At 63.9% G+C, this 112087-nt stretch carries 111 protein-coding genes and 3 pseudogenes (1 of these 114 cut by a window edge); 40 read left to right on the forward strand and 74 right to left on the reverse strand.

Annotated features, from left to right (window positions below; genetic code table 11):
• Positions 1-2438, forward strand: a 2438-nt coding sequence (locus ABMA59_RS24020; protein ID WP_349007930.1) for a cadherin-like domain-containing protein, incomplete at its 5' end; no start/stop codon positions are given.
• 340 nt (positions 2439-2778) lie between these two features.
• On the opposite strand, the gene ABMA59_RS24025 is transcribed toward ABMA59_RS24020, so the two are convergent.
• The 4 genes from ABMA59_RS24025 to ABMA59_RS24040 form a co-directional block, all read right to left on the reverse strand.
• A complete protein-coding gene (locus tag ABMA59_RS24025; protein WP_349007931.1) occupies positions 2779-2994 on the reverse strand; it encodes a hypothetical protein in 216 nt (71 codons plus the stop codon).
• 130 nt (positions 2995-3124) lie between these two features.
• A complete protein-coding gene (locus ABMA59_RS24030) occupies positions 3125-3436 on the reverse strand; it encodes a hypothetical protein (protein ID WP_349007932.1) in 312 nt (103 codons plus the stop codon).
• 154 nt (positions 3437-3590) lie between these two features.
• Positions 3591-4376 (reverse strand): hypothetical protein, encoded by a 786-nt coding sequence (locus ABMA59_RS24035; RefSeq protein WP_349007933.1) that lies wholly within the window; start codon positions 4374-4376, stop codon positions 3591-3593.
• Positions 4377-4504: 128 nt separating this feature from the next.
• Complete coding sequence (locus ABMA59_RS24040) at positions 4505-4834, reverse strand: hypothetical protein (protein ID WP_349007934.1); 330 nt, start codon at positions 4832-4834, stop codon at positions 4505-4507.
• 132 nt (positions 4835-4966) lie between these two features.
• Between ABMA59_RS24040 and ABMA59_RS24045 the strand changes: the two genes are divergently transcribed.
• The 9 genes from ABMA59_RS24045 to ABMA59_RS24085 all read left to right on the forward strand — a co-directional run bounded on the left by ABMA59_RS24045 (position 4967) and on the right by ABMA59_RS24085 (position 12821).
• Positions 4967-6286 (forward strand): hypothetical protein, encoded by a 1320-nt coding sequence (locus ABMA59_RS24045; protein WP_349007935.1) that lies wholly within the window; start codon positions 4967-4969, stop codon positions 6284-6286.
• A 127-nt stretch (positions 6287-6413) separates the two neighbouring features.
• Complete coding sequence (locus tag ABMA59_RS24050) at positions 6414-6938, forward strand: hypothetical protein (RefSeq protein WP_349007936.1); 525 nt, start codon at positions 6414-6416, stop codon at positions 6936-6938.
• Between the two features lie 116 nt (positions 6939-7054).
• A complete protein-coding gene (locus ABMA59_RS24055; RefSeq protein WP_425475977.1) occupies positions 7055-7480 on the forward strand; it encodes a cysteine rich repeat-containing protein in 426 nt (141 codons plus the stop codon).
• A 26-nt stretch (positions 7481-7506) separates the two neighbouring features.
• Positions 7507-8076 carry an OmpA family protein gene (locus ABMA59_RS24060; protein WP_349007938.1) on the forward strand — a complete coding sequence of 190 codons (570 nt, stop codon included), beginning with the start codon at positions 7507-7509 and terminating at the stop codon, positions 8074-8076.
• A 214-nt stretch (positions 8077-8290) separates the two neighbouring features.
• Positions 8291-9598, forward strand: a complete 1308-nt coding sequence (locus ABMA59_RS24065) for an alpha/beta hydrolase (RefSeq protein ID WP_349007939.1) — start codon at positions 8291-8293, stop codon at positions 9596-9598.
• A 402-nt stretch (positions 9599-10000) separates the two neighbouring features.
• The gene (locus ABMA59_RS24070; protein ID WP_349007940.1) at positions 10001-10210 is read left to right on the forward strand and encodes a hypothetical protein; all 210 of its coding nucleotides are present in this window, start codon (positions 10001-10003) and stop codon (positions 10208-10210) included.
• Positions 10211-10401: 191 nt separating this feature from the next.
• On the forward strand, positions 10402-10800 hold the full coding sequence (locus tag ABMA59_RS24075) for a hypothetical protein (protein WP_349007941.1): 399 nt from the start codon (positions 10402-10404) through the stop codon (positions 10798-10800).
• A gap of 118 nt (positions 10801-10918) precedes the next feature.
• Positions 10919-12415 (forward strand): FAD-dependent monooxygenase, encoded by a 1497-nt coding sequence (locus ABMA59_RS24080; RefSeq protein ID WP_349007942.1) that lies wholly within the window; start codon positions 10919-10921, stop codon positions 12413-12415.
• Between the two features lie 109 nt (positions 12416-12524).
• Positions 12525-12821, forward strand: coding sequence for a DUF3175 domain-containing protein (locus tag ABMA59_RS24085; RefSeq protein ID WP_349007943.1), 297 nt, complete (start codon positions 12525-12527; stop codon positions 12819-12821).
• A 31-nt stretch (positions 12822-12852) separates the two neighbouring features.
• On the opposite strand, the gene ABMA59_RS24090 is transcribed toward ABMA59_RS24085, so the two are convergent.
• The 9 genes from ABMA59_RS24090 to ABMA59_RS24130 all read right to left on the reverse strand — a co-directional run bounded on the left by ABMA59_RS24090 (position 12853) and on the right by ABMA59_RS24130 (position 21083).
• Positions 12853-13614 carry an SDR family NAD(P)-dependent oxidoreductase gene (locus ABMA59_RS24090; RefSeq protein WP_349007944.1) on the reverse strand — a complete coding sequence of 254 codons (762 nt, stop codon included), beginning with the start codon at positions 13612-13614 and terminating at the stop codon, positions 12853-12855.
• A gap of 24 nt (positions 13615-13638) precedes the next feature.
• Complete coding sequence (locus ABMA59_RS24095) at positions 13639-14136, reverse strand: 2,4'-dihydroxyacetophenone dioxygenase family protein (RefSeq protein WP_349007945.1); 498 nt, start codon at positions 14134-14136, stop codon at positions 13639-13641.
• A 68-nt stretch (positions 14137-14204) separates the two neighbouring features.
• Positions 14205-14954, reverse strand: coding sequence for an RraA family protein (locus ABMA59_RS24100; RefSeq protein ID WP_349007946.1), 750 nt, complete (start codon positions 14952-14954; stop codon positions 14205-14207).
• A 33-nt stretch (positions 14955-14987) separates the two neighbouring features.
• Entirely contained in the window at positions 14988-16046 is a 1059-nt protein-coding gene (locus tag ABMA59_RS24105) for an ABC transporter ATP-binding protein (protein WP_349007947.1), read from the reverse strand.
• A 30-nt stretch (positions 16047-16076) separates the two neighbouring features.
• A complete protein-coding gene (locus tag ABMA59_RS24110) occupies positions 16077-16892 on the reverse strand; it encodes an aldo/keto reductase (protein ID WP_349007948.1) in 816 nt (271 codons plus the stop codon).
• A gap of 15 nt (positions 16893-16907) precedes the next feature.
• Positions 16908-17759, reverse strand: coding sequence for a carbohydrate ABC transporter permease (locus ABMA59_RS24115; protein WP_349007949.1), 852 nt, complete (start codon positions 17757-17759; stop codon positions 16908-16910).
• 2 nt (positions 17760-17761) lie between these two features.
• Complete coding sequence (locus ABMA59_RS24120) at positions 17762-18616, reverse strand: carbohydrate ABC transporter permease (protein WP_349007950.1); 855 nt, start codon at positions 18614-18616, stop codon at positions 17762-17764.
• 76 nt (positions 18617-18692) lie between these two features.
• Positions 18693-19898: an ABC transporter substrate-binding protein gene (locus ABMA59_RS24125; protein WP_349007951.1), complete on the reverse strand. Its 1206-nt coding sequence runs from the start codon at positions 19896-19898 to the stop codon at positions 18693-18695.
• Positions 19899-19955: 57 nt separating this feature from the next.
• The gene (locus tag ABMA59_RS24130) at positions 19956-21083 is read right to left on the reverse strand and encodes a mannonate dehydratase (RefSeq protein ID WP_349007952.1); all 1128 of its coding nucleotides are present in this window, start codon (positions 21081-21083) and stop codon (positions 19956-19958) included.
• 223 nt (positions 21084-21306) lie between these two features.
• Between ABMA59_RS24130 and ABMA59_RS24135 the strand changes: the two genes are divergently transcribed.
• Positions 21307-21744, forward strand: coding sequence for a VOC family protein (locus ABMA59_RS24135; RefSeq protein ID WP_349007953.1), 438 nt, complete (start codon positions 21307-21309; stop codon positions 21742-21744).
• 20 nt (positions 21745-21764) lie between these two features.
• Here the strand turns inward: ABMA59_RS24135 and ABMA59_RS24140 are convergent, their stop codons facing one another.
• From ABMA59_RS24140 to ABMA59_RS24150, 3 genes are read right to left on the reverse strand one after another with little or no spacing between them, the layout of a single operon-like run.
• Positions 21765-22943 carry a mandelate racemase/muconate lactonizing enzyme family protein gene (locus ABMA59_RS24140; RefSeq protein WP_349007954.1) on the reverse strand — a complete coding sequence of 393 codons (1179 nt, stop codon included), beginning with the start codon at positions 22941-22943 and terminating at the stop codon, positions 21765-21767.
• Positions 22940-24091, reverse strand: a complete 1152-nt coding sequence (locus ABMA59_RS24145) for an iron-containing alcohol dehydrogenase (RefSeq protein WP_349007955.1) — start codon at positions 24089-24091, stop codon at positions 22940-22942. Before ABMA59_RS24145 ends, ABMA59_RS24140 begins: the two co-directional genes overlap by 4 nt.
• A 1-nt stretch (position 24092) precedes the next feature.
• Positions 24093-24524 (reverse strand): VOC family protein, encoded by a 432-nt coding sequence (locus tag ABMA59_RS24150; RefSeq protein WP_349007956.1) that lies wholly within the window; start codon positions 24522-24524, stop codon positions 24093-24095.
• A 229-nt stretch (positions 24525-24753) separates the two neighbouring features.
• Between ABMA59_RS24150 and ABMA59_RS24155 the strand changes: the two genes are divergently transcribed.
• Positions 24754-25536, forward strand: a complete 783-nt coding sequence (locus ABMA59_RS24155) for an IclR family transcriptional regulator (RefSeq protein WP_349007957.1) — start codon at positions 24754-24756, stop codon at positions 25534-25536.
• 19 nt (positions 25537-25555) lie between these two features.
• On the opposite strand, the gene ABMA59_RS24160 is transcribed toward ABMA59_RS24155, so the two are convergent.
• Positions 25556-27760 (reverse strand): calcium-binding protein, encoded by a 2205-nt coding sequence (locus ABMA59_RS24160; RefSeq protein WP_349007958.1) that lies wholly within the window; start codon positions 27758-27760, stop codon positions 25556-25558.
• A 382-nt stretch (positions 27761-28142) separates the two neighbouring features.
• Between ABMA59_RS24160 and ABMA59_RS24165 the strand changes: the two genes are divergently transcribed.
• From ABMA59_RS24165 to ABMA59_RS24175, 3 genes are all read left to right on the forward strand, one after another.
• The gene (locus tag ABMA59_RS24165) at positions 28143-29321 is read left to right on the forward strand and encodes an efflux RND transporter periplasmic adaptor subunit (protein ID WP_349007959.1); all 1179 of its coding nucleotides are present in this window, start codon (positions 28143-28145) and stop codon (positions 29319-29321) included.
• A gap of 4 nt (positions 29322-29325) precedes the next feature.
• Entirely contained in the window at positions 29326-32478 is a 3153-nt protein-coding gene (locus ABMA59_RS24170; RefSeq protein ID WP_349007960.1) for an efflux RND transporter permease subunit, read from the forward strand.
• 198 nt (positions 32479-32676) lie between these two features.
• Positions 32677-33099, forward strand: coding sequence for a hypothetical protein (locus tag ABMA59_RS24175; RefSeq protein WP_349007961.1), 423 nt, complete (start codon positions 32677-32679; stop codon positions 33097-33099).
• Here ABMA59_RS24175 and ABMA59_RS24180 read toward each other — a convergent pair.
• From ABMA59_RS24180 to ABMA59_RS24205, 6 genes and pseudogenes are all read right to left on the reverse strand, one after another.
• Complete coding sequence (locus ABMA59_RS24180; RefSeq protein ID WP_349007962.1) at positions 33091-33552, reverse strand: MarR family winged helix-turn-helix transcriptional regulator; 462 nt, start codon at positions 33550-33552, stop codon at positions 33091-33093. The genes ABMA59_RS24175 and ABMA59_RS24180 overlap by 9 nt on opposite strands.
• On the reverse strand, positions 33549-34133 hold the full coding sequence (locus ABMA59_RS24185) for an amino acid synthesis family protein (protein ID WP_349007963.1): 585 nt from the start codon (positions 34131-34133) through the stop codon (positions 33549-33551). The genes ABMA59_RS24180 and ABMA59_RS24185 overlap by 4 nt, the downstream gene beginning before the upstream one ends.
• A gap of 286 nt (positions 34134-34419) precedes the next feature.
• A pseudogene (locus tag ABMA59_RS24190) lies at positions 34420-35247 on the reverse strand (UPF0280 family protein); the annotation flags it as partial.
• A complete protein-coding gene (locus tag ABMA59_RS24195; RefSeq protein WP_349007964.1) occupies positions 35247-36779 on the reverse strand; it encodes a 6-hydroxynicotinate reductase in 1533 nt (510 codons plus the stop codon). The gene ABMA59_RS24195 and the pseudogene ABMA59_RS24190, both read right to left, overlap by 1 nt.
• Entirely contained in the window at positions 36776-39793 is a 3018-nt protein-coding gene (locus ABMA59_RS24200; protein WP_425475978.1) for a molybdopterin-dependent oxidoreductase, read from the reverse strand. Before ABMA59_RS24200 ends, ABMA59_RS24195 begins: the two co-directional genes overlap by 4 nt.
• Positions 39790-40653 carry an FAD binding domain-containing protein gene (locus tag ABMA59_RS24205; protein ID WP_349007965.1) on the reverse strand — a complete coding sequence of 288 codons (864 nt, stop codon included), beginning with the start codon at positions 40651-40653 and terminating at the stop codon, positions 39790-39792. The genes ABMA59_RS24200 and ABMA59_RS24205 overlap by 4 nt, the downstream gene beginning before the upstream one ends.
• Positions 40654-41055: 402 nt before the next feature.
• On the opposite strand from ABMA59_RS24205, the gene pncA reads away from it, so the two are divergent.
• The 3 genes from pncA (at position 41056) to ABMA59_RS24220 (ending at position 44514) form a co-directional block, all read left to right on the forward strand.
• A complete protein-coding gene (gene pncA, locus ABMA59_RS24210; RefSeq protein WP_349007966.1) occupies positions 41056-41655 on the forward strand; it encodes a bifunctional nicotinamidase/pyrazinamidase in 600 nt (199 codons plus the stop codon).
• 223 nt (positions 41656-41878) lie between these two features.
• Complete coding sequence (locus ABMA59_RS24215) at positions 41879-42352, forward strand: hypothetical protein (RefSeq protein ID WP_349007967.1); 474 nt, start codon at positions 41879-41881, stop codon at positions 42350-42352.
• A 113-nt stretch (positions 42353-42465) separates the two neighbouring features.
• Positions 42466-44514, forward strand: coding sequence for a sigma-54-dependent Fis family transcriptional regulator (locus ABMA59_RS24220; RefSeq protein WP_349007968.1), 2049 nt, complete (start codon positions 42466-42468; stop codon positions 44512-44514).
• Between the two features lie 412 nt (positions 44515-44926).
• Here the strand turns inward: ABMA59_RS24220 and ABMA59_RS24225 are convergent, their stop codons facing one another.
• The 8 genes from ABMA59_RS24225 to ABMA59_RS24260 all read right to left on the reverse strand — a co-directional run bounded on the left by ABMA59_RS24225 (position 44927) and on the right by ABMA59_RS24260 (position 54039).
• Positions 44927-45970, reverse strand: a complete 1044-nt coding sequence (locus ABMA59_RS24225; RefSeq protein WP_349007969.1) for an NAD(P)-dependent alcohol dehydrogenase — start codon at positions 45968-45970, stop codon at positions 44927-44929.
• A 38-nt stretch (positions 45971-46008) separates the two neighbouring features.
• Positions 46009-47643, reverse strand: a complete 1635-nt coding sequence (gene groEL / locus ABMA59_RS24230; RefSeq protein ID WP_349007970.1) for a molecular chaperone GroEL — start codon at positions 47641-47643, stop codon at positions 46009-46011.
• 128 nt (positions 47644-47771) lie between these two features.
• On the reverse strand, positions 47772-48575 hold the full coding sequence (locus tag ABMA59_RS24235; protein ID WP_349007971.1) for an iron-sulfur cluster assembly protein: 804 nt from the start codon (positions 48573-48575) through the stop codon (positions 47772-47774).
• A gap of 5 nt (positions 48576-48580) precedes the next feature.
• Positions 48581-49603, reverse strand: a complete 1023-nt coding sequence (locus ABMA59_RS24240; protein WP_349007972.1) for an amidohydrolase family protein — start codon at positions 49601-49603, stop codon at positions 48581-48583.
• 79 nt (positions 49604-49682) lie between these two features.
• The gene (locus ABMA59_RS24245; RefSeq protein WP_349007973.1) at positions 49683-50051 is read right to left on the reverse strand and encodes an MmoB/DmpM family protein; all 369 of its coding nucleotides are present in this window, start codon (positions 50049-50051) and stop codon (positions 49683-49685) included.
• A 28-nt stretch (positions 50052-50079) separates the two neighbouring features.
• Positions 50080-51138: an aromatic/alkene monooxygenase hydroxylase subunit beta gene (locus ABMA59_RS24250; protein ID WP_349007974.1), complete on the reverse strand. Its 1059-nt coding sequence runs from the start codon at positions 51136-51138 to the stop codon at positions 50080-50082.
• A 53-nt stretch (positions 51139-51191) separates the two neighbouring features.
• Positions 51192-52253 (reverse strand): NADH:ubiquinone reductase (Na(+)-transporting) subunit F, encoded by a 1062-nt coding sequence (locus ABMA59_RS24255; RefSeq protein WP_349007975.1) that lies wholly within the window; start codon positions 52251-52253, stop codon positions 51192-51194.
• A 112-nt stretch (positions 52254-52365) separates the two neighbouring features.
• On the reverse strand, positions 52366-54039 hold the full coding sequence (locus tag ABMA59_RS24260) for an aromatic/alkene/methane monooxygenase hydroxylase/oxygenase subunit alpha (protein ID WP_425475979.1): 1674 nt from the start codon (positions 54037-54039) through the stop codon (positions 52366-52368).
• A 552-nt stretch (positions 54040-54591) separates the two neighbouring features.
• On the opposite strand from ABMA59_RS24260, the gene ABMA59_RS24265 reads away from it, so the two are divergent.
• From ABMA59_RS24265 to ABMA59_RS24280, 4 genes are all read left to right on the forward strand, one after another.
• Positions 54592-55056 (forward strand): hypothetical protein, encoded by a 465-nt coding sequence (locus tag ABMA59_RS24265; RefSeq protein ID WP_349007977.1) that lies wholly within the window; start codon positions 54592-54594, stop codon positions 55054-55056.
• A gap of 12 nt (positions 55057-55068) precedes the next feature.
• On the forward strand, positions 55069-56508 hold the full coding sequence (locus tag ABMA59_RS24270; RefSeq protein WP_349007978.1) for a WD40 repeat domain-containing protein: 1440 nt from the start codon (positions 55069-55071) through the stop codon (positions 56506-56508).
• Positions 56509-56531: 23 nt separating this feature from the next.
• The gene (locus tag ABMA59_RS24275; protein WP_349007979.1) at positions 56532-56708 is read left to right on the forward strand and encodes a hypothetical protein; all 177 of its coding nucleotides are present in this window, start codon (positions 56532-56534) and stop codon (positions 56706-56708) included.
• Positions 56709-56999: 291 nt separating this feature from the next.
• Positions 57000-58412, forward strand: a complete 1413-nt coding sequence (locus ABMA59_RS24280) for a sodium:proton antiporter (RefSeq protein WP_349007980.1) — start codon at positions 57000-57002, stop codon at positions 58410-58412.
• A 16-nt stretch (positions 58413-58428) separates the two neighbouring features.
• Here ABMA59_RS24280 and ABMA59_RS24285 read toward each other — a convergent pair whose 3' ends face one another.
• The 10 genes from ABMA59_RS24285 to pncB form a co-directional block, all read right to left on the reverse strand.
• The gene (locus ABMA59_RS24285; protein ID WP_349007981.1) at positions 58429-58830 is read right to left on the reverse strand and encodes a hypothetical protein; all 402 of its coding nucleotides are present in this window, start codon (positions 58828-58830) and stop codon (positions 58429-58431) included.
• Positions 58830-59537: an ABC transporter ATP-binding protein gene (locus ABMA59_RS24290; RefSeq protein ID WP_349007982.1), complete on the reverse strand. Its 708-nt coding sequence runs from the start codon at positions 59535-59537 to the stop codon at positions 58830-58832. Before ABMA59_RS24290 ends, ABMA59_RS24285 begins: the two co-directional genes overlap by 1 nt.
• Positions 59534-60259 (reverse strand): ABC transporter ATP-binding protein, encoded by a 726-nt coding sequence (locus tag ABMA59_RS24295; RefSeq protein ID WP_349008064.1) that lies wholly within the window; start codon positions 60257-60259, stop codon positions 59534-59536. The genes ABMA59_RS24290 and ABMA59_RS24295 overlap by 4 nt, the downstream gene beginning before the upstream one ends.
• Positions 60256-61245, reverse strand: a complete 990-nt coding sequence (locus ABMA59_RS24300) for a branched-chain amino acid ABC transporter permease (RefSeq protein WP_349007983.1) — start codon at positions 61243-61245, stop codon at positions 60256-60258. The genes ABMA59_RS24295 and ABMA59_RS24300 overlap by 4 nt, the downstream gene beginning before the upstream one ends.
• Positions 61242-62123, reverse strand: coding sequence for a branched-chain amino acid ABC transporter permease (locus ABMA59_RS24305; RefSeq protein WP_349007984.1), 882 nt, complete (start codon positions 62121-62123; stop codon positions 61242-61244). The genes ABMA59_RS24300 and ABMA59_RS24305 overlap by 4 nt, the downstream gene beginning before the upstream one ends.
• Positions 62124-62411 carry a type II toxin-antitoxin system RelE/ParE family toxin gene (locus ABMA59_RS24310; RefSeq protein ID WP_349007985.1) on the reverse strand — a complete coding sequence of 96 codons (288 nt, stop codon included), beginning with the start codon at positions 62409-62411 and terminating at the stop codon, positions 62124-62126. It abuts the gene before it with no gap.
• Positions 62408-62692 carry a CopG family ribbon-helix-helix protein gene (locus ABMA59_RS24315; protein ID WP_349007986.1) on the reverse strand — a complete coding sequence of 95 codons (285 nt, stop codon included), beginning with the start codon at positions 62690-62692 and terminating at the stop codon, positions 62408-62410. Before ABMA59_RS24315 ends, ABMA59_RS24310 begins: the two co-directional genes overlap by 4 nt.
• 84 nt (positions 62693-62776) lie before the next feature.
• The gene (locus ABMA59_RS24320; RefSeq protein WP_349007987.1) at positions 62777-64078 is read right to left on the reverse strand and encodes an ABC transporter substrate-binding protein; all 1302 of its coding nucleotides are present in this window, start codon (positions 64076-64078) and stop codon (positions 62777-62779) included.
• 213 nt (positions 64079-64291) lie between these two features.
• The gene (locus ABMA59_RS24325) at positions 64292-65710 is read right to left on the reverse strand and encodes a hypothetical protein (protein WP_349007988.1); all 1419 of its coding nucleotides are present in this window, start codon (positions 65708-65710) and stop codon (positions 64292-64294) included.
• A 3-nt stretch (positions 65711-65713) separates the two neighbouring features.
• Positions 65714-67018: a nicotinate phosphoribosyltransferase gene (gene pncB / locus ABMA59_RS24330; protein ID WP_349007989.1), complete on the reverse strand. Its 1305-nt coding sequence runs from the start codon at positions 67016-67018 to the stop codon at positions 65714-65716.
• 205 nt (positions 67019-67223) lie between these two features.
• Here pncB and ABMA59_RS24335 point away from each other — a divergent pair, with 205 nt between their 5' ends.
• Positions 67224-68234 (forward strand): methyltransferase, encoded by a 1011-nt coding sequence (locus ABMA59_RS24335; RefSeq protein ID WP_349007990.1) that lies wholly within the window; start codon positions 67224-67226, stop codon positions 68232-68234.
• A 28-nt stretch (positions 68235-68262) separates the two neighbouring features.
• Here ABMA59_RS24335 and ABMA59_RS24340 read toward each other — a convergent pair whose 3' ends face one another.
• Complete coding sequence (locus ABMA59_RS24340) at positions 68263-69015, reverse strand: SDR family NAD(P)-dependent oxidoreductase (RefSeq protein WP_349007991.1); 753 nt, start codon at positions 69013-69015, stop codon at positions 68263-68265.
• 174 nt (positions 69016-69189) lie between these two features.
• Between ABMA59_RS24340 and ABMA59_RS24345 the strand changes: the two are divergent.
• Positions 69190-69615: pseudogene (locus ABMA59_RS24345) on the forward strand (VOC family protein); the annotation flags it as partial.
• Between the two features lie 10 nt (positions 69616-69625).
• Here ABMA59_RS24345 and ABMA59_RS24350 read toward each other — a convergent pair.
• Both ABMA59_RS24350 and ABMA59_RS24355 read right to left on the reverse strand, forming a co-directional pair.
• A complete protein-coding gene (locus tag ABMA59_RS24350; RefSeq protein ID WP_349007992.1) occupies positions 69626-70375 on the reverse strand; it encodes an SDR family NAD(P)-dependent oxidoreductase in 750 nt (249 codons plus the stop codon).
• A 185-nt stretch (positions 70376-70560) separates the two neighbouring features.
• Positions 70561-71523, reverse strand: coding sequence for a LysR substrate-binding domain-containing protein (locus tag ABMA59_RS24355; protein ID WP_349007993.1), 963 nt, complete (start codon positions 71521-71523; stop codon positions 70561-70563).
• 214 nt (positions 71524-71737) lie between these two features.
• On the opposite strand from ABMA59_RS24355, the gene speB reads away from it, so the two are divergent.
• The 9 genes from speB (at position 71738) to ABMA59_RS24400 (ending at position 80060) form a co-directional block, all read left to right on the forward strand.
• Positions 71738-72799 carry an agmatinase gene (speB, locus tag ABMA59_RS24360; RefSeq protein ID WP_349007994.1) on the forward strand — a complete coding sequence of 354 codons (1062 nt, stop codon included), beginning with the start codon at positions 71738-71740 and terminating at the stop codon, positions 72797-72799.
• Positions 72800-72890: 91 nt separating this feature from the next.
• Positions 72891-73700, forward strand: a complete 810-nt coding sequence (locus ABMA59_RS24365) for a transporter substrate-binding domain-containing protein (protein WP_349007995.1) — start codon at positions 72891-72893, stop codon at positions 73698-73700.
• Between the two features lie 5 nt (positions 73701-73705).
• Positions 73706-74374 (forward strand): amino acid ABC transporter permease, encoded by a 669-nt coding sequence (locus tag ABMA59_RS24370; protein ID WP_349007996.1) that lies wholly within the window; start codon positions 73706-73708, stop codon positions 74372-74374.
• Positions 74371-75018: an amino acid ABC transporter permease gene (locus ABMA59_RS24375; RefSeq protein ID WP_349007997.1), complete on the forward strand. Its 648-nt coding sequence runs from the start codon at positions 74371-74373 to the stop codon at positions 75016-75018. Before ABMA59_RS24370 ends, ABMA59_RS24375 begins: the two co-directional genes overlap by 4 nt.
• A gap of 62 nt (positions 75019-75080) precedes the next feature.
• Positions 75081-76169 (forward strand): ABC transporter substrate-binding protein, encoded by a 1089-nt coding sequence (locus ABMA59_RS24380; protein ID WP_349007998.1) that lies wholly within the window; start codon positions 75081-75083, stop codon positions 76167-76169.
• 163 nt (positions 76170-76332) lie between these two features.
• Entirely contained in the window at positions 76333-77370 is a 1038-nt protein-coding gene (locus ABMA59_RS24385) for an ABC transporter ATP-binding protein (RefSeq protein WP_349007999.1), read from the forward strand.
• 187 nt (positions 77371-77557) lie between these two features.
• Positions 77558-78412, forward strand: a complete 855-nt coding sequence (locus tag ABMA59_RS24390) for an ABC transporter permease (RefSeq protein WP_349008000.1) — start codon at positions 77558-77560, stop codon at positions 78410-78412.
• Complete coding sequence (locus tag ABMA59_RS24395) at positions 78409-79197, forward strand: ABC transporter permease (RefSeq protein WP_349008001.1); 789 nt, start codon at positions 78409-78411, stop codon at positions 79195-79197. The genes ABMA59_RS24390 and ABMA59_RS24395 overlap by 4 nt, the downstream gene beginning before the upstream one ends.
• A gap of 89 nt (positions 79198-79286) precedes the next feature.
• Positions 79287-80060, forward strand: coding sequence for a carbon-nitrogen hydrolase family protein (locus tag ABMA59_RS24400; RefSeq protein WP_349008002.1), 774 nt, complete (start codon positions 79287-79289; stop codon positions 80058-80060).
• A gap of 171 nt (positions 80061-80231) precedes the next feature.
• Here ABMA59_RS24400 and ABMA59_RS24405 read toward each other — a convergent pair whose 3' ends face one another.
• The 13 genes from ABMA59_RS24405 to ABMA59_RS24465 all read right to left on the reverse strand — a co-directional run bounded on the left by ABMA59_RS24405 (position 80232) and on the right by ABMA59_RS24465 (position 95137).
• Positions 80232-81641 carry an MATE family efflux transporter gene (locus tag ABMA59_RS24405; RefSeq protein ID WP_349008003.1) on the reverse strand — a complete coding sequence of 470 codons (1410 nt, stop codon included), beginning with the start codon at positions 81639-81641 and terminating at the stop codon, positions 80232-80234.
• A 261-nt stretch (positions 81642-81902) separates the two neighbouring features.
• Positions 81903-82244, reverse strand: coding sequence for a YcxB family protein (locus ABMA59_RS24410; protein WP_349008004.1), 342 nt, complete (start codon positions 82242-82244; stop codon positions 81903-81905).
• A 221-nt stretch (positions 82245-82465) separates the two neighbouring features.
• Positions 82466-84043 carry an FGGY-family carbohydrate kinase gene (locus tag ABMA59_RS24415; RefSeq protein ID WP_349008005.1) on the reverse strand — a complete coding sequence of 526 codons (1578 nt, stop codon included), beginning with the start codon at positions 84041-84043 and terminating at the stop codon, positions 82466-82468.
• A 394-nt stretch (positions 84044-84437) separates the two neighbouring features.
• Positions 84438-85121 (reverse strand): HAD family hydrolase, encoded by a 684-nt coding sequence (locus tag ABMA59_RS24420; protein WP_349008006.1) that lies wholly within the window; start codon positions 85119-85121, stop codon positions 84438-84440.
• 115 nt (positions 85122-85236) lie between these two features.
• Positions 85237-85545, reverse strand: a complete 309-nt coding sequence (locus ABMA59_RS24425; protein WP_349008007.1) for a hypothetical protein — start codon at positions 85543-85545, stop codon at positions 85237-85239.
• A gap of 114 nt (positions 85546-85659) precedes the next feature.
• On the reverse strand, positions 85660-86451 hold the full coding sequence (locus tag ABMA59_RS24430; protein ID WP_349008008.1) for an SDR family NAD(P)-dependent oxidoreductase: 792 nt from the start codon (positions 86449-86451) through the stop codon (positions 85660-85662).
• Between the two features lie 82 nt (positions 86452-86533).
• Complete coding sequence (locus ABMA59_RS24435; protein WP_349008009.1) at positions 86534-88003, reverse strand: mannitol dehydrogenase family protein; 1470 nt, start codon at positions 88001-88003, stop codon at positions 86534-86536.
• A 207-nt stretch (positions 88004-88210) separates the two neighbouring features.
• A complete protein-coding gene (locus ABMA59_RS24440) occupies positions 88211-88981 on the reverse strand; it encodes an L-iditol 2-dehydrogenase (protein ID WP_349008010.1) in 771 nt (256 codons plus the stop codon).
• A 4-nt stretch (positions 88982-88985) separates the two neighbouring features.
• On the reverse strand, positions 88986-89990 hold the full coding sequence (locus ABMA59_RS24445; protein WP_349008011.1) for an ABC transporter ATP-binding protein: 1005 nt from the start codon (positions 89988-89990) through the stop codon (positions 88986-88988).
• A gap of 162 nt (positions 89991-90152) precedes the next feature.
• Positions 90153-90977 (reverse strand): carbohydrate ABC transporter permease, encoded by an 825-nt coding sequence (locus ABMA59_RS24450; protein WP_349008012.1) that lies wholly within the window; start codon positions 90975-90977, stop codon positions 90153-90155.
• 10 nt (positions 90978-90987) lie between these two features.
• Positions 90988-91860 carry a carbohydrate ABC transporter permease gene (locus ABMA59_RS24455; protein WP_349008013.1) on the reverse strand — a complete coding sequence of 291 codons (873 nt, stop codon included), beginning with the start codon at positions 91858-91860 and terminating at the stop codon, positions 90988-90990.
• 579 nt (positions 91861-92439) lie between these two features.
• Positions 92440-93747 (reverse strand): ABC transporter substrate-binding protein, encoded by a 1308-nt coding sequence (locus ABMA59_RS24460; RefSeq protein WP_349008014.1) that lies wholly within the window; start codon positions 93745-93747, stop codon positions 92440-92442.
• A 469-nt stretch (positions 93748-94216) separates the two neighbouring features.
• Positions 94217-95137, reverse strand: coding sequence for a LysR substrate-binding domain-containing protein (locus tag ABMA59_RS24465; protein ID WP_349008015.1), 921 nt, complete (start codon positions 95135-95137; stop codon positions 94217-94219).
• Positions 95138-95243: 106 nt separating this feature from the next.
• On the opposite strand from ABMA59_RS24465, the gene ABMA59_RS24470 reads away from it, so the two are divergent.
• Positions 95244-95501, forward strand: coding sequence for a hypothetical protein (locus tag ABMA59_RS24470; protein WP_349008016.1), 258 nt, complete (start codon positions 95244-95246; stop codon positions 95499-95501).
• An 18-nt stretch (positions 95502-95519) separates the two neighbouring features.
• Here ABMA59_RS24470 and ABMA59_RS24475 read toward each other — a convergent pair whose 3' ends face one another.
• Positions 95520-96476, reverse strand: coding sequence for a sugar-binding transcriptional regulator (locus tag ABMA59_RS24475; RefSeq protein WP_349008017.1), 957 nt, complete (start codon positions 96474-96476; stop codon positions 95520-95522).
• A 188-nt stretch (positions 96477-96664) separates the two neighbouring features.
• Here ABMA59_RS24475 and ABMA59_RS24480 point away from each other — a divergent pair, with 188 nt between their 5' ends.
• Positions 96665-97300 carry an HAD family hydrolase gene (locus ABMA59_RS24480; protein WP_349008018.1) on the forward strand — a complete coding sequence of 212 codons (636 nt, stop codon included), beginning with the start codon at positions 96665-96667 and terminating at the stop codon, positions 97298-97300.
• 42 nt (positions 97301-97342) lie between these two features.
• Here ABMA59_RS24480 and ABMA59_RS24485 read toward each other — a convergent pair whose 3' ends face one another.
• The 10 genes from ABMA59_RS24485 to ABMA59_RS24530 form a co-directional block, all read right to left on the reverse strand.
• The gene (locus ABMA59_RS24485) at positions 97343-98110 is read right to left on the reverse strand and encodes a class II aldolase and adducin N-terminal domain-containing protein (RefSeq protein ID WP_349008019.1); all 768 of its coding nucleotides are present in this window, start codon (positions 98108-98110) and stop codon (positions 97343-97345) included.
• Between the two features lie 72 nt (positions 98111-98182).
• A complete protein-coding gene (gene ureG / locus ABMA59_RS24490; protein WP_349008020.1) occupies positions 98183-98821 on the reverse strand; it encodes an urease accessory protein UreG in 639 nt (212 codons plus the stop codon).
• A gap of 490 nt (positions 98822-99311) precedes the next feature.
• Positions 99312-99983 carry an urease accessory protein UreF gene (locus tag ABMA59_RS24495; RefSeq protein ID WP_349008065.1) on the reverse strand — a complete coding sequence of 224 codons (672 nt, stop codon included), beginning with the start codon at positions 99981-99983 and terminating at the stop codon, positions 99312-99314.
• Entirely contained in the window at positions 99976-100647 is a 672-nt protein-coding gene (gene ureE, locus ABMA59_RS24500; protein WP_349008021.1) for an urease accessory protein UreE, read from the reverse strand. Before ureE ends, ABMA59_RS24495 begins: the two co-directional genes overlap by 8 nt.
• 10 nt (positions 100648-100657) lie before the next feature.
• The gene (locus ABMA59_RS24505; RefSeq protein WP_349008022.1) at positions 100658-100963 is read right to left on the reverse strand and encodes a putative quinol monooxygenase; all 306 of its coding nucleotides are present in this window, start codon (positions 100961-100963) and stop codon (positions 100658-100660) included.
• Between the two features lie 38 nt (positions 100964-101001).
• Positions 101002-101598: a hypothetical protein gene (locus ABMA59_RS24510; RefSeq protein WP_349008023.1), complete on the reverse strand. Its 597-nt coding sequence runs from the start codon at positions 101596-101598 to the stop codon at positions 101002-101004.
• Positions 101598-102086, reverse strand: a complete 489-nt coding sequence (locus tag ABMA59_RS24515; RefSeq protein ID WP_349008024.1) for a DUF29 domain-containing protein — start codon at positions 102084-102086, stop codon at positions 101598-101600. Before ABMA59_RS24515 ends, ABMA59_RS24510 begins: the two co-directional genes overlap by 1 nt.
• Positions 102086-102559: a DUF29 domain-containing protein gene (locus tag ABMA59_RS24520; protein WP_349008025.1), complete on the reverse strand. Its 474-nt coding sequence runs from the start codon at positions 102557-102559 to the stop codon at positions 102086-102088. Before ABMA59_RS24520 ends, ABMA59_RS24515 begins: the two co-directional genes overlap by 1 nt.
• Before the next feature lie 127 nt (positions 102560-102686).
• Complete coding sequence (gene ureC / locus ABMA59_RS24525; protein ID WP_349008026.1) at positions 102687-104399, reverse strand: urease subunit alpha; 1713 nt, start codon at positions 104397-104399, stop codon at positions 102687-102689.
• Positions 104400-104411: 12 nt separating this feature from the next.
• A complete protein-coding gene (locus tag ABMA59_RS24530; RefSeq protein WP_349008027.1) occupies positions 104412-104762 on the reverse strand; it encodes a GFA family protein in 351 nt (116 codons plus the stop codon).
• A 277-nt stretch (positions 104763-105039) separates the two neighbouring features.
• On the opposite strand from ABMA59_RS24530, the gene ABMA59_RS24535 reads away from it, so the two are divergent.
• Both ABMA59_RS24535 and ABMA59_RS24540 read left to right on the forward strand, forming a co-directional pair.
• Complete coding sequence (locus ABMA59_RS24535; protein WP_349008028.1) at positions 105040-105399, forward strand: hypothetical protein; 360 nt, start codon at positions 105040-105042, stop codon at positions 105397-105399.
• A 159-nt stretch (positions 105400-105558) separates the two neighbouring features.
• Positions 105559-106050, forward strand: a complete 492-nt coding sequence (locus tag ABMA59_RS24540; protein WP_349008029.1) for a hypothetical protein — start codon at positions 105559-105561, stop codon at positions 106048-106050.
• Positions 106051-106073: 23 nt separating this feature from the next.
• Here the strand turns inward: ABMA59_RS24540 and ABMA59_RS24545 are convergent, their stop codons facing one another.
• The 5 genes and pseudogenes from ABMA59_RS24545 to ABMA59_RS24565 form a co-directional block, all read right to left on the reverse strand.
• On the reverse strand, positions 106074-106379 hold the full coding sequence (locus ABMA59_RS24545; protein WP_349008030.1) for an urease subunit beta: 306 nt from the start codon (positions 106377-106379) through the stop codon (positions 106074-106076).
• Between the two features lie 18 nt (positions 106380-106397).
• Positions 106398-106655 (reverse strand): DUF1272 domain-containing protein, encoded by a 258-nt coding sequence (locus ABMA59_RS24550; RefSeq protein ID WP_349008031.1) that lies wholly within the window; start codon positions 106653-106655, stop codon positions 106398-106400.
• Between the two features lie 26 nt (positions 106656-106681).
• Positions 106682-107059, reverse strand: coding sequence for a hypothetical protein (locus ABMA59_RS24555; RefSeq protein ID WP_349008032.1), 378 nt, complete (start codon positions 107057-107059; stop codon positions 106682-106684).
• Positions 107060-107878: 819 nt separating this feature from the next.
• Positions 107879-108178: pseudogene (locus tag ABMA59_RS24560) on the reverse strand (urease subunit gamma); the annotation flags it as partial.
• A 15-nt stretch (positions 108179-108193) separates the two neighbouring features.
• Complete coding sequence (locus tag ABMA59_RS24565) at positions 108194-109045, reverse strand: urease accessory protein UreD (protein ID WP_349008033.1); 852 nt, start codon at positions 109043-109045, stop codon at positions 108194-108196.
• A 200-nt stretch (positions 109046-109245) separates the two neighbouring features.
• On the opposite strand from ABMA59_RS24565, the gene ABMA59_RS24570 reads away from it, so the two are divergent.
• The 3 genes from ABMA59_RS24570 (at position 109246) to ABMA59_RS24580 (ending at position 111540) form a co-directional block, all read left to right on the forward strand.
• Positions 109246-109497 (forward strand): acyl carrier protein, encoded by a 252-nt coding sequence (locus ABMA59_RS24570; protein ID WP_349008034.1) that lies wholly within the window; start codon positions 109246-109248, stop codon positions 109495-109497.
• Between the two features lies 1 nt (position 109498).
• On the forward strand, positions 109499-110710 hold the full coding sequence (locus ABMA59_RS24575; RefSeq protein ID WP_349008035.1) for a beta-ketoacyl-[acyl-carrier-protein] synthase family protein: 1212 nt from the start codon (positions 109499-109501) through the stop codon (positions 110708-110710).
• Positions 110711-110835: 125 nt separating this feature from the next.
• Positions 110836-111540, forward strand: a complete 705-nt coding sequence (locus tag ABMA59_RS24580; RefSeq protein ID WP_349008036.1) for a glutathione S-transferase N-terminal domain-containing protein — start codon at positions 110836-110838, stop codon at positions 111538-111540.
• A 100-nt stretch (positions 111541-111640) separates the two neighbouring features.
• On the opposite strand, the gene ABMA59_RS24585 is transcribed toward ABMA59_RS24580, so the two are convergent.
• Positions 111641-112087, reverse strand: the 3' portion of a protein-coding gene (locus ABMA59_RS24585) for a dihydrofolate reductase family protein (protein WP_349008037.1). The gene runs 84 nt beyond the window's last position; only the last 447 of its 531 coding nucleotides appear in the window; its start codon lies off the right edge, out of view — the gene reads right to left on this strand; it ends in the stop codon at positions 111641-111643.

The following is a 112087-nucleotide window of genomic DNA, read 5'->3' on the forward strand; positions in this document are numbered from 1 at the left end:
CCCTCGACCTCACCCCGGTCAACGACGCGCCGACAGCGGCCCCCGTCGATCTCGGCGCCATCGCCGAGGACGGCAGCCGCGTCATCACGTCGGCCGAACTCTTGGCCGGCGTCTCCGATGTCGACGGCCCGGCGGCAACCATCACCGGCGTCTCCATCCAGTCCGGCAACGGCTCGCTCGCCGACAATGGCGACGGAACCTGGACCTATACGCCGGCCGCCAATGACGACACATCGGTGACGTTCGGCTATACCGCCTCCGACGGCAGCCTCAGCGCCGCCTCCACCGCTTCCCTCGACCTCACCCCGGTCAACGACGCGCCGGTTATCAGCGGTACGACGACGGGAACAGTGACCGAACCGGGTGGCGTGTTGAACGCGATTGCCGGCACGCCCACCGCGACGGGCGACCTGGACGCGGAGGACGCCGACGACGGCGATGCGGATGACGCATGGAACACTACCGTCGTCACGCAGGGCCAGTACGGCAGCCTGACCATCGATGCCGCCGGCCACTGGACCTATGTGCTCGCTACGAACAACGCGACGGTCAATGCGCTCAACAATGGAGATATGCTGCAGGATTCGATCGTGGTCGAGACCACGGACGGCACCCAGCAAACCATCACGATCGACATCGCCGGATCGACTGACGAGCCGATCGTCTCGGTCTACTCGAGCAGCGCGATGACGAGCCTGGTTGCAAGCTACGATACCGCCAGCGCATTCTCCGACGCTCTGGCCAACGCCCTCGCCGGCCAGGCCATCGTGGTCGACCATCCGGAGGCGTTGCTGAATGTCGGCGCGCAGACGATCGAAACGGACAATCTGACGGTCGTCGCCAGCGGAGCATTCCTTGCCGATCTCGCCCTGTCGGGAGACGCACGCAATCTGACGCTCCAGGGCAGCGCCGATATCAATGTCACCGCAAGCGAGAGCGGCGGCACGATCGTCGGCAACGCCGGGAATAACACTCTCAGCGGCCAGGGAGGCGACGACATCCTGCAAGGCAATGCCGGCGCCGATGTCCTCATAGGCGGAGAGGGCGCGGACACGCTTAACGGCGGGGCCGGAATCGATACGCTCACGGGCGGCAACGGCAACGACACCTATTATGTCGATAATGCTGCCGATGTGGTCGTCGAGGCCGGTGGGCAGGGCAACGATATCGTGGCGGCAACGGTCAGCTATGCGCTTGCCGCCGGCGTCTCGGTCGAACGCCTGAACACCACCAGCCAGGCCAGCACCTACGCCATCAACCTCTCCGGCAACGAGTTCGCGCAGACGCTTATCGGCAATGCCGGTGACAACGTCCTCAACGGCAAGGGCGGCGCCGATACGATGCGCGGCCTCGACGGCAACGACACCTACTATGTCGACAATGCCGGCGATGTTATCGTAGAAGCCGACGGCCAGGGCAGCGATATCGTGGCCACCTCGGTGAGCTACACGCTTGCCGCCGGCGTCTCCGTCGAGCGCATGAACACCACCAGCCAGGGCGGCACATCCGCGCTCAACCTGACGGGCAACGAGTTCGCGCAGACGCTCATAGGCAATGCCGGCGACAATATCCTCAACGGCAAGGGCGGCGCCGACACGATGCGCGGTCTCGACGGCAACGACATCTACTATGTCGATAATGTCGGCGATGTGATCGTCGAGGCCGACGGCCAGGGCAGTGACATCGTGGCGGTGACGACCAGCTATACGCTCGCGGCCGGCGTCTCGGTCGAGCGTATGAACACCACCAGCCAGAGCGGCACATACGCCATCAACCTGACGGGCAACGAGTTCGCGCAGACGCTGATCGGTAACAATGGCGACAATATCCTCAACGGCAAGGGCGGCGCCGATACGATGCGGGGTTATGCCGGCAACGATATCTACTATGTCGACAACGCCAATGACGTGATCATCGAGACCAGCGCCCAAGGTGACGACATCGTGGCGGTGACGACGAGCTACACGCTCGCGGCCGGCGTCTCCGTCGAGCGCATGAACACGACCAGCCAAGGAGGCACATCCGCCATCAACCTTACCGGCAATGCGTTCGACCAGACGCTTATCGGCAATGCCGGCGACAACATCCTCAACGGCAAAGGCGGCGCGGATACGTTGCGCGGCAATGGCGGCAACGATACCTTCGTCTTCGATACCGCCCTCGGCGCAAGCAATGTCGACGCGATTGCCGACTACAGCGTTACGGCGGATAAGATCGCGCTCAGCCAGAGCGTGTTCGGCATGGCCATCGGCGCGCTGGACCAGAACGCCTTCCACGTCGGCACCGGTGCGGCGGACGCATCGGACCGCATCATCTACGACAGCGCTTCCGGAAATCTCTACTTCGATGCCGACGGGAACGCCTCGGGAGTGGCCGTACTGTTTGCCCGGCTGTCGACGGGCCTGTCGGTCACGCATGACGGCTTCACCATCATCTGACCGCTTTCACAAGCCGCCGCCCTCGCGGCGGCTTGTGACGAGCAACTCGACGAAGGCATCACGTGCGGCGTCGCCACAAGAACCAAAGATCACAAATATATAGCTTGGTTTCCGCAGTGCCCCGGGGGGAAGTGCCGCCCCGGGGCACCTCCATTCGGCGAAATCGGCTCACGGATATCCGGAAAGCCTGCAAAATCCAACAGAAGCAGGAGCGGAGAGAATAACGGCCAAACCCCGAACCCGCCGAAACCGGCAAGGATTTGGCCAACGGAAGAATCGACGCGACAACCCTCGATGCCGCGACTTCCGGCGTCAGCGAGCTGGCCGAATCGGTCGTTCCCTACTGAATGCTGGTAAAACCGTCGTCGGACATGCCGGTTCCCTGCGTGCCACGCAGCCGCAGGGCCGCCAGGATCGCGGTCTGGGTCTCTTCCACGAGCACTTCCCCTTGGCAGTGCGTGACGATGGTGCGATCGCCATGATCCCGCAGAGCCACGAGGTGTTTCGAATTCAAGCTGACGTGATGACCGTCAGTCGCTGTAAGCCGTATCCACATGCCTCAGACCCCCCGATATGCCCCACGTCGATCATGACGGGAGACGGCGTTTCCGGCAATAAAAAAGGATATAAGCGCGAGGCCGCCTTGAGAAGATGCTGAATCAGTCGCGATAACCGCAAAGCCGGGATCAATCGCTTTGCCGGATCACGCGATTCCGACGGGCTTCATTCTCCCGCAGGGCCGCGGCCAGTTCGGCAGCCAGGCGGTCCACCAGTTCCTGCCATTCGGTCTTTCTGGCTTCCCGAAGCGCGGCAGGAACCTCCGGGACACGGGCAAGCGCCAGTTCCGCCTCGGCGAGTTCCTCGCATATGTCGCGGAAAACCTCGCTGTGGCTCATCAATTTGCGGATTGCAAATTCGGCTTGCGGAAACCGACGCGTAGCTGCAGAGAATGCCCGTTCCCTGGCTACCGGTCTGCTTTCTGCTGCCACGAACGCCATCCTCCAGAGACCGGCCTGTAAAAACCCCCAAACATCCGCGGCCGCCTTCCGCGCGATCGCATGATCTATTCCTTAGTCCTTCGGCCGATCCCCCGGCAGTTCAATTCGCTCGATCAGACACCCGTAGCGTGCCGGTGCCTCAGCATGCCTCCGGTCAGAAGCGGATCACCAGCCCAAGGATCGGACCTTGCTGAACGACGTCAAAGAGAAAGCCGTCATCGCTGTAATCGACGCCGAGAGCCCGGTATCCCGCCACCATGGAAAAACTGTCGTTGAACCGATAGCCTAGTCCGCCTGCGACGTCCCAATCGACATCGGCTCCGCCGGCCCCCACCAGCCCCCAACCGGTAAAATAAATCTCCGGCGTGAAATTGTAGTTACCACGGACGCCCACCAACCCGTCCACCCAGGTCGCCCCATCGCTGGCGGAACGGCCGCCCAAAATACCTCCATCGATAGAAATCTCTGTGTCCACCGACCAGACGCGAACGCCGCCAACCACGTCAAGGCGGCCCGAAGGGCCGTCCAGGAGCGCGTAGCCGCCGCCAAGAAGGCCGGCAAAGGTTTCCGACGACACATCCACATGATCGGCAAGGATCCCATGCGGGGTGCCGGAGCCGGTCGATATCTTCGTATACATGATGTCGCCAAAGATGCTGTAGCGTTCGTAGCGCGCTTCGCCGATCGCCATTGCCGCGAAATCGAGGTCTTTAAGAATATCACCGAACTTGAAATCGATATCTACGGGCGGGAGGCCGAACACACCCGTTTCGCCGGAAAGACCGGCTGCCCAGAAGTAGGGCGCGACGGTAAATGTCCACCCCGATTCGGTGGTCGTCGTCTTGGCGTCGGGGGTAACCGGCGAAACTGCGTCGGCAGCGTTCGCGGCAGAGACGAAAAGGCTGCCCAACATGAGGCTGCAAACGATAGCGGCTTTCATTATTCTGTCTCCAACCCGTTATCATACCGCAATCGTAACGGGACTATCCGTTCACGCAAAGTCGCCGTTCCCGCAAACTACGCGCACGCGGTTGCTTAAGGCCAGAACATGCATGTAAATTACGTGGTCTAAACCCAGTTGCCGATCAGAATTGCGCCGACAGCGGCTAACGCGCTGTCAACACATGGGGGTGTGTTGTGTTCCAGGCGGAAGCATCCGCAGTGGGAGAGTTCGCTCCCCCCGTTGAAAATTGTCGCGCCCAGCTTCAGCGTATCCTGAAAAGCTCCGAATTCGACGCTACCGCCCGCGAACGGCGTTTCCTCGGCTATGTCGTCGAGGAAACCCTGTCCGGACGCGCCAGCCGGATCAAAGCGTATTCGATCGCGGTCGAAGTGTTCGGCCGTGACGCTTCCTTCGATCCGCAGACCGATCCGATCGTTCGCATCGAGGCCGGCCACCTGCGCCGGTCGCTGGAGCGCTACTATCTGACGGCGGGACAGGCCGACCCAATCCTGATAACGATCCCGAAGGGCGCCTACGTCCCGACATTCTCGTCGCGGCCGCTTCCTGCCCCAGCTTCCGATACTGCATTGCCCATTGCGGAACCGGCGAAGACCACCAAACCCCAGCGCTGGAGCAAACTACCCTGGCTGGCCGTTGCGCTGGCCGTGCTTGCCGTTGCGGTGGCCGTCCTGGTGCTGGAACTGACACCGCTGCATCTGCGGTCGACCGCGCCGGGAATGCCGCGCTTGCTCGTCGAGCGGTTCGAGGATCTGTCGGGGACGGCAACGTCGGCCGCGGTGACGAGCGGGCTGACACAGGAAGTCATTGGCCAACTCGCGAAATTCAAGGACATCGTCGTCATCGAAGCGACCGAACCCGGCGAAGCAAAAGAACTGCCGCGCTTCATCCTCGCCGGAAGCGTCAGCCTGTCTGCCGATGCGTTCCGTCTCCGGGTCCGGTTCATCAACCGCAGCGACGGCTCGGTGCTGTGGGCAAACAGCTACGACGGCGGCATGGATGTCGGCAAGCTCATCGAGGCTCAGACAGACATTGCGCGCAATGTCGCAACCAGTCTGGCCCAGACCTATGGCGTCATTTTCCAGGCGGATGCATCGACCCATGTCGACAACCCGCCCGACGATTGGGCCGCCTACTCCTGCACGCTCTCCTACTATGCTTATCGCGTGGATCTGGACGCGAAATCCTATCCGGCGGTGCGGGCCTGCCTGGAAAAGGCAGTCGAGCGCTTCCCGAACTACGCGACCGGCTGGGGGCTCCTCTCGCAGACCTATATCGACGGGATTCGTTTCCGCTATCCATTCGACGCCGCGTCAGCCGCCTCGATCGAGCGCGCACTTGCCGCGGCCAGGCGGGCCGTGAGTCTTGACCCGCTCAACATCCGTGGCCTGCAGGCGGAAATGCTGGCGCTCTATCTCGGTGGCGAGATCGAAGCGGCCCTGGCAGTGGGCAAACAGGCCATGGCTATCAATCCGAACGATACCGAACTTGTGGGTGAGTACGGATACCGCCTGGCCTTGGCCGGGCATTGGGACGAGGGTTGCCCCCTGGTGGCCGAAGTGCGCGAACGCAATCCGGGGCCGCTCTCCTATTACGAGTCGGCGCTTGCCCTCTGCTCCTATTTCCGGGGCGACAATGCGCAGGCAGTGATGTGGGTCAGGAAGGTGAGCGCGCCCGACAACGCGAACTACCATGCGATCGCGGCGGCCATCTTCGGCGAAAGTGGCCATGGGGCCGAAGCCGATCGAGAACGTGCCTGGCTTGAGCAGAATGCACCGGGGCTGATCGAGAACGCCAGGGAGGAAATCTCCATGCGCCTGGCGCGCCACCAAGACGTGGAGTTCTTCCTCGGCTCGCTGAGGAAGGCCGGCCTATCCGTGTCTGACTGAATGCCACGGGCATGTTCGTTGCGATTCTGCCCGTAGGATACAGTTACTTACCTTCCGCGCCGGTCACCAATGCCCCAACGTCATCGCAGGCAACCAATAGTGATTCCACAATTCGTCCGGAGAAAAAATGACGACACGACGGAGATTATTGCTCACGGCATCCGCTCTCGCGGCGACGGCCGGCGTGCTGAACACACGAGAGTCCCTGGCCGCCGACACGATGGCGGATTTTCTGTTCGTCCAGACAGCCGATGCAATGAGCTTCGACAAGGCGACGAGCAAACTGACGCTTGAGGGCGTAGGCGGCACGACGCTGTTCTTCGCCGACCGTCCGGAACGGGTTGCCGGGAACATGAAGACGTCTGCCTTCATCCCATTCTGGAGCAAGGGGAAGGACAGCTTCCTTTCCGACCCGCCGAACGCCGACCTCTCGATCCTGGAAGGCAACGAACTCCGGCAAGTGGTGGTCGTCCTGGAACGACCCGAACTGAACGGCGACAAGCTCAGCTACACGGTCAAGGTGGTCGGCGGCGAGATGCCGGAAAAGGGAACCGACGTTTCCGTCTTCATCGACATCATCGGCATGCCCTTGACGCCCCTTTCATATGCTGGCGTCGCGCGGCGCTCATTCCGGCGCGCGGTCATGTACTAGACTGCCCGCCGGTAAGGATCGGCGGCAGACAAGAAGCGGCTGCCGCCCGCAGTCCGGCATACACCTTGCGACCAAGCCGTTCTCAGGGAACTGCAACACAATCGAGGGAAATACCAATGGCAAGACGACGTAACATACTCGCAGGAGCGGTGCTGATGGCCGCCTTCGGCGCAATCGGCATCGCCCAGGCGCAGACCATCAGCTTCGCCGACGCCGCTACGGTCCTGGCCAAGGACTGCGGCGCGGACATCAAGAAACTCTGCAGCGGCGTCAATCTCGGCAACAATCAGATCCAGAGCTGTCTCGAACGCCATCAGGCAAAGGTCTCGCCGACCTGCACGTCGACGCTGGCCAGCGTCACCGCCTCGATAGAGCAAAGGCTGGCGGCACAAGCGGTCGTGTTCAAGGTGTGCGGCGGGGATGCGGCGACACTATGCAAGGGGGTCAAGGGCGAAGCGCACATCCTCCAGTGCCTCATCAAGACCACGCGTATAGACGGTGGCAAATGCAACCAGGCCATAACCGACGCCGGCTGGCGCTGAACCGGGCCGGAGAGGGAGAACCGAAAATGTCCTTTCGTCGAATTCTTGCCGGCTTGACGCTGGCCGCCGCCGTCTTCGCTGGTTCCGCCGAGGCCCAGCAACTCAGCGACCATCAACTGATCGCCAGCCTTGGCAAGGTCGAGGGAGCCGCGCCGGTCGTCGACGTGGCTATCCTGATGCAGGAAGCGACTGCCAATGTCGGAAAGGGCGCTGCCGCCTTGCCGCACTGGAGCCAACTTGCCCAGCTTCCGCAGTTTGCGGTGGAAATCGATTTCGAGAACGATTCGATCGCCATCGAGCCCAAATCCTATCGCACCATCGGGCTGATCGCGGATGCGCTGCACCATCCGCTGCTACGCCACTACAAGTTCCTGGTCGTCGGACACACCAGCGCCACCGGCAGCCCGCAACATAATCTCGAACTCAGCATGAAGCGCGCCGACGCAATCATGGAGGCCCTGGCGACCACATTCGCGGTGCCGGCGAACCGCCTTGTCGCCGTCGGCGTGGGGCAGGAGTTGCCGCTGGCATCAACCGATCCGAAAGCCGCGGTCAACCGGCGGGTCCAGTTGATCAATCTCGGGCTGGTGGAGTAGTCCGGGACTGCCGAAACCCATAAACTCGGCGAAGAGACCGGGACATGAGCGGCAGGGACTTTTCCTGCCGCCATTTTGTTTTGGGCAGGCATGTCAGTCGTTCGTTTGTCATGGTCCTTTGTTGGTCCTTGGGCTATGACTTGAAGCTAAGAAGCACCGCGCCGCCAATGGCTGTCTCGAAGAAGTAGCGCGTACGGGAATAGGTGGGACGACGATGAGCCGGTACTTTACTTCCCATGCTCGAATTGTCGCGTGTGTCCTGCTTGTCGCGGGATTGCAACTGGCCGGCTGCGCTAGCCGCCCAACCGGCGTGCTGACGCCGGTCGCGGAAACCAACCCCTCCGCCAGCAAGGTGGAGATGATCGTGACAACGACCCGCAGCCATGCGGCCAACCCCGGGGAGATGTTCAGCGGGGAGCGCGCGCTTACCCCGGCATTCGCGGAGCTCACCGTGTCGATCCCGCCGGACAATGTCCGCAAGGTCGGCGAGGTGGCATGGCCGAAAAAATTGCCGCCCAATCCCGCGACGGATTTTGCCGTCATCAAAGCGGCCGAGGTCGACCGGAAAGGCGCCGAAGTCTGGCTCAACAAAGCCGTGGCGAACAGCCCGGACCGCAGCGTCCTGGTCTTCATCCACGGCTTCAACAACCGCTTCGAGGATTCGGTCTATCGCTTCGCGCAGATCGTCAACGACTCCGGTGCGCACAGCGTCCCCGTGCTGGTCACCTGGCCGTCGCGCGGCAGCCTGCTTGCCTATGGCTACGACCGCGAAAGCACCAATTACACGCGCAACGCCCTGGAGAATCTCTTCCAATATCTGGCGAAGGACCCGAAAATCAAGGAAGTCAACGTTCTGGCGCATTCGATGGGAAACTGGCTGGCACTGGAGTCGCTGCGGCAGATGGCGATCCGCAACGGCCGCCTGCCGCCGAAATTCAAGAACGTCATGCTGGCCGCCCCGGATGTCGACGTCGATGTCTTCCGCTCGCAGATTGCCGACATGGGCGAGCAGCATCCGCAATTCACCCTGTTCGTTTCGCGCGACGACCGCGCCCTTGCCGTGTCGAAGCGGGTCTGGGGCAATGTCTCGCGGCTCGGCGCCATCGATCCCAAGCAGGAGCCCTACAAGACCGAACTCGGCGACAACAAGATAACCGTAATCGACCTTACCGACATCAAGGCCGGCGACGATCTTCATCACAGCAAGTTCGCGGAATCGCCGCAGATCGTTGAACTTATCGGCACCCGACTGTCCACCGGACAGACATTGACAGACAATCGGGTGGGGTTGGGCGATTCGATCGTGGCGGCAACCGCGGGCGCGGCGGCCGCGGCCGGAACTGCCGCCGGTCTTGCGATTTCCGCCCCGGTCGCCGTCCTCGATCAGAATACGCGGGACAACTACGCCGATCAGGTCGGCACGCTGGGCATAAATGCCCCCACCGGCGTCTCCGGCAACAAGGCGCCGAGCAAGAACTGCGATGGAACAGATGGCCCGAAGAAGGCCGGCTGCAACAGATAAGGCGTTGCGCTGCGCGGCGCCAGCTTGACCGGACGGCCGACAACCGCGGGATTGTTGCGCCCAGGGGCGGGGACAACCTCAAAAACAGGGCACGGCAAGTGGCAACAGGATCAAGCCACCGACGCACCCCCAATAGGTCCGCAATATCCTCACGAGTGCCGCTTCGCCCTCGAACTCTCGATCAGCCGCCTGATCGAAATGGCTGTCGAGGCCGGATGGGATCGAAATCATGTCGCGTTGGCGATCGTGATGCTTGTCTCCACTGTCGCGCCCGACGCTGGCGGAGAGAGCATTCCGCAATGAAAATCCGGATATTTGAATCAAATCCACATGTGGATATTGAGGTTTTCGGCACCTGGGATTCGTAGACGACGGTTGCGGGCGGCGATCAGGAGGCTTCCAATGAAAAGTGATTTTTCCGCTGCGCGGCTGCATTTGGATCGGGCGTATCACTACCTGCGGGGCAATGACGAGGCGAGCCGCCGGATGTGCGAAAAACTCGACGTTTTGCTGGAAGCCGTGATCGCCGCGGAGTTTGCGAAGCCGACGGCGCAAGTGGTTCATCTATTACCGCAACAGGGGCGCGGCGCACGCCGCAGCGGCACGGAATAAGATATGCCGTTGTCGATGGTTCGACGGGCTCCACCGGCAGGCTGACCATTTCATCAGCGCGCAGGGTCGTAGGGCAATCGGCACCTCTTTTATCGGTTGCCGTTTACGTCGGCAAAAACCTGCGCCACTATCGTGCTGCAAGCCAGACGGGGGTACTGCGGATGAAAAGGCGATTTCTGAGAACATCTGTGATGGCGGCGGCGTTGAGTTCGCTTTGCGGCAGTGTCGGCGCAACCAGCCTGGAAGAAACGCAGGGTGCGTGGGCAATGACCGGCACAAACTGCGGCGACACCTTCAAGCTGGCGGGAAAGAACTTCGAGTTCATCGACCGCGACGCGTCCCTCAGCACAGGCATCATCATCGAGGGAAAGAAGGTCATTGCGCCGGAGGCAACCTGCACAATCGAACGGGTGAAATCGGAGACGGATCACTTCACCGCGCTGCTCTCGTGCGCGGACTCGCTCACATTCAGCAGCATATCGGTATCGTTCAAGATATTGGCCGACGGCACGCTGCAACGCTCTGATCCGTCGTTTCCGGATGTAACCTATACCTATGCGAAATGTGAAGCGTCCGACCTGAAGAAATAGGCCGGCGCGCACGGCCGGCGCGTTTGCCCTGAGCAATCCTCCGGCGGGTCGCTGATGGCCGCGGCGATAGCAGAACGCTGCGGTCCGGGCAACATTGTACGTCACTGGGGGATGGGTCTTGGCGTTACAGGTTCTCGTGGCGGGTGCCGGGCCGGTCGGCCTGACGATGGCGTCGGAGTTGGCGCGATTCGGCGTTTCGGTGCGCGTGGTCGACAAGGCATCCCAGCGCACCGACAAATCGAAAGCGCTGGTGCTCTGGCCGCGCACGCTGGAACTGCTCCAGGAACTGGCGCCGGTCGACGACTTCATCGCCGCGGGACAGAAGGTCGTCACGGCCAATATGTGGTCTGGCGGCGCGTCCATTGCCCACATCCATCTCGACGTCGTCAAGTCGCCTTATCCCTACGCGCTGATGGTGCCGCAATCCGAGACGGAACGCGTTCTCGAGGAGCGCTTGGGAAGTCTCCGCCTCGCGGTCGAGCGCCAGGTCGAACTGGTAAGGTTCGAGGAGCGTGGCGAGAAAGTCGCCTCGGTGCTGCGGCATGCGGACGGACGCGAGGAAACCGTCGAGAGCGATTGGCTGGTCGGCTGCGACGGCGCGCACAGCGCGGTCCGCCACGGGCTCGGCATGGAGTTCGAGGGCGACACGATCCAGAACGATTTCGTGCTGGCCGATATCCATGTTTCGGGAATGCGCGCCGATCCTCCCGAGCTGAACATCTATCTGCATCGCGAAGGCGTCCTCGTCTTCTTTCCGATCACATCCACCCGCTACAGGGTCATTGCCGATCTTGGCGAGGCAAAGGGTGAACGCCCGGCCGATCCGACGTTGCCGCACATCCAGGCAATCATCGACCAGCGCGGCCCGGGCAGCATCGCCGTGTCCGATCCGATCTGGCTATCCGCCTTCCGGATCAATGAACGCAAGGTGCGTGACTATCGCAGGGGCCGGGTCTTCCTGGCGGGCGATGCCGCCCATGTGCACAGCCCAGCCGGCGGTCAGGGCATGAACACCGGCATGCAGGATGCTTTCAACCTCGCCTGGAAGCTGGCGCTGGCCTGCCGGAACATTTGCGGGCCGGACGTGCTCGACAGCTACAGCAGCGAGCGCAGCCTGATCGGCGACCGCGTGCTTGCCGATGCCGGGCGGCTGACGGCCATCGCGACGATCCGCAACCCCATCCTGCAGACGGTGCGAAACACGATGGGCCATATGCTGCTGGGGCTGGCGCCGCTGCGCGAGGCTATGGCCGGGAAACTGACCGAGGTCTCGATAGGCTATCCCGGCAGTCCGCTTAACGGGCAGGACGCCGGCGGCTTGGACGGGCCGGCGCCCGGCGACCGAATCGCGCCGACGGCGGACGGCACCCGTTGGACGGTCGGTGACGCCCCACGCTTTATGCTGTTCGCGGAAGCGGGGGATGACACCGAGCGGCTTTGCCTCGAGTTTCCCGACCTGCTCGACCGCAAAGTGCGGCCAGCGCTGCATGACGGCGGCCTATGGCTTGCCCGGCCGGACGGCTATACAGCCGCCGCCACCCGCGCGGGCAATATCGCCGTGCTCGCCGACTATCTGCGTGCGTTACGCCCTCGAAGCGAGAGCGTCTCGAGCTGATCGGCAGCGCCGGCTCCTGGGAGTTTCGAGGACACCGCAGCCCGGTTTCGTCACCCTCGGGAACTCACCGTCAATGGGATAGTTGGGCCTGCAGACAAGGAGAGATCCAATGGCTGCATCCAAAAGAACGGAAAAATGGTCCGCTGAAGTGACCGAGCACAGCGACGCACTCGATCTTGAGGACCATATCTTCGAATCCGACGACCCGAAGAAGATCGCCGCTTCGCTGAAACGTTCCGCCGAACACAGCGAGCGCCGGAAATCCGAACCCTACCGCTCAGCGATGTCGATGCTCACCTTCTATATAAACCGCGCCGGCAAGAACCTGCCGGCAAAGCGCAGAAAGGTGCTGGAGGACGCAAAGGAGGAGTTGCGAACTGCGTTCGGGCGCGACGAGCACGATTGAACGAAGCCGTCCACCAGGGCCCGATGCTGGGTCATGTTATCGAATAGCCGCCGTCGACCACCAGCGTGCTGCCGGTGATAAAGGACGCGACGGGCGAGCACAGGAACAGCACCGCACCGGCGACGTCCTGCGGCTTGCCCCAGCGTTTCAGCGGGGTACGCGCCAGGATCGGCCCGGACCGGCCCGGGTCGTCGCGGAGTGCCGCGGTCAGCGGCGTCTCGATCCAGCCCGGCGCCACCGCGTTCACCCGTATATTGTCGCCCGCATAAGCGATGGCGAGCGACTTGGTCAGTTGCGAAACGCCGCCCTTGCTGGCTGCATAACCCGGCACCAGCCCGCCACCGAAGAAGGACAGCATGGAGGCGAGGTTGACGATTGCGCCCTGCCCCGACCTAGCCAGCAAGGGCCGGGCGGCGGCGCAGACCCGCATCGTACCGCCCAAATTGATGTCGACCACCTGGTCGAACACTTTTGGGTCGAGTTCCTCGCCACGCCGGATGATGCCGGCGCAATTCGCGACGATATCGAGTTCGCCGATCTCTGCCACCAGCGCCGCCACCGCATCGGCGTCACGAACGTCGAGCGTCGTAAGCCGGGCCGCAGCGAAATCCACGTCGCCGGCAAGCGCGGCGAGTTCGGATTGCGCCACGCCGGTCGCGGTCACAGTCGCGCCAGCCCGCAGGAAAGCGCGCGCCACGCCGGCACCTATGCCCGACGTGCCGCCGGTGACCAGCACCCGCCGCCCGGCAAACCAGTCCGCCGGCCATTGGTGGTCCGCCTCAGCCTCGCTCATGTGCCGCGCTCGCGCATTTCTGCCTCAGCGGATGAACTGATCGACATAGTCCGCACCGAGACCGACGCTCTCATAGTGCGCCCGGCACATGTCGATCTTGGTGAACACGTCCTCGTAGCCGACATGCTTGTTGTTCTCGTCGAGATAGACCATCGAGCCGGTGATGTTGAAGAAGGTGATCATTTCCGAACAGTCTTCCGGCACCAGCAGCGTGTGGATCTCACCCGGCGGCTCGAACACATAGGAGCCCGTCTCGGCGATCCAGTCGTGCTCGCGATAGTGCCAACGGCCCTTGATGACGTAGCCGTGCACGGGGTTCGGGTGCAGGTGCCGAGACAGCACCCCGGCGCGGCGTACCCGCAAAAGATTGCACCACTGGCCCTGCAGCGTGTTCAGCATCAGCGGCCGGAACCAAACGCGGTCGGCCTGCGGAACCCATACCCGTTCGTCGTCGGGCTCGGCCTTGACCGCGATCTCGGGCGGGGCGAGCCGATGCGCCGACCCCGCCATGTTCTTGTACATGCCTCGTCTCCCTGATGTCAGCGATCAAGGTGCCGGATGCGCGGGCCGGCCGCAACCCGTGGCCTGGATCACGCCTTGCCTTGCGCGTTGCGCCAGGCGATGTATTCGTCCTGCGCCGCGGCCGTCAGTGGGTAATATTTGCGCAGGTCGCCCCCCTGCGACAGCCGGAAACGCGAAAATTCCTCCCACTCGGCATGTTCGCTCGCCCGCTCGATCAACTGCGGCGCCAGCGCGACGGGCACCACCACCACGCCATCGTCGTCGGCCACGATGATGTCGCCCGGCATCACCAGCGCGCCGCCACAAGCGACCGGTACATTGACCGCGAAGGGGATCAGGCTCGTCTGCGCGTGATAATTGGGGGTAACACCTTTCACCCAGATGCCGAGGTCGAGTTCCTTGGCTTTGGCGGAATCGCGGATGCAGCCGTCGACGACGACGCCCGCGCCCTTCCGACCGGCGAAGAAGGTCAGCATCATCTCGCCAAAAATGCCGCTCGCCATGTCGCCGCGCGCGTCGACCACCACCATGTCGCCGGCCTGCGCCGGGTACAGCACGTGGCGGTGCAGTTGCAGTTCCGGATTGTCATATTCGTTGGCGCCGTAAAGGTCCTCGCGCTTCGGCATCATCTGCAGCGTCAGCGCCGGGCCGGCCACCGAGCGACCGGACTTCAGCGGCATCGGCCCATGGATATGCGGGTCGCGGATGCCCATCAGGCTGAGCTCGCTGCTGGCGGTGGCAGTGCCGATCGCAGCGAGCGCGTCGGAGAGATGACGCGGTGGACGGACGATGTCCTTGATATCGGAGGGGGATTGCAAAGGAGGAACCTCGATGTTGGAGAAGGCAAATACTCAATGCGTCGCGATGCGCTGGCCGGCGCCGTCGAACAGGTGGAGATAGTCCGGCGCCATCGACACCCGGATCGTCTCGCCGGGCTTCTGGCGGATGCGCTCGCGGAACACGCCGACAATGTCGTGGCCGGCCAGCCGCATCAGCACCTGCGTCTCGGAACCCATGGGCTCCACCGTCAGGATCTCGGCGGCCAGCCCGCTCGCATCGAGCGAAAGGTGCTCCGGCCGCACGCCGAGGCTAACTGTCTCGCCTTCATGCCGGCCGCCGAGCGACGGCACGGCAATCGCGACCCCGGAGGCGGGAACGAAGCGGCCCTCGACGATCCGGCCCTTCAGCACATTCATGGCCGGCGAGCCGATGAACCCGGCGACGAACAGGTTCGCGGGAAAATCGTAGAGTTCCAGCGGCGTACCGACCTGCTCGACGATGCCGTCATGCATCACGACGATGCGGTCGGCCATGGTCATGGCCTCGATCTGGTCGTGGGTGACGTAGACGGTGGTAGTTTTCAGCCGCTGGTGGTTCCGCTTGATCTCCGAGCGCATCTGCACCCGAAGCTTCGCATCGAGATTGGACAGCGGTTCGTCGAACAGAAAGACCTTCGGGTTGCGCACCATGGCGCGGCCCATGGCGACGCGCTGGCGCTGGCCGCCCGAGAGCTGGCGCGGATAGCGTTTCAGGTAGTTTTCGAGGCTGAGCATTTGCGCTGCCTTCGCGACACGCTGGCGGATTTCCTCCTTCGGCGCGCGGGCGAGTTTCAGCGAAAAGCCCATATTCTGCTCGACCGTCATGTGCGGATAGAGCGCGTAGCTCTGGAACACCATGGCGATGTCGCGTTCCTTCGGCTGGACGGCGTTGACCACCCGTCCGTCGATGGCGATCTCGCCCGAAGTGATGTCCTCCAGCCCCGCCAGCATGCGCAGCAAGGTCGACTTGCCGCAGCCGGACGGGCCGACGAGCACGACGAACTCGCCGTCGGTTATGTCCACCGAAACGCCGTGCAGCACTTCCACCGCGCCGTAAGCTTTTCGGGCGTCCCTGATCGATACTGATCCCACTAAAAATCTCCTGATTGGGGCGCGAAGAAATCAATCGTCCCAGCGCGGCGATTTGGCCGGGTTGATGCGGCGGTCGCCCCGGTTCATGGCGCGGACTTGATCCATCTCGGCGTCGCTGAGGCGGACACCGAGGGCGGCAAAATTCGCCTGCAGATTGGCGCGGCTGGACGAGGCGGGGATGACGACGTGCCCCTCGCCCATCAGGAAAGCCAGTGCCGCCGCGGCGGCGCTTACGCCATGCGCCTTGCCGATCGCCGAAAGCACCGGGTCGTCATGCACCTTGCCCTTGACCAGCGGCTGGTAGGCTGTGAGCGTCAGCCCGCGCGAGCGCGCATAGTCCCTCAGCGTCGGCGTCTGCATATAGGGATGGATCTCCACCTGGTCGGTGGCGATGGCATCCTCGCCGAGCAGTGCTCGGGTCCGCTCCAGGTCGGCAATCGGAAAATTCGAGACGCCGATATGTTTTGCAAAACCCTTTGCCTTCGCTTCGGCGAGCGCCAGCATGTAGTCCTCGAACGGAACCTGATCATGCTGCGACGGCCAGTGGATCAAGAGCAGGTCGACCCTCTCCATGCCAAGCGTTTCCAGGCTCTTCTCGACGCTCGGCATGAAGCTAGCCTTGTCGAGATTGGTGTCGGCCACCTTGGTGGTGACGAAAAAATCGTCGCGCGGCAGGCCGGAGCGGCGGATCGCTGCGCCGACCGTGCTTTCAGTGTCATAACTCTGTGCCGTGTCGATATGCCGGTATCCGACCTCGATGGCGGTCAGGATCGCAGCCATTCCGGCGTCGCCGGTTCGCCCGAACGTGCCGAGGCCGATCTGTGGAATCGGAGAGTCATAAGTCATCAAAAATTTCCTCGATCAACCTTTGGTGGCTCCGGCGGTCAGGCCGCCGATGAACAGGCGCTGCATGGACAGGAACAGCAGCGCGATGGGCAGCGTCATCACCACAGAGGCGGCCATCACGGCGCCCCAGTCGGTGTTGAATTCGGTCGAGAACTCCGCAAGGCCGATCGGCAGCGTCTTCACCGAGGAATCGGTGGCGAAGCACAGCGCGAAGATGAACTCGTTCCAGGTGGTGACGAAGGCGTAGACCAGCACCGAGACGATGGCCGGCAGCGACAGCGGCAGGGTGATGCGCAGCAGGCAGCCAAGCCGGCTCGCGCCGTCGATGATCGCTGCTTCCTCGAGTTCGACCGGGATCGCCTTGAAGTAGCTGGTCAGCATCCATACCGAGAGCGGCAGGGTGATGATCATGTATACCAGGATCAGGCCCCAATAGGTGTTGACGAGGCCCAACACGCGCAGCGTGATGAACAGCGGCACGATGATGGCGGCCGTCGGCAGCAACTGCCCGACCAGCACGAAGGATTGCAGCAGCGGCTTGCCCTTGAAGTTGAAGCGGGCGAAGCCGTAGGAGGCGAACACCGCCAGCACCAACGCCAGCGCCGTGGCGCCGATCGAGATCACCAGGCTGTTCAGGAAGTAGCGCGGGATGTTCGATTCGAACAAAACCTTGCGATAATTGTCCCATGTCGGCGCCTCCGGCCACCAGATCGGCGGGATCGTGTAAAGCTCGCGCAGCGTCTTCACCGACGACAGCGCCATCCACCAGAATGGGAACAGGCAGACGAACACCACCAGCAGCGAGCCGATGACGATCAGCGGCCGCGAAAGGCCGGGACGCTTGAGGGTCTGTTGCTTGGCGCTCACCTCTATTCTCCCGAGCTGGAGGCGAGGGTCTTGATGTAGACGAAGACCACGATGATAGCGACGCCGAAGAACATCACCGAAAGCGCGGCCGCCTGATTGAACTGCACGCTCTCGAAGGCGGTGCGGAAGATCTGGATCGGCGTGATCAGCGTGCGGTTGGCCGGCCCGCCCTTGGTGATGGCGTAGATGATGGTGATGTGGTTCAGCGCCCAGATCACCAGCAGCAGGGTGACGGCGACGATCACCATCCGAACCTGCGGCAGCATCACGTACCAGACCTCCTCCCAGAAGCTGGCACCGTCGATGCGCGCCGCCTCATAGAGGTCGTTGGGGATGGATTGCAGGCCCGCCAGCACCATGATGGCGACGAAGGGGAACATCTTCCACACATTGATGGCGATCATCACCGGCATCACCGTGCTGCCGTTGGTCAGCCAGCCCACCGGCTCGTCAATGACGCCCGGCGCCGTCAGCATGTAGTTGATGATGCCGAACTCGGTGTGCAGCATCCACGCCCAGGTGGTGGCCGCGACGATGCCCGGCACGACCCACGGTACCAGGGTCACCGAGCGTACCAGCGCCCTGCCGCGGAAATTCTGGTTGAGCAGGATCGCCGTCAGCACGCCAAGCACGACCTGGAAGACGATCGAGCCGAACACCCACCACAGCGTGTTCCAGAAGGCGATGGGCGTGGCGCGCGCGGTCAGGATGCGCCGGAAATTCTCCAGCCCGACATATTCGCCCTGATTGTCCGTGACGCTGAGCAGCGCAGTATAGGCGACCGGATAGGCAATCAGCATCGCCAGCAGCAGAAGCGCCGGCAAAACGAACAGATAGCCTGTCGATTGTCTCTGCATCGTCCGTCATCCCGCACGAGGGCAGCACCCCGGCGACGGATATTTACCGCCGGGGCACCGGGGAGGAGCGCTCTGGTTACAGCAGCGGCTCGATTTCGGCGGCGGCGCCGTCCATGGCCTTCTGCACGTCCTCGTCGCCGAGCAGGATGCGCTGGATGCCGTCGAAATAGGCCTGGCTGATCTGCACCCAGTTCGGATGCGCGGGCACCGGGCGGCCGTAGGGCAGCATCTCCTTGAACACTTGCAGGATCGGATCGTTGAAGCGTTCCGCCTTCATGGCCGAGATGCGCGCCGGGAACGTGTCGGTCAGCACCGCCTGGTTCTCCGACTCAGCGAGGAAGCCGATCAAGGTCTTGGCGTCGTCGGGGTTCTTTGCCGATGACGGAACGACGAGGCTCCAGCCGCCGAGGATCGCGGCGGTCTTGCCGCCTTCCGGATGCGGGATCGGCATGACGCCGACATCGATCTTGTCGTTCTCCTTGCGGATCGACGGGACGTCGAACTGGCCGGACTGATACATCGACACTTTCTCGGCGATGAAAAGGCGGCGGTTGGCGGTGCCGTCATTCTCCAGCGTGGAGGCCGGCGATAGCTTCTTCTTGAAGAAATCGGTGTAGAAGGTCACCGCCTTGACGCTCTCGGGCGTGTTGACCAGCACCTTCTTGCCGTCGTCGGAAATGATGCCGCCGCCGACCATCCACATGAACGGCAGCGAACGGAAGATGGTGTTGCCGACCTCGCCGCCGCCGGTGATGGCGAAACCCGACTTGCCGTTGACGGATAGCTTTTCAGCAGCCGCGACCAGTTCGTCCCAGGTCTGCGGCGGCTTGTTCGGATCGAGCCCGGCGGCGGTGAAGTCGCCCTTGTTGAAGATCACCGCATGCGTCTCGATGCGGTAGGGAATGCCCCAGAGCTTGTTGTCCCAGGTGACGTATTGAAGGGCTGCCGGGATATAGTCCTCGCGGTCCTTCAGCACGTCGTCCAGCGGCAGCACCAGCTTGTTCTGCGCGTAGCCGTTCACCCAGCCATGCTGCACGTCGACGATGTCGGGCGCGGCACCCGACTGAAGCGCGGTCAGCACGCGCTGCGGCAGGCCGTCGGTGGTGGTGACCTCCAGCTTCACCGTGATGTCCGGATGCGCCGCCTGGAATTTCTCCACCAGCGTCTTGGCACGTGCTTCATTAAAATTCGGCGTCCACCAGGTCACCTCGCCGGCGAATGCCATGCCGGCCGAAAGCGCCACGATGGCAGCGCCGAGCAATGCTGTCGTCTTCAGTCTCATCGTCATTTCCTCCCATGCGACACAAGCGTCGCGCCCGGCCCGCCGGCCGGATCGTCGTTACCGCGCCACGGCGGCAATTGCAGGATTGCGGACAGGTGCTGCCGGGCGCGCCGCAGACAGCGCGGCCGCATGCGCCACCAGCGCCTTCATGTAACCGACCGTATAGGCATGGCCGGCATGCCAGGGAGCAGCGCAGTCGAGGTCCGGCACGTGGTCCGGCACCAGCACGCCGTCAAAACCCTCCTCGTGCAGCACACGCACGATCTCGGCCATGTCGACGTCGCCGTCGTCGACGAAGGTCTCGACATAGTTCGGCACCTTGCCGCGCACGTTGCGGAAATGGACATAGGCGATGGCGCCCGAGCGCGCGAAACGCCGCGTCGTCTCGTAGACGTCGCCCTCGCGCATTTCGGCCAGCGAGCCGACGCAATATTCCAGCGCGTTAGCCCGGCTCGGCGCGATGGCCAGCAGCCGGTCGTATTTGGCGTGGCTGTTGACCAGCCGAGCGGTGCCGCGCAGCCGCTCGACCGGCGGATCGTCGGGATGGGCGGCCAGCCGCACGCCTGCCTCTTCCGCCACGGGCACCAGTTCGTTCAGGAACCATTCGAGCCGCGCCCACAGCGTCGGCTCGTCCACCGTCTGCGCAGCCGCGCCCGCCTCCGCTTGGCGGTAACGCATGTTGCCAACCATTCCGTCAGGCAGCGGGCTGTCGATGTCGATCTCATCGGCGGCAAACACCGCGGTCACCGCGCTGCCCCTGGCGATCGGCTTGCGTTGCCAGCCCCAGACACCGGCCAGCGAGAAATTGTAGCCGATGACCGGAATGCCGGCGCGGCCGGCGTCGCGCACCAAGCTCTTCATCGCCTCCATCTGCTCCAGCTTGCGCGGCCCATCGAGCAGGATGTCGGACCAGAAATTCGGCGAGATGTTTTCCATCGCAGCGACGCTCAGTCCATGGCGTGCAAGCATAGCGACCATGCCGGCCATATAGTCGTAGCTCCACAGCGGCGCGTCGATGCACTCGCCGTTGACCGGTCCAACGCCACCGGCAAGATAGGCCGAGCCATCGGCGTTGCGCGTGTAGTTGGTGAGATGGACAACCACATCGCGCACGCCGAGCTGGGCCGCGAAACGCGCGCCCTGCTCGCTCAGCGAGGCGCCATGCAGCGAAAGTCCGACCCGCAACACCATCCTCCGTGTAGCTCCTCCGGATTGGCGCCGGCTCTTCGCCCATCAGTTCATATTTGAACTCTTCCAATTCTATTGATAACTATGACGGCAATGACCCTGCCTGTCAACCGCGCAGTTGCGGTGCTAGTGTCCCGGTTGGAATTTCGATGCGCCGCCCACCTCAGAGACGTTTGAAAACGGGCTGGCGGCGGGACCGACACCTTGGAGACCGGAAAGCATGGCGATCAAGCAGATGCACAACGTCGGCATCGTCGTCGAGGACCTCGCCGCGACGATCGATTTCTTTCGCGAACTCGGCCTCGAACTCGAAGGGCAGGCCACGATCGAAGGAGAATGGGCCGGACGCGTCACCGGACTTGGCGATCAGCATGTCGAGATTGCGATGATGCGCACGCCGGACGGCCACAACCGGCTGGAACTCTCGCGCTTCCTCAGGCCGGCGGTCGTCGCCGATCACCGCAACGCCCCGGTCAATGCGCTCGGCTACCTCCGCGTCATGTTCACCGTGGACGACATCGCCGAGACGCTAAAAAGGCTCCGCACGCGCGGCGCGGAGCTCGTAGGCGATGTCGTCGACTATGAAGAGGTGTACCGGCTCTGCTACATCCGCGGCCCGGAAGGACTGCTCATCGGTCTCGCCCAGGAACTGGGCTGATACACCGGCGTTGCCGCCGGTTAGCGCTCGGTCCCGCCCGACAACGTCTGTGCACCGGTCGCAACGCCGCTGGTGTTCATCGATCCATCGAACAGCGGCACATTGGTCGCCTCGTAAGGAAAACGCGCGCAGGCTTCCTCGATCAGTTCGACGCCAAGCCCCGGCGCGGTCGGCGCCAGAATTGTGCCGTCGCGGAACTGCAGCGTCTCGCGCACCAATTCCTTGCGCCACGGCACGTCGACAGACACCGTCTCGAACACCGAGAAATTCGGGATCGCCACCGACATGTGCAGCGTCATGGCGTTCATCACGGGACCGACCGGATTGTGCGGCGCGACCGGGATCAGATGCGTATGCGCCACATGGGAAATGCGCTTGGTCTCGCCCATGCCACCGGCATGCGACACGTCCGGCTGCAATATATCGACCGCCTTCTTCGACAGGGCCTCCAGGAATTTTGCGGGCTCGTAAAAACGCTCGCCGGCGGCGATCGGCACCGGGCTGTGGGCGCGCACATCGGCCAGCGCGTCGATGCTCTCCGGCGGCGTCGGCTCCTCGATCCAGGTCAGGTCGAACGGCGCCAGCGCCTTGCACATGGCGATTGCCGTCGGCACGTTGAGCCGCCCGTGCACGTCAAGCATCAGATTAATGTCCGGCCCAACCGCGTCGCGCACCGCCTCGACGATCTCGATCGTCTGCCGCCGCTGCTTTCGGTCCATTTCCAGGTGGGCGACGTCGAAGGGGTCCCATTTCAGCGCTTTGTAGCCCATCGCGACCCCGGCGCGCGCCTTGGCCGCATATTCTTCCGGGGTCGTCGCGCCGAAGAACCAGTGATTGGCGTAGCAGTCGACATGATCGCGGAATTTGCCGCCCAAGAGTTCGAAAACCGGCACGCCAAGCGCCTTGCCCTTGATATCGAGCAGTGCGGCCTCGATGGCGCCCAGCGCCGTGCGGAACACCGCGCCGGTGCGCCAATAGCTGTCGCGATGCAGTTGCTCGATGATCGCGTCGACCGCGAAGGGGTCGCGGCCGACCAGCACCCGCTCGAGTTCCTCGAGCGCCGACACGACGGTCTTGGTCTTCCACTCCAGCGTCGCCTCGCCGACACCCTCGATGCCGTCGTCCGTGTATAGTTTCACGAACACAAAATTGGTGCGCGAGACATTCGCGATGAACACCTTTTGGGCGACGATCTTCATAATGCGTCCTTGGCGGCAGTCTCGGCAAAAGCCTCTTCCAGCATGGCGCGATAGTCCTCAGCCGAGGCGACGCGCGGATTGGTGGCGTGGCTGTGATCGGCCAGAGCCCGCTCGATGACCCAGTCGAATTGCGCTGGAGAAACACCCATCGCCGCGAGGCCGGACGGGAGATTAAAGCGTCGATTGAGCGCTTCCAGTTCCGATGCAAGATCGGCTTCCGCCGGCAGTCCCATCGCCGCCTTCAGCCGCGCCAGCTTGTCGCCGACATGGGCGGCGTTGAAGCGCACGACGATCGGCATCAGGATCGCGTTCAGCGTGCCGTGATGCAGCTTCAAATCCTTCAGCCCACCCAGCGCGTGGCTCAGCGAATGCACGGCGCCGAGTCCTTTCTGGAACGACAGGCCGCCATGCAGCGCGCCCATCATCACCTCGCCGCGCGCCGCGAGGTCGGACCCGTCGGCAAAAGCCTTCGGCAGGTTTCGCCAGAGCCGCCCGGCGCCGTCCAGCGCGATCGCCTCGGCAGGCGGGTTCTGGCGCGGCGAAAACAGCGTCTCGATGCAATGCGACAGCGCGTCGAGACCGGTCGCGGCGGTGAGATAGGGCGGCAGGCCGAGCGTCAGTTCGGGATCGCAGATGGCGCGGCGCGGGATGAGATACGGGCTGATGAAACCCAGCTTGCGGCCGTCGTCTAGCGTCAGCAGCGAGGCACGGCCGACCTCCGCGCCGGTTCCTGCCGTCGTCGGGATGGCGACGACCGGCGCGACACTTGCCGAAATGCGCTCGATGCCGCCATAGATGGCCGCGTACTGCTCCAGCGGCCCGGCATGGGTCGCCAGCAGCGCCACGCCCTTGGCGAGGTCGATCGGCGATCCGCCGCCAAGCGCGACGATGCCGTCGCAGCTTTGCGCGTGGTAGACGTCGAGCGCTGCCTGCACGGCACTTTCGGTCGGGTTGGTCGGCGTGTCGAGGAAAACCGGAGCACCTGACGGCAGCATTTTTGCCACGGTGCCGACGAGACCCGAGGCGGCGAGCCCATAGTCGGAGATCAGCAGCGGCCGCGTAAGCTTCAGCTCGGCCAACGCCGCCGGCAGCGACTTGAGTTCGCCCGGTCCGAAATCGATGGCCGTCAGATAGGTGATGCGCGCCATGTCAAAGCCCCGTCATCCGCGCGATCGCGGCGGGCTGCATGGCGTCCGGCATCATCTGCATCAGTTCGATGCGGTGCCCGTCCGGATCCTCGATCCAGGTCTGCCAGTTGCCGTCGGCGCCCAGCACTTTCGGCCGGATCATCTCGATGCCCGCCGCGTCGAGCTCGCGCACGGTCTGCTCGATATCCGGCACCGACAGGCACATGTGGTTGTAGCCCACCGCCTCGCGTTCAGCGGCCCACTCGCCCTCGCCTTCCGGGAAAATTTCGAGATACTGGTCGTCGGTGATGCGCAGATAGACCAGCCACAGCCGGCCGTCGCGATCGAGCCGCAGCATTTCGGCGAAACCGAGCTTGTTGATGTAGAAATCGAGCGTCCTTTCCACGTCCTTGACCCGGATGGCGACGTGGGCGATCGATGAAACGGTCAGCATGAAATGTGCCTTATGAATGGCTGTTCGAGATGAGGAGCTGGAGCGTTGCACGGCGCATGTCGGGCGCAGGTGCGAGAGGCAAACCTGCACCCTGTCATTGGTCAAAACTCCTCCCGGCTCTGTCATGCCCAATTTGGACGACCGCTCGCTGCCTATCCAAATATGAACTTTGACAGTTCAATTTCCTATGGTAGTGACAGGCTCGGGATTGTCAACCGCAGGGGCTGTGATGAACGACATCGCCGAGGACGCGGCCAGCAAGCACACCATTCCGGTCATCGACAGGATGATGGACGTGCTTGGCGAGCTTGCTCACCACGAAGCCGGCCAGACGATCCGCGAGCTGACCCAAACCTTGCGGCTGCCGCGCACGACCGTCTACCGCATCCTCAATTCGCTGCAGCAGCACAGCATGGTCCGCCGCGATGACGACGGCGCCTATCATCTGGGCCGCCGCCTGCTGTCGCTCGCCGCGCATGTCGCCTCGCGCGCCAGCGAGGTCGACCTGGCGGCAATCGCCCAGCCCTTCCTCGACAAGCTCGCCGCCGAGCTGGGAGAGGGGATCAAGCTGAGTGTCATCGACCAGGAGGGCATCCTGGTATTGGCTACCGCGCAGGGCCGGCGCGAATATGCCCTCACCGTCGCGCCTGGACAGCGCATGCCGATCCACGCCGGCGCGGCGAGCAAATTGCTTCTGGCACACCTGCCGCCGGCGGAACTGGAATTGTGGCTGGCCAAGCCTCTCATCGCCTACACGGTCAAAACCGTGACCGATCCGAAACGGCTGCGCACCGAACTGGCGAAGATAAGACGCCTCGGCTGGGCGCAGGACAAAGGCGAGAACGCTCCCAGCATCCATGCCTTCGCGGCGCCGGTGATAGCGGCGGGCGGCAAGGTCGTGGGCGCGCTCAGCGTGCCGTTCCTGGCCGGCGCGGAAGCCAGCCGCATGGAGGAGATCCGCATGGCGGCGATCGACATGGCCAAAACCATTTCGCAGGCCATGCCGGATTGAGGGGCGTCCCGGCAACGCCTCAGATTACGACGAAATCGGCATTGGTCACCGACAGCCCCGCCGCCATGGCCGCGAACTGAACGGCGGACATCGCGCCGATGCCGTCGGCATCGTAGAACAGGCCGCCGGTCGCCGTGTCGTAGACAATGCGATCGTCCGCATCCTGCGCAATGCCCGCCGCGTTCGCAGAGAAGGCGGTTGCCGCCAGCGTGCCGGCCGGGCCCAGCGCCGTGAACACGGCATTCTCCAGCCGGATCGTGTCGGCCGCCACGCTGAAATCCGCAAGCGTGTCGACATTGCCAGCGCCGGGCGCGGTGGAAAAGACAAATAAATCCTGGCCGTTGCTGCCCCGCAGCGTGTCCGAGCCGCCCCTGCCGTCGATGATGTTGGCGCCCGCATTGCCGGTGACCGCCTGCGCGAGTTCGTTGCCGGTCAGGTCGATACCGGATGTTCCGGATGTCCCGTTGGTGGTCATCACCTCAACATGCACGCCCGTGCCGAGCTTATAGTCCAGCGCCGCCATCACCCGGTCGGATGCGCCCTGGGAGGCGGTTTCGACGATGAGGTCGCCGGAATTGTAGACGCGGTAGGTGTCGTTGCCGCTAAGGCCGATCAGGGTGTCGCTTGCACCCTTGCCGCCGTCGCTGAGCACGTTGAAGCCGGCATTGCCGGTGATTGTCTGGCTCAGCGTATTGCCGGTCAAGTCGATCGAAGCGCTGCCGGCGCTGGACGTGGTGCGCAGTTGTTCTATCTCCGCACCGGGCGCCAGCGCATAGTCGGCGGAAGCTGTGATCCTGTCGGCAGCGCCTTGTCCGGCCAATTCGACCGCCACATCCGACTGGCTGTTGACATAGAAGACATCGTTGCCTGACCCGCCCGTCATCGTGTCGGCGCCGGCGCCGCCGTTGAGCACGTCATCCCCGGCTCCCCCGTCGATGGCATCATTTCCCGCGAGACCGGACAACGTGTCGGAACTGTCGCCGCCGGAAATCATGTCGGCGAAATTGCCACCGGTCCAAGTGTCGTTTTCCACCGTTCCGTGAAAGGTCGTGGGATCGAAAATCTGGGCGCGGATGGCGCTGCCGCTGCCGTCGCCGCCGTCCTCGGACTGCCAGGTGACGACGAAGCGGCCGTCGGAAAGCGCCGACGCCGCCGGATTGAACTGCTTGCCGGCGGAGATGGTGTTGACGATGAAATCGTCGCCGGAAAAGCTGCCGTCGACATTGAGGAGGCGCGCCCGCACGCAATAGCTGGAGCCGTCACCGGTGTCGCCCGAATACCAGACGGCCAGCGCGCGCCCGTCCGCCAGCGCGATCACCTTTGGGTCAGCCTGGTTGCTCTGGACCGTGGTGTTGACGATGAAATCGTCGCCGGCAGGATTGCCGTCCTGGTCGAGGAAGCGCGCGCGGATGCAGCCGAAGGAGCCGTCCGCGGTGTCGTCGGATTCAAGGATCGCCAGCACGCGGCCGTCCGCGAGCACGGCAAGTCCCGGATTGGTCTGGCCGCCGGCAGCCGTCGTGTTGAGGACAAAATCGTTGCCGGCGGTGCTGCCGTCGGCGTTGAACAGCCGGGCGCGCAGGCACTCTCCGGCACCGTCGCCGCCGTCGGAAGACGTCCAGGAAACCATGAAACGGCCGTCGGCGAGCGTCCCTATGACAGGCGTTATTTGGGAACCCGCAGCGGTGGAATTGACGATGAAATCGGCGCCCACCGGGCTGCCGTCGGCCTCGAACAGCCGCGCGCGGATACAGGTCTCCGAACCGTCGCCGGTGTCGTAGGACTGCCAGGTGGCCACGAAACGGCCGTCACCCAACGGTGTGATCGCGGGCCGCGTCTGGCTGGCGGCGGCGGTGGAGTTGGCGACGAACTCGACGCCCTCCGGATCGCCGTCGGTATCGAAGAAACGGGCGCGGATGCAGGAGGACGAACCGTCGCCCGTGTCGAAGGACGCCCACATGGCGACGAACCGGCCGTCCGGCAGCGCCGAGACCGTCGACAGGACCTGATTGTTTCCGGTGATCGCATTCAGCAGGAAATCGCCTCCGGAGGGACTGCCGTCGGCCTCGAATATCCGCCCGAACACGTCCTGGCCATCGGCGGGAGTATCGGACCGCCACGATACCAGGAAACGCCCGTCGGTGAGGCCGGTGACTTTTGGCACGATCTGGGCGCCGGCCGTGGTGGTGTTGACGATGAAGTCCTGACCTATGCGTTCGATCGGCATGAGCCTGCCCGACTCCGGGGTGAATCTGCGGATATTATCCGGCAGCGGCCGAGGCCATGGCAAGCGTCCGCCGAGACGGACTGCTTTTAAGACAACGCTGGGACACGCGCCTCATTCCCTCGGCATGCCGCCGCTGTCATTCTGCAAGGCAGCCCCGCCTGACATTGTTCGGCATAAGGCTGGCGGCTGCCCAGGCGAAAAAGGAAGCCGTCCTACGGTGCTCGCCGCCACTTTGGCACGTGACAAAGTTTGCCGCCGCCGCCGATCTTCCGCGAGAGGTCTACCGCTTGTCACGAGCCTGTCCTACAGTCCCGCCCAAAAGCTTTGTTAACCGCCTGCCGTCATTGCAGTATTTCGACTTGTTCATGGGGAGGCCGGGATCGTGCCATTGTCGGGATTGCGTTCGTCGCTCTTGGTGCTGGCAGCGTGCTGCGCCATTGTCGGGTCTGCGTCGGCCCAGGAGACAGGCGAAAAGCCGCCGGCCGCCGTCCAGACGGCGGCCGTCAAGCTCGGCGAGGTGACACGCCAGAGTAAATTCGTCGGCACGGTCCAAGCAGTGCAGCAGGTCAATCTCATGGCCCGTGTCGAAGGGTTCCTCGATTCGGTGAATTTCCAGGAAGGCAGCTACGTCGAAGCCGGCAGCCTCGCCTTCGGCATCGAGAAGGACACCTACCAGGCGGCGCTCGCCGGCGCACAGGCGACGCTTCAGGCAGCGCAGGCAACAGAAGTCGGCGCGGAGGCCAATCTCAAGCAGGCGCAGATCACGCTCGATAGGCAGGTCGCCCTGCTCAGGACCAAGGATGTGCCGCAGTCGACCGTCGACCAGGCCACCGCGACCCGCGACACCGCCTCGGCGTCGGTGGGACAGGCGCAGGCGCAGATCGCACAGGCGCAGGCACAGGTGAGAACCGCCGATCTCAACCTGTCCTATACCGACGTGAAGACGCCGATCAGCGGCCGTATCGGCAAGGCTCAGATCACCGTCGGCAACCTCGTCTCGCCGTCGAGCGGCACACTTGCCACCGTCGTGCAAGTCGATCCGATCCGCGTGGTCTTCTCGATCTCGGACCGGGAGTATTTGCAGGTGGTCAACGCCCTGAAGCCGAACGCCCAGGGTCTCACCGGCGACACCAAGAATTATCAGCCCAGCCTCACGCTTTCGGATGGAACCGCCTATGCGCACCCCGGCAAGATCGGTTTCATAGACAACACGATCGATCCGAGTACCGGCACGATCGCCGTCTACGCCGAGTTCCCCAATCCCAATCTCCAGCTTGTGCCCGGCCAGTTTGTGTCCGTGAGCGTCCAAGTTGGCCAACCGGAGGAACTCCCGCTCGTTCCCGCCTCCGCCGTCCAGCAGGACAAGGACGGCGCCTATGTGTTCGTGCTCGGGGACGGCAACCGCGCCATCATCCGCCGCGTCACACTCGGCCAGCGCGTCGGCGTCGACTGGTCGATCCAGTCGGGACTGGTCGCCGGCGAGGTGATCATCGTCTCGGGCATCCAGAGGATACAGGCCGGCGTCGTGGTGAATCCGACCCCCGCCGAGACGGGGAACTGAAGAAATGTTCGCCGACATCTTCATCCAACGTCCGCGCCTGGCGATGGTGATCGCCATATTGATGACGCTTGCCGGCAGCATCGCGCTGCTCAACATCCCCGTCGCGCAATATCCCGACATCACGCCGCCGACCGTGCAGGTGACGGCGACCTACCCGGGCGCAGACGCCCAGACGCTGGCGGACACGGTGGCGACGCCCATCGAACAACAGGTCAACGGCGTCCAGGACATGATCTACATGGCCTCGACCGTCAGCTCGACCGGCACCTATACGCTGACGGTGACCTTCGGCGTGGGAACCGATCCCGACATCGCCCAGGTCAATGTCCAGAACCGCGTGGCGCTGGCCACGCCGCAACTGCCCTCCGCCGTGACCCGCCTCGGGGTGAACGTGCGCGCCCAGCAACCCAACTTCCTGCTGATCATCAACGTGTTCTCACCGAAGGGCACGAATGACGGGCTTTTCCTGTCGAACTTCGCGCAGATCAACGTCGTCAACCCGCTGTCGCGCGTCAACGGCGTCGGCTCGGCCACGCTGATGGGCCCGCTCAACTACTCGATGCGTATCTGGCTGGACCCCGAGCGCATGGCCGCGCTCGGCATCACCACCGATGACGTCACCAACGCCATCCAGCAGCAGAACGTGCAGGCCGCCGCCGGCCTGATCGGAGCGCCGCCCATACCCGACGACCAGGTGCTGCAATATTCGATCACAGCGCTCGGCCTGCTCGACAGTCCGGAGGAATTCGGCGGGATCATCGTGCGCACCAGCGCGGCCGGCGGCATAGTCCGGGTTCGCGACATCGCCCGAATCGAGCTCGGCGCGCAGACCTACAGTTCGGTCAGCCAGCTCAACGGCGCCCCAGCCGCCACCATCGCGATCTACCAGTCGCCGGGTTCGAATGCGCTGGGCGTGGCCGCGGGGGTCAAAGCCGAGCTCGAGCAGTTGAAAGACCGCTTTCCGGACGACGTCGCCTATCAGGTGATCTACGATTCGACCGACTTCGTGCGCGCTACAATCGACGAGATCATCCACACGCTGATCATCACCGCCGTCATCGTGCTGATCGTGGTGTTCGTGTTCCTGCAGGACTGGCGGGCCACGCTGATCCCGGCGCTGACGATCCCGGTCTCGCTGATCGGCGTCTTCGCTGTCCTGCTCGCGCTCGGCTTCTCGGCCAATACGGTGACGCTGTTCGCGCTCATCCTGGCGATCGGCCTTGTCGTCGACGACGCTATCGTCGTCGTCGAAAACGTGCAGCGCGTGATGGAGGAACAGCCCGGCATCTCGCCCGCCGAAGCGACCAGCATCGCCATGCGCCAGGTCACCGGGCCGATCGTGTCGACCACGCTGGTTCTGATCGCCGTGTTCCTGCCGACCGCCTTCCTGCCCGGCATCACCGGCCAGCTCTACCGGCAGTTCGCCATCACCATCACGGCGTCGGTCACCATCTCGGCGATCAACGCGCTGACACTGAGCCCGGCGCTGTGCGCCACCGTGCTCAGGCATCCCAAGCCGGCGCGCGGGCTTTTCCGATGGTTCAACAGAGGGCTCGACGGCACCCGCAACGGCTATACCGGCATCACCGGCTTCCTGGCACGGCGCTCGCTCGTCGCCGGCCTGCTGGTAGTGCTGATCGGCGGCGCAGCCTACTGGATGTTCACAAGGACGCCGACCGCGTTCATACCCAACGAAGACCAGGGCATCCTCTTCGTCAACGTGCAACTCCCGGATGCAGCCTCCCTGCCTCGCACCCAGGCCGTGCTCAACAAGGTCAAGGACATCGGGCGAAGCATCGACGGCGTCGCCAACGTCGTCACCGTGTCCGGCTACAGTCTGCTCACCGGCGCCTCGCAACCCAACGCCGGCCTTGCGCTGATCGTCATGAAACCGTGGGCGGAGCGCAAGACGCCGCAGACCGGCCTCCGCGGCATTTATGCGAACCTCAACCGCCAGTTCGCCGGCCTCGTGGAGGCCAACGTCATAGCCTTTCCGCCACCGGCGATCCCCGGCGTCGGCAACGCCGAAGGTTTCGATTTCCGCCTCGAAGCGCTTGGCGGCCAGTCGCCGCAGGACCTCGCTCAGGTCATGCGCTCCTTCATCGTCGCAGCCAATGCGGATCCGGCGATCGGCTCGGCGTACTCGACCTTTTCCTCCGATGTACCTGGCCTCTTCCTCGACATCGACCGTGTGCGCGCCGAGCGGTTGAATATCCCGATCTCGACCATCTTCAACACCCTGCAGGCGCAGCTCGGCTCGGCCTATGTCAACAATTTCAACATTTTGGGCCAAGTCTATCAGGTCAATGTCGCCGCCGACCAGGAATACCGCCGCACCGTCGACGACATATTGAACCTCTATGTGCGCAGTTCCACCGGCGTGATGGTGCCGGTGCGGGCCTTCGCCACGGTCAACACGACGCTGCAGCCGACGCTGCTCACGCGCTACAACCAGTTCACCAACGCCACGATCAACGGCACGCCGGCGCCCGGCATCTCCTCCGGCCAGGCGATGGACGCGCTGACCGAAGTCGCTGCGAATTCGCTGCCGGCCGGGTATGCTTTCGAATGGTCCAGCCTGTCCTATCAGGAAGCGCTGGTCAGCAACCAGACGATCGTCGTGTTCGGCCTGGCGATCCTGTTCGGCTACCTGTTCCTTGTCGGCCAATATGAAAGCTGGACGATCCCCTTCGCGGTCATCACCTCGGTGACGGTGGCGGTGCTCGGCGCGGTGCTCGGCATCAAGGCGATGGGAATGGGCCTGAACATCTATGCCCAGATCGGGCTCGTCTTGCTGATCGGTCTGGCGGCGAAGAACGCCATCCTGATCGTCGAGTTCGCCAAGGAAAGCCACGAATCCGGCAAGCACATCGTGGAAGCCGCGATCGAGGGCGGGCATATGCGCTTCCGCGCCGTGCTGATGACGGCTTTGGCCTTCATCCTCGGCTCGGTGCCGCTGGTGATCGCCACCGGGGCGGGTGCGGCCAGCCGCGTGTCGCTGGGCGCCACCGTGGTCGCCGGCATGCTTGCCGCAACCTGTGTCGGCATTCTCGTCATTCCCGGCCTCTACGTGCTGTTCGGTCTGCTCGGCGAGCGCACCGGCTCGCTGTTCCGGCGCAAGAAGCCTGCCGAGACCACGAAACCGGCGGAGGGCTGAGCGGGAAGCAGCCCCGAGCCGACCTGAAACAATGGCGAAACATACGGGCCGCCAAACGAAATCAAGCCGAAACGACGCGGTCGACAAAATGACATGCGGCGGGAAATTTTCAGCCGCCTGATATTCGGTGTTTGGCATTGGATCGTTTTCCAGACGGCGGTTCCAGCCATGACGCCAATGCCGCGTGGAGTATGGCGGGTGGACAAGGACGAACCGAGATTCTTCTGCAAGCGGGAGCCGTCCGGCAACTGGGCCGTGTGGGATTCCGTCCAGAACGGCCCGGCCACGCTGGGGGGCGGACCGCCGCGTGGCCGCGAGGAAATACGCGCCCGTTCGGCCTGCAAGATCTTGAACGCCATCTACCGAAGCCAGCTCGACGCGGATTCGGTGCGCGAGCGCAACGGCGTGGAAGCACGATCCGGCGCGGCGCATGACCGTGCGCGGCCCGCTCGGCCGCAATTCCCCCACGCGCAGGAAGAAACCATCGACTCGGCAACGAACGCACGCGGAAGCGATGCCGTCAGCGGCCATATCCGTGCCGAATTCACCAAACTGAAAGCCACCGGCCGCGTGAGCCCGGCGTCCCCTGAGAAAGTCCCGACGATCCCGTGGTCAGGCTAACCTAGCCAGCAGCCGCACCAGTGTCGCCGCCTCCCTCGCCGACAACGGCGCCAGCGTTTCGGCGGTGATCTGCTCCGCCTGGGGGATCAACTCCTCGACCACGCGCCGTCCCTCGTCCGTCAGGCGCACCATCAGGCGGCGTTTGTCGCCATCGTGCTTGCCGAGTTCGACCAAACCACGCGCCGACAGCCGGTCGATGACGCCCTTGACTGTGGCCGCGTCCATGGCGATCAGCGCACCGAGCTGGTTCTGCGAGGTTTCGCCGATGTCGCGCAGCCGCGCGAGCGCCGCGAATTGCGGCGGCGTCAGGTCGGCGATGCGGGAGGCGAAGATCGAGACATGGCGCTGGTGGGCCCGGCGCAGGATGAAGCCGATCTGATCCTGCAGGCGGTAGCCTTCGGCCGCGGGTTCGTCCGCCGCCACGAGCTTCAGCACGTTTTCCTCGCCGCTCACCGCTGCCCGTCCCAGAGCTTTATGTCGGCCGCCGCCAGCCCACCCATGCGATCATGGATGCGTCCGCCGACCGCCATGGCCAGCACGAAGACGATCTCGTCCGGGCGCGGCCCGTCGACCGCGCAGACCGTGATCGCATCAAAATGGCTGCGCACATAGGCGGCGTTGGTATGGCCGAGTGGCACGTCGAGCGAGGCGCCGAAGCCGCCGACCTTCATCGCCGACGGCACGATTGCCTTGGCGCCACCCAGCCGCTCACGCATGGCGTAGCCGCCCGGCACATGCCACAGCGCCCCATGCTCGATTTCGCCCCCGGGGCCGACAATCGCACCCTTGCCGTAGGAATCGATCGCCTTGAGATCGCCGCCCAGAGCCGCGATCAGCCGGTCGGTGAGCTGCAGGCCGAGCGGCTTCAGATCCTCCATCGCCAGCTGAAGTTCTTCTGCAAAGCGCCCGGCGAAGGGGTTTTTGACCACGGCAAGCGCTGCCGCGCGCAATCTCGGCGTCTGCGCCGCCGGTCCGCCGTCGTGGAAAATCTCTTCCGTGACCACCGCGATCTTGCGGATGGGAAATTCAGGCATGCGGGAAGTCCTCCGGTGATCCGCTCGGCCGCGCTCGCGAAGGCAGGATCACGGATCGCGCCGAAGGTAAACGCTCTACATTGCCCCCCTCTGTCCTGCCGGACATCTCCCCCACAAGGGTGGAGATTGAGCCGGCCGCTTTCTTTTCGCCAATCGCCAATGTTTCAGGACCAGCGGCGGCACCGAAACCGCCGATCTCCCCCTTTGTGAGGGAGATGTCCGGCAGGACAGAGGGGGGCAACGTAGGACGCGAGATTTCAGCATAGGAAAAGCCCGGCTGAAAGCCGCCGCAAACCCTCGTTTCTCCCGCCAGGAACAGCGCCGCCGCCTCGATCAGTCCGCGCCCGCGCATGTCCTCGGCAACCGCAAAGCCCGCATCGAGCGCCGCGTCGATCTCGTCGGCCGCCAGAACTCCAGCATCGACCGTGACCAGCCGCTCGCCGAGGTCATTGTCCGGTGCAAGCTCACACGCCGGCCGCCTCGATATTGCTGAATGCCCAGGCAGATCGACGGCATTGGCGATCACCGTCGCCGCGGCGTCAGCCTCTGCGCCCGACCGTGCCAAAACCGTCACCGCATCGGCGATGCCCAGCGAAAAACTGCGGCCGCGCCAGCCGGACGTGGCGATACCGCGCACCGGGTCGACCGCCCGCACGACGATCCGGTCGCGAAACCCATGTCCCGTGCCGGCGACCGCCACCGCGAGTTCATGGCCGGCAGCGATATGCAGCGCGATGTCGCCGCCATTGTTGACATAGGCGCGCCCGAGCGTGCGCCCGGCGACTAGCGCCGCCAGTACTTCGTCGGCTACCGAACCCGCCACCGCCGCCATCGGCGTCAGGAATTTTTCGGCCAAGGGGGTCACGGCCGCTTCCATGCGGCGCGCTGTGCTGCCGCCGAAAACGCGCGGGTGGCCGAGCGTCGCTGGCTGACGGAGCGCCGCCAGCTCCTCGACCAGTTCGGCCAGAACCGTCTCGAAGCGCGCCACCGCCTGTTCATATGCCGCTCGCACCTCGCACTCCTCGCCGAAAGCCTCGACGATCAGGTCGATCGGCCCATGGTTGAGGTGCAGCCGCTTTCCATCCGGCAGCCAGTTTGCCTGTGCTGCCTGCATCACGCCCAACCCGCCCGGTGCAGTTGCGCCAGCGGCGGCCATGGATTCTCGCGCACTGCAAGAGCGGTGCGCCGCTCGTTGAAATACTCGCCGCCCTTCGCCAGCACGTCGCCGACGCTGCGTATTTCCGCCTCGTAGCCGCCCAGCCTGATATAGTCGTCGCGCCGCAGCGTGAACTCGATCGGCGCCACCAGCGCCGGCGTCGGCACGTAGCCGAAAGCGCCTGCCGGCACGCGCATGACGTCGACCATCAGCGTGATGCCGCCGCCCGGCCACACATAGACGGGCGCGCCGCCGACCGTCACATACGTCTTCAACCCCTGCACCGAGCGGGTCAGGTTGACCGGATTTTCCGTCACGCCAGCCCGCAGCGAACCGCCGGCGCCGCCGACGAACAGCACCGTGCACAGCGCCGGCTCGCAATTGTCTTCAATCAGCCCGACCGATTTGCGAAGCCGTTCCGGAAACGGTTTTTCGACCGGTCTGAGCGCCTCGTCGAGTTCGAAATAGGCGAACTGTTCGCCGGTGGTCGACACCATTAGCAACGACAGTCCGGGCCGGGCACCCTTCTTCGCGTTCCAATCGCCGAGGATCGACAACGGGTCGGAGATCGTCGTGCCGCCCCAGCCGAGACCCGGCTCCGACACCTTGAAGTAGCGGCCCGGAGTCGAGCGCCGTCCAAGGATTTTTATGCCCGTATCCTCCCAGCCCAGCACTTTTCCGGCCTGGTGCTCGGAGACGACGCCGGTGATGTGGTCGTCGACCACCACCACTTCGTCGACCAGCCCGCGCCATTGCGTGGCGAACATGCCGATGGTGGCCGAACCGCAGCCGACACGCATCCTATGTTCAGGCTTGCTATCGATGACCGGCGCCTTACCGGCCTCGACGACGACGGTCGCGCCGCCGTCGATGCTGAGTTCGACGGGCTTGCGGTTGCACAGGTTGAGCATCGCGTCACAGGTGGCGCGCCCCTCCTGCTTGGAGCCACCGGTGAGGTGATGCACGCCGCCAAGCGACAACATCTGCGAGCCATATTCACCGGTGGTAACGTGGCCCACAGCCTCGCCTTCGCTTCGCACCGTCGCCGTCTCGGGGCCGATATGGCGGTCCGTATCGATCTTTATCTTGACGCCGCAGTAGGAGAAAATCCCCTCGGTGACGACCGTAACCAGATCGACGCCCTCGACCTGCTGACTGACGATGAAGGGCGCCGGCTTGTAGTCGGGATAGGTCGTGCCGGCGCCGATCGCCGTGACGAAGCGGCGGCCAGTATTCACCAGTTCGCCATTCCACGGCTCGCGTTCCGCACCGAACGGAATAACGGCCGCACCGCTTTCAGCGGCATGCTCCAGGATGGTCAGCGGGTCGCAGCGGACGATTTTTCCGCCGAAATTGCCGTAACGGTCGCAGGCGCCGGTGCGGCCCTCGGTGATGTAGCACATGACCGGACAGGCATCGCAGCGGATCTTTTCCGCCACCTGCTTGGCGCCAGGGTCGTGAGTTTCGAAGCGTTCCGCGAGTTCGCTCATGGGAGTTTCCTCTCCCTTTCCCTGATCGCCGCCCGCAGCCGGCTCGGCGTGGCGGGAATCTTGTCCACCATCACACCGGCTGCGTGGCGGATGGCATTGAGGATCGCGGGTGCTGTGGGAATGAGCACGTGCTCGCCAAGACCCTTGGCCCCGAACGGCCCCTCCGGGTCGGCCACCTCGACCAGAATGCTCTCGATCGGCGGCACGTCGCCGAAAGTCGGGATCAGGTAGTCATGCAAGTTCTCGGTGCGGCCCGGGATAAATTCTTCCATCAACGCCATGCCGATGCCCTGCGCGATGCCGCCCTCAATCTGGCCCTCGACCAGCAGCGGATTGATCGCCTTGCCGACATCGTGCGCTGCGGTGATCTTTGTCAGCCGCACCGTGCCGAGCTTCAGATCGACCTCCAGTTCGGCGATCTGCGCGCCCCAGCCATAGACCGCGTAGGGCGTGCCCTGCCCTTTCTCGTCGAGCGGCAAGGTTGGAGGGTCGTAAGTCTCCTCGGCGGCGAAGACCAGGCCGCCGTCGTCCGCCGTCAGGCCGGCGAGATCGATCCGCCGCGACGCCTCGTCCTCGTGAATCAAAAGGCATGGCCCGTCGAGCACCAGCCGTGCCGCCGCCGACACATTGGCGAAGCGCAGGATTTTTTCGCGCAAGGCCCGTGCCGATTTCTCCGCTGCCTTGCCCGTGACGAAGGTCTGGCGCGAGGCGGACGTCTTGCCGGCATCCGGCGTGATGCCGGTGTCGGCGCCGCGCAGTTCGATTTTCTCCAGCGGCAGGCCGAGCGCGTCGGCGGCGATCTGGGCGATCACCGTGTTCGAGCCCTGGCCTATGTCGACCGCGCCCTGATGCAACACCACTGCTCCATCCGGCGATATGCCGATGCGGATCGTCGAGGGATTTGGCAGCGAGGTGTTGCCGCAGCCATACCAGCACGAGGCGACGCCGACGCCGCGCCGCACGCCGTCAGCCGAACCATTGAACGCCTCGGCCTCGGCCAGCGCGCGACCCCAGTGCGGCCGTAAGGCTTCGAGGCATGCGACGATGCCGACGCCACGCTCCAGCACCTGCCCGGTCACAGTGGCCGAGCCGTCGCGCAGCGCGTTCTTGAGGCGAAAGGCCAACCGGTCCTGCCCGAGTTTTTCCGCCAGGTCGTCGTACAGCGCCTCCTGCAGGATCGTCGATTGCGGCACGCCAAAACCGCGAAACGCGCCGGAAATTGGCCCGTGTGTATGGATCGCGGCGCCCGTGGCGCGATAATTCGGCGTCAGATAAGGCCCCGAGGCGTGCACCGGCACGCGATTGGCGACCGTCGGCCCCCAACTCGCATAGGCACCGGTGTTGAATTCTCCCGAAAACACCATGCCGGCGATGAGCCCTCCGGCATCCGTACCGATCGTCGCTTCCATGACCGCCGGGTGGCGCTTGGTTGTCGAAATCATCGATTCGTTGCGCGTGTAGGCGAGCGCGGCCGGCCGGCCGGTCTTAAGTGCCACCAGTCCGATCAGCGGCTGCACCGACATGTCGAGTTTCGAGCCGAAGCCCCCGCCGGTTGCTGTCGGAACGATCCGCACCTTTTCAAGCGCGAGTCCCAACACTCTGGCCGTATCGTCGCGGTCGAGATAGGGCGCCTGGGTGCACGCCGTCACCACCAGCGTGTCGCCATCCATCGCCGCGAAGCCGGCTTCCGGTTCGATGTAGGCGTGCTCGACATAGGAGGTTTCGATGCGCCGCGTCGCCGTGACGACGGCCGAAGCGATCGCGGCATCGGGGTCGCCGCGCTCGACCAGGCCGGTGGTCAGCACATTGCCGGCGCGGCTTTCATGGATCGGCGCGCCGGCCTTGGCAGCGCAGGGTTCCAGCAGATGCGGCAGGGGTTCCCAGAAGACCGGGAATTCCGAAAGGTCGAGGCCGAGAATCGCCTCGCGCTCGCCCGCGATGAGGGCCACCGCCTCGCCGCGAAAGCGCACGAAATGCTCCGCCAATGCCGGTTGGTCGGCGAAGGCCGGGATGGTGCCGAACCGGTTCTCGCCCGGAATGTCGCGCGCGGTGAACACGCCGGCGATGCCGGGACAGGATTTGACGAAACCGTCGACATCGCCCAGCGAAAACCGCGCGTGATAGTGCGGCGAGCGAACAACCGCCACCCACAGAGCATCCGCCGGAAAGCCGTCCGCGCCATAGGCCTCGGCGCCGGTCACTTTGGGTATGCCGTCGAGGCGGATCGGCGAGGAGCCAACGGCATGGCCAGCCGCGATGGTTTTGACGGAAATGCCCGCCGCGCCGGCCAACCGGTCTACGCCTCCGACAGGATCTGAGAAGCCGTGCGAGGCACCCCCCTCTGTCCTGCCGGACATCTCCCCCTCAAGGGGGGAGATTAGCAGCTTCGGCATTGCCGCCCGCACGTCACCGGTTGCAATTGGCGAAAGCCGAGCGGCCGGCTCAATCTCCCCCCTTGAGGGGGAGATGTCCGGCAGGACAGAGGGGGGTGCCTCGCGCGACGTTTCAAGCACATGCGGCGCTAGATCTGATGCATCCCCCGACGATCCGAGGCGCCCCGCCGCCATTACCGCCGCGACGATCTTCCGATACCCGGTGCAGCGGCAGAGAACGCCACCAAGTGCATCGCGGACCTCCTCCTCGCATGGCGACGGATTGCGTTTCAGCAGCGCGGTGGCGGTGACCAGCAGAGCCGGCGTGCAGATGCCGCATTGCGCCGCGCCATGTTCGAGGAACGAAGCCTGCAGCGCCGACAGTTTTCCTTCCGACAGTCCCTCGACGGTCCGCACCGCGGTGCCCTCCACCCCCGCCGCCGGCACGAGGCACGAGCATACCGGCTCTCCGTCGAGCAGCACCGTGCAGGCACCGCAGTCGCCGGCATCGCAGCCGACTTTTGTGCCGGTCAGCCGCAGGTCGTCGCGCAACACCGCCGACAGCCGCCGCAGCGGCGGCACCGATACGCTGACCGGCTGGCCGTTTACCTCGAAGGCGATGTTTGCGCACTCCATGCTCATGCCGCCCGCCTCTCCGAGGACTCCGGCCTGGCCGTCGCTTCCAGCGCTCGCAATACTATCTCCCGCGCGGCCTCGATACGGTATTCGGCCGTCCCGCGCACATCGTCGATCGGCATCAGTTCCGACAGGGGAGCATCGCGAATAGCTTCGGCAAATTCCTCGCCCGGCCTCAGTCCCGCCAGCGCGGCTTCCAGCCCGATCAACCGCCGCGCCGCGGCCGAGCAGGATCCGACCGCAATCGCCGCACGTGTCAGAGTTCCGTCGGCGCTGAGTTCGAGACGCGCAGCCGCCATGGCGATGGAGATCACCAGATAGCGCCGGGCGCCGAGTTTCACGAAAGCCGAGTTGCCGGCAACGCAGCGTTTCGGCACGCGGATCGCGGTCAAAAGCTCGTCGTCTCGCCGCGCGGTCTTGCGGTTTCCCAGGATGAACGCCTGCAACGGCAGATGCCGCGCTCCGGCCAGCGACCGCAATTCCAAATCGGCATCGAGCACAAGCAGAGGCGGCACACCGTCGGCGGCAGGCGACGCGTTGCAGAGATTGCCGGCGATCGTGCCGACATTCTGGATCTGCACCGACCCGACCTCGCGCGCCGCCTGCCGAAGTGCGTCGAAGGCTGACGGCAGTTTTGCGCGGACGACATCGGTCCAAGTGGTGCGCGCGCCAAAAGACCAATGATGAGGCGTCTCGGCAATGCCCCGCAACTCGGAGAGACCGTTGATATCGAGCACGTTGTCGCGCACCGGCCGCGCGCCCTGCGCGGGATAAAAATCGGTCCCGCCCGCCAGTATCCGCCAACGCCCCTCCGTCAGGAGGCCAAGGGCCTCCTCAACCGTTTTGGGTTTCGCGTAGCGGATCACGCAATGCCTTTCCGGTGGAAGGACCGGCACAATTCGTTTGTATGCAAACGATATCAGGACACGCGGGATTGTCAAAGGCGATAAAGCCACGACCACCGCTAAGAGCCTGCCTGAGAACTCCATCGGGTCGGTCCGGCGGGTCTTTTCGGCGTTTGGTGGGTCGCCGATGCCGCCGGCATCGACTGCGGTCGCTCCTGCCAGGCACCCAAAATCCCTCACCGGCCCTCTACCGAGGCGTTTCCAAACAGACGTTAAGACTGTTCACGTGAACGTCAGCGGTCTTGAGGTAAAACCTCGCACGCAGGGTTGACGGTCGGTATCTTTCCGCCGACTTTCGACAGCACTTGTAGTGCGCGCGGCGCGGGGCCGTGCGGAGAATGCATACAGCGCCTCGGAGGGGTAATGGGCCAGGAAGCGCTCATCGTCATCGACGTCCAGAACGATTTCTGCCCCGGCGGCGCGCTGGCCGTGGTGGATGGCGACAAGATACTGCCCGTCGTCAACGACCTGATTGGCAGCTTTGAACATGTCATCCTAACTCAGGACTGGCATCCCGACCGCCATTCCAGCTTCGCCTCGGTCCATAAGGGGCGCGAGCCCTTCCAGACCATCCAGATGTCCTATGGCGAACAGACTTTGTGGCCCGACCATTGCGTACAGGGCTCCGGCGGCGCGGCGTTCCATCCCGCCCTGAAATGGACCAAGGCGGAACTCATTGTGCGAAAAGGCTTCCGGAACGACATCGACAGCTACTCGGCCTTCTTCGAGAACGACCGCGCTACCCCTACCGGCCTTGCCGGCTATCTGCGCGAGCGCGGCATCGGCACGCTGACATTGGTCGGGCTGGCCACGGATTTCTGCGTCGCCTATTCGGTGCTAGACGCGGCCCGCCTCGGCTTCGATGTGACCGTCAGGCTCGATGGCTGCCGGGCGATCGATCTTGGCGGTTCGATGCAAGCCATGACTGAGCGAATGCGCGAAGCCGGCGCAACGCTGGCTTGACATTTGCGGCGGCTGGGCAGGCGTCGTCGAACGAGCCACATGACCGGTCCCCCAATTTTCGTGGCATTCACGAGCGATCATGACTGCGATGTAGCAGTCACCTACCACCCCAGGCAGTCGGTTCTGGTCTATCCGTTAAGGATACTGGCCCAACAGCCCCGTATGGCCGAACCGGAAAGACTGGAACCAAGCGACTGGCAGGCTGGAGAATCTGGGAGGGTTCATGGTCGAGATCATTTCCAGGCGGGATGGTCCGCGGCGCGAGGACGTGCAGGTCAAGCGGCTGATCGAGCAGAACCGTCCGACCATCGAGCGGATTGCCGACCAGATCAGCGGCGGCGGCTATTCCGCCTCGCGCAAACCGCGCCAGCAGCCGCAGGCCGAGGGATTGATCATCCATGTCGGCGGGGGTTCGCCGCCCGCTGCCGAAACCAGTCCCTCGATCCGCGTCACCATGAACGGCCGGGTGATCTCGGTCGACCGCAACACCGGCCGTCAGCTCCACCACATAGGTGACATCCGCCAAAGGGATGGCGGGGAGGTGTTCGTGCTCGCCACGAAACAGAACGGCTTCTTTGCGCCGGTCGATCAAACCTTGGCCGAGGCGCTCGCCGAACTGGACGGCGTGCGCCTTGATGCGGTCCGGACCGAAGAACAGCTTGCCGCCGAGATCGGCGAAAAACTCGGCATCGCCTGACGAATCTCGCGAGACGCGCCATTCGAATGGTTCGGCCCGCGATTAGCCTACAGCATTGACATGCCTCGAAGGTTGCAGAATGTCTGAATGAAACGTGAGATCGGCCCAATCAGATGAAGATCGACGGCCTTCAGGCGCGCGCGCCATTTCCCGCCGGCTACCCGGTCCTGAACAGCATCGATTACGACGAACGCGCCACCATGCGCGCCTGGGAGAATTTCCTAGCCGACGAGCCGAATAGCGCCGGCGACCCTATGCATGTGCGCTCCCTGATCCACGATTCCTGGTCCCGCAGCGCTTCCGGCGGCATCAATGCGCAGGGCATCGAAGCGCCGCTGAACAGCGACCGCGACGAGATCGAATACCTGACGCGCACCAATGCCGAGCTTCTGGCGGCAGCGCGGCGGTCGTTTGCCTCGCTCGGCCAGCTTCTGGACGGTACCGGCGCGATGCTGGTGTTGGCCGACGGCGACGGCGTGCTGATCGACGCCATCGGCGACAAGAAGACCTTGCATGATGGCATGGACATCCACCTCGCCATCGGCGGCAAGTGGAACGAGGACGCGGTCGGAACCAACGGCATCGGCACGGCGCTGTGGACCGGCGAACCGATCTTCGTGCATGCGGCCGAACATTTCTGTGCCGGCATCAAATCCTGGACCTGCGCCGGCGCGCCGATCCGCGACCCGCTCGACGGAAAGATCATCGGCGTCGTCGATCTGTCGGGTTATTCGCCGATCTTCCGACCGCATAACACCGCGCTTGTCGCCGCTACCGCCCGTCAGATCGAAAAGGCGCTGGCCGAGCAGCAGCAGGAACGGCGCACCCGCCTGCTGGAAGCCTTCATCTCGTCGGCTCCGAACTACCGGCGCAGGGATGGGCTGGTGATCGTCGACCATCGCGGCCGGGCGATCTTCAGCAACAACGTGCCGGACGGCGAGACGACTGACATGATGGACGGCCCTCTGGAGCCGGGCCGTGGCCGCTGGCTCTTCAACCTTCCATCATCGGGCTCCGAGGCCGACCTCGCAAAGGCATTGCCGCCGCATCTGCGCTCCTGCCACGTCACGCCGCTCAAGCTCGATGGAAGCCTTGGCGGCGCGGCGCTTGTGTTCCCCTTGGCTCCGGCAATGGCCGTCACCGTGGCGAGCCGGGAGGACAGCAAGGCGCTGCGCGACGCCGCCGCCATGATCGTCGGCGAGAGCGAGACGCTGCTGGCCGCAGTCGAGATTGCCAGCCGCGTCGCCCGCTCCAACAGCGTCACGTCGCTTCTGATCGAGGGCGAGACGGGCGTCGGCAAGGAACTATTCGCGCGGCTGGTGCATGCGGGCAGCCGGCGCGGGGCGAACGACCCGTTCGTTGCCATGAATTGCGGGGCGATCACCAGGGAACTGTTCGGCAGCGAATTGTTCGGCCATGTCGCCGGGGCCTTCACCGGGGCGTCGCGCGACGGCAAGGCCGGTGTGTTCGAGCAGGCCAATGGCGGGGTGCTCAGCCTCGACGAGATCGGCGAGATGCCGTTGGAAATACAGCCTTTTCTGCTGCGCGTCCTTGAGGAGCGCGTGGTCCACCGGATCGGCGACAGCCGCGGCCGGCCGGTCGACGTCCGGCTGGTCGCATCGACCAACCGCGACCTGAAGCAGGAGATCGCGGCCGGCCGGTTCCGCAGCGACCTCTATTACCGGATCGGCGCGGTTGCGATCAAAGTTCCGCCCTTGAGGGAGCGCGGCGACGACGTGCTGATGCTGGTCGAGCATTTCAACCGCAAGATTGCGGCGCTGAACGGCGGCGAGCCGCTGGTCTTTTCCAACGATGCGCTGGACGTGCTGCTTGCCTGGCGCTGGCCGGGAAATGTCCGCGAACTGAAGAACCTGGTCGAACGGCTGCATGTGCTGGCGCATGGGCGCGACGTCGGGTTGCGCGACCTGCCCGCCGAAATCAGCATGTCCGGTTCCAGGCCGGAAGCCCTGCCAAACTATGTGGGTGACGTCACGAACGGAACGCTGGAAGGCACGCTGGTCGACGCCGAGCGGCAGATGATGAAGAATGCGCTTGCGGCGGAGGGCGGAAACCTCAGCCGGGTCGCGCAAAGGCTAGGAATTTCAAGGCCAACGCTCTACCGCAAGCTCGACCGCTACGGCATCCGCCGGGGTTTTGTCTGACCGGCGCAACGCTCGGCGCTCCGTGCTTTCGGTGTGCGGCAAGTTCGCAAAGAGAAGTGATTTCAGAAGCTTGGTACGATTGAGGCGCGCAGATCGAATTTTGCGCTGACGCGCCCCCCTCGCGGACTTGCCGCGACGGTGTTTTGGCGCGTTCCGGACTGATTTGGCAGCCGCTTCCCATCCGTTCGGCGTGACGAGCACCGTGAGCAACCCGTCGGTCGGTTCGAGCTGCTGACGACCGGTAAATTGGTGTCGTGGATCATCGGCGTCGAGAGGCGAGGACGCCCCTCACTGCCTGCCGGACGCCCTCTCCGTTTTTGACGAAAAAGCTGTCCGGCAGGCAGATCGGGCGGCAAAGGCGATCAAGGTCGACGGCCGGACGGATGGGGAAGTCTGCAGGCGGGAGCCCCAATCAGGGCACGATCACCCCGCGCCCGGTGAACCGCCGGTTCTTGAAATCGTCGAGCGCTGTGTTGATGCTGGCAAGGTTGTATTCGGTGTAGTGCATCTTCACCTTGCCGTCGGCATTCAGTTCCATCAGCTCGACCAATTCGGTGAAGTTGCCGACCAGGCTGCCGCCGATGTTGATCTCCTCGATGACCAGATGCACGGTCGGCACGTTGATCGAGCCGCCATAGCCGACGACAAAAAGCTGGCCACCCTTGCGCACCATCTTCCAGCAGATGTTTTCCACGCCGAGTTCGCCGACGAAGTCGATGACGACATGCGCGCCGCCGCCGGTGATCTGCTTGACCTCCTCGACCACGTTCGGGCCGCCGTCGAGCACGAAATCGGCGCCGAGATCTTTTGCCAGCAGGCGGGCCGCCGGCTCACGGTCGACGGCGATGATGCGGCAACCGGAAATCGCGTGCAGCGATTGCAGCGCGATATGGCCGAGCCCGCCGATGCCGAGCAGCACGCAGTAACTGCCCGGCCGCATCAGTTTCGCGGCGCGCTTGGCGGCGCGGTAGGCGGTGATGCCGGCATCGGCCAGCGGCGCGACCTCGATCGGCGTGATGTTGGCGTTGAGTTTTATCAGCGAGCGCTCGCTGGTGATGAAATATTCAGCGAAACCGCCATCCATGCCGAGGCCGGGGAAACTTCCATTGTCGCAATACATGTCCTCGCCGTGGCGGCAGTTCAGGCAGATGCCGCAGGAGCGGAACGGATGGCAGATGACCGCGTCGCCGCGCTTCACCGATTTCACGCCGCTGCCGACCTCCTCGACCCAGCCGGCATTCTCATGGCCCATGATGTAGGGCAGCAGCGTGCCGTTGGGGTCCATAGCCGGCTTCCAGACACCCTCGATGATGTGGAGATCGGTGCGGCAGAGCCCGGCCGCGCCCACCCGGACGATCACCTCATCCGGGGCGGTTATGGTCGGCGGGGCGACATCCTCTATCTTGAGCTGGATGTTCATCTTGGGGTCGTATTCGTAGAGACGGGCAGCTTTCATCGTCCTGTTCCTTGGTAAGCGTGGAAACCGTTCGTCGTTCAGGCGCGGCCGAGCTTTTCGGCGCCGCCGCCGAGCGCCGGGCCGGCGGTCGGGTCGTCCTCGTCCTCGGCAAGGTCGCCGATCAGCGTCTCGGTGGTGAGGATCAGCGTCGCCACCGACGCCGCATTGGCGAGCGCGGTGTAGGTGACGCGCACCGGGTCGACGATGCCGGCCTCGAACATGTTCTGGTAGGTTCCGGCCGAGGCGTTGTAGCCGTAGCCGCCATTGATGCGGGTCACCTCGGCCACGACGGCTTCCGGATCGGCGCCGGCATTGGTCGCGATGCGCCGTAGCGGCTGCGCCAGTACCGACCGGACCAGCCGCACGCCCTCCGCCACGTCGCCTTCGACGCCGGCCGCCACCTTGTCGAGCGCCGGCGCGATCTGGGCGAGCGCCGAACCGCCGCCGGCGACCACGCCCTCCTCGGAGGCCGCACGCACCGCATTCAGCGAATCCTCGATGAGCTGGATCGTGCGCTTCTGCTCGACCGGCGTGACGCCGCCAGCATAGAGGATCGCGGTGCCACCGGAGAGTTTCGCCAGACGCTCGCGCAGCTTGTCCTGCTCGATGTTGGGCGGGGCGTTTTCATATTGACGCTGCACCTGGGCGCGGCGCGCGGCAATCGCCGCCGGGTCGCCGCCGCCGCGGATCACCGAAGTGTGGGACGCGCTGGTGCGCACGCGTTCGGCCGAGCCGAGATCGTCGGCGGAAATCTCCTCCAGCCGGCCGCCGAGGTCACGGGCGATCACTTTGCCGCCCGTGATGATGGCAAGGTCCTCCATCATCGCCTTGCGCCAATGGCCGTATTCCGGCGGATGGACGACGAGATATTTTCCTGGCCCCTGCTTGCCGAGCAGCGTCACGACAACGTCCGGCGAAACCTCCTCGGCCACGATCAGCAGCGGCCGGCCCGCCTCTCCGGCGATGCGGCGCGCGACGTCGAGCGCTTCCGGCTCCTTGATCTTCAGGTCCGTCATCAGGATCAGCGGCCGCTCCAGCACGGCCTCCATCTTCTCCTGGTCGGTGACCATGTGATGGGAGAGGTAACCCCGGTCGAACGACATGCCCTCGACCACGTCGAGCGTCGTTTCGGTGGTGACGCTGAAATCGGTGGTGATCACCCCGTCGGCGCCGACGCGCTCATGCGCCTCCGCCACCAGCGCGCCGAGCTTCGAGTCGGTCGCGGCGATATTGGCGACGGCGGCCAGCACGCCATTGCCCTTGGCCGGCTTGGCGGAAGCCTTCAGCGCGCCGACGACGGCTGTAACGGCAAGCTCGATGCCCTTGCAGAGTTCCACCGACTTGGCGCCGCGTTCGTTGGCGGCGATGCCGGCCTGGATCAAAGCATTGGCGAGCACGATCGCCGTGGTCGTGCCGTCGCCAGCGACCTCGTTGGTTTGCATGGAGACCTCGCGCACCACCTGCGCGCCCATGTTCTCGAAACGGTCGGAAAGCTCGATCTCTGAGGCGATGCTGACGCCGTCGCGCGTCACCATGGGCGTGCCGATCGGCCTGTCGATCATGGCATTCATGCCCTTCGGGCCGAGCGTCGGCTCGACGGCGGCGGCCAGCCGGCCTACGCCGCGTGCCAAGGCCCTGCGGGCGTGCGAATTGTGGAGCATTATCTTGGGCATAGGGTTCCTCCTTCCGCCTTACGGGCGGCTTGTGTGAGGCTGTCGGGGATGGATGAGGTCGCCCTGACCCATTTCCGACCAGGCTCTTGGGGGCCTCGTTCAGCGGAGGCCGTTGCGAAAAATCTGTGTCAGGCGCCCGGCGCGGCCCGCTCCGGCACGCGGTCTAGGATGAAATCGACCAGCGTCGGTTCGCCGTCGATCATCTCGACCTCCTTGTACCGGGTGCGCTGCAGGCCACGGCAAAGCGCGCCGTTGAATTCCATGTTGATGCGAACACCGCGCAGTTCGGCGAGATAGGCGCCGAGCGCCACGTCCGGTATGCGGCCGCCCTCCCAGGTGATGAAGGCGGGATCGGCTGGCCGGCGCGCCGGAAAACGCTCCAGCAATGCGTCGCGGTAGCGGGGTTTCTGCCGTTCCGCCTCGCCGGACCCGAAACGCACGACGTCCAGCGCCTTGAGGTCCATGTCGAGAATCTCGCGGTCGGTCAGGCCCTGTGCGCGAAGCCCCACCAGCACGGCTTCCTGCCGGCGCTTGAACGCCTTCATGCGAAAGGTCTCGCGCAGCGCACCGATGTCCTGGTCGGCGGCCAGCCCGGCAAAGATGTCGCCAAAACTCCGGCCCGCCTCGATGCCGCGATTGACCTCGTCGGCGAACATGTGGTCGTGCAGCTTAACCCGGTAGGCGGGGCCCCAGGACAGCGCATCGAGCGCCTTGCGCACGCCGTCCAGCATCAGGAAGGCGAAATTCGGCGAGCACCAGTAGGTGGGCAGGCGGAAGTCGACATCCACGCCGCCATCCGTCCCGACCTCGACGCGCTCGATGAAACCCATCTCGGTCACCGGCTCGTCGAGTTCCGGGTCGTTGACCTCCGCAAGGCGCCGCCAGACCTCTGCCTGGCGGCTGCTGGGGATGGATGGTCCGGTGGCGCCCATCGCGGCTACTCCGCCGCGATGCTGAACGGCGCGGCGGCAAGCGCCGCCTTTTTCGCCGCGATGTCGATGTTGTAGAGACGCGCCGCGTTGAGGCCGAGGATCTTTTCCTTGATCTCGTCGGTGAGCTGAACGCCGCGTTCGGCGGCGATGTCCTCCGGAATCTGGTAGGCCCAGAATTTCTCGACCAGCCAGCGCGGCGTCCAGATCGCATAGTCGGAGCCGAACAGGATCTTTTCCGGGCCGATCCAGAACAGCAGCTCGGAAATGACCTCGCCGAAGTAGCGCGGGCGCGCATGAATGAAGGGCAAGGCCACCGCCAGCCCGCCATAGACGTTGGTTTCCTGCGTGGCGATCCAGCAGAAATCGTCGAGGCGCGGCAGACCGCAATGCTCGATGATCCAGTTCAGGCCCTGGAAGTCGGTCGCCGCGTAATCCACGTCATGGACGTCGAAGGCATCCTTGCTGAGCGGGATGATCGTCGGGCCCTTGTGGACGTGGATGTTCCTGATGCCGAGTTTTTCGCAGAGCTCGAAGCAGCGATAGGCGTCGGGATCGGTCAGCTTCCAGCCCTTGGAAGCGCCGTTCCATTCGGCCGTGTACATCTTCACGCCCTTGACGTCGTAGGTCTCCTTCAGGAAGTGGATGTATTCCAGCGCCTTCTCGCCGTCGCGCGGGTCGAACGAGCCGTTGACGATGAACCGCTCGGGATAGCGCTTGGCCGCCTCGGCGTTGCGCTCGATGGTGTTGAAGCCGTTGGTATAAAAGTCCTTGAGATAGGTGGACTGGACGATCGCCACGTCGTCGGGACCGTCGATGAACAGGTCGCGATAGAGATCGTCGGCGCTGTATTTCTCGAACTTGTCCTTCGGCCAGAGCTGCTCCTTCGGGCTCAGCCCGGTGTGGTAGGCATAGAAGCACTCGATGAACTGCTTGCCGTGAATGTTGCGCTGGTTCGCCGGACTGCCGTCCCAGAAATGGGTGTGGCCGTCGACGACGAAGATTTCCTTGCCTTGCGGTGTGATGAACATGGTTCCCTCGGCTTTGCTTGCGTTGATCGGACTGGCGCGCCGGGTCTTCGGCGCGCCGGCATGGAGCCCCGGGAGGCACTCAGATGTATTCGAAGACGTCGTCCATGTTGCCGAACAGGATGACCGTGTTGTCGTCGACGCGGACCATGCGGCCGTAGTGGGTGGAGGTGTTCACCTCAAAAATCTCGGCGGTCATGTCGCGGCCGAGATATTCGCTGATCTCGTCCATCTTGAAGACCAGCTTGCCGTGGCCGTCGATGCGGATCAGCGCCGGCTGGTAGGTGACGGTGACGTTCGGCTTCTTGCCCATGAATTCGGCGATGGCGCGGGCCTCGACCGAGTCGTTCATGGTGACCCCGCACTGGTGCGAGATCGTCTGCTCGAAGGTGATGTCCTTCATCGACTTGAAGATGTTGTCGTGCGAGGCGTCGCGTGCTGTCAGTGACATATGCGTATCTCCTGATGTCGTTTGAGGATCAGCCGTCGAGGCCGAGTTCGCCGATGATCTGGCCGATGCGCTCCTGCGACTGCGCGTGCACGTCGCTGAAGGAGACCGGCTTGGAGTGCGGCATCGACCAGATCGGCTGCAGGCCCTGGGCGGCCTTGTCGGCAAGCGCGCGATGCTTCTTCAGCCAGGCCTTGAACAGCTTCTGGTTGTGCGAGGCGTGCTTCTCGTCATGCGCCAGCAGGTAGACAAGGTCGATGGTGTTGGCGAGGTTGCGCTCGTAGTCGGCCTCGGCCGCCGAGATCACCGGCGGCGTGATGAAGTCGTGGTTGGCGGCGGCGACCTGCATCAGGAAGCCGGAGCGGAACAGTTCGCCGACCAGCGGCTCGAACACGATGTTGATGGCGAAATACTGCTCGAGATAGTCGGCCGTGCCCATGATGGTCTCGACCGCCTCGCGCGTGCCCTGCCAGGCACCGTCCTCCAGCCAGGCCTTCTTGCCGAGCTCGTCGTTCCAGCCCTGGATGTCCATGCCGATCTCGGCGAGGTAGAGGGTGATGTCCTGCGCGAGCCGCAGCTTGTAGGAGCTGTTGGTCAGCGTGGCGTTGTTGATCATCTGGGTGTAGCCGTAGCGTTGCGCCTGCATCAGCGAGGTGCCCAGGCCGAACTCGGCATGTTTCCAGGCGCCGAGATGCGTCTGCAGGATCTTTGCCCAGACCTTGTCGAAGCTCTTCGGTGCGCCCGACTTGCGGCCGTTGGCGATGACGCTCTGCACCATCGTCTCGATCTTCGACTGGCGCTGGTAGTGGGTGCGCTCCCACTCCTGGTCGGGAGCGCGGAAGGCGTGCCAGTTGGAGCTCAGCGCCGCGGTGTTGTCCTTGACATAGGCGCCCTTGCCGTTGGCGAAGGAGATGATCCAGTTCTGGATCAGATAGCGCTCCGGATCGGGCTGCACGTCGACCGTGACATCCTCGTAATGGGTGGCGCGCTGGCCGCGCGGGCTGAAGTAGCGGTATTTGCGGCTGTCCGAATCGGCAAAGATCGCGGCACCTGCGGCTCCCGATCCCACTGAACTCGACGTTGCTGGCATGGTCTTCACTCCCTTGTTGCAGTTGCTGGCGAAAAATTCCCGCGGCGCGGGCGTCAGTGGCCCGGCGTCCCGCCGCCGGACGAAGTCGTGAACTTGTCGAAGAAGATGCGTTCGGTCTCGAAGCCGTTCATGAAAAGGACCGGCTGCAGCGCGTCGATCATAGGCGGCGGACCGCAGGCGTAGACGTCGCCCTCGCCGTCGATGGCGAGTTGCTTGAGTTTTGCGTCGACGCGCTCGTGCACGAAGCCGCGCTCGCCGTCCCAGGCCTCGCCGTTGACGTGCGAGAGAACCGGGATGAACGTCACCTCCTCGTGCCGGCCGGCGAGTTCGGCGATGCGGTCGAGATAGAACAGGTCGGCCGGCGTGCGGGCGCCGTAGAAGAAATAGACCGGACGCTGCTCGCCGCTCTTCAGGTGATCGTTGAGGATCGACCAGATCGGCGACATGCCCGACCCCGCCCCTACGAGGACGAGGGGTCCCTGCCGGTCCTCGCGGCGGAAGCAGGTTCCATAGGGTCCGACGACGGTGACCTCGGCTCCGACCCGGATGCCTCCGGCATCGAGCTCGCCGGAGAACTTTCCTTCGGGGTACTTCTTGATGATGAAGGAAAGGCTTTGGGTTTGGTCCGGCGTATTTGCCATGGAGAACGAGCGCGTAATCGTCTCCCCTTTTTCCGTGGTGACCGTGATGTCGACATATTGGCCGGCCCAGAATTTGATCGGGGAGTTGAGGTCGATTTGGATGCCGCGAATGTCGTGCGTCAGCCGCTCGATGGCTGCGATGCGGCCCGAAAAACTCTTCACCGCGATCGATTTCGACAGCACCTCCTCGTCGTAGTTGAGGAGTTCGACCTCCATGTCGGAATAGGCGATCGAGCGGCACAGAAGGATGTGGCCGCTGTCCTTCTCCATGTCGTTGAGGGCGAAGGTCGAATATTTGAGCATGTCGACCTCGCCGTCGAGCAGCACGCATTTGCAGGCCGAGCACTGCCCTTCCTTGCAGCCATGCGGCAGCGCGATGCCTTGCCGGAACGCGGCGTTCAGCACGGTCTCGCCATGCGCCACCTCGAACTCCACGCCGACCGGCTCCAGGCGAACTTTGTGAGCGTCGCTCATCTTGTGAAAAACCTCCCAATGCTTCGCCGGCTTGCTTCCGCGCGGGATGCAAGGGCTCGGCTCGGATTGTGGTCGCGGAGGCTTTTTCGGCCTCCACGACCGGCGAGGGTTTCTAGTTACAGGGGTTGATCGTGAAGCCCGCGCGGTACTCCGCCAGGTGCTTCTCGCGATCGGCCGGCGACATGGCGCGCAGCGCGTTGAGCGGCGAGCCCAGCGTGTTGCCGCGCACGTCGTCCAGCGTCCACATGTCCTTGTCGTCGAAACGCAGGTGCGGCTGCGGCACCAGCGTCTTGCCGTCGTTGCGCACGAAGTTCAGGTCGACGATGGCGTCGGCAAGATCCCAGCCGTCATAGAGCGTCTCCCATTCGCGCTTGCCGCTGAAGCGGCCCATGGCGGGCGTCGGACGGCCCTGGTACTCGTCGGCGAAGGCTTCCATGACGGTCCAGCGGTCGAGTTCGTGGGCGAAGGTGTAGAGCTGCCCGTCGATCTCGCCGGTGACGATGTCCTCGCGGATGAGGCAGGGCACCAGGCACGACCAGCAGCGGTGCGGGTAGACGTAGCCGACGTCGCTGTTGAACAGCAGCACCTTCTCGCCCTTGTGGCTGAGCTTTGCGTACCATTTCCAGAAATCGCCGAACTCGGCGTACCAGCCCGGATATTTGTGCTCGAACCACTCGAAGTCCTTGTCGGTCTGGGCCTCGATGCGCCAGAAGTTCACCGGCCAGCCGACCGCGAAGAACTGGCCGACCTTGTGGACGTAGTTCTTCTTGGTGATGCGCTCCCAGGCGGCCTGGACGTCGTCGTGATGCACCTTGATGCCGTATTTTTCCAACGGCAGCATGTAGGTGCGATAGTAGTCCTCGTAGATCCAGCGGTGCCACATTTCCGCGTAGGATTCCTTGTTCTTGTCGCGGTTGGTGGTGCCGTATTCGATGAAGGTGCCGATCGCCGCATCGACGATGGCGTGGTTCTGCCAGAAGGCGTAGCGCAGGTCGCGCTCGAGCAGCAGGTGGTTTTCCGGCTCCTTCAGCGCCGCCATCAGCAGCGAGTGGCCGTTGCCGATGTGGCGGCTCTCATCCGACTGCACCGACAGGAACACGGTCGGCAGTGCGTAGTCGCCGTTGCGGGCGGCTTCGGATGGCATGGCGACGAACAGCGTGTTAGTGAAGGCGGTCTCGGCGACCACGGTGAGGTACATGCAGGCGGCGGTCATCGTGTCGCCGGTGATGAACCCTTCGCCGAACTGGCGGCCGATGGTGGTGGCGTAGCATTTACCGAACGCCTCTTCGGTGATGTCGAAGCCGGCCGGATCGATATAGTTCTCCATGTACCACTTCTTCAGATTCATCTGGATCGTGGAATGGCGGAACTCGTCGACCATCTGCATGGTGAAGCCGGTGCGCAAGTCCTCGCCGGGGGCGAGACGGGCGACCATGGCCATGGAGCGGGCGGCGGAGATTTCCGGGAACGGGATGATGGCCAGGAACAGCTTCATCCATTCCACCCAGCGGGGCTCGACATTGCGGAACATGTCGCCGCGAAGGGCTGCGTCCAGCGCGCCGTAGACGCGGTTGTCCTTCTCCTCCTGCATCGGGAAATAGGACCGCAGGACCTGCTTCATCGGGTCGCGCGGTGCCTTGTTGATCTTGTAGTCGGTCGGAAACGTCATCGCTTCCTGGACATAGGTCGGGTTCCAACCGAGGTCGGAAATCTTCTTGGTCGCCTCGCCCACGGATATGCCGCGCTGCGAGGTAATCTTGTTGAGCGTCAACGACGTCATCGTCATAAGCCTCCACCAGGTTTGACCGGGCACCCATTTGTGCCGGCATGAGGCGGCGCGGGCGCCGCCAGTGAAATTGCGAGCGGCACGGCAAAAGGCGCGCGCATCCAGGCGCGACCCGTCGTCCGGCCATTCAAGTGGATCACGGCAAAGGTTCTGGAGACTGTTCGCAGATGTCCGCGGCACGCCGTCCGCATATGCGTCGGGCGTACCGAAGCGGGCTCTCCCTGCTTCCTCCGTTCCTTCGTTCTTCTGGCACCGCGTCTGGCGCGATGGGCTTCTTGTGCGAACAGAAGATGCAAAGGCCGTGCCAACTCGAAAAACAACGCCGAACACAGGACGGACGACCCGCGAGACCTCGGCTGGACGGCTCAGCGTTCAGCGGAGTGTAACGTTCTTTTACAGATGTAACTTACGCCTGTAATATTTACACTCTATCTCGCATTTGCGAATAATCACTTCGCATACGCAATATATTTCGGAATTCGACAATATTTGACCGTTTCTATTTTTGCTCTATTTAAGTATCGATCCTCCCGCATTTTTCACGAGCAGGCGATGAGCAAGGACACCAACGGCCAGACGCCATCCGAGCCGCTTCCGGGCGCGGCCACCGGCGTCAGCGAGGACCTCGTGCGGCTGATGCCGCGCGACCTCGTCTTCGTCATGCGCTTCATGGGCGAAAGCCAGTACCGGCTGCAAAGCCATTTCCAGGATTTCATCCGGGCCGAACTGGCCACCGGCGGCGTCACCGGCGAGACCCATCCGATGATCCATCTGTTCATAGAGAATCACGCCATTCTGCTGCGCGATTTCGTGTTTTCCGGCGTTTCGCTGTCGCGCCAGTTCCGCGTCGAGGAAATCGAGCAACTGACCGGCGACCCGATGATCCGCGTCGATATCTGGGACCAGCTCAAGAGCCATATCGACACCGCCGAAAAACAGTTCCGCTCGCAGGCCGGCGGACTGCCGAAACTGCTGGCCGCTTTCGAGCGGCCGCCGGCGCCGGCCGCGAAGGACTGAACGGAGGCTCTTATGGAAAGTCGCAGTGAACGCGATGCACTGCTTGTCCGGCGGCTTTCGCTGGTTGCCAAGGTTTCCGGCCTGACGGCGGAAATGCAAAAGCACAACCAGATCCTGGCCGGCCTCGAAATGGACCTGCTGCGCATCGAGCTGGAAACCGGCCGAGACGGTTCAAGCGAGCAACTGGTGCGGGACTTGCATGAGGCGGAACAGGCGGCCCAGATGGCGATGGCGCAGCGCGCAGATTGCGAGGAGCGCATCAAGGCCGCCGAGAAAGAGGTCGAGGCGGTCGACCGGGAAATCGCCGCGTCCGGCGCCTTAGGAGGGAGACCCATGAACCAGCAGTCGATGCGCAACCTGACCCTGTTCGACCTGCTCGCCCGCAACTGGCAATGCCAATCCGCGGTGACAGGCCTCGCCTTCAGCGGCGACGGCCTTTCGGTCGCCTTCGCCTGCGCGGACGGCACTGTCGCAATCACCGCCGCCGAAGACCGCGAGCCGCCCGAAAAGCGTGTCCGGGTGAGCGGCGACCTCGGCCAGACGACGATCCGCCCGCGCGAAAAGCCGCCCGTGCCGCTGATCGTCACCGCTGCCTTGGGCGACGCTACCGTTCCGCTCACCGCACAGCCGCGCTACGGTTTCCTCGCCGGCTCGGCCGGAAGCGAGGTGGTGCCGGTCAGCGGCGCCGGCGACCTAGGTGCGCCCCTGTTCAAGGCAGGCGGGCCGGTCATCGCGCTCGACCGCGCCGCGCAGGCCGGGATCATCGCGGCTGGATACGAAAACGGCGTAACCTTGTGGCGCGGGACAGCCGATGCGCGCACTTTCGACCTCGGCAAACCGCTGTCGGCACTGGCGCTGTCGCCGGACGGACGGCGGCTGGCGCTGGGCCTTGATGACGAACTCTCCATCCGCCCCGTCCAGGGAAGCGGCGCGGCGCGAAACCTGCCGCTGCCGGCGCGCGCCGTTTCGCTTCAATGGAGTTTTGACGGCGCCTGGCTCGCCTGCGGCTTGGAGAATGGCGGCCTGGCACTGGTGTCGGCAAGCGACGGCAGTTGCAGCATCGTCCCCGATTTCGCCGCGCCGGTGCGTGATGTCGCCTGGAGCACGCCGGCCAAAGCGCTGTTCGCGTCTGGAGCCTTCCGCATCGCCGGCTGGTCCGATGCCGCCCTGCCGCTCGGCGGCAATTCGGACGGCGCGCTGGAAACCGGACATGCCGGGCTGGTACCGATCGAGGCCGTTGCCGCGCATCCGGCAAAGCCGCTGGTCGCCGCCGGTTCGGCCAACGGTCGGATCGTCATCGCCAAGGCCGGGTCGCGCGACGAACTCGTCGTGCGGCCGATGGGCGGCGCTGTGACCGCGCTCGCATGGTCGTCGGATGGCCGGCATCTGGCGGCGAGCTGCGCCGACGGGACGGCGGCAGTGGCCACCTTCCCCGACCAACTCTTCAAATGAACCGCGAAACAAAGGAGGACAGGATGGAGACCGAACTCAGCGCCGAGGAACGCAGCAAGGACGCATTCTTTGAACGGCTGGCAAAAATCTCGGAGGAAATGGTTGCCAAGCACGGCAAGGAATTCAGCATGGGCGCGCTGGTGCTCGCCGCCCGCTGGATCGCCGAGAACAAGGTCGGGCAGCAGTTGAAGACGAATTGAGGGAGAACGGGGCGTCTTCTTGACTATTCGCGTCGCCCGTCCGTCGGACCTGCCCGCCGGCGTCTTTTCCCTGTGAACGGCAGGGCAATCGCGTATGCAGTTACCCCCAGCATCCCGCCGCAGGCGGGACATTAAGGATCGGCTGCCAAAGCAAACCCATGTGCGATTACCAGTCGCAAACCCGTTGCCCCACCGCCTCCAGAACGCTATCGGCTGACCAGCGCTTCGCGGCAAAACCTGCGGCGCGCCACACCGCCAGCCGGCCACCGGCCAAAAGACGATGGGAGTTTCATGCGATCCTTGCTGCGCGTCGGATTGACGGCCTCCCTGCTCTGCCCCTCGGCGGCTTTCGCCGCGGAAGGATTGCCGGGAGCCACCATGTCGCTGCTTTGGGCGCTGCCTTTCGTCGGGCTGCTGCTTTCCATCGCCACCGGCCCATTGCTCTACCCGCATATGTGGGAACATCACTACGGCAAGATCACTGCCGGCTGGGCGGCACTTGTCGTGCTGCCGCTGATCGCCACGCAGGGCTGGCCGATTTCCGCCGAGGCTCTGCTGCACACGCTTCTGCTCGAATATCTCTCCTTCATCATCCTGCTGTTCGCGCTGTTCACCATCGCCGGCGGAATACAGGTGGCCGGCAACATCCACGGAACGCCGCTCACCAATGCCGGCCTGCTGGTCATCGGCGCGCTGCTGGCGTCGGTCGTCGGCACGACGGGCGCATCCATGATCATGATCCGGCCGATCATCCGCGCCAACGACAACCGCCCGTTCAATGCGCATGTCATCGTGTTCTTCATCTTCCTGGTATCCAATATCGGCGGCGCGCTTACGCCGCTCGGCGACCCCCCGCTGTTCGTCGGTTTTTTGCGCGGCGTCGATTTTTTCTGGACAACGACCAACCTCTGGAAGGAAACGTTGTTCGTCGGCGGCATCGTGCTGGCGGTGTTCCTAGCGCTCGATTCCTGGCTCCACATGCGCGAAGCTGGCATGCCGAAGATAAAGGACCCTACGCCGGACACGGCAGTGCGGGTGCGCGGCCTGGTCAACCTGCCACTGCTCGCCGGTGTCATCGGCGCAATCCTGCTTTCGGCGGCATGGAAGCCGGGCGTCGCCTTCACCGTCGCGGGCGTGCCGCTGGAATGGCAGAATCTTCTGCGTGACGCGATCATCTTGGCGCTGGCGCTGCTCTCGCTGAAACTCACGCCGCGCCAGATGCGCCATGCCAACGGCTTCACCTGGGGCCCGATCGTCGAGGTGGCGAAACTCTTCGCCGGCATCTTCGTCTGCATCGTACCAGTCATTGCTATCTTGCGCGCCGGCTCGCAGGGCGCGCTTTCGCCGCTGGTGGCGCTGGTCACCGGGGAAAGCGGCGCGCCGAACGACCTCGCCTATTTCTGGCTGACCGGCGCGCTGTCCTCCTTCCTCGACAACGCGCCGACCTATCTCGTCTTCTTCGAACTCGCCGGCGGCGACCCGCAACACCTGATGACCGGCCTCGCCACCACGCTCGCCGCTATCTCGACAGGCGCGGTGTTCATGGGTGCCAACACCTATATCGGCAACGCGCCCAACTTCATGGTCTATGCCATCGCCAAACACCGCGGCGTTAAGATGCCAAGCTTCTTCGGCTACATGCTGTGGTCGGGCGCGGTGCTGATCCCGACGTTTTTGCTGGCAGGATGGGTGTTTTTTGGGTGAGGAGCACAGGGCTTCGTCATAGCTTGAGCGAATCCGAGAACGGTTCCGCAACCACCTGATACTCATCCTCATAGACGATGTATCCGGGCCGTGACGTTCTCAAAACCTCTACGACGTGGCCATTTTCTTCAAGGAGCGCGGCGAGAGCAAAGGCTTTAGCCAAATGTTCTTTCGCAGTCGGTTTGAACCAGCTTAATCCGCGCGTCGCGGTCTTGCGATAAAAGCCCTTGGATTTGGAGCGGTTGAAGCGCGCCGGGACTGGAAGATTTTGACGGAACCACAAGAGACTTTCGTTCAGACGGTCGAGTGTTTGTCGATCCAGGTTTGGTTGATCCATGATTTCGTAGGCGGCTGAGAAGAAGCCTTCCCGCGCATGCATGCCATCGACGCGATTCGATCGCGCGAACCGGTGGAACACTACCCCACCCCGACATAACGCTTCACCATGTCCGGATCGGCGCGGACCTCATCGACGCCAACCGTGGCGCGGACGCGGCCGTTTTCGACGAACGTGACGCGGTCGGCGACCGGCAGCACCGCGTCGACCCGCTGCTCGACCAGCAATGTCGAGACGCCGCGCTCGCCAAGCCGCTCGACCGTCTCGCGGACTTTTGCGATCATCGACGGCATCAGGCCTTCGGTCGGTTCGTCCAGCAGCAGCACGTCGGGTTCCAGGCAGAGCGCGCGCGCCATGGCGAGCATCTGCTGCTCGCCGCCCGACAGCGTGCCGGTGCGCTGCCTCAGCCGCTCGCGCAGGATAGGAAACAGCGCCAGCACGTTTTCGCGCGTCTCGGCATCCTTGCCGCGGGCCATCAGGCCGATCTCGATGTTTTCGGCAACGCTCATCTCGGCGAACAGCCGGCGGCCCTGCGGCACATAGGCGACACCGGCCTTGGGCACTTCGTGCGCCGGCAAATCAACTAGGTTCTTAGCACCGAGCGTGATTTTACCCGAGCGCGCCGGCACCAGTCCCATGATCGCTTTCAGCAGGGTCGTCTTGCCGGCGCCGTTGCGCCCGAGCAGGCAATGCACCTCGCCGCGCATCAGGTTGAGCGAGAGACCGTGCAGCACCTGCACCTCGCCGTAGAAGCAGTCGAGGTCTTCGATCCGCAGGATGGGGCTCATGCCGCCGCCCCGAGATAAGCCGCCTGCACGGCAGCGTCGGCGCGGATGTCGTCCGGCGCTCCTTCGGCCAGAACCTTTCCGGCATCGAGCACGGTGATGCGGTCGGCCAGCGCCATCACCACGGGCATGTTGTGTTCGATGATCAGCACGGTGGCCGCGCGCGAAACTTCGCGCACCAGCGCGACAAAATCCTCGATCTCGCCATCGGAAAGGCCCTGCGTCGGCTCGTCGAGGATGAGCAGACGCGGCTTCAACGCAAGTCCCATCGCGACTTCGAGCAGGCGCTGGTGGCCGTAGGAGAGCGAACCGGCGATTTCCCCCGCCCGCCCAGCAAGTCCGGTCGCCGACAGGGCCGCTATAACCCCGTCGCGCAGATGGCCGGCCCCGCGCCCATCGGTCAGCGTGCGCTGAACCGCCAGCGCCACATTGTCGTAGGCCGAGAGATTCGCAAAGACGCTGGTGATCTGGAACGTGTAGGCGATGCCGGCGCGCACCCGCCGGTGCGCCGGCAGTGTCGTGATGTCGCGCCCCTCGAACAGGATCGTGCCGGCGGTCGGCTCGATGCGGCCGCAGATCAGGCTGACGAAGGTCGTCTTGCCGGCGCCGTTCGGTCCGATGACGGCGCGGATTTCGCCCGGCGTGACCGAAAAATCGACACCGTCGACGGCGCGCAGCCCGCCGAAATGTTTCTTCAGCCCGGTCGTGGCGATGAGCGGCGTCACGGCAGCCATCGCACCCACCTCTGGCGCAGCGTGCCCAAAATGCCTTTCGGGAAAAACAGGATGAGCAGGACGAGCGCCAGGCCGACAATGCCCAGCGAACTGAGGTTCCAGCCCGGCAGCCATGCCTTCAGCAGGTCGCCGGAACCATCGATCAGGTAGAACATCAGCAGCGTGCCGATCAGCGGCCCGAGCGTGGTGGCCGCGCCGCCGAGCAGCACCCAGAGCAGAGGCAGGATCGAATACTGGATCGAGGCGAAGGTGGCCCCGACATAACCGAACAGGATGGCGTAGGCCGCACCCGCCGCCGCGCAGATCGTGCCGGACAGAACGGTCGCGGCCAGCTTGTTGGCAAAAGTGTCGAAACCCAGCATGCGGGCGCGCTCCTCGTTCTCGCGGATCGCCACCAGCACACGGCCGAAGCGCGAGCGCACGACCGCCAGCGTCACGACGAGAACGATTGCGAACAGGAAAAGCGCGGCGAAATAGCGTGTGGCCGGGCTCGTGAGGTCGAGATCGAAGCCGGCGAAGGAAAGCCGCCGCTGCCCCTGCGCGATCACCAGACCCTCGTCGCCGCGCGTCCACGACCCGAAATAGAAGAGCGCCAGATAAAACACCTGGGCGAACATCATGGTGACGATCATGAAAGCGACGCCGGTGGTTCTTAGCGCCAGAAAACCGATGACCGTCGACAGCACGACGCCTGCAATCACGCCCGCGGCGAAGGCCGGTGCTACACCCCAGCCGAAATGCACCATCGTCAGTCCCGCGCCGTAGAGTCCTGCCCCGAAAAACATGGCGTGGCCGAGGCTGAGCAGGCCGACATAACCGAACAGAAGATTGTAACCCATTGCAAAAACCGCCAGCACCATGACGCGGGCGAACACCCCATGGTGGTAGTCCGGCAGGACGAAGGCGAGCGTCGCCAGCAGCGCAATCACCGCGCCATGCAAGAGATATTGTTTTGCCGGCGAACTTTCCCCGCTCATCTGGTTTCCGTGCCGAACAGACCCTGCGGACGGAACACCAGCACCATGGCGACCAGCAGCGTCGCGATGATCTTTGCCAAAGTCGGCGTGTAGAAGACGGAGATGATGCCGTCCGATAGGCCGATCAGCAGCGCCGCGATCACGGTGCCGCGCAGCGAGCCCAGCCCGCCGATGATCACGACAATGAAGGAGAGCAGCAACGGGTCGCGGCCCATCAGATAGTGGGCCTGGCTGATCGGCACGGTCAGCACTGCTGCCACGGCCGCCAGCATCGCGCCCAGTGCGAACACGCCGGCATAGACCTTGTCGACGGGAATGCCGAAGGCCTGCGCGGTCTCGCGGTCATATTGCGTGGCGCGCATGATCAGGCCGATCTTCGTGCGCGTCAGCACATACCAGGTCGCGGCCAGCAACAGCGCCGAGGCGGCGATGACGGCCAGCTTGTAGCCGGAATAACCAAACCACGGCAGAAGAACGCGATAGCTGAACGGCGCCTCGACCGGCCGCGCCTCCGGGCCGTAAAACGTTAGCGCCGCCTGCTGGAAAACGTAGAGCAGGCCGATCGTGGCGACGATGGTCGATTCCGGATTGTACTCCAGCCGCCGCAGCACGAGCCGCTCGGAGACCAGCGCGATCGCGCCGACGATCAGCGGGCTGACGATGAGTGCTGCCAGGAAACCCAGCGCCGGATGGCCGGTCACCAGCGAAGCCATCCACCAGGCCAGCACCGCGCCCAGCATGTAGAACTCGCCATGCGCGACGTTGACGACACGCATGACACCGAACACCAATGACAGTCCAAGAGCGATCAGCGCCAGCACCGCCGAATTGACGAGGCCTTCCAGAGTGGCTAGCAGCAGGTGTGGACCGAAGGCCATTCAGTCGTCCTCGCCGGGCGGCCATTGGCGGGCAGTATGGACGACCGACAATATCGAGACGATTTCATCGGCCACCTGATAGATGATCCGATAACTCGGATGCGAAATGGCCTCGCGCGTTCCGTCTATGGCACCCGGCCTTCCCATGAAAGGCTGAGACTTCAGATAAGTTGCGCTGGTCTGGATGCGATTGCGGATACGGTTCGCGGCCGGAGGGTTGTCGGCCCAGATGTGGGAAACAATTTCCGCCAGTTCGTGCCTCGCCTTGGCCGTCCAGACAAGCTTCACTCAGCCGCCTCGCGGCTCTTGTTTTCGAGGTCCGCGATCAGCTTATCCATATGCGCTCTGACTTCTTCGTCACTGTAAACTCGGCCTGCGGCGATATCCGCGCGCGCGGCATCGACCTTGCGCTGTAGCCAAGCGACATACTCCCGGTCCTGATTGACAAAATCGCGCATGAATTCCCGCACGATCTGCGACGCCGGGCGGTCTTCATGCTTGGCCGCGGCCATGAATGCATCGCGCAGTTCAGGCTCCAACTTCATGGTGAAAACGGCTTCCTTGGCCATGGTCATCTCCGATCAAGATACTAACCATGTATATACCACGTCAGTACCTTGTAAGCCAGAATGCCTGCTTCGTGGACGCCGTCGTCATAGTGGCTGGGTCGTATAGTCCCCTTCCGGCTCGTAAAGCCCGTCCTCGATCGAGGTGCGGTGGACGACCTTCAGCTTGCCGCCTTCCACCTTGGAAATGTTCTGGTGGCCAAAACACTGGTGGATTTTTCCGTTGAACGTCTTGTCGCCCTGCGGGTGCTCGGGCCCCTCGGCGAAATTCGTCAGCGCCTCGGTCGCCTCGACCAGCTTGGCGCGGTCTTCCGGCCCCTTGTAGCCCGCATCCTCCATCGCCTTCTTGATGACGTAGAGCGTTTCCCAGCAGCCGAACATGTGGGCGGCCGTCGACACGTCCTTCGGGTCGCCCACCGCCGCGCCGTTCTCGTCGATGCCGACAGCCGCGCGGTAGGCTTTCTGCGCCTCGCTGTCATTCTCCTGGGCGTAGCGCGGCGAACCTTCCCAGAAATGGCTGCCGTCCAAAAATTCCAAGCCGGGGCTGTTGATGTCCACCGCTTCGAGGCTATCGATGAAGCCGAAAAGCTGCGGCCTGTTGGAGCCATAAAACTCGCCGAGTTCCTTGACGAAGGTCAGCACGGCTGGCCCGACCATGACGTGGTACAGCACTTCCGTGTCAGCCGGAATCTGCGGAAAATACTTTGTGAACGAGCTTTCCGTCGGCGGAATGGCGATCTGCGCGATCACCTCGGCGCCCTGCGCCTTCAGCGCCGGCGGCAGGTAGTCGCGATGATCGTAGCCGAAGGCGAAGTCAGGGAAAATCTGCGTGACCTTCTTGCCGACATTGCCGGCGATCCATGGCGCCATTGCCTGGATCTGGCTTTTCACGTCGGTGATGCCGGGCTGGAAGACGTAGCGGTTGAGTTTGGTCGAGGCGACGTGATGGCCCTCGCTGACAACAAAATAGGGCAGCTTTGCCTCGCCCGCCGCCGGCGCGGAGCCGATCACGACATGGGAAAACAGCGTGCCATAGGCGACGTCGACCTTGTGCTGTGTGGCGAATTTGGCAACCACCTCGGCGCCTCGGCCGGGGTCGGTGCCGTCGTCCTCGATGATCACCTCGACCGGGCGGCCGTTTATGCCGCCGGCATCGTTGATCGCCTTGATCGCAGCGGCGGTGGTCTTCTCGTACCAGCGGCCGTAGGCCGCGCCGATGCCGGTCTTGTGCGCCTGGAAGCCGATCTTTATCGGCGCCGAACTTTGCGCCTGGCTGTAGCGGACGAAACCGGGGGCCGCCGCAAGGCCTGCCGAGGCCGCGAGCCCCTTGATTGCGGTGCGGCGGCTAAGACGCTTGCCGATCAAGCTGGAAGCCTTTTTCCCAGTCATGCCCGTTCCCCTTTTTATGATCTGCCAGTCGCCGGACATGAAAAAATCCGGCGCCCAAAACCCATGGATACGGAAACTAAACCATCAATCCCCTAGTGCCGCAAGGGCAGGTATTTGCATGACCAGCCCTCCGCTTTCGCTCCGGGCGTTCGTCGTTCGAAAAGCGTTCGCAGGCTCACCGCTTGGCTTTTCGTCCGCTTCGCGGACCACTCCTCACCTTGCCGTCGGCGTCGAGAGCAGCCACAGGCCGAAGACGGTGTAGCCGATCATCAGCAGGGTCAGCGGCAGTTGCGAGAGCAGCGCATCGCGAGCGGCTCCATGCAGCCGCGCGGCGAGCCCGTGCGCGACCAGGACTGCCAGCACATGGCCGCCGATGATGGCGAAGGCCTGCGCGTTCCAGATCTGGACGGCCTGCTCGGAGCCCATGACGATGCCGGCCGACACCGGCATATAGGCGGTGCCGAAAAGGTTCCAGCCGAGGCCGAACGGGTCCGAAAAGGCAACCAGCGCATATTGGGCATTGACCAGGAAGACCGTCAGGTAGTGTGAAAAATGATAGGCGAGCGCGATCGGCACGATCGACCATACAAGCAACCCGGCCGCATCCAGCGCCGGATGCTTGCCGGCCAGCCGCTCGCCGACCGCGACGCAAATCAGGAACACCGCCGCGAGTGCTACAAACATGCCTGCCAATCCGGCGGTGTTGGTCGATTGCAGGGCGGTGCGACCGGGAAATTCCAGCGGGTTGATGCCGTTCGATCCCAACCAGAAGAAGGTTTTTGAAAAACCGTCGAAGGACACGGACGCCAGCGCCAGCAGCAGGAACAGCGTGCCCGACAGCGGCAATGGCTGTTCGCTCCAGAGTTTCGCGCCGGGCAGGCAGAGCGAGACGCGGCGCCGGTCGTCCGCCGCCGCATCGAAGACGCCGAAGCGCGAGACCATGCGGAAAAAGACCGACAGGAATTCGCCACGCGCCGACCATTGCTCATGGCCGACCACAAGCATGATGGCGAAGGTCAGAAGCCAGTAGCCGCCTGTAGCCATCGCCAGCCGGTAAGGATCGTCCGGCGCGACATAGATCAGCTCGAACCACGCGAAACCTGCGAACAGCACGACCGCCGGCCAGTAGCCGAGTTGTTCCGGCAGGCTTCGGTGTCGCGGGATTAATGCGCCGGCTAATTTTACCGGCGCATACCACGGATCGAGCCAACGCCAGAGATTGCCGAACAGGCCCTGGATGATCGTCAGGCCGATCCACAGCAGCGTCCAGACTGTCAGCGGAAGCGGGTTGGACAGCGGATCGCGGCTGCCCAAAATGCCGGCGGCGATCAGCGTGCACAGGATCAGAAACGAGACAAGGCTCGTCCAGAAACGCAGCGTCTCGGGCACCGCAAACAGCGGGAACCGCCACGCCGCCAGCCTGTCCAGCGTTGCCTGCGGCACGAACAGCAGCGCCAAGAAACTCGCAGCCACGGCCATAGCGCCGCCGAACAGATAATAGCCGGTCGGCAGCAAAAGCACGTAGCCACGATCGGAGGCGTGGGCGAAGGCGTCAGAGGGAGCGATCAGGAAAGCCGCGCAACTGGATGCCGCGATCCAGTCGATACGCCTGCCAAGATCGCGGCAGTCCACGCCCTAAACCTTCACCTTGTGCTCGACCCGCTCCTCATTCCCGAACACACGCAGATACCGCGCGATCTCGGACAGTTCGCCGGTCGCCTTCGCCGGATTGTCGGAAAGTTTTACCGCCGGGCGGCCGTTGGCTTCCGTCACCTTGCACACCAGCGATATGGCGTTCAGACGGTCGGTGTCCACCGGCGCGCAGTCCTCGAAATCGTTGGTCAAATTGGTGCCCCAGCCGAAGGCCATGCGCACCTTGCCATCGAAATGTTTGTACGTCTCCTCGATCGCGTCGACGTCGAGCCCATCGGAAAAGATCAGCAGCCGGTTGCGCGGGTCGACACCTTTGGAACGCCACCAGGCGAGGATTTTTTCGCCGCCCTCGATCGGGGGGGCGCTGTCGGGACGGAAACCGGTCCAGTCGGCCACCCAGTCGGGCGCATCGCGCAGGAAGGAGGCGGTGCCGAAAGCGTCGGGAAGCACGATCAGCAGGTTGCCACCGTAATAGCGCTGCCAGTCGAGCAGGACGTGATAGGGCGACTGGCGCAACGCCTCGTCGGTCTCGGTCAGCGCCGCGAACACCATCGGTAGTTCGTGCGCGTTGGTGCCCAGCGCCTCGAGGTCGGTGTCCATGGCAAGCTTGACGTTGCTGGTGCCGGTAAAGGCGTCGCCGATGCCCTCCTTCAGCGCCTCGACGCACCAGCGCTGCCACAGAAAACTGTGCCGCCGGCGCGTGCCGAAGTCGGAAACTTTTAGGTTCGGCAGCTTGCGCAGCCGTTCGGTCTTGTCCCACAGCTTTGCCTTGGCGCGCGCGTAAAGCACGTCGAGCGAGAACGGCCCGAAACCGCTCATCGCAGCGCGCGAGCGCAATTCGTTGATGATCGCCAGCGCCGGGATCTCCCACATGGAAGTGTACATCCACGGGCCGTGGAAATGCAGCTCGTATTGGCCGTCCCTCTTTTCCAGTTCGTATTCGGGCAGCCGGAAATTCTCCAGCCACGACAGGAATTCAGGCTCGAAAATCTGCTTGCGGCCGTAAAAAGTGTTACCGGCCAGCCAGATCATCTCCTTCTTGCCGAAGCGCAACGTGCGCGCATGGTCCAACTGCTCGCGCAGCGCGCCTTCGTCGATCTCGTCGGCCAGCCGGGCGCTGGTCGTGCGGTTGATCAGGGAGAAGGTGGCGTCGACTTTTGGATACATGCCCCAGATCATCTGCAGCATCAGCAGCTTGTAGAAATCCGTGTCCAGCAGGCTGCGGACGATAGGGTCCAGCTTCCAGGCATGGTTGTAAACGCGTCTGGCAATGTCGGTCTTGGTCATCGACCCAAAAACCCCGCTCCTTCCTCCCGGGCCGTCAAGCCCGGAAGCGCCTATAGCATTGAATTTTTTCCAGTGCGCCAGCTTTCCTTTGGTCCTGCCTGATGCTGACACCATTGACGCAGGGCCGCCTGGCGCGTTGAATGTCCGCAAGGCGTTGGCACGCCATGGGCTACCCGGCCGATGCCGCCTGGCGATGGAGGGTCGCGTGGCGAACGTGCCTGGCTTTTCACGCGTTAATGCGCTGGTGCGGGGCTACCAGGTCTCCCGGCTGATCGAAATCGCCTGTTCGCTTGAGGTGGCGGACCGCATCGGTGCGGTGGGACGGCCGATCTCAGAACTAGCGGCGGAGTGCGGCGCCGATCCCGAACGGCTGGAGCGGCTTTTGTGCGCGCTGTCGGCCTTCGGATTGTTCACCGTCTCGAACGCTGGCGACGTCAGCCACACGGAGGACTCCCGGCACCTGCGCAAGGATTCCGTGCCCACGCTTCATTATGCTTCGCGCTATTACGGCATGGCGAGTTCATGGGCTGTCTGGGGCGCGGCCGGCCAGGCGATGAGCGGCGATACGCCCTTCGAGGCCGAATATGGAAAACCCTATTTCGACTATCTCGCGCAGAATCCGGCGGAAGCCGCCATCTTCGACGCCTTCATGCAGCACAGTCCCGACGACCGTCATGCCGCGGTCGTTGACGCCTACGATTTTTCGCAGGCGCAACTGGTCGTGGATGTCGGCGGCGGCAACGGCGCGCTGCTCGCGGCCATTCTCGGCCGGTATCCCGGCCCGCGCGGCATCCTGCTGGATCAGGCGGCAACCCGCTCGATGGACCAGACCGTGTTCGGCGCCGCTGCGGGCCGCTGCACAATCGACACCGGGAATTTTTTCGACCGCATTCCGGCAGGCGGCAACATCTATACCATGTCGCAGATCCTGCACGACTGGAACGACGCCCGCTGTCTAGTCATCCTGTCGCGCTGCCGCGAGGCGATTCGGGCGGATGGCAGCCTGCTGGTCATCGAACGCGTGCTCGACGCCACGCCCGGCGAGACCGATCCGATCAACTTTCTCGCCGACATGCACATGATGATGCTATACCCAGGCGCGAAGGAGCGATCGCTGGCCGAATATGCCGTGCTGTTCCGGCATACCGGCTTCGGCGAGCCGAGACTGATCCGCACGCGCTCGGCTTTTTCGATCGTCGAGACCAAGCCTGCCTGATTCGCCAACACCGGCCGGTGCAGGCAAACTACCGCGCCACGTAGCCGCCGTCGGCCGACAGGATCGCGCCGGTGACGAAGGACGAGGCGTCGGAAGCGAGGAAGGCAATTGCCTCGGCGATTTCCCGCGGCGAACCGATGCGGCCAATCGGATGCGCGGCCTTGATGGCGCGCTCGGCGGCCACCGGGTCGGGCTGGCTGTCCAGATAGCGGGTCAGGAACGGTGTATCGACCGAGCCCGGCGCCACCGAATTCACCCGAACGCCATGTTCCGCATAGTCCACGGCGAGCTGGCGGGTCAGTTGCACGATCGCGCCCTTGCTGGCGCAATAGGCGGCCTGCAACGGCAAGCCGACCAGACCCGAAATCGAGCTGACACTGACGATGGACCCGCTCTTTTGCCTGATCATTTCCGGCAGCACCGCACGACAATGATGGAACACCCCGGTTACGTTGACCGCCATCAGGTCGTTCCATTCATCCTCTCCGGTCGAGAGAATGTCCTTGGTGATGATCACGGCGGCATTGTTGACCAGGATGTCGAGGCGCCCGAAACGCGACAGCGCGGTCTCGGCAGCCTTGCGCGCCGTCTCGGCCTTTCGCACATCGCCGGCCACGGTTGCGACATTCGAAGCCTCAAGCTTCGAAACCCTGGCGTCGACGTCCTCGGCCACCACCGATGCGCCGCGCCGGGTCAGAAGCTCGACGGTCGCCCGCCCCACGCCGCCCGCTGCCCCGGTGACGATCGCAACCTTGCCGTCGAGCGGCTTTGCATCATTCATGAACATCCTCCCATCCTCGGCGCCGACTCGGCCACGGCGTCCGACGTCAGATAGCACGACTGTCGGATGCTATCGCGCCTACCAGACATTATTCCGTCGCGCCAACGGCCGACAGCCCATCGGCTCACCGCAAGAGGCGCGCCGCATCGACAGCGCAACCCGCACGTGCCAAAAACTGCGCCGCGAAAGGAGCCCGTCATGACCGCACGCCGCCCCTCCTTCGTGTCGATGGCGGCGCAGTTGTTCGTTGCCGACATCGATGCATCCTGCGCCTACTTCACGCAAAAACTCGGATTCGCGGTCGATTTCGTCTATGGCGAGCCGCCTTTCTACGGGCAGGTCCGGCGCGACAATGCGCGGCTATCGCTGCGGCATGTCGACGAACCGGTGTTCGTCGGCAACATCAGGCGGCGCGAGGACCTGCTGTCGGCGGCGATCAATCTGGAAACGAGCGGCGAAATCAAAAAACTGTTCGAGGACTTTCAAAAGGCCGGTGCGACATTCCACAAGCCGCTGCGCGAAGAACGGTGGGGCGCTCTGAATTTCATCGTGCTCGACCCAGACGGCAACCTGATCCTGTTCGCCGGCCCGGCGGAGTGAGCCTCTACCGTCACGCCGGCTTGACGCCCATCGCCTTGTCGCGGAAATCGGCGGCGAAACCGATGAAGCCGTCGTAGTTCGCCGCCTTCTGCTGGAAATAGGGCAGTGTGTCGGCATGGGTGGTGATCATGAAGCGGTCCTCCGCCATGCCCTGGAACGCCCTTTCCGCCACCTCCTCCGGCTCGATCGCGCCGGGCTGCAGATAGGGGATGCCCTGGATCATCGGCGTCTTCACCGCGCCGGGACAGAGTACCGAGACCTTGATGCCGCGCGTGCGGTAGCTGAAGGCCAGCCACTCGCCGAAGCCAAGTGCCGCATGTTTTGTGGTCAGATAACCGGCGCTGCCCAGCGACAGCACGAGCGCGGCCGCCGAGGCGGTGATCAGGATGCGGCCGCCGCCTTGCGCCACCATGCCCGGCACGACATGCCGCGCCACACGGATGTGGCTCATCTGGTTGACGGCGATGATCCTTTCCCAGGCTTCTTCGCTCGCCTCGGCATCCATCGGCATGCCGATACCTGCATTGGAGCAGAACACGTCGATGCCGCCCTCCGTCGCCACCACGTCGTCCACCAACGCCTTGATTCCTGCGTCGGAGCCGACATCGGTTTGGCGAAAGCGGGCGCCGTCGATGACCGGGCTTTCGACAAGATCGGCAGCCACTACTCTCGCGCCTGCCGCGGCGAAACGGCGGGTAAGCGCCAAACCAATACCGCTCGACGCCCCGGTGACGACGACGGTCTTGTCCTTCATGTCCATGTCTCGGTCCTGTCTTCGGTCTTAGGGACGCCACGCCGTCGCGGCGTGGTCGCAACCGATGCCGGCGCCTTTGAGTACCACCGGCCGCGCTGCGAAGACTGCTCACTACACATGTCTGCTGTCGAGCAATGTCGCAACCTTCGGTTAGCAAAGTCTTGTCCGGTACGAGTTCCAGGTTGCCGCTTCTATCGTTCAGCCGTCGCCCTTGCCGCGCGCCGCTTGCGGATGCCGATCTGGCCGGCCACCGCCGTCTCGCCGCGGCTGGCGGCGGCGTCGCGCTCGGCAAAAATCCAGTCTATGAAAGCCTGCACCACCGGGGCCGACCTCATCTGGCCACGGCAGGCGACGTAGAAGGAATCCACCGCCGGCACGGCAAGGTTGAACGGCGTCACCAGTTGCCCGCGCGCCAGGAGCCCGCTGGCAGTGACCGAATCGCCGAGCGCCACGCCATGGCCGTGCAGCGCCGCCTCGGTCGACAGTTGCGCGTCGCTCATCTGCAGTTGCGGACCACGGGCCAGTTCCAATGCGTCGGCCGCCGCGAGCCAAGTGTGCCATTCGCGCCCGTCGTCGCCATGCAGCATGACATGGTCGGCGAGGTCGCGCACCGTGCGGATCGGCCGGTTGTTGATCAGCGTCGGGCTGGCGACGGGAAACAATTCGAGGTCCGACCATTTGCGGAACCAGCAGTCGCTCCAGTCGCGGTCGCCATAGTGCACGCAGATGTCCACGTCCGGCGAGCGCAGGTCGCGCGGATCGTTGGAGGCGCGCAGCTTCAACCTGATGTTCGGATATTGGGCGACGAAGCTGCCGATACGCGGGATAACCCAGAGCGACAGCAGCGCGGCGACGCAGCTCACACAAAGCTGGCCTGAGCCTGTCGGGCGCGTCAGCCGAGCCGTCGCCGCCGCTATGCCTTCGAAGGCGCCGGAGACAGCCGGCAGCAGGTCGGCTCCATGCGGCGACAATTTCAGCCGCTGACCGGAGCGCTCGAACAGCTTGACCTTGAGCGTCGCTTCCAGCGCCTTGATCTGGTGGCTGACGGCACCGTGGGTGACGCTGAGTTCCGCCGCCGCCTTGGTCAGCGAACCGTGCCTGGCCGTCGCCTCGTAGGCGCGCAGCGGATTGAGGGGAGGCAGGCGGCCGGGCATCGCAAGCGCTCCAGGCGGGATATGTTCGTGAGAAAATCTCACATGCGACGCTATAACAATATCAATTGATCTTTCAATGGATTCGGCGCAGTTTTGTTCAAATCATAAAAGCAGGCTTGGGAAACACCGAAGGGCACACGCTTCGCCGCGACAGGCGGACGTGAACGCCCCTCGCAAGCATATCGGCACCGTTAGGGTTCCGCAGGAGGATTTCATGGGTTTCTCGGAAAGCAAGCTCGAGGCGCTGCGCCGCAAATATGGTGAAAGCCACGGCGGCGAATTGTTCAACCCGCAGTTCCGTCGGGTCGCCGACAAGATCTTCACCAAGAGCGGTACGCGGCTCGCTCCCTATTCCGGTATCCCGACCTTCCTGACCGCGCCCTACATGCCCGTCGACAATGACGAACCGGATTTCGGCGACCTGCAGGTGGCGATCGTCGGCGTGCCGATGGATCTCGGCGTCACCAACCGCCCGGGTTCGCGCTTCGGGCCGCGTGCGCTGCGCGCCATAGAGCGCATCGGCCCCTACAATCACGTTTTGGACTGCGCCCCCGTGCAGGATCTGCGCGTCGCCGACATCGGCGACGTCTCCTTCCAGAGCCGCTATCGGCTCGAATTGAGCCACGACGATATCGAGCGCCGCATCGGGCAAATCGTCGAAGCCGGCGTCGCTCCGCTGTCGGTCGGCGGCGACCATTCGATCAGCCATCCGATCCTCAAGGCGGTCGGCAAGAAGCGTCCGGTCGGCATGATCCACATCGATGCGCATTGCGACACCGGCGGCGCCTACGATCTGACGAAATTCCACCATGGCGGACCGTTCCGCAATGCGGTGCTGGACGGCGTGCTCGATCCGACTCGCACCATCCAGATCGGCATCCGCGGCTCGGCCGAATATCTGTGGGAGTTCACCTACGAGTCCGGCATGACGGTGATCCACGCCGAGGACGTATCCGGCATGGGCATCCCGGCGGTGATCGAGAAGGCGAAAAAAATCGTCGGCGACGGCCCGACCTATGTTTCCTTCGACGTCGACAGCCTGGACCCGGCCTTCGCGCCCGGCACGGGGACGCCGGAGGTCGGCGGCCTGACGACCCGCGAGGTGCTGGAAATCCTGCGCGGGCTGAAGGGCCTGAACATCGTCGGCGGCGACGTGGTCGAGGTGGCGCCGCAATATGACAGCACCACCAATACGGCTCACGCCGGCGCGCAGGTGTTGTTCGAGATCCTTTCGCTGATGGTGTTCAGCCCGGCGATCACCGGCAAGGAGGCCTGATCTACCAATACGGCAAGTCCGACGCCGACCTGGAACCGTCGATCGGACTGCCGCTCTGAAAAAAACCAGCTTCCAGAAAAGGGGAACGACAATGACAATCCATGCGAAGCTCAAATCGTCCATCGCCGCCGTGCTGCTCATCGGCGCATCCGGCCTCGGCCTCGCCACGCTGCCGGCCAGTGCCGATGCGGTCGCCGACATCACCGCCGCCGGCCAGATCAATGTCGGCATCTTTTCCGACTTCCCGCCCTTCTCCTCGGCCAGCGCCGACATGAGCATCAAGGGCTATGACATCGACGTCGCGCAAGCCATCGCCGACAGCCTCGGCGTCAAGCTCAACCTGGTCAGCGTCACCGGCCAGAACCGCATCCCCTACCTGACGGACAAGCGCGTCGACATGCTGATGAGCGTCGGCTATTCCAAGGAACGCGCCGAGGTCATCGACTTCGCCGCCGCCTATGCGCCCTACTACATCGCAGTGATCGGCCCGGCCGCCCTCGAAGTGAAGGGCAAGGATGACCTCGCCGGCAAGACCATCGCCGTCAACCGCGGCACGTTGGAGGACACTTCGCTGACCGAAGCAGCGCCGGCCTCCGCCGACATCCGCCGCTTCGACAACTACAACGCCGTGATCCAGGCCTTCATTTCGGAGCAGACCCAGCTCATGGTCGTCGGCAACGACGTCGGCGCGCAGGTTCTTGCCCGGCAGGAAGGGCTGAAGCCCGAGCAGAAATTCCAGCTCCTGACCTCGCCGTCGCATATTGGCCTCAACAAGAACGAAGAGGCCTTGAAGAAGGCGATCAACGACGCGGTCGCCAAGATGCTGGCCGACGGCAAGCTCAACGAAAGCTCGGAAACCTGGCTGAAGACGCCGCTCAATCCTGACAACCTCAAGGATTGAGTGTTGTGGCCTACAGCCTCGACTTCGGCTGGCTGAACGATGCGCTCGGCGCGATTGCTCGCGGCGCCGCCATGACGGTCTTCCTGATCGTCGTGACCACGCTGCTCGGAACCGTACTCAGCGTGCTCGCGGCGGCCGGACGGCGCGGCGGCAATCGCCTGCTGCGGCAGGCGATCGGCCTCTATGTCGAGGTGATCCGCAACACGCCGTTCCTGGTGCAGCTCTTCTTCATCTTCTTCGGGTTGCCCAGCCTCGGCATCAGGCTCGATCCGGTCGTTGCCGCCATTCTCGCCATGACGCTCAACATGGCGGCCTATACCACCGAAATCGTCGGCGCCGGTCTCGACGCCGTGCCGCGCGGCCAGAAGGAAGCAGCGCTGGCGCTCGGACTGCGGCCGCGTCAGGTGTTCATCAAGATCGTGCTGCCTCAGGCGCTGAAGGTCATCTTTCCGGCGCTGACCAGCCAGATCGTGATCATGATGCTGGAATCCGCGGTCGTGTCGCAGATCGCGGTGCGCGAACTCACCTATGAGGCTGATATGCTGCAGGCCAGAACCTTCCGCGCGTTCGAGACCTATCTTGTCGTCACCGCCGTCTATCTCGGCCTCTCGATCGGATTGCGGCGTCTCCTCGTCAAAGGCGGGCAGAGGATGTTGTCGGCGGGTGTGACATGATCGAGTTCACCTTCTGGGACATCGTGCGCAACCTGCTCTTCGCCACGCGCTGGACGATCCTGCTGTCGGTTGCCGCCTTTGCCGGCGGCGCCATCGTCGGCATCGCCATCCTGCTGCTCAGGATATCCAAGGCCAAGTGGGCAAGGCGCTTCGGCAGCGGCTACATCGCGCTGTTCCAGGGCACCCCGCTGCTGATGCAGCTCTTCCTGATGTTTTTCGGCCTGCCAATGCTCGGGCTGCGTATCGAACCATGGATGGCGGCCGTGCTCGGCCTGACCTTCTTCGCCAGCGCCTACCTCGCCGAAATCTGGCGCAGTGGCGTCGACGCGCTGCCGCGCGGCCAATGGGATGCCGGCGCCAGCCTCGGGCTGCACTATGTCCAGGAGTTGCGGCTGGTCATCCTGCCGCAAGCCTTCTCGATCACCCGGGCGCCGGTCGTCGGCTTCCTTGTCCAGCTTATCAAGGCGACGGCGCTGACCTCGATCATCGGATTCGAGGAGCTTTTGAGAACCTCGAACGCCATCAACAATGCGACCTTCGAGCCGTTCACCGTTTATGGGCTGGTCGCGCTGATCTTTTTCGTGCTGTGCTATCCTCTCACTCAATATGCGAGGATGCTGGAGAGCCGCGCAGCCGCGCACTGAACCTCGTCATCGCTTGACCATATGGGAACCGCCGCAACGTCGGCCAAAACAGGAGAAATGAAATGCAAAAAATTCTGAAGGGTCCGCTCAGCCGTCGCACGGTGCTGTCAGGCGCACTCGCCGCCACCGGCGTTCTCGCCCTGCCGTCGATCCTGCGCGCGCAGGACAAGTCGCTGAAGGTCGGCGTCTATGGCGGCTATTTCCAGAAATCCTTCGACGAGCACATCTTCCCCGAATTCACCAAGGCGACCGGCATCGCGGTGGAATCGGTCGCCGAGCCGACGGGCGAGGCCTGGCTAGTGCAGCTCGAACAGGCGGCCAAGGCAGGACAGGCCCCGGCCGACGTGTCGATGATGTCGCAGACCTCGACGCTCAAGGGCCAGTCCACCGAACTCTGGGTGCCGATCGACGAGAAGAAGATCAAGAATTTCGGCGACCTGCTGCCGCAATTCATCAACAAATATCCCGACGGCCGTATCGCCGGCATCGGCGCGGTGGCGTGGTACATCACGCTGGTCACCAACACCGACGTCTACAAGGAAGCCCCGACCTCGTGGCAGGCACTGTGGGATCCGGCAAACGCCGACAAGCTCGGCCTACTGGCGCTGGTCTCCAACTCCTTCCTGCTGGAAGTGACCGCAAAGACCTTCTTCGGCGGCACCAACGCGCTCGACACCGAGGAGGGCCAGATAAAGGCCTTCGAGAAGCTGGCGGAGGTGAAACCCAATGTCCGCCTCTGGTATCGCGACGAGGCGCAGTTCGAGCAGGCGCTGAAGTCGGGCGAGATCCCGATGGGGCAATATTACCACGACGTGACCGGCCTTGCCGCCGCCGACGGCCAGCCGGTGCGCTCCACCTTCCCGAAGGAGGGCGGCATCCAGGATTCCGGAAACTGGGTCATCTCCCGCGCCTCGCAAAAGGCCGACGAGGCGCATGTCTTCATCGACTATATGAGCCAGCCGTCGATCCAGGGCCTGATGTCGCGCAAGGTCGGAACCGCGCCGACGCTGAAGAAGGACAAGCTCGACCTGACGGCGGAGGAATTCGCGGCCGTGTCGTCGGAAATCCCGCCGATCATCCCGCGCTACGACCTCTACACCACGAAGTCCGACTGGCTGAACCAGAAATGGACGGAGATGATCGCGGGCTGAGAAGCCTCTTACCCTCCCCCCCTCGTGGGGAGGGTCGCGAGCAAAGCGAGCGGGGTGAGGGAAAAAAGGGTCTAGTTTCGCCCCCACCCCGGCTCGCAAACTTCGTTTCACTCAGCCTGCTCACCGACCCTCCCCACAAGGGGGAGGGTGAAGGGGGAACTCCATGTCCGGCCTGGCCATCAAATCTGTCACCAAGCAGTTCGGCGATTTCAAAGCCGTGGACAGCGTGAATCTTTCGGTGCCGCACGGCACCTTCGTCTGCCTGCTCGGCCCGTCGGGCTGCGGCAAGACCACGCTCTTGAGGATGATCGCGGGGCTTGAGGAACCTAGCGCGGGCGAGATCGCCATAGACGGCGAGGACATCACCAAGACACCGACCCACAAGCGCAATTTCGGCATGGTGTTCCAGTCGCTTGCGCTGTTCCCGCACCTTTCGGTCGGCGACAACATCTCCTATGCGCTGCGCATCCGCGGCTCCTCGAAGGACCAACAGAAGGCGCGTGCCGACGAACTGCTGAAGCTCGTCCACCTGCCGGGCTTCGCCGATCGTCCGGTGGCAAAACTTTCCGGCGGCCAGCGGCAGCGGGTCGCCATCGCAAGGGCGCTGGCGCTGTCGCCGAAACTGTTCCTGCTCGACGAACCGATGTCGGCGCTCGACGCAAAATTGCGTGAATCCATGCAGGTCGAGTTGCGGCAATTGCAGCAGCGGCTGGGCATCACAACAATCGTCGTCACCCACGACCAGCGCGAAGCCATGACCATGGCCGATCTCGTCGTGGTCATGGGCCAGGGGAAAATCCGCCAGGCCGCCGCGCCCATCGACATTTACCGGAAACCCGCCGACGCCTTCGTCGCCGACTTCATCGGCTCGACCAATCTGCTCGAGGCCAGCGCCGACGGCGCAGGCCGCGCCTCGATCCTCGGCACGGTCATCCCCGGCCTATCGCTGCCCGCCGGCGCGGCGAAATCCTCCGTGTCGGTGCGGCCAGAGGACGTGCATCTCGGCCCGCCTTCCGCCGGCGCCATCGACGGCACGGTCACCTTCGTGCGCGACCTCGGAGCGACGATCGAGACCTATATCGAAGCCGGCGGCGCCACCATCGTCGCTGTGACGACACCACGCGAGCGCGTCGATGTCGCGACCGGCGCGAAGGTCGGCGTGACACTGCCGCCGCAAGCCTGTGTGGTGGTGAAGTCATGACATCGGCGATCCTCTCCTTGCTGGCTTGCGCGCCCCCTCCACCGCCTTCGGCGGTCCCCCTCCCTCGCTTCGCAGGGGAGGAACAGCGACGGCGCTGCCGGCACGACCTGGATCCTCCCCCGTTCACGGGGGAGGGGGACCACGCGAAGCGTGGTGGAGGGGGCGCGGCTATCGCGGAGTCCCGCCCATGAGACGCGAGCCGCCCAAAACGCTGGCCGACTACACGCCGCTGGTGTTTCCCGGCCTGATGCTGATCGTCTTCTTCGTCATCCCGTTCTCGACGATGATTGCCGTCAGCTTCTTCCAGCGTGATCCCGCCGGCTTCTACAAGACGGCGTTCACCCTCGACAATTACGGCCGTTTCCTGTCGCTGTTCTTCGGCCGCGTGCTTGGGTTCTCGCTGCTGCTGTCGGTGCTGGTGTCGGTCTGCTGCGTCGTCATCGCTTTCCCGTTCACCTATCTGCTGACGAAACAATCGCGAAAAGTGCAGACGATATGGCTGGTCTGCCTGCTGTCGGTGCTGTCGCTGTCGGAAGTCATCATCGGCTTTTCGTGGTCGACGCTGTTCTCGCGCACCGCCGGCATCACGAACCTGTTCGGCTGGCTCGGCCTGATGAGTGCCCCCGTTGCGCTGTCGCCCTCCTTCGGCGCGGTGATGACGGCCATGGTCTATCAGGCGCTGCCCTACACGATCCTTGTGCTCTACCCCGCTCTGGTGCGGCTCGATCCGACGCTGCTGGAGGCGGCGCGCACGCTCGGCGCCTCGCCGGTGCGCGCCTTCTTCAACGTCGTCGTGCCGGCGCTGCGCAACACCATCGTCGCCACCATCATCATGGCCTTCATCTTCGCGCTCGGTTCCTATCTGCTGCCGCAGATTCTTGGCCGGCCACAGCACTGGACGCTGTCGGTGCTGATCACCGACCAGGCGATCTACCAGTCGAACATGCCCTTCGCGGCGGCTATGGCGGTGTTCCTGGTGCTGATCTCGCTCGGGCTGGTCGGCCTGACGCTTCTGGTCGGACGCAAGGAGAATGCGGGATGAGGGACAAAATGCTTCGCCGGCTGTATTTCTTCGCCGTCGCCTTCTTCCTGGCGCTGCCGCTGATGGTGGTCGCCGGCGTTTCGGTCAACCAGAAGCAGGACCTGACCTTCCCGCCGGTCGGTTTTTCGCTCGCCTGGTACGCGCAGATTTTCGCCGATCCGGCCTGGCGCTCGGCGCTGATCGCCTCACTGCTGCTCGCCGTCACCTCGGCGGCGATCGCGGTCGCCATCGCGCTGCCGCTGTCCTGGTTCCTGTGGCGGCGCATCGCGCCGTGGGCGAACATTTTCCAACTGCTCGGCGTCGCGCCTTTCGTGCTGCCGCCGGTAATCACCGCGCTCGGCCTGCTGACCTTCTGGGCCTCCAGCGGGCTCTATGGCCAGCCCTGGACGGCGGCGATCAGCCACGGCATCTTTTTCGTCACCCTGCCGCTGGTCACACTCTCCCTCGGCTTCGCGTCGATCGACCGCTCGCTGGTCGAGGCCGCCTCCACCATGGGCGCCGACGACCGCACGGTGCTGAAGACGGTGGTGCTGCCGCTGATCCTGCCCTATCTCGTCTCGGGTTATGCCTTCGCCTTCGTGCTGTCGCTCAATGAATACATCGTCGCCTACATGACTGTCGGCTTCACCGTCGAAACGCTGCCGATAAAAATCTTCAACGCGCTACGCTACGGCTATACGCCGACCATGGCGGCGGTCTCGGTGTTCTTCGTGGCGATCGCGGCTGTTGTGTTCGGGCTTATCGCACGCTTCGGCGACATCCGAAAACTGCTGGGTGCGATGTGATCCTGGCAGGGCGTTTCGTGCTATCGCCTCTCGCAGCGGTCCTGCGGTTCGGCTAAGGACGGCGCTCAAGTTCGAATGAGACTGTACCGATGCGCTTAGCCATCCTGCAAATGCAGGCGAAAGCCGGCGACGTCGCCGCAAACCTCGCCCGCATAGAACGCGCGGCGGAAGACGCGGCGGCGCAAGGCGCTGACCTGCTGGTGGCGCCGGAGCTTGCTGTCACCGGATACGGCGCGGGAGAAGCGATGACCAAGCTGGCTGAGCCGGCAAACGGCCCCACCGCCAAGCACTTGGCCGTCTTGTCGGCGCGCCTCGGTATCGCGCTCGCCGTCGGCTTCGCCGAGCGCGACGGCGATACGGTATGGAACAGCGCGTTCTATGTCGACGGCGAAGAGCCGCCCGTCATCTACCGCAAGGCGCATCTCTACGGCCCCTACGAGCGCGGCCTGTTTACGCCCGCCCCGCCCGGCGCCACGGTTTTCGAACATCGCGGCGTCAAGACCGGCATGCTGATCTGCTACGATGTCGAGTTCCCCGAAACCGTGCGCCGTCTCGCCCAGACCGGTGTGGCGCTGGTCATCGTGCCGACGGCGCTGCCAGTCAGCGACCATTCTGAACTTATCGCACGCAAGATGATCCCGGTCAGGGCCTTCGAGAACCAGGTTTTTGTCGCATACGCCAACCATTGCGGCGCCGACCCGCTGTTTTCGTTTGCCGGCCTGTCGGCGATAGCGGCGCCGGACGGTTCGCTGCTGGCAGAGGCCGACGCGACCGGCGAGGCGCTGCTGATCGCCGACATCGACCCGGCGAGGTTCGCCGCTTCGGCGGAGGCGAATACGTATCTGAGGGATTTGAGGGTGTAGAAGTTCTGCGACGGGGGCTGCTCAGAGCCTGGCTATGGCTCCGTTCTATTCAGGCGCTCAACTCCTTTGAAGCTCCAATCTCGCACCGCCCCGGCCCTCCGTTTTCGCTCAGGGCGTTCGTCCCTCGAAAAGCCAAATCGTTGGCTTTTCGTCCGCTTCGCGGACCGCTCCTCACCCAAACGCCCGCTTCTCGTCCATCAGCCCTAGCCGCCCGCGCCGCAGCCAGCGGGTGAGCAGCAGCGCCGCCACCACCACCAGCCCGACCGACAGGCCGATCCAGATGCCGTTGCCCTTCAGTCCCAACGGGAAGGCCAGGAGCACGCCGAGCGGCAAGCCGATGCCCCAATAGCCGATCGCCGCATAGATCATCGGGACTTTGGTGTCGTGCAGGCCGCGCAGCATGCCGGCGCCGACCGCCTGCGCGCCGTCGGCAATCTGGAACAGGCCGGCGAAGGCCAAAAAAGTCACCGCCAGCGCAATCACCTCGGCATTCTCCGGCGCGCCCATGTCGATGAAGGCGCTGATCAGAAAGTTCGGAACGGTGATCATGGTCAGCGCCATCAGCGCCATGAAGCCGACGCCGATCACATAGGCCGTCCAGCCGGCGCGGGCGATCCCATCCGGGTCGCGGGCACCGAAGGCGAGCCCCACCCGCACGGTCACCGCCTGGTTCAGGCCCAGCGGCACCATGAAGGAGATCGAGGCGATCTGGATGGCGATGGCGTGCGCGGCCAGCGATGCCGGCGAGATCAGCCCCATCAGAAGGGCTGCCGCATTGAAGATCGTCACCTCGAAGGCCAGAATGCCGGCAATGGGCAGGCCGAGCGCCAGCAATGCCTTGAAGCGCGGCCAGTCGGCACGCCAGAAGCGCCCGAACATCCTGTAGCGGCGGAATTTCTTCTCCAGCGCAACCACGCAGGCCAGGCCGACAAACATGAAGGCGCTCGCCAGCGACGTCGCCAGCCCGGCCCCGGCGACGCCCATCGCCGGCAGGCCGAGATGGCCGAACATCAGGCACCAAGCCAGCACGGCATTCAGCACCACCGCGATGAAGACGATGATGAGCGCCCATCCCGGCCGTTCCAGCGCCGAGATGAAGGAGCGCAGCACGATGTAGCCGTAGAACGGCAGCACCGCCCATTGCAGCCAGCGCACATAGGTGCCGGCCTGCGCCGCCAGTTCGGGTTCCTGGCCCATCCAGTTCAGGACGGCCTCGGCGTTCCACAGGAAGATCCAGATCGGGATCGAGATCAGCACGGCCAGCCACAGGCCCTGGCGCACGGTGCGGCGCACGTCGCGCACCGAGTGGCGCTTGCGGCCGAGTTCGGTGGCGATCATCGGCGAGGTCGCCAGCATCAGGCCGAGACCGAAGATCAGCGGCATGAAATAGAGGTTCGAGCCGAGCGCGCCGGCAGCCAGCGCCTGCGGTCCCAGCCGGCCCATCAGCATCACGTCGGTGGCGTTCATGGCCGTCTGGCCAAGATTGGTGAGGATCATCGGCCAGCCGAGCGCCAGCATCGCCTTGATCTCGCCGCGCCATGGATTTTCCGACGCTCGCACGCCGGCTTCGATCGCGGTCATTGTCGTCATCTTTCGGATCGCGGCGCGTCGGCGCTTTCTGCCGGAAGCCGCGGATTAGGCTCAGAATCCACCGGACTCCACGCTGCCGGAGCCTTTTGTCTCAAACCGTGGGGAATGGCAATAAGGGAGGTGCCCCGTTCGATTGAGCCAGGGAAGGAAGGGGGGCGATAGTGGCTGGGTTTTCCCTATCCTCCTTGCCAACCTTCACGCCACCAGAAGCGCGGTTGGAATACGACCAGAGATGCCCCGCGCCCGTCTATGCTAACCAGCGCCATGCGACATCATGCTGGCAGCCTGATCCGTCGACAAGACTCGCTTCGGGATGAAGTTGAACATTACATCGCTCTGATGCAGAATGATGACTTCTTTGCTTTCAGCTATTTTTACAAAATCATTCCAGCGGAACTTGAAATAGCCTCGCTCTGATTTGAACGCGATTTCCTCGTCCGACCAATCAATATGAATTTCGTCGTGAAGAGACTTCTGCTGCGCAAAGATGCGACGAACGCGCCACGGCAACAAAATATGGATCGATAATAGGATAGCACCAAGAGCTGTAAAAATAAGCAGCATCATGTATGCCCATTCAGCTATTCCAGCCACAAATCCTTCATTCCAAGCGGTATATATTGAAATTATCGTACAAACCGCGACAACCGATAAGCAGAGGCAAAAGAGTCTCCGACCTTTGAACGATACGAAAAAGTAAAGTCGGTTCGCCGCGATCAGATCATCGACGGTCGGACGAAACGAGACTGAGGCCATGGCGTGCTGACGAAGCTCCAATATGAATATTCGCCGACAGTCCCAAGCGAGTTGGAAGGCTATCCCATGCCTTCGATCACCCGCCTCTGCCGCTGCATTTCCAGAAAAATCCGATAATCCCGATCATATGCCGCCCGCAAAGACGGATCCGGCGACCGCTCGCGTTCGCGCGGCCGCATCGCCAGCGCCGCCGCCGCAAGCGTCTCAAACAGACCCGCACCGGTCGCCGCCGCCATCGCCGTACCGAACAGCACGCCCTCATCGAGCGCCGGTTCGACCAGCCGGCAGCCGGTGGCGTCGGCGTAGAGCTCCATCAGCAGCGGGTTTTTCGTGTGTCCGCCGGTGACGTGCAGCGTGTCGACCGGCTGGCCCGCCACACGCATCGCCTCGACGATCTGGCGCACACCGAGCGCGATACCAACGCAGGTGCGCCAGTAAAGCCGGCACAGCCCGTCGAAGGAGGCGTCGAGCGACAGGCCGGAAATGACGCCGAGTGCGGCGGGCTCGGCCAACGGCGACCGGTTGCCGTGGAAATCTGGCAAGACGTGCAGCCGCCTTCCAAAATCCTCGCCCTCGGCAGCACGCAGTTCGGCGACGCGCGCGGCGATCGCCCGATGCCGTTCGGCCGGCGGCTCGCCGCCCGCGCCATGTACCTTGACGATGTGGTCAAGCAGCGCACCGGTCGCCGACTGCCCGCCCTCGGTCATCCAGACGCCGGGCAAGGTCGGACCGGAATACGGACCCCAGAAGCCGGCCAACCTCAGCGGCTGGTGCTGCATGGCCATGACGCAGCTCGACGTTCCGGCGACCAGTATGGCGCGGCCCGCGCTCGCCTGCGCATCGAGCGCCCGCCACCCGAACACGCCGAGCGCGCCGGCGAAGGCGTCGACCATGCCGGCGGCGACGCGGCAGTTTTGCGGCAAGCCAAGGTCGGCAGCCGCCTGCACGGTTAGCGGCCCGAGATCGGCGCCGACCGGGCTAGGCCGGGCCGGCAGGCCGGCTTTGTCGAGCAGGTCGGGCACGCCGACCAGATCAAGGAAGTCCTGGCGCCATCCCTCCGCCTCATGCGCGAGGAAGGTCCATTTGCAGGTGGTCGTGCAGAGCGACCGTGCCGTCGAGCCGCTGGAGCGCCACGTCAGAAAGTCGGCGAGATCGAACAGCAGACCGGTTCTTTCCCATATCCCGGGCAGATGCCTTTTCAGCCACATCGCCTTGGGGATCTGCATTTCCGGCGACATGACGCCGCCGACGAATTTCAACACCGGATGACCGGTCGCCGTGCATTCCGCCGCCTCGGCCATGGCGCGGTGATCGAGCCAGGCGATGGTGTCGCGATCCGGTGCGTCGCCCACCGGCATCGGACGGCCGTCAGCGCCGCGCACCACCAGCGAGCAGGTGGCGTCGAAGGCGATCCCCACGATCTCTTCCGCCGCGATGCCGGACGCACGTTTTGCTTGACGGACGGCGGCGCACACCGCCAGCCAGATGTCTTCCGAGGAATGCTCCGCGCGACCCGGAGCGGGCTCATGCAGAGTGACGGGATGTTCGCCGCGCCCCAATAGGACGCCGCCCGCGTCGAAAATACCCGCCCGCGCGCTCCTCGTCCCGACATCGACCGCGCAGACCCATTTTGGCATCAGGCGGCGTGCCTTTGCCGTTCGGTGCTTGACGGCGTGGTCAGTCGACGACATCGCCAGGCTGGAACACCCCTCATCCGACCTCGCTTCGCTCGGCCACCTTCTCCCACAAGGGGAGAAGGTGGCGCCATGCACTTTCGCCTCTACCAATCTCCAGCGTCGAAGGTTTGCGGAGACCTATACGCGAAACTCCCCCTTCTCCCCTTGTGGGAGAAGGTGCCGAGCGCAGCGAGGCGGATGAGGGGTGTTCCAGCTTGGCGATATCTGCACAAACCGTAGGTCGAAACGGATGGGGGTCGTTCCAGCCGGACGCCGGCCTCCCCTCGATAGCGGAATGGACTACGACAATCTCTCTGTTTGGCCCCGCTCGGAACGTACAATTCACCCACATCACTTAGCCGGCTCTCGTTTGCGATCCGAGACCGGTGACAAGCTCCGGCAGCAGCGCCATGTCGTCAAAAATCAGATCCGGCCCGAGCGCACCCAGCGACGCCTCCAGCCCCGCCTTGCCGGCGTGCGAACCGCCGGTGAAGGCGAAGACGCGCATGCCGGCGGCCTTGGCGGCGGTGACCCCGGCCGGGCTGTCCTCGACGACGATGCAGGCAGCGGGCGGCGCGCCCATGTCGCGGGCCGCATGCAGGAACAGGTCGGGGGCCGGCTTGCCTCTCTCCACCATGGTCGCACTGTATATGTTCGGCTCCAGCAATTCCAGAAGCCCGGTCGTGGCCAGCGAAAACCGGATGCGTTCCGGCGTGCCCGACGAAGCGACGCAGACAGGCACGGCGAGCCGGTCCAGCGCATCCCTGATACCGGGCATGGCCTGCAGTTCTTCCGCGTAGCGGCGCCGCATCTCGCTGCGCGCAAGCGCCAGATGGTCCTCGGTGACGGCGAAGCCGAAATCGCTCAACAGAATCTCACGGACGCTTGCCATCGACATGCCGAGAAAGCGGAGATAGGCGGTCTCCTCGGTCATGACCCCACCGGCCCCGGTGACTACCCCCACCAGCACCGAAATGGAGATCGGCTCGCTATCGACCAGTACGCCGTCGCAGTCGAAAATGATCAGCTTGGGCTTCATGCCGGTTTGGACTGTTCCCGCGCCACGCGCCGCGCGCAAAACGTGATAAAGGCTGGCCAGCTTTCAAGAGAGGCACAAAGAAGGACGACCGGCCTGCGGCGCGCGGCGACCATCGCTACCCCTTGAGAAAAGCAAATTTGGACGTCAGTTGCCCCGTCCTGATCAGTTCGTTCACGTCGTATTGCGTGATGCGCCCGTCGGCCACGCCTACGGCCAAACGTTCGCAAAACACCTTGGCGAGTCCCGCCCGCGGCACGCTCATGTAAGTCATCGCATGAGCCTTGAACTTGGCGTTCGCTGCCTCGACCTGTCGCATGCAACTGGCCATCATCCTTTCGGGATCGTTCTTCAAATCCTCCTGGAGCGAAGAGCATCCGCAAAGCGTCGCGAATACTGCAATCAGGACAAGGCCCTTCGAGTTCATCCCCAACCCCCCTCAGCCGGCAGAGGCGATACCTGGCCAGCAACGATGACCCCCCATACCTAGTCGCGAAATTGTACCGCCGTCCATGGGCCCGCCAGGGTTGTGGACAGGTTCTCACACCGTCTTCAGCATGCCGCCGTCGACGTGATAGGTCGCGCCGACCGAATAACTCGCTCGTTCCGAGCACAGGAACACGAAGAAGTCAGCCAGTTCCTCGACGGTGCCGAAGCGCTTGATCGGCGCGAATTCGTCGGCCACCGATTGCAAATAGCCCTGCCAGTCGCCGCCCGAGCCCGCAGTCAGCTTCTTGGCCGTGTTCACCCAGTCGGGCGTGAGAATCAGGCCGGGATTGACCGTGTTGACGCGGATGTTGTCCTTGATCACCTCGTTGGCGAGGTTTTTCGAGAACATCAGAAGAGCGGCCTTGGTGACGTTGTAGATCGGCTCGTACCACAGCGGCTGCACGGCGCAGATCGACGCGTTGTGCAGGATCGCGCCGCCGCCGCGTTCCTTCATCATCGGCACGAAACCGCGCGCCAGCCGCACCGCGGCCATGACATGCAGTTCCCAATAGGCCTGCCATTTCTCATCCGGCGCCTCCATGATCGTCTCGTTCGATCCGGTGCCGGCGTTGTTCACCAGAATATCGGCGCCGCCGAAATTTTCCCGCGCCGCGGCGATGAACTCTTCCGCGCCCTCGACGGTCGCCACGTCGCACGGCACCGGTACGGCAGTGACGCCAAAAGTCTCGGCGATGCGACCGGCCTCGGCGGCCAGGCGTTCGGGCTGGCGCGCGGCAAGCAGCAGATGTGCGCCCTCGCGGGCGAACGCCTCTGCGACGCCCAGCCCGATCCCGATCGACCCGCCGGTGATCGCCGCAACCTTGTCCTTCAGTCCGAGATCCATCGAAACCCTCCCGCTTGTTCGGCCGGCGACGCTATGCGAGCCGCGCCGAAAGCGCTAGGCTCACGGGGAGGTAAGCGTCGCGTCAGCCGACATATCTTCTCAGCACCGCTTCCGTCCCGTCCGCCCACAGCGCCTTCAACGCCGCGGCGAATTCGCGCGAAAAAACCTCCGACCGTCCAACCGCGCCATAAATATCCTCCATCGCCAGCCAGACACCAGGATCGGCCGCCGCTGCCTTCGAGGCCGCCTGCAAGCGGTCCCAGTTCGGATCGTTGGGTTCGATGATTTTTCCACTGTCGGTCGTGCCAAAGCAGTAGCGGCACCACAGCGCCGATTCGAGCGCCAGCCCAGCCACGCCTTGCCCGGCCTTCAGCCGGTCGGCGATGGTCGGGATGATGAATTTCGGCTGCCGGTTGGAGCCGTCGAGGCACAACCGTCGCACCGTGTCGCCGATCTTCGGGTTGGAAAAGCGCTTGTCGATGAGCTGGAAATATTCTTCGAGCACGACGCCTGGCACCGGCGGCACGGTCGGGATGATTTCCTGCCGCTCCAGCTTGGCCAGGAAGCCGCGCACCAATGCATTCTCCATCGCCTCGTGGACGAAATGGATGTCCATCAGCCCCGCCGGATAAGCGATGGTCGCGTGGCCGCCATTCAGGATCCGGATCTTCATCAGTTCGAACGGCGACACGTCATCGACGAACTGCACGCCGGCTTTTTCCAAGGCAGGCCGGCCGAGCGGAAAATTGTCCTCCAGCACCCATTGCTTGAACGGCTCGCAGAACACCGGCCAGCCGTCCTCGACGCCGAAATCGCTCTTCGCAATGTCACGCTCTCGGTCGGTGGTTGCCGGCGTGATGCGGTCGACCATGCCGTTCGGGAAGGCGACATTTTTTTCGATCCACTGGGCAAAATCCGGATCGGACAGTTTTGCCAGCCCGCAAACGGCGTCTTTCGTGACGTGGCCGTTGTGGGGAATGTTGTCGCAGCACATGATGGTGAAGGGCTTCGTGTTTTCCGCCCTGCGCCGCTTCAACCCGGCAAGGATCAGGCCGAACACCGTCTTCGGGCTGTCGGGCGCCTTGGCATCCGCCGCGATGTCGGGATGCGCCGGATTGAAATGGCCTGTGGCGGCGTCGATGAAATAACCGCCTTCGGTAATGGTCAGCGAAACGATGCGGATCGCCGGATCGGCGAGCTTTGCGACGATCGCCGCCGTGTCGCCCGGAACCAGGAAATCGATCATGGCGCCGGTGACGCGCGCCTGCATGTGCCCCGCATCCTGCTCGACCACCGTGGTCAGCCAGTCCTGGGCCTTCAGGACGTCGCGTCCGCGCTTCTCGCCCTCGAACACGCCGGCGCCGACCAGCGCCCAGTCCAGGTCCAGCCCGGCATTGAACAGTTCGTCGAGATACACCGCCTGGTGCGAACGGTGGAAATTGCCGACGCCGAAATGCAGGATGCCGGCAGACAAGGCCGCGCGGTCATAGCCGGGCCGCGCTACCTTTGCCGGCAGTTTGTCGAGGCTGGCGAGGGAGAGTTTGGTGGTCATGACATCCATCCTTCTTCTCGTTCGGCGGCGTGCACCGTCCTTCCTTCCCCCTCGAGGAGAGGGTCGGCGCGTCGCGCCGGGGTGGGGTCCTGGCGGCAGAACTCCCACCTAACGTGTTGGCTGGCGTCGCGCTCCTCAAGGTAGAGCACTGCCGTGGCGACCCCACCCGGCCCTTCGGGCCACCCTCCCCGCAAGGGGAGGGAAAGATCAACTCATCCAGTTGCCGCCATCGACATTGTAGGTCTGGGCGACGATGTAGTCGGCTTCGGCGCTGGCGAGGAAGATGGCCATGCCGGTCAGGTCCGCCGGCGTCGCCATGCGGCCGTAGGGCACTGCTTCGCCGACCAGCTTCTTCTTCTCGCCCGGCTTGCGGTTCTCGTATTTGGCGAACAGCGCGTCGACGCCGTCCCAGTGCTCGCCGTCGACCACGCCGGGCGCGATGGCGTTGACGTTGATCTTGTGCTTGATCAGGTCGAGCCCGGTCGACTGGGTGATCGAGATCACCGCCGCCTTGGTCGAGCAGTAGACGGCGACCAGAGGCTCACCGCGCCGCCCGGCCTGGCTCGCCATGTTGATGATCTTGCCGCCCTTGCCCCGCGCGATCATCGAGCGTGCCGCCGCCTGCAGCGTGAACAGCGTGCCGAACACGTTGACCGCGTAGAGCTTTTCGTAGCTCGCCCTGGAAATCTCCATCGTCGGCGCCGCGTCGAACAGCGCCGCGTTGTTGATCAGGATGTCGATGCCGCCGGTGCGCTCGTCGACCGTCTTCACCGCCGCCTCGATCGAGTCCTGGTCGGTCACGTCGAGCTTTACCGCATAGGCGCCCTCGCCCAGCTCGTCGGCCGTCCGCGTCGCCGCCTCCAGATTGATGTCGCCGATGGCGACGCGCGCTCCTTCCTTTATGTAAGCTTCGGCGAACGCTTTGCCGATGCCCCGTGCCGCGCCGGTTATCAGCGCGGATTTGCCTCTTAATCTCATTGATTTACCCTTGCATTGCCGTTCCGTCGACGCCGAACTTGTGCAGCCTGGCGAGATCGGGGGTCAAGTAGAGGGTATCGCCGTGACCAAGGCCGATCGCGCCGTCGGCGCGGACGGTGAGCGGGCCGACGCCGTCGGCGTTGACATGCAGGAAGGTGTCGGAGCCGAGATGTTCGGCGACGCTTACCGTCGCCTTCCAGTCGCCGCTGGCCTTCGACACATTGAGGTGCTCCGGCCGTATGCCGATGGTCTTGGCGCCATAGCGCGCGGCCGGCGCGCCTTCGATCAGGTTCATCTTCGGCGAGCCGATGAAACCGGCGACGAACAGGTTCTTCGGCCTGTTGTAGAGCTCCATCGGCGAGCCCACCTGCTCGACATTGCCGGCGTTCAGCACCACGATCTTGTCGGCCATGGTCATCGCCTCGACCTGGTCGTGGGTGACGTAGATCATCGTGGTCTTCAACTGGTTGTGCAGTTCGCTGATCTCCAGGCGCATCGTGCCGCGCAGCGCCGCGTCGAGGTTGGACAGCGGCTCGTCGAAGAGGAAGGCGCTGGGCTGGCGCACGATGGCGCGGCCAATGGCGACACGCTGGCGCTGGCCGCCGGAAAGCTGGCCCGGCCGGCGCTCCAGATAATTGGTAAGGTTCAGCACGCGGGCCGCGTCCTTCACCTTGCGGTCGATCACGTCGGGCTGCTCACCGGCCATCTTCAGCGGAAAGGCGATATTCTTGGCCACCGTCATATGCGGGTAGAGCGCGTAGGACTGGAACACCATCGCCAGCTTGCGCTTGGCCGGCGCCTCGCCGGTGACGTCACGCCCGTCGATGTTGATCGTGCCTGAGGTGGTATCCTCCAGACCGGCGATCAGGCGCAGCAAGGTCGACTTGCCGCAGCCCGACGGCCCGACGAAGACCACGAACTCGCCATCCTCGATGTCGAGGTTGATGTTGGGGATGATGGTCGTCGCCCCGAAGGACTTGTTGACGTTCCTGAGAGCGATCTTGCCCATTTTTCTCCTCCTTTATCCCTCCCCCTTGAGGGGAGGGTGGACAGCCGCCGCAGGCGGTTGGCCGGGTGGGGTCGTTGATGCAGTGCTCGGCCGCCAGGACCCCACCCGGCTCGCTTCGCTCGCCACCCTCCCCTCAAGGGGGAGGGATTGGCGCCCCCACCTCTACTTCACCGCGCCGAAGGTCAGGCCGCGCACCAGCTGTTTCTGCGAAAACCAGCCCATGATCAGGATCGGCGCGATCGCCAGCGTCGAGGCCGCCGAAAGTTTTGCCCAGAACAGGCCCTGCGGGCTGGAGAACGAGCTGATGAAGGCGGTCAGCGGCGCTGCCTCCGTCGTGGTCAGCCGGATCGTCCAGAATGCCTCGTTCCAGGCGAGGATGATGTTGAGCAGCATGGTGGAGGCGATGCCCGGCACCGCCATCGGCGTCAGCACGTGGATGATCTCGTTCCACAGCGAGGCTCCGTCCATGCGCGCCGCCTCGAGAATCTCGCCCGGAATCTCGCGGAAATAGGTGTAGAGCATCCAGATCACGATCGGCAGGTTGATCAGCATCAGCATGACGGTCAGGCCGATGCGGCTGTCGAGCAGGCCGGTATCGCGGAAAATCAGGTAGATCGGAAACAGCACCGCCACCGCCGGCATCATCTTGGTGGAGAGCATCCACATCAAAATGTCCTTGGTGCGCCGGGTCGGCGAGAACGCCATCGACCATGCCGCCGGGATGGCGACGATGAGCGCCAGGATGGTCGAGCCGACCGACAGGATCACCGAGTTCAGGAAGAAGTGGAAATAGCCGCTCTGGGCCTCCACCTCCCTATAACTCTCCATCGTGCCCGACGGGATCAGGCTGAACCCCTGGATCGCCTCCTGCTCGGATTTGAACGAGGTGATGACCGTATAGAGGATCGGGAAGAAGATCAGCAGGGCGACGATCCAGGCGGCTGCCGTTGCGATCGTCTTGTGCCGGTTGGTTACCGCGCGCGCCATGATTTCCTCCTCACTTGTCCAGGTTCTTGCCGACCGCCCGCATGGCGAAGAAGGCGACGATGTTGGCGAGGATGACGGCGATGATGCCGCCGGCCGAGGCCTGGCCGATTTTGAACTCCAGCAGCGCCTTCTGGTAGACTAGGAAGGGCAGGTTGGTGGAGGCGTAGCCGGGGCCGCCATTGGTGGTGACGAGGATTTCCGCGTAGACGGCGAGCAGGAAGATCGTCTGGATCAGCACTACGACGGTGATCGCCCGCGAAAGATGCGGCAGGGTGAGATAGATGAAGCGGCTGACGAAGCCGGCGCCGTCCATCTCGGCGGCTTCCTTCTGCTCGCCGTCGAGCGACTGCAGCGAGGTCAGCAGGATCAGCGTCGCGAAAGGCAGCCATTGCCAGGCGACGATCAGGATGATCGAGAACAAAGGATAGTTGGCGAACCAGTCGATCGGCTGGAGCCCGAAGAAGCGGGCGATATCTGCAAACACGCCGTAGCCCGGATGCATGAGCATGTTCTTCCACACAAGCGCGGCGACCGGCGGCATGACGAAGAACGGCGAGATGACCAGGATGCGCACGATTCCCTGGCCCCACATCGGCTGGTCGAGCAGCAATGCCAGCAGGATGCCGCCGATGATGGTGATCAAAAGCACGCTGGCGACGATCAGCAGCGTGTTGAGGATCGCCCACAGGAAGGCCGGATTGCTGAAGAAGAGCTTGTAGTTCGCCAGGCCGATGAAGCCGTCGCGGATCGGGTTCAGCGGATTGTACTGCTGGAACGAGAACCACAGCGTGAAGGCCAGCGGCACGATCATCCAGACGAAGAGCAGGATGACGGAGGGCGCCAGCATGAAACGCGCGAGGGAACTGGTCTGCTTGGTAGCCATGGCGATGTCCCGTTCGTAGACGTTCTGACCTTGGACTATGCTGGCCCGGCCTTGCCGGGATGGCGCGGGCGCCGATCGACGGCGCCGATGATAAGGTTGGCCGCGGCGGCACCCACGGCCGGCCGGTTCCCGTTCTATACCGCCGGTGCATTTGTCACCGGTGCGGCATGGGTCCTAGGGTCTCCGCAGTCGCTCCGCTCCTGTTCCGCCCCAGGATGACGAAGGGATAGGCGTCGCCGCCAGTCTCCAACGCCGGCGATTTGCCACGAAGTCCCGCGCCTTCGTCATCCTAGGGCAAGCAGGAGCGGAGCGAGTGCGCGACCCTAGGACCCATGCCGTACCGGTGACGAATGCTCCCGCGGAGTAGAACTCACATCGGGCAGCGTGACGCTGTGCCTTCACCGGTGCGGACGCCAAGGATGCGTCCCCGAAATTCCCCCGGCGCAGCCTCTCCCCCGCGGTCGAGGGAGAGGCGCCGATCGAAGCACGCCCGCTGAGGGGCAGCGGGTGCTTCTGCCGGAGGAATCTTAAGGGCGGCCGCCCGGTTTTACCCGGACGGCCAAGGCACTGGGAGGCGCCTTATTGGATATAGCCGCCCTCGGTCATGGCCGCGGTCGCCGCGTCCTGAGCCTGCTTGAGGGCATCGTCCACGCTCATCTGGCCGGCGAGAGCCGCCGAGAAGAGCTGGCCGACGGTGGTGCCGAGACCCTGGAATTCGGGAATGGCGACGAACTGCACGCCGACATAAGGGACCGGCTTGACGGTCGGCTTGGTCGGATCGGCCGAGTTTATCGAGTCCAGCGTCATCTTGGCGAAGGGAGCGGCCTTCTGGTAATCCGCATTCTCATAGAGAGATGTGCGGGTTCCCGGAGGAACGTTGGCCCAGCCTTCCTTCTCGGCGACGAGCTTCAGATAGTCCTTGCCGGTAGCCCAGGCGACGAATTTTTCCGCCGCGTCGGCCTTCTGCGTGCCGGCCGGGATTGCCAGCGACCATGCCCACAGCCAGTTGCCGCGCTTGCCGAGGCCGGTGTCGGGCGCCAGCGCATAGCCGACCTTGTCGGCGACCTGAGAAGCCTTCGGGTCGGACACGAAGGAAGCCGCCACCGTGGCGTCGATCCACATGCCGCACTTGCCCTGCTGGAAGAGCGCGAGATTCTCGTTGAAGCCGTTGGACGAAGCGCCCTGCGGGCCGGCGTCCTTCATCAGCTTGACGTAGGTCTCAAGCGTGTTCTTCCATTCCGGCTGGTCGAACTGCGGCTTCCATTCCTCGTCGAACCAGCGCGCGCCGAACGAGTTCGACATGGCGGTCAGGAAGGCCATGTTCTCGCCCCAGCCGGCCTTGCCGCGCAAGCAGATGCCGTTGACGTCGGGGTTGTCGGCCTTGATCTTGCGCGCCGCCTCGCCGATGAAATCCCAGGTCGGGGCGTCGGGCATGGTCAGGCCGGATTTCTCGAACAGGTCCTTGCGATACATGATGAAGGACGACTCGCCGTAGAAGGGCGCGGCATAGAGCTTTCCATCTACCGACAAGCCGCCGGCAATCGCCGGAATGATGTCCTTGACGTCGTAATTGTCGCCAAGCTTGTCGAGCGGCAGCAGCCAGTTCTGCTTCGCCCAGATCGGCACTTCATAAGTGCCGATGGTCATCACGTCGTACTGGCCGCCCTTGGTGGCGATGTCGGTGGTGACGCGCTCGCGCAGCACATTCTCTTCCAGCGTCACCCACTTCAGTTCGATGTCGGGGTTTTTCGCGGTGAAGTCGTCGGTCAGCTTCTGCATGCGCACCATGTCGCCATTGTTGACGGTGGCGATGGTGATCGACTCGGCATGCGCGGCGAGAGCGAACAGGCTCGCGGACGCGCCCAGAATGAGCGTTCTCAAATTCATGTCGGTACTCCTCCCAATTCCCAAGGTGAGCATTTGCCTTGTTCTAGGGCAATTACTCACTCTTCGTGATTAATGTCAAGGCGGATTCGTTGCTGCATCGCAGCACGGAAGGCACGTCGGGGAGCGATATCGGGGGCCAAGGAGGGCTTGCCGCGGCAAGCGAGCGGCGCCGTCCGTCATGCTCATCGCTGCGTTTGACTTGCGCTTTTCACACAAGTCGTTGATTTTCTTATATCTTCTGAACTTGCCACGCTGGCACAATGCCATTCGGGAGAATGGTCGCCGCGATTTTACCCTAACAATTCAATAACTTACCTTGATCGGGAAGATCGGGCAAAGCCGTGCCGGCGAGGCAAAATCGCGGCCGGCACTGGGTTTCGGCAGGTCCGCGACGGATTTTTGCCGGCCATTTCCATATAACATTTTGATTTATAACAATCTTCTGGACTTGCTCCGAGCTTGCGGAGGCTCATCGCGAAGCGGTTGCTTCGTCACCCGTCGCAGCGCCGATCTCCTTCAAGATCCAATCGCGAAAGGCCCGGATTTTCGGCGTGTTACGGCGCTGCGTCTGATAGACCAGCCAGTAGACGTGGCCGTCGTCGCCGACCAGGTCGAAGGGCTGGATCAGGCTGCCATCCGCCAGTTCGGTGGCGAAAAGCGGCCGCGTCAGGATGCCGACGCCGACCCCGGCCACCGCGGCCCGGCCCTCATAGGCCTGCGATCCCAGTTGACTGCGCGGCCGCGCCGCCAGGTTTTCGCGCGCGTCAATGCCGGCCGCGCCGAACCAGATCTCCCACCACGGGTCGCCCGCGTCCATGATCGGCAGCTTCAGCAGGTCGGCGGGTTGGTGCACGCCGCCGATGCTCTCCGCCAGTTTCGGGCTCAGCATCGGGGTGAAAGCGGCGCGCATCAGCATATGAGATGTCAAGCCGGGCCACTCGCCCTTGGCGCCGGTGCGGATGCCGATGTCGAAATTCTCCTGCGCCATGTCGACCATGCGGGTCGACGTCTCCAGCCGCACCGCAATCGACGGGTGGGCGATCTGGAACGAGCCGAGATGCAGCGCCAGCCAGTTCGCGGCGAAAGTCGGGATCGTGCTGATCGACAAGGTCGCCTGCCCGCCGGTACGCGCCGCCTCGAAACCCTCGGTCAGCAATCGGAACGCCTGCGTCGCGGCGGTCGAGAGCGCCTGGCCCGTCTCGGTAAGCGCCACCTGCCGCGCCTGGCGGGTGAACAGCGGCGAACCGACCCGCTCCTCCAACAGCTTGACCTGGTAACTGACCGCCGCCTGGGTCATCGCAAGCTCTTCGGCGGCGCGGGTGAAGCTCAGATGGCGGGCGGCCGCCTCGAAGGCACGGACGGCCGCAAGCGGCGGAAGTCTAGTCGACATGCATAAGTCCTCCTTATGCATACTAGATGACGTTCAATTGGCGGACAAGCCTCGCCGGCCTCATATTCAGGGCATGGAAACCAATCAGCCGATGAGAGATTCCACCATGAAACGCTCACTTCTGAACACCGCGATCCGTAACATCCAAAGTACGGCGAGAATGCTGATCGCTCTGCAATCGCGGGCTGAAGGCCTCGGAACCGCCTATCTCGACCCACGCGAGTTTTCCGACCACATGCAGCGCGACCTTGGCTTGCTGGACGGCCAGCGGCTGCGCCTTGAGCGGCAGCGGCGTACCGACCGGCAGGCCTCTGACGAAGGCGGCGCCCTGACCGGGCTGTTCGTAACGCCGCACGCCTCATAAGCCGGATTTGGGAATAGCTTACGCCGCGAGCAGCGCCGCGGCCGTCCGTTCGTCGGTGATCAGACCGTTTACCAGACGGCGGGTGACGGCCGCCAGAATGCCCGGCAGCTTCAATTCGCCCATCGCCAGCGCCACCACCAGCGAGCGCTCGCGCGACGGCAGCGGCGCCGAGGCGACGCGATCGTTTGTGATGCCCTCGATCAGCTTGCCGTCGCGGTCGAATACCCAGCCGACGATTTCCGCTACGCCACCCGCCTTCTGCAGCGCCTTCAGTTCGGCGTCGGTGATAAAACCGTCGACATAAAGCGGTGCCTTCGGTCCAAGGTCGCCAATGCCGACGAACGTCACGTCGGCCCGCGCCGCCAGCGCCAGCGTCGGCTGGATCATCGGCTGGCTGTGCAGCATCTCACGCTCCTCGCGCGATGAGGCAATGACCGGCAGCGGCATCGGGAATGACCGCGCCTTGATCCGGTCTGCCATGGTGAAGATGACGTTGTAGAACGCCGCCGAGCCGTCCGGCGAAATGTTGCCGGTCAGCGACACGACCTTGTGCTGCTGGCATTCCATGGCCGGCAGTTGCTCGATCGCCGCCTTCAGCGTGCGGCCCGTGCCGATCGCCATGACGATCGGTTCCGTCGACTTCAACCGCCGCTCGATCTCCGCCGCTCCGGCTTCCGCGACGCCCAGCGTCGTCGACGGCGAGTCGGGGCTGCTCGGCACCACCTCCACCAGATCCAGCGCGAAACGCGACCGGAGCTTTGCGGCCAGATCGAGGCATGCCGCGATCGGATGATCGACCCTGACGCGGATCAGCCCCTCCGACATCGCCAGCGACACCAGCCGCTGCGCCGACTGCCTGGAAACCCCGAGCGTCACCGCGATCTGGTCCTGGGTATTGCCGGCGACATAATACAGCCATCCCGCGCGCGCCGCGTCGTCGAGCCGTCCGCTGCCGGTGTCCTGGCGGGAAGCCATTGCACTCTTCTCCTCGCGCCCGACGTTTTGCGGGAGCAGGCGGACTTTTGCAATTTTTTTGGAAAAGCGCAATTGGTGATGCTGTGGACATTTGCCCACCGCGGGTGGATGTCTCGCTCCTCCGCCATCAAGGACCGTTTATCTCGCGGCTCAAACATCCTAAGACAAGGAACAAGCATGGGGATGAAATGATACCGAAGGCAGTCTACTGGGACATGGACGGCACGCTGATCGACAGCGAGCCGCTGCATGAGGAGGCGCTGGTGGTGGCGCTGCGTGGGCTCGGCATCGCGCCGCCGCCCGACTTGCACGAGCGCGTGCTGGGGGTCGCCGCCTATCCGGTCTACGAGATGCTGCGCGACGAGTTCGGTCTGGACCTGCCCTTCGACGAGTGGATCGTCCACAAATACGCGCACTATCTGCGCGAGGCGCCACGGCTGAAGCCGCGCCCGGGTGCTTTGGAAATTTTTCGCGACTTGAAGGCACGCGGCGTCGAACAAGGCGTCGTGTCGAATTCCGACCGCCTCATCGTCGACGCCAATTTGCGGGCGCTCGACATCCATGAGGCTGGTATGCGCACCGTCTCACGCAACGACGTACGCAACGGCAAGCCCGACCCGGAACCCTATCTGCGCGCCGCGTGGCTGACCGGCATCGACCCGGCCGACAGCGTCGTCATGGAAGACAGCCGGCCCGGCGCGACCGCCGGGCTTGCTGCCGGCATGCGCACCGTCTTCTGGCCGGAAGCGCCGCAATCCGGGCCGGCGGGCGCGCTCAACGCCGACAGCGCGCAGGCGGTGCGTGCCTATTTGGGACTCAAGTAGAGTTTGCCGCTTGGTGGCCCGCGCCGCCCAATGGCAAGCGCATTAGTTCCGATACGCCGGCTCCTGCTCGTCGAGGATCGCCTTCAGTTCCGAAAGATGCCGGTCGGCCTGGCCGGGATAGTCGTCCATTTCGTCCGCCACCTTTTCGGCCACGGCGTCGGACAGGGTGCGCAGCGGCCGGCCGGTCCACAGCGCCTTGATGTAGGTCTCGGCCGCGCGCTCGAAATAGAACATGCGGTTGAACGCCTCGGCGACCGTGTTGCCGATAACCAAAATGCCGTGGTTGCCCATGATCATGATCTGCGTCTTCGGATCGGCCAGCAGTTGCGAACAGCGCTCGCCCTCCTCCTCGAAGGCCAGCCCGCCATAATGCGCGTCCACCACCTGGCGCTTGAAAAACATTGCCGAATTCTGGTCGATCGGCGGCAGCAGCGAATCCGCCAGCGACGCCAGCACCGTGGCGTGGATCGAATGCACATGCATGACGCAGCGCGCATGCGGCACGTTGCGATGCACCGAGCCGTGCAAGCCCCAAGCCGTTGGGTCCGGCGCGCCCGGACGGTTCATCGTCTCCGGATCGTTGGCGTCGATCAAAAGCAGGTCGCTCGCCTTGACCCGCGAAAAATGCATCTGGTTCGGGTTCATCAGGAACTGCGTGCCGTCGTCATTGACGGCCAACGAAAAATGATTGGCCACCGCCTCGTGCATGTTGAGCCGCGCCGTCCAGCGGAAGGCGCAGGCAAGGTCGACGCGCTCTTCGTGGAAGGGGAGGTTGGTCAGGGGTTCCCGCTGGAGTCGCGCTACGCTCATGGCAAATCCGTTCCTTGTTCAGGCCAAGAGTGAACCGGGACGAGCGACGCTGCAATCGCAAAGGCGGCGTGGTCAGGCAGATTTGCGCTCCTGCCCCATCCTCAGCCCGCCCTGCTCGACGATGAACTCGACCACCTCGCCCAATCCCTTGCCGCGCGACAGGTCGGTGAAGCCGAAGGGCCGGCGGCCGCGCATTTTTCCGGCGTCGCGCTCCATCACGTCGAGGTTGACGTTGACGTAAGGCGCGAGGTCGCTCTTGTTGATGACCAGAAAATCCGAGCGTGTGATGCCGGGGCCGCCCTTGCGCGGGATTTCCTCGCCCTGGCAGACCGAGATGACGTAGAGCGTCAGATCGGCGAGGTCGGGCGAGAAGGTGGCGGCCAGATTGTCGCCGCCGGACTCGATGAAGATCACGTCGAGGTCAGGGAATTTTTTGTTCATCTCGGCGACGGCTGCGAGGTTGATCGAAGCGTCCTCGCGGATCGCGGTGTGCGGACAACCGCCGGTCTCGACGCCCATGATGCGCTCTTCCGGCAGCGCCTGAAGCCGCGCCAGGATCATGGCGTCTTCCTTGGTGTAGATGTCGTTGGTGACGACCGCGATGGAAAATTCGTCGCGCATCGCCTTGCAGAGCTTTTCGGTCAGCGTCGTCTTGCCCGAGCCGACCGGCCCGCCGATGCCGACACGAAGGGGTCCGTTTTGAGATTTCATAAGCGCAAACCTGTGACCGAGAGAGTCTCGACCTCTCTCAAAGAGGCCCTTACTCCAAGTTGAAAGACGTTATCGCCTATCCAAAAATTCCAACCCGGCTCTGTGCCATCATCATCCCCGGACCATGCAGTGAGGACTGATCCGTCCGAGAACGAAAGCTGCAACGTCTCTCGGCTTCCTCGCAGAGAAACGGCAATGGTTGTCTTGCCAACAACTCGCCCGATCTCCTTTGCGATCCGACGCGAATTGTCGGACCAACGCAAAACGTAACCGCTCCTACCGCGTATTTCCCAACAGGCGGACATCAAGAAGAAATCGCATCTGGCACGACGATAGTAACCTCCGCCGCGCTTGGAGCGGCGCCGATGCGGAGTGGTTTCGCCTAATCCGATGTTGACCGTCGCCCCGATAGAATGCCCAACGACCGTAACGGTTCGCGGAAAGTTGCGCGAGAACGCACTGACGAGACCCAAGCGCTCTCCGGTTGCCTTCATGACCGGAACAGCCTCGAATATTGCGTCTCGTGCCGCATGGCGGCGATGTCCGAGATAACAGCGCAGGCGCCGAGATCGTCGAGCGAGGAATTCTCCGCGCAGGCGGCGACGTCCAAGACCGTCGACTCCAGCCCGGCAATCAGCGCCACCGCGCCCTGTTGGCCGGTGACGCCGAGCCTGATGCCGGCCTGCACAAGATTGGTGGCGAAGGCTTGCAGGAAGGCGCCGAGCGCGTCGCCGAGCGGAACGCCATGCGCACCGGCCATCGCGCCAACGGCGACGCAATAGGCGCAATCGTCCGGCAGCGTCGACAGGCTCGCGGCGGGCCAGGCCTCGGCGGCCTTGAGGAAGGCCGCGCCCTGCAGCGTCGATTCCATATGGCGCTCGCGCGAACCCGCGAGCGCGGCCGCCAGATCGGTAACCTCGCGGAGGTTGCCGCTCGCGCGCGCGCTCCGCCAGGCCTCCGCGAAAAGCACCGCGTCGTTCCAGCCAGAACCGCGCCGCAGCAGCGTCTCCAGCCAGTCGCTGAGATCGTCGGCGTCGGCGACCAGCCCGTCCTCGACGGCGCGCTCCAGGCCGTGGCTGTAACTGAAAGAACCGACCGGGAAGGCCGGCGACAGCCAAAAGAGCAGTTTGAGGAGCGCCTTGCCGCCGGCGGCTTCAGGCATGGTTGTGTCCGTAGTGCGGGTCGCCGGGGCGGCGTCCGAAACGATCGAGTTCGCCGTGCTTATGACCGCCGTGGCCATGGTGATGATCATGTGCGTGATGATCGTGGTGGCCATGATCGTGGTCGTGGTCATGGTGGTGATCATGATCGTCGTGGTCATGGCGATGGTGTTCATGATCATGACCGTGATCGTGGCCGCTGGAATAGGCGCCGCGCACCGGCTCGAAGGGGGCCAGCACCTCGTTCACGGTCGCCCCCAGCCCTTCGAGCATTTTTTTGATGACATAGTCGCGCAGGATGAAAATGCGGTCGGGGCGGATCGCCGCGGCCAGATGCCGGTTGCCGATGTGCCAGGCGAGTTCGGCCAAATGCACGGTGTCGCGCGGCACGATCTCGTAAATCTCCTCGTCGGCCGCGGCGATCTCGACATGGCGTCCGTCGTCGAGCACCAGCCTGTCGCCAGCGGCAAGCTGCGCCGGCTCGGCGAGGTCGACGAAGACGCGATCGCCGCCGGTCAGGGCCAGCACCTTTCGGCGCAGATGCCTTTCGTCATGCGGCAGCGTGATCGTGCCCGCGAGCGTCGCCTGGCCGGACGTCATGCCGGCGCGTTCCACCGATCCGGCGCGCGGGAATTTGGTGAAGTCGGTGGTGATATTGAGCTTCATGGTCCGCTCCTCAGAGGGTTTCGACCTTGTCGGGATGGATGATTTCGACCTTGCGCGCCGCCAGATGCGGGGTGCTCGCCTCGCGCCAAGCGACCAGATGCGGCTCTTGCGAATGCGCGGTCAAGTCCTCGCGGGTTTTCCAGCGTTCGACGAAAACCAGCGTGTCCGGATCGGTCGCGCTGACGAACAGATCGTAGGAGATGCAGCCCTTCTCCTTGCGCGTGCCTTCGATGCAGGCCAAGGCCGGCCCGCGTAGAGCCTCCATCGACCCAGGCTTGATGGTCAGCGTCGCCAGCACATAGATCGGTTCGGTCAATTTGCAATTCCCTTGTTAGCTGCTGCCAAGCCTTGCGGTCACGCGATCGTGTCGAACAGCCGCCATATCCAGGAGGCCTGATAGAGGAGGGCAAAAGCCACGAAGGCGCGGTGGAAGGTCTTGTTGGCGGTCACGATAGCAGTCAGGCAGAGAATGACAAAGAGCGGCGTGCGGATCAGATATTCGTTGCCGAACTGGGCGAAATGCTGTTCGCCCTTCAGCAGCGTGTCGATCACGTCGAGCAGGTAGGTGACGGCGAGCAGGCCGAAAAACCAGGCGCGCTTCGACAGGAAATAATCCTCGTAGCCCTTGTAGTCGTGCATGCTGTCGGGGAACAGCAGCGCACACAGCAGGAACAGGATCACCGCGTAGCCGATGATGAACAGGTAGATGCCGAAGGTCCAGAGCGGGATCTGGTAGAGGCCGAACTGCCACCACCAGAAATGCACCAGCATCAGAAGCAGCGACGCGACCCAGGCCAGATGCACGGCATAAAGCTTGTACTGACCGGGATGCTGGATGATGCGCGCCACCCCGGACAGAAGCCGCGTCACGCCCAGCCCGACCACCATGCCCATGACGATGCGGATGTGGGTGAATTCCTGCGCCGCGATGGCGGCTTGGTCGGCGGCCATCAGTCGCCGCGCAATTCATCGGGCGACCAAGGCCGTCCCGGCATGAAGCGGAAATTCAACGCTTCGACAACGGAAAACGGGACTTCTTCGGGGAAGGTCGAGGTTGGCAAACCGGTTTCGATGGCGACCCTCTCGCGAGCCGAATTGTACTCGTCCTGCAGTGCTTGACCCGGAAACTCTGCCAAGCTCGGGCTCATCTCCAAAGTCCCTTCGATGAAGGTTCTTTGCTCGCTAACACCGGACTGCCAGCTGTGACAGCGAAGATCTGGCTGAAACTCCCATTTCAAAAGAAGCTTCAGCAGAGTTTCGAGCCGATCTCTGATGTCTCGTCTCTCGCGACGCCCGACGCTCTCGATTTCCTCAGCGAGATTTTCCCAATCGATGGCTTCAAAGGATCGCCTTCGAAGCTTTGCGCCCTGCTCTTGTGTCCAGACATAAAAGTCGCGCTCGTAGAGCCTGTCTTCCAACTTTTGTTGTTCGGCCGCCACTACCGATTTTCCGGAAAGAAAGAGCTGTCGAGCACCTGCTGGATGGTGAACGGACATACCTCCGGGAAGAGAGCGCGCGGCAAACCCGTCTCGCCAGACGCTTTCAGCCTAGCTGAGATGTATTCGTCGGCGAGGACGCTGGCCGGATGGGCCTTTAAGCTCGGGCTTTTCGTCAGCCGACCCAACAAGCGGGAACGCTGCTCGACAATCGAGCCTTCCCAGCTACCCGTGCGCCCCTCTGGCTGGTACTTCCACTTGAGGAGATGAACCAACAGGACGTTGAGCCTGCTTTCGATTTCGTCTTCCTGGCTCCGCCCCAAACTCTCGATCTCCTCTGCGAGATTCTCGCGGTCGAGCACATCGAGACGGCCAGCCCGCAACAGCGCGCCTTGTTCGACGCACCATCGAGCGTAGTCCGCCTCATAGGGCGTCAGTTGCGATTTCCACAGATGTCTATTCATGCCCGCAATCATGCACCCGTTGCAAGTTGATGCCAAGTCTACCGTAGCTTGATGCTTAGCATCGGTGCCGTCGCGTTGAACATCGCAGGCTATGCAAGTTGACAAACCGCATGCGGTTTGGCTGACGGAATTCCGCTCGTCAGAACAGAAAATACCGCTGCGCCATCGGCAGCACGGTGGCAGGCTCGCAGGTCAGCAACTCGCCGTCGGCGCGCACCTCGTAGGTCTCCGGATCGACCTCGACAAAGGGCGTGGCGTCGTTGAGCCGCATCGAATGTTTTCCGATGCCGCCGCGCGTATTCTCAACGGCGACCATGGCCTTGTCGACGCCGAGCTTTTTGCGCAGGCCGGCATCCAGCGCCGCCTGCGAGACAAAGGTCACCGAGGAATTGGTCATCGCCTTGCCATAGCTGCCGAACATCGGCCGGTAATGCACCGGCTGCGGCGTCGGGATGGAGGCGTTCGGGTCGCCCATGGGTGCGGCGGCGATCATGCCGCCGATGAGCACCATGTCGGGTTTCACGCCGAAAAAGGCCGGGTTCCACAGCACCAGGTCGGCGCGCTTGCCCACCTCGATCGAACCGATCTCCTTCGACAGGCCATGGGCGATGGCCGGGTTGATCGTGTATTTGGCGATGTAGCGGCGGACGCGGAAATTGTCGTTGTCGCCGGTCTCCTCCTTCAACCGCCCGCGCTGGCGCTTCATCTTGTCGGCGGTCTGCCAGGTGCGGATCAGCACCTCGCCGATGCGGCCCATGGCCTGGCTGTCGGAGGAGATGATCGAGAAGGCGCCGATGTCATGCAGGATATCCTCGGCGGCGATGGTCTCCTTGCGGATGCGGCTCTCGGCGAAGGCGATGTCCTCCGGGATCGACGGCGACAAATGGTGGCACACCATCAGCATGTCGAGATGCTCGGCAATCGTGTTCTTCGTGTAGGGCCTCGTCGGATTGGTCGAGGACGGGATGACGTGCGGCAGGCCGCAGACCTTGATGATGTCCGGCGCATGCCCGCCGCCCGCGCCCTCCGTGTGGAAGGCGTGAATGGTGCGGCCCTTTATGGCATTCACCGTGTCCTCGACGAAGCCGCTTTCGTTCAGCGTATCGGTGTGGATCATCACCTGCACATCATAATCGTCGGCCACCGACAGGCAGCAGTCGATCGCCGCCGGCGTCGTGCCCCAGTCCTCATGCAGCTTCAGCGCGCAGGCGCCGCCAAGGATCATCTCTTCCAGCGCGGCGGGCAGCGAAGCGTTGCCCTTGGCCGAGAGCCCGATATTCATCGGAAAAGCGTCGAAGGACTGGATCATGCGCGCCAGGTGCCAGGGGCCGGGCGTGCAGGTGGTGGCCAGCGTGCCATGTGCCGGGCCGGTGCCACCGCCGAGCATAGTGGTCAGTCCGGCCATCAGCGCTTCCTCGATCTGCTGCGGGCAGATGAAGTGGATATGCGCGTCGAAGCCGCCGGCAGTCAGGATTTTTCCCTCGCCGGCAATCGCCTCGGTCCCAGGCCCGACGATGATGGTGACGCCAGGCTGCGTGTCCGGATTGCCCGCCTTGCCGATCGAATGGATGCGCCCGTCCTTCAGGCCGACATCGGCCTTGTAGATGCCGGTGTGGTCGACGATCAGCGCGTTGGTGATGACCGTGTCGACCGCGCCGCCCGCCCGCGTCACCTGGCTCTGGCCCATGCCGTCGCGGATCACCTTGCCGCCGCCGAATTTTATCTCCTCGCCATAGGTGGTGAAGTCCTCTTCGATCTCGATGAACAGTTCGGTGTCGGCCAGCCGCACACGATCGCCCACCGTCGGGCCGAACATCTGGGCATAGGCGGAGCGGGATATGCGTGCGGGCATGGCGGTTCCTTGTCAGTGACTCTTGCCGTCGTATTTGGTCGGCGTGACCGCGTCGGGGTCGACGCCGTCGAGGCAGCGGATGTTCAGCGCGACCATTTTCGTGCCGTCCGGGCGGCTCGCCCGCGAGAACGACTGGATGCCGCAGACCTTGCAGAAGAAGTGATGGATGACATGCTTGTTGAACAGATATTCGGTCAGGCTGTCCTCGCCGGAGTTGAGCGTGAACTCGCTTTCCGGCGTGAAGGCCAGAATGCTGCCCAGCCTTCCGCAGCGCGAGCAGTTGCAGGCAACCGTGCTCGACAAATCGGCATTGGCGGCGAACCGCACCGCGCCGCACTGGCATCCGCCTTCATAGGCCTGCATCGTTTTCTCCCTGGTTTCTGTTGTTCGGGCCGGAATACTGTCCTTCGCCCCCTTGGAAATGGGCGAATTTGCCGATCGGGAGCCGCCGGGCCGCGCAATCGGGAATACCTGTGGAGAGCGGCCGGCCAGGCGCCCGCGCTTCCGCGGCGCCCCTCATTCCCGACACGAAATAACCACGGAACGACCCCATCGGCGGCGGCTTCTGACCCCATTCGGCGTGTGGGGTGGCGGTGTTGCCCCAACATGATCGCCCGACAACCGATGGAAGGAAAAATCCATGCGCATGATCACGATTCTGGCAGCGGCCGCCACGCTCGGCTTTGCCGTGGCCGCCAACGCGCAAGCGCCCGCCCAGGCTCCGGCGACGGCGCCCGAAGCCCCGGCCACAGGGCCGACGACAATCCAGAGCGTCAACATCGTCGACATGACCGAACTGCCCGAAGCCACGCAGAAGCAGGTCAACGACGTGGTGGCAAAGGCCGGCGACGCAGACCTCCAGCAACTGCGGACCACGATCGACGCCAATCCAAAGATCAAGTCGGCGCTGGAGGCCAAGGGCCTCACCTCGGCGCAAGTCATCGCAGCCAGCATGAGTTCCGAAGGCGCGCTGACCCTGGTCACCAAGAAGGCCGGCTGACGGCTTGCACGGGCCGGCCATCCTCACGTTCCGCCCGCCGGCGCCGCGTTCGACCGAGAGCCTGGCTCCGGCAGGCAGCCGCCGACAAACAGCACAATGCCGGGAACCTCCGCGCGGGATCGGCCGTTGCTTCCCTTTGTCCCTCACATGGAACGAGCAATGACGACCACCATGGCGCCGGATAGCAAATGGCTGAATACCCTGGCGGCGGCCGCCCTTGTGTCGGCGGCGCTGCCAGCCATGGCGGCGTTCGCGCAAGGAACGAAAAGCCAGGAAGCGGTCGACGCCATCATCGGCTCGGAAGTCCGCCAGGAAGAGACCAGCGCCGAGGCGGTTCCGGACAAGGTGCTTTCGGCCATCGACAAGACTGCCGAAAGCACCAAGGCTGTGCGGACCGCCTCCAAGCTCGACCAGGTCGATATCGTCTTCCTGACGGATTCGGCCAAGACCGAGGGCGGCCCGCCGCCGGCCATCGAGGCCAAGGTGGAGGAGCATAGAAAAGAAATCGAGCAGCTTCGCGACGAGATCGAAGGCAATGCGATGCTCTATCACGCGCTCGATTCGCGGCAGGTGCTGGTCGAGGACGTGCTGGCCGTGTCGTTCGACAAGGCGAATGTCGTCATCTACGCGGCCGCCAAGCCGCCCGGCTGACCGATGTCCGGCGGGCACGCTCCTCACAGCTTGCCCATCACCTTCTGCTGAAAACCAAAAACCTCGCGCTTGCCGCCGAGCGCCACCAGCGTCACGTCGCGTTCCTGGCCCGGCTCGAAGCGCACCGCCGTGCCGGCGGCGATGTCGAGGCGCATGCCGCGCGCCTTGTCGCGATCGAAGCGCAGTGCCCCGTTGGTTTCGAAGAAGTGGTAGTGGCTGCCGACCTGGATCGGACGGTCGCCGGTGTTGGCGACCTTGAGCGTCACCGTCGCGGCGCCCTTGTTCAGTTCGATGTCGCCAAGGGCGGTGATCACTTCGCCGGGTATCATCTCGTCTCCTTCGGTCGCTCAGGCGGCCTTGACGACAGGCTGGCAGCCCTCGGCCTTCAGCACGCGCTTGGTCGAGGCCGGATATTTTTCCAGCATCGCCGCCGGGCGGATCGGCCGGGCCGAAAAATTGCCTCCGCAGTTCGGACATTCGCCGCTGAGCACATTTTCAGCGCAATCCGCGCAAAACGTGCATTCGAAGGTGCAGATGCGCGCGTCCGCCGACTCCGGCGGCAGATCGCGGTCGCAGCACTCGCAGTTGGGGCGTAGCTCTAACATTTATTCCTCCGAAGCCTGATCGTTCCTCACCCAAAGGCTGCGGTTGCCCAAAACGATCTTGTTTTCTTCCGCATCCAACATACGCATGATCGACAACTCGCCATCAATGCGCTCGATGTCAGAGACGATTGCGAAGCCTGCTTCGACAGCCCGTTGCCTGGCACCAACGAGGCTGCATTGACCAACCGGGCGAATTCCTTTGCCGGGAAGCGACCATCGTCCGTTCCCTTTTTCACAAATCGAACCGTGATCAGACCCTCGGGAATCTCGCACTCCCATTCCGTCCATTCGGCGCTGCAAACGCCGGGGTCGTTGAATTTCGTCATGCCCAAGATCGGCTCGAGGCCGAACACCTTTGCGTAGATATGACCCGCTCCTTCCGGATCATCGACGTGGATGTTCACGGAGACATCCAGCTTTTTGGATATTTCTGCACCCATTACTTTGTCGGCTCGTCAGCCGTTCCCCGCTTCGTCCTTATCAGGAAAGTCGCCTCGATCTGCACATCGTGGATCATCTCGGCGCCGACTCCGGCGGGAGGTCGCAGCACTCACAGTTGGGGCGTAGTTCCAGCATCATTTCGCCTCCGCCGCGATGTCCGCCCGCCATTTGGCCAGTTCGTTCGCGGAACCCGTCGCCGCAACGAACGCCTGAAATTCCTGGCTCCACATCTCCCGCGGATATCCGGCGGAAGGATGCGCCGACTCGAAAAACGGCACGCCGGCAATGACCAGATATTCGTAGCTGTTGCCCGTGGGCGATTTGTACGTCGCGCTCTCGTGGTCGAACAGTCTCCGCAGCGCATCGAAAAGCGGCGAGCCCCAGACGAAGACATGCGTCGGATCAAGTTCCGACAGTCTTTTCAGAAGGTTGTCGCTGCCGCTGTCGTAAAGTCTTGCATGGATTCTCTCGCGCGGTCCGCTCGCCGCGAAACCCGGAATGAAATTGAAGAAGGCGACGCGCTCCCAGACAAGCCGCTTGGAACGATGGTCCAGGCTCATTCCCGAAACGGCCTGCGCGGCTTTGGTGAAGCTGGCATGAGCCTGATCGATGGCCCATTTCTGAACGATGTCCCGCGTCACATCGGGATGTTGCCGGCCACCAAGCTCGTTGTCGTCGTAGTGCGAATCGCCCAGGAACAGCAGCCGCAATGCACCTCGGGCATAACCGGCGCCGACCCACGGCTCGAAATGCATAGGCGCTTCAAAGGCCTCCGAAGCATCCCTTATCGGCTCATGAACCGTGACCAGCTTGGTGCCGTCGGGAAATGTCGCCTCGACCTGCACGTCATGGATCATCTCGGCTATGCCCTCCATGACCTGATCGCGGCTGACGACATGCGCGCCGGCTTCCATCAGGTCGGCGACGGAGCGGCCATCGCGCGCCCCCTCGACGACATAGTCGGTGATCAGCGCGATCGCCTCGGGATGGTTGAGCTTCACGCCACGCTCCAGCCGCTTGCGCGCGACGATTGCCGCCATCGCCACCAGCAGCTTGTCCTTTTCCCGAGGCGTCAGGTTCATGCCTGCGAATTTCCCTTAAAGTGACCAGCATTTAGGCAGGCCTGCCCGTCCGTTGAGCAGGCCGAGAAGCGGCACCAGCCGCTTTCTCAAGCCATATCCGTTCCCGTCGTAGAGCCTCGCAAGAAGCTTGCCAGTCCCCGCGACGCTCCAGGCGCTGGCGCCGCCCTCGTCGCCGACGGCTTCGCGCACGCGGTCGAGCCAGGACTCGGCGTCCTCCCCGACGACAAGCACGGTCGCCATAGCCGCCGAACCGCCAAGCGCGGCACGCCGGGAGAGTGCTGCGCCGACGTCCGGGCCGACCGCGAAATCCTCGGCATGCACAAGGCGGCCGGCGCGGGTCACGCGCCAGCGGTCGCGAAACATTCCGCGCTCGACGGTCTCGCCCATGGCGCTCCTGCCGAACACCGTCGCCTCGGCGATAAGCGCCGTCGCTCCTTCGGCGAGATCGATGTCGAGGCGGCGCGAAAAGGCCGCGCAGTCGAACATGATGGTTTCCTGCGGCAGCCAGGCGATGCGGCCGCCCTCGGCCACCGAAAGCCGGATTGCGACCTCCGCATGTCCCGAGGATGCGCGATAAACCTTCTCCGAAGCCTGCGTCGTCATCACCATCGACGCGCCAGGACCCACATCGGCCTGCCAGGCGACACGGTCGCCGCCCGTCAGCCCGCCGGCGGTGTTGATGAGGACCGCCTCCAGCGGATCGGCGTCGGAACGCGGCATGCGGATTTTTGCCGCGCCGTCCTGCACAAGGCGTCGCAGGCGCGTACGGCCATCCGCTGACCGGACTGCAATGGCGCCATGCGCCGCCACCCGCTGCGGAAGGAGCCGCTCGGCCTCGGTGGCGATTGATGGGAGAGGGATGTTCATAGCCGCGACCTTAAGCGGGCGGGCGGCAAAGTCGAGAGCACCGGATAAACAGACTGGGTTGTTGCCTTGCAGGCATCCGGTTCCTATAGAGGAATGGATTTCGTGCCATCGAACCGGCGAATTTCATCGCGGACGGGCTTTTCAGGGGCACTCAGGCACGCCAGCGTCCGGTACAAGGACGCAAGGGATGGGAAGGCTTTATGGATCAACTTGCTCAGGACATCATCGGCAAGATCAAGGCGCATGCCGATCCCGAGATCGGGGACATCACGCTCGACACCGATCTCGGCGACCTCGGCATTCATTCGCTGGAACTCACCGAGATCATCTTCGATCTGGAGGAGGCCTACGACATCGAGGTGGAGATGAACACGTCGGAGGCCTGGAGCAAGCTTTCCAATGTCGGCGACATCGTCGAGGCGGTCCGCCTCCTGATCGCCAAAAAAGGCTGAAATGTCGCGCCAGCGCATCGTCATCACCGGCATAGGCGGGCTGTGCGCTCTCGGCACCAGCGTGCCGGCAATCTGGGAATCGATGCGCGAAGGGCGCTCGGCCATCGGCCCGATCACGACGATCCCGCTCGACAATCTCAAGGGCGACATCGGCGCCGAGATCAAGGAACTGCCGGCGCATGGCATCGACCGCAAGCAGGTCGCGACGATGGACCGTTTCAGCCTGCTCGCCGTGATCGCCGCCGGCGAAGCGATCCGCTCCGCCGGTTTGGAGATCGATGAGGCACGGGAACATCGCACCGGCGCGGTGATCGGCACGGGTATCTACGGCGCGGCGACCGCCGACGAGGCCTACTATCAGGTGTTCGCGGAAAAGCGTAACCGTGTCGGCATCTTCACGGTGCCGAAGATCATGCCCGGCGCGCCCGCGGGCCAGGTCAGCATGGCCTATCGGCTGCGGGGACCGGTGTTCGGCGTCACCTCAGCCTGCGCCTCGTCCAATCACGCCTTCTCCACGGCCGCCGACCAACTGCGGCTCGGCCGCGCCGATGTCATGCTGGCGGGCGGCACGGACGCCTCGCTGGTCTTCGGCGTGCTCAAAAGCTGGGAATCGCTGCGGGCGCTGGCGCGCGACACCTGCCGCCCCTTCTCGGCCGACCGCGACGGGCTGGTCATCGGCGAGGGCGCTGGCGTGGCAGTGCTGGAAACCTACGAACATGCGAGGGCACGCGGCGCACCGATCCTCGCGGAACTTGCCGGCGCCGGCATGTCCGGCGACGCCAGCGACATCGTCGCGCCGACCGTCGAAGGACCGGCTTCGGCCATGCGGCTCTGCCTCGCCGACGCGGGGCTCTCGCCGGAAGACATCGACTACGTCAACGCGCATGGCACGGGCACGAAAGCCAACGACCAGATCGAGACGCAGGCCATCCGCCGGGTGTTCGGCGCACATGCCGACAGGCTCTCGGTCTCGTCGACGAAATCCATGCACGCGCATTGCATGGGTGCGTCCGGCGCGCTGGAAATGATCGCCTGCCTTCTGGCGATCCGCGAAGGCGTCATCCCGCCCACCGCCAATTACACCACGCCCGATCCCGACTGCGACCTCGACGTGACGCCGAACACGGCCCGCGAGCGAAAGGTGCGCGCCGCGATCAGCAACGGTTTCGCCTTCGGCGGCACCAATGCGGTCGTGGCCTTCAAGGCCGTCTGATCCCAATCCGCCTGGATTCAAAATAGCTGCCGTCCGCTTCTCGACAGAGCCCGCCCCGGTCCCTACCTAGCGTGCGACCATGCCCGGCGCCGGCTCGCGCGCGACGTTCCTCTCAGGAGAACTTCATGACCTATTTTCCCGAGTTCCCAATCGCGGCGCGCTGGCCCGCGCAGCACCCCGAGCGGCTCCAGCTCTACTCCTTCCCGACACCCAACGGCGTGAAGGTATCGATCGCGCTGGAGGAGATCGGCCTGCCCTACGAGCCGCATCTGATCAACATCATGAAGAATGAGACCTGGACGCCGGATTTCCTCTCGCTCAACCCCAATGGCAAGATCCCGGCCATCCTCGATCCGAACGGACCAGGCGGCAAGCCGCTGGCGCTGTTCGAATCGGGCGCGATCCTGCTCTATCTCGCCGAAAAGACCGGCCTGCTGCTGCCATCCGACCCGGCGCGGCGCTACGAGACGATCGAGTGGGTGTTCTTCCAGATGGGCGGCATCGGCCCGATGTTCGGCCAGCTCGGCTTCTTCTACAAATTCGCCGGCAAGGACATCGCCGACAAGCGGCCGCTCGAGCGTTACCGCGACGAATCCAAGCGCCTGCTCGGCGTGCTGGAGACGCGGCTCGAAGGCCGGCAATGGATCATGGACGACGACTACACCATCGCCGATATCTCCATGCTCGGCTGGGTGCGCACGCTGAAGGTGTTCTACGAGGCCGGCGAACTGCTCGACATGGACAGTTTTGCCAACGTCAACCGCTGGCTGGACGCCGGACTGGCGCGGCCGGCCACCCAGAAGGGCCTGAACATTCCCGCGAGGCCCTGAAACGATCGACGTGCTCCAGCGGTCAATCGCACAGGCTGTGCAAGGACTCGGTCCTGCACAGCCCTCAAGCCGTCCGCGCAATCCTTCGGCGGCTGCGCGATCATGCAGGAACGTAGGTCAATCTCATCACATCGGCATCAACCCGGTCGGTTGCCACCAGGCGGAGCGGCGGTCGGGGACCCGCAAAGAACGGCTGGCCGCGGCCAAGCACGACGGGGTGGAGGTAGAGTCGATATTCATCGACAAGACCCAGATCGGTCAGGCTTTGCGCCAGCTCCGGTCCGGAAACGGTAATGTCGCCAACGAGCCGAGCCTTCAGCTCCCGTATCACCGCCTCGAGGTCCCCCTCGACCAGGGTGGCGTTGGGGCCGACCGACTTCAACGAGCGCGATACGACCCACTTCGGCAGATTCCGCCACGCCGCCGCGAACTCTTGCAGGTCAGGTGTCCACTCAGGATGGTCTTCGTCCCAATAACGCATCACCTCGTACATGCGCCGGCCATAAACGCTGCCGGCGAGATCGCGCACATGCTCTATCCAGTGGCG

Origin of the sequence: Mesorhizobium yinganensis, from assembly GCF_040081985.1 — a bacterium.
Lineage (GTDB): Bacteria > Pseudomonadota > Alphaproteobacteria > Rhizobiales > Rhizobiaceae > Kumtagia > Kumtagia yinganensis.

What these genes read in the sequence shown, in the direction of transcription:
- ABMA59_RS24095 (WP_349007945.1), bottom strand. Translation starts at nt 14,136, where the DNA reads ATGTACAAGAACATGGCGGGGTCGGCGCATCGGCTCGCCCCGCCCGAG.
- ABMA59_RS24030 (WP_349007932.1), bottom strand. Translation starts at nt 3,436, where the DNA reads ATGGCGTTCGTGGCAGCAGAAAGCAGACCGGTAGCCAGGGAACGGGCA.
- ABMA59_RS24400 (WP_349008002.1), top strand. Translation starts at nt 79,287, where the DNA reads ATGCGCTTAGCCATCCTGCAAATGCAGGCGAAAGCCGGCGACGTCGCC.
- ABMA59_RS24075 (WP_349007941.1), top strand. Translation starts at nt 10,402, where the DNA reads ATGGCGGCGGCGTTGAGTTCGCTTTGCGGCAGTGTCGGCGCAACCAGC.
- ABMA59_RS24510 (WP_349008023.1), bottom strand. Translation starts at nt 101,598, where the DNA reads ATGGCCGCCGACCAAGCCGCCATCGCGGCGCAGGAATTCACCCACATC.
- ABMA59_RS24225 (WP_349007969.1), bottom strand. Translation starts at nt 45,970, where the DNA reads ATGAAAGCTGCCCGTCTCTACGAATACGACCCCAAGATGAACATCCAG.
- ABMA59_RS24565 (WP_349008033.1), bottom strand. Translation starts at nt 109,045, where the DNA reads ATGAACATCCCTCTCCCATCAATCGCCACCGAGGCCGAGCGGCTCCTT.
- ABMA59_RS24145 (WP_349007955.1), bottom strand. Translation starts at nt 24,091, where the DNA reads ATGGCGCGCATCACCTATCTGACGGCCATCGATTTCGGACCGGGCGAA.
- ABMA59_RS24265 (WP_349007977.1), top strand. Translation starts at nt 54,592, where the DNA reads ATGAGCAAGGACACCAACGGCCAGACGCCATCCGAGCCGCTTCCGGGC.
- ABMA59_RS24150 (WP_349007956.1), bottom strand. Translation starts at nt 24,524, where the DNA reads ATGCTGACCGTTTCATCGATCGCCCACGTCGCCATCCGGGTCAAGGAC.
- ABMA59_RS24450 (WP_349008012.1), bottom strand. Translation starts at nt 90,977, where the DNA reads ATGGCGCGCGCGGTAACCAACCGGCACAAGACGATCGCAACGGCAGCC.
- ABMA59_RS24025 (WP_349007931.1), bottom strand. Translation starts at nt 2,994, where the DNA reads ATGTGGATACGGCTTACAGCGACTGACGGTCATCACGTCAGCTTGAAT.
- ABMA59_RS24140 (WP_349007954.1), bottom strand. Translation starts at nt 22,943, where the DNA reads ATGAAGATCGTCGCCCAAAAGGTGTTCATCGCGAATGTCTCGCGCACC.
- ABMA59_RS24215 (WP_349007967.1), top strand. Translation starts at nt 41,879, where the DNA reads ATGGTCGAGATCATTTCCAGGCGGGATGGTCCGCGGCGCGAGGACGTG.
- ureG (WP_349008020.1), bottom strand. Translation starts at nt 98,821, where the DNA reads ATGAAATCTCAAAACGGACCCCTTCGTGTCGGCATCGGCGGGCCGGTC.
- ABMA59_RS24420 (WP_349008006.1), bottom strand. Translation starts at nt 85,121, where the DNA reads ATGAAGCCCAAGCTGATCATTTTCGACTGCGACGGCGTACTGGTCGAT.
- ABMA59_RS24220 (WP_349007968.1), top strand. Translation starts at nt 42,466, where the DNA reads ATGAAGATCGACGGCCTTCAGGCGCGCGCGCCATTTCCCGCCGGCTAC.
- ABMA59_RS24405 (WP_349008003.1), bottom strand. Translation starts at nt 81,641, where the DNA reads ATGACCGCGATCGAAGCCGGCGTGCGAGCGTCGGAAAATCCATGGCGC.
- ABMA59_RS24035 (WP_349007933.1), bottom strand. Translation starts at nt 4,376, where the DNA reads ATGAAAGCCGCTATCGTTTGCAGCCTCATGTTGGGCAGCCTTTTCGTC.
- ABMA59_RS24110 (WP_349007948.1), bottom strand. Translation starts at nt 16,892, where the DNA reads ATGACTTATGACTCTCCGATTCCACAGATCGGCCTCGGCACGTTCGGG.
- ABMA59_RS24535 (WP_349008028.1), top strand. Translation starts at nt 105,040, where the DNA reads ATGCGCATGATCACGATTCTGGCAGCGGCCGCCACGCTCGGCTTTGCC.
- ABMA59_RS24070 (WP_349007940.1), top strand. Translation starts at nt 10,001, where the DNA reads ATGAAAAGTGATTTTTCCGCTGCGCGGCTGCATTTGGATCGGGCGTAT.
- ABMA59_RS24160 (WP_349007958.1), bottom strand. Translation starts at nt 27,760, where the DNA reads ATGCCGATCGAACGCATAGGTCAGGACTTCATCGTCAACACCACCACG.
- ABMA59_RS24355 (WP_349007993.1), bottom strand. Translation starts at nt 71,523, where the DNA reads ATGCCCGGCCGCCTGCCTCCCCTCAATCCGCTGCGCGCCTACGAGGCG.
- ABMA59_RS24545 (WP_349008030.1), bottom strand. Translation starts at nt 106,379, where the DNA reads ATGATACCCGGCGAAGTGATCACCGCCCTTGGCGACATCGAACTGAAC.
- ABMA59_RS24085 (WP_349007943.1), top strand. Translation starts at nt 12,525, where the DNA reads ATGGCTGCATCCAAAAGAACGGAAAAATGGTCCGCTGAAGTGACCGAG.
- ABMA59_RS24445 (WP_349008011.1), bottom strand. Translation starts at nt 89,990, where the DNA reads ATGGGCAAGATCGCTCTCAGGAACGTCAACAAGTCCTTCGGGGCGACG.
- speB (WP_349007994.1), top strand. Translation starts at nt 71,738, where the DNA reads ATGGGTTTCTCGGAAAGCAAGCTCGAGGCGCTGCGCCGCAAATATGGT.
- ABMA59_RS24570 (WP_349008034.1), top strand. Translation starts at nt 109,246, where the DNA reads ATGGATCAACTTGCTCAGGACATCATCGGCAAGATCAAGGCGCATGCC.
- ABMA59_RS24470 (WP_349008016.1), top strand. Translation starts at nt 95,244, where the DNA reads ATGAAACGCTCACTTCTGAACACCGCGATCCGTAACATCCAAAGTACG.
- ABMA59_RS24425 (WP_349008007.1), bottom strand. Translation starts at nt 85,545, where the DNA reads ATGAACTCGAAGGGCCTTGTCCTGATTGCAGTATTCGCGACGCTTTGC.
- ABMA59_RS24340 (WP_349007991.1), bottom strand. Translation starts at nt 69,015, where the DNA reads ATGAATGATGCAAAGCCGCTCGACGGCAAGGTTGCGATCGTCACCGGG.
- ABMA59_RS24270 (WP_349007978.1), top strand. Translation starts at nt 55,069, where the DNA reads ATGGAAAGTCGCAGTGAACGCGATGCACTGCTTGTCCGGCGGCTTTCG.
- pncB (WP_349007989.1), bottom strand. Translation starts at nt 67,018, where the DNA reads ATGACCAAGACCGACATTGCCAGACGCGTTTACAACCATGCCTGGAAG.
- ABMA59_RS24395 (WP_349008001.1), top strand. Translation starts at nt 78,409, where the DNA reads ATGAGGGACAAAATGCTTCGCCGGCTGTATTTCTTCGCCGTCGCCTTC.
- ABMA59_RS24460 (WP_349008014.1), bottom strand. Translation starts at nt 93,747, where the DNA reads ATGAATTTGAGAACGCTCATTCTGGGCGCGTCCGCGAGCCTGTTCGCT.
- ABMA59_RS24065 (WP_349007939.1), top strand. Translation starts at nt 8,291, where the DNA reads ATGAGCCGGTACTTTACTTCCCATGCTCGAATTGTCGCGTGTGTCCTG.
- ABMA59_RS24440 (WP_349008010.1), bottom strand. Translation starts at nt 88,981, where the DNA reads ATGAGATTAAGAGGCAAATCCGCGCTGATAACCGGCGCGGCACGGGGC.
- ABMA59_RS24135 (WP_349007953.1), top strand. Translation starts at nt 21,307, where the DNA reads ATGGCGATCAAGCAGATGCACAACGTCGGCATCGTCGTCGAGGACCTC.
- ureC (WP_349008026.1), bottom strand. Translation starts at nt 104,399, where the DNA reads ATGCCCGCACGCATATCCCGCTCCGCCTATGCCCAGATGTTCGGCCCG.
- ABMA59_RS24415 (WP_349008005.1), bottom strand. Translation starts at nt 84,043, where the DNA reads ATGCCAAAATGGGTCTGCGCGGTCGATGTCGGGACGAGGAGCGCGCGG.
- ABMA59_RS24260 (WP_425475979.1), bottom strand. Translation starts at nt 54,039, where the DNA reads ATGACGATGACGTCGTTGACGCTCAACAAGATTACCTCGCAGCGCGGC.
- ABMA59_RS24050 (WP_349007936.1), top strand. Translation starts at nt 6,414, where the DNA reads ATGACGACACGACGGAGATTATTGCTCACGGCATCCGCTCTCGCGGCG.
- ABMA59_RS24455 (WP_349008013.1), bottom strand. Translation starts at nt 91,860, where the DNA reads ATGGCTACCAAGCAGACCAGTTCCCTCGCGCGTTTCATGCTGGCGCCC.
- ABMA59_RS24255 (WP_349007975.1), bottom strand. Translation starts at nt 52,253, where the DNA reads ATGAGCGACGCTCACAAAGTTCGCCTGGAGCCGGTCGGCGTGGAGTTC.
- ABMA59_RS24155 (WP_349007957.1), top strand. Translation starts at nt 24,754, where the DNA reads ATGAACGACATCGCCGAGGACGCGGCCAGCAAGCACACCATTCCGGTC.
- ABMA59_RS24290 (WP_349007982.1), bottom strand. Translation starts at nt 59,537, where the DNA reads ATGAGCCCCATCCTGCGGATCGAAGACCTCGACTGCTTCTACGGCGAG.
- ureE (WP_349008021.1), bottom strand. Translation starts at nt 100,647, where the DNA reads ATGAAGCTCAATATCACCACCGACTTCACCAAATTCCCGCGCGCCGGA.
- ABMA59_RS24055 (WP_425475977.1), top strand. Translation starts at nt 7,055, where the DNA reads ATGGCAAGACGACGTAACATACTCGCAGGAGCGGTGCTGATGGCCGCC.
- ABMA59_RS24365 (WP_349007995.1), top strand. Translation starts at nt 72,891, where the DNA reads ATGACAATCCATGCGAAGCTCAAATCGTCCATCGCCGCCGTGCTGCTC.
- ABMA59_RS24430 (WP_349008008.1), bottom strand. Translation starts at nt 86,451, where the DNA reads ATGGATCTCGGACTGAAGGACAAGGTTGCGGCGATCACCGGCGGGTCG.
- ABMA59_RS24300 (WP_349007983.1), bottom strand. Translation starts at nt 61,245, where the DNA reads ATGAGCGGGGAAAGTTCGCCGGCAAAACAATATCTCTTGCATGGCGCG.
- ABMA59_RS24435 (WP_349008009.1), bottom strand. Translation starts at nt 88,003, where the DNA reads ATGACCACCAAACTCTCCCTCGCCAGCCTCGACAAACTGCCGGCAAAG.
- ABMA59_RS24380 (WP_349007998.1), top strand. Translation starts at nt 75,081, where the DNA reads ATGCAAAAAATTCTGAAGGGTCCGCTCAGCCGTCGCACGGTGCTGTCA.
- ABMA59_RS24475 (WP_349008017.1), bottom strand. Translation starts at nt 96,476, where the DNA reads ATGGCTTCCCGCCAGGACACCGGCAGCGGACGGCTCGACGACGCGGCG.
- ABMA59_RS24245 (WP_349007973.1), bottom strand. Translation starts at nt 50,051, where the DNA reads ATGTCACTGACAGCACGCGACGCCTCGCACGACAACATCTTCAAGTCG.
- groEL (WP_349007970.1), bottom strand. Translation starts at nt 47,643, where the DNA reads ATGCCCAAGATAATGCTCCACAATTCGCACGCCCGCAGGGCCTTGGCA.
- ABMA59_RS24250 (WP_349007974.1), bottom strand. Translation starts at nt 51,138, where the DNA reads ATGCCAGCAACGTCGAGTTCAGTGGGATCGGGAGCCGCAGGTGCCGCG.
- ABMA59_RS24090 (WP_349007944.1), bottom strand. Translation starts at nt 13,614, where the DNA reads ATGAGCGAGGCTGAGGCGGACCACCAATGGCCGGCGGACTGGTTTGCC.
- ABMA59_RS24485 (WP_349008019.1), bottom strand. Translation starts at nt 98,110, where the DNA reads ATGAGCGTAGCGCGACTCCAGCGGGAACCCCTGACCAACCTCCCCTTC.
- ABMA59_RS24390 (WP_349008000.1), top strand. Translation starts at nt 77,558, where the DNA reads ATGAGACGCGAGCCGCCCAAAACGCTGGCCGACTACACGCCGCTGGTG.
- ABMA59_RS24125 (WP_349007951.1), bottom strand. Translation starts at nt 19,898, where the DNA reads ATGAGACTGAAGACGACAGCATTGCTCGGCGCTGCCATCGTGGCGCTT.
- ABMA59_RS24280 (WP_349007980.1), top strand. Translation starts at nt 57,000, where the DNA reads ATGCGATCCTTGCTGCGCGTCGGATTGACGGCCTCCCTGCTCTGCCCC.
- ABMA59_RS24480 (WP_349008018.1), top strand. Translation starts at nt 96,665, where the DNA reads ATGATACCGAAGGCAGTCTACTGGGACATGGACGGCACGCTGATCGAC.
- pncA (WP_349007966.1), top strand. Translation starts at nt 41,056, where the DNA reads ATGGGCCAGGAAGCGCTCATCGTCATCGACGTCCAGAACGATTTCTGC.
- ABMA59_RS24375 (WP_349007997.1), top strand. Translation starts at nt 74,371, where the DNA reads ATGATCGAGTTCACCTTCTGGGACATCGTGCGCAACCTGCTCTTCGCC.
- ABMA59_RS24580 (WP_349008036.1), top strand. Translation starts at nt 110,836, where the DNA reads ATGACCTATTTTCCCGAGTTCCCAATCGCGGCGCGCTGGCCCGCGCAG.
- ABMA59_RS24320 (WP_349007987.1), bottom strand. Translation starts at nt 64,078, where the DNA reads ATGACTGGGAAAAAGGCTTCCAGCTTGATCGGCAAGCGTCTTAGCCGC.
- ABMA59_RS24465 (WP_349008015.1), bottom strand. Translation starts at nt 95,137, where the DNA reads ATGTCGACTAGACTTCCGCCGCTTGCGGCCGTCCGTGCCTTCGAGGCG.
- ABMA59_RS24315 (WP_349007986.1), bottom strand. Translation starts at nt 62,692, where the DNA reads ATGGCCAAGGAAGCCGTTTTCACCATGAAGTTGGAGCCTGAACTGCGC.
- ABMA59_RS24540 (WP_349008029.1), top strand. Translation starts at nt 105,559, where the DNA reads ATGACGACCACCATGGCGCCGGATAGCAAATGGCTGAATACCCTGGCG.
- ABMA59_RS24575 (WP_349008035.1), top strand. Translation starts at nt 109,499, where the DNA reads ATGTCGCGCCAGCGCATCGTCATCACCGGCATAGGCGGGCTGTGCGCT.
- ABMA59_RS24120 (WP_349007950.1), bottom strand. Translation starts at nt 18,616, where the DNA reads ATGCAGAGACAATCGACAGGCTATCTGTTCGTTTTGCCGGCGCTTCTG.
- ABMA59_RS24240 (WP_349007972.1), bottom strand. Translation starts at nt 49,603, where the DNA reads ATGTTCATCACACCGCAAGGCAAGGAAATCTTCGTCGTCGACGGCCAC.
- ABMA59_RS24200 (WP_425475978.1), bottom strand. Translation starts at nt 39,793, where the DNA reads ATGAGCATGGAGTGCGCAAACATCGCCTTCGAGGTAAACGGCCAGCCG.
- ABMA59_RS24530 (WP_349008027.1), bottom strand. Translation starts at nt 104,762, where the DNA reads ATGCAGGCCTATGAAGGCGGATGCCAGTGCGGCGCGGTGCGGTTCGCC.
- ABMA59_RS24385 (WP_349007999.1), top strand. Translation starts at nt 76,333, where the DNA reads ATGTCCGGCCTGGCCATCAAATCTGTCACCAAGCAGTTCGGCGATTTC.
- ABMA59_RS24550 (WP_349008031.1), bottom strand. Translation starts at nt 106,655, where the DNA reads ATGTTAGAGCTACGCCCCAACTGCGAGTGCTGCGACCGCGATCTGCCG.
- ABMA59_RS24235 (WP_349007971.1), bottom strand. Translation starts at nt 48,575, where the DNA reads ATGGGCGCCACCGGACCATCCATCCCCAGCAGCCGCCAGGCAGAGGTC.
- ABMA59_RS24060 (WP_349007938.1), top strand. Translation starts at nt 7,507, where the DNA reads ATGTCCTTTCGTCGAATTCTTGCCGGCTTGACGCTGGCCGCCGCCGTC.
- ABMA59_RS24195 (WP_349007964.1), bottom strand. Translation starts at nt 36,779, where the DNA reads ATGAGCGAACTCGCGGAACGCTTCGAAACTCACGACCCTGGCGCCAAG.
- ABMA59_RS24170 (WP_349007960.1), top strand. Translation starts at nt 29,326, where the DNA reads ATGTTCGCCGACATCTTCATCCAACGTCCGCGCCTGGCGATGGTGATC.
- ABMA59_RS24350 (WP_349007992.1), bottom strand. Translation starts at nt 70,375, where the DNA reads ATGGACATGAAGGACAAGACCGTCGTCGTCACCGGGGCGTCGAGCGGT.
- ABMA59_RS24305 (WP_349007984.1), bottom strand. Translation starts at nt 62,123, where the DNA reads ATGGCCTTCGGTCCACACCTGCTGCTAGCCACTCTGGAAGGCCTCGTC.
- ABMA59_RS24520 (WP_349008025.1), bottom strand. Translation starts at nt 102,559, where the DNA reads ATGATTGCGGGCATGAATAGACATCTGTGGAAATCGCAACTGACGCCC.
- ABMA59_RS24275 (WP_349007979.1), top strand. Translation starts at nt 56,532, where the DNA reads ATGGAGACCGAACTCAGCGCCGAGGAACGCAGCAAGGACGCATTCTTT.
- ABMA59_RS24185 (WP_349007963.1), bottom strand. Translation starts at nt 34,133, where the DNA reads ATGCCTGAATTTCCCATCCGCAAGATCGCGGTGGTCACGGAAGAGATT.
- ABMA59_RS24495 (WP_349008065.1), bottom strand. Translation starts at nt 99,983, where the DNA reads ATGCCTGAAGCCGCCGGCGGCAAGGCGCTCCTCAAACTGCTCTTTTGG.